Annotated in this window: 87 protein-coding genes and 1 pseudogene (1 of these 88 running past the window's edge); 62 read left to right on the top strand and 26 right to left on the bottom strand. The window is 71.4% G+C overall.

Annotated features, from left to right (window positions below; genetic code table 11):
* Positions 1-567: 567 nt before the first annotated feature.
* Positions 568-1,101, top strand: a complete 534-nt coding sequence (locus KB893_RS15555; RefSeq protein WP_213173862.1) for a type 1 glutamine amidotransferase domain-containing protein — start codon at positions 568-570, stop codon at positions 1,099-1,101.
* 60 nt (positions 1,102-1,161) lie between these two features.
* On the opposite strand, the gene KB893_RS15560 is transcribed toward KB893_RS15555, so the two are convergent.
* A complete protein-coding gene (locus KB893_RS15560) occupies positions 1,162-2,718 on the bottom strand; it encodes a sodium:solute symporter family transporter (protein WP_211927777.1) in 1,557 nt (518 codons plus the stop codon).
* A gap of 175 nt (positions 2,719-2,893) precedes the next feature.
* Here KB893_RS15560 and KB893_RS15565 point away from each other — a divergent pair, with 175 nt between their 5' ends.
* The 4 genes from KB893_RS15565 to xylA all read left to right on the top strand — a co-directional run bounded on the left by KB893_RS15565 (position 2,894) and on the right by xylA (position 9,044).
* The gene (locus KB893_RS15565; RefSeq protein ID WP_246505714.1) at positions 2,894-4,714 is read left to right on the top strand and encodes an ABC transporter ATP-binding protein; all 1,821 of its coding nucleotides are present in this window, start codon (positions 2,894-2,896) and stop codon (positions 4,712-4,714) included.
* Between the two features lie 84 nt (positions 4,715-4,798).
* Entirely contained in the window at positions 4,799-5,671 is an 873-nt protein-coding gene (locus KB893_RS15570) for an NYN domain-containing protein (protein WP_377731431.1), read from the top strand.
* Positions 5,672-6,102: 431 nt separating this feature from the next.
* The gene (gene xylB, locus KB893_RS15575; protein ID WP_211926841.1) at positions 6,103-7,611 is read left to right on the top strand and encodes a xylulokinase; all 1,509 of its coding nucleotides are present in this window, start codon (positions 6,103-6,105) and stop codon (positions 7,609-7,611) included.
* A 98-nt stretch (positions 7,612-7,709) separates the two neighbouring features.
* The gene (gene xylA / locus KB893_RS15580) at positions 7,710-9,044 is read left to right on the top strand and encodes a xylose isomerase (RefSeq protein ID WP_211926840.1); all 1,335 of its coding nucleotides are present in this window, start codon (positions 7,710-7,712) and stop codon (positions 9,042-9,044) included.
* Positions 9,045-9,193: 149 nt separating this feature from the next.
* Here xylA and KB893_RS15585 read toward each other — a convergent pair whose 3' ends face one another.
* The gene (locus tag KB893_RS15585; protein ID WP_211926839.1) at positions 9,194-10,261 is read right to left on the bottom strand and encodes a LacI family DNA-binding transcriptional regulator; all 1,068 of its coding nucleotides are present in this window, start codon (positions 10,259-10,261) and stop codon (positions 9,194-9,196) included.
* A 116-nt stretch (positions 10,262-10,377) separates the two neighbouring features.
* Here KB893_RS15585 and KB893_RS15590 point away from each other — a divergent pair, with 116 nt between their 5' ends.
* From KB893_RS15590 to KB893_RS18725, 7 genes are all read left to right on the top strand, one after another.
* Complete coding sequence (locus KB893_RS15590) at positions 10,378-12,624, top strand: alpha-glucuronidase family glycosyl hydrolase (protein ID WP_213173880.1); 2,247 nt, start codon at positions 10,378-10,380, stop codon at positions 12,622-12,624.
* A 9-nt stretch (positions 12,625-12,633) separates the two neighbouring features.
* Complete coding sequence (locus tag KB893_RS15595; RefSeq protein ID WP_246505715.1) at positions 12,634-14,622, top strand: sialate O-acetylesterase; 1,989 nt, start codon at positions 12,634-12,636, stop codon at positions 14,620-14,622.
* Positions 14,619-15,875, top strand: coding sequence for a D-mannonate dehydratase ManD (gene manD, locus KB893_RS15600; protein WP_211926837.1), 1,257 nt, complete (start codon positions 14,619-14,621; stop codon positions 15,873-15,875). Before KB893_RS15595 ends, manD begins: the two co-directional genes overlap by 4 nt.
* A 161-nt stretch (positions 15,876-16,036) precedes the next feature.
* Positions 16,037-17,707 (top strand): glycoside hydrolase family 43 protein, encoded by a 1,671-nt coding sequence (locus KB893_RS15605; protein ID WP_211926836.1) that lies wholly within the window; start codon positions 16,037-16,039, stop codon positions 17,705-17,707.
* A gap of 21 nt (positions 17,708-17,728) precedes the next feature.
* Positions 17,729-20,443 carry a glycoside hydrolase family 3 protein gene (locus KB893_RS15610; RefSeq protein ID WP_213173863.1) on the top strand — a complete coding sequence of 905 codons (2,715 nt, stop codon included), beginning with the start codon at positions 17,729-17,731 and terminating at the stop codon, positions 20,441-20,443.
* Positions 20,444-20,741: 298 nt separating this feature from the next.
* A complete protein-coding gene (locus KB893_RS18720; RefSeq protein WP_338026990.1) occupies positions 20,742-21,014 on the top strand; it encodes a hypothetical protein in 273 nt (90 codons plus the stop codon).
* A complete protein-coding gene (locus KB893_RS18725; protein WP_338026988.1) occupies positions 20,978-21,217 on the top strand; it encodes a type II toxin-antitoxin system RelE/ParE family toxin in 240 nt (79 codons plus the stop codon). The genes KB893_RS18720 and KB893_RS18725 overlap by 37 nt, the downstream gene beginning before the upstream one ends.
* 624 nt (positions 21,218-21,841) lie before the next feature.
* Here the strand turns inward: KB893_RS18725 and KB893_RS15620 are convergent.
* Together KB893_RS15620 and KB893_RS15625 are read right to left on the bottom strand one after the other, a co-directional pair.
* Positions 21,842-23,503: pseudogene (locus KB893_RS15620) on the bottom strand (type IV secretory system conjugative DNA transfer family protein); the annotation flags it as partial.
* A gap of 97 nt (positions 23,504-23,600) precedes the next feature.
* The gene (locus tag KB893_RS15625; RefSeq protein ID WP_213173864.1) at positions 23,601-24,173 is read right to left on the bottom strand and encodes a hypothetical protein; all 573 of its coding nucleotides are present in this window, start codon (positions 24,171-24,173) and stop codon (positions 23,601-23,603) included.
* 724 nt (positions 24,174-24,897) lie between these two features.
* Between KB893_RS15625 and KB893_RS18820 the strand changes: the two genes are divergently transcribed.
* The 20 genes from KB893_RS18820 (at position 24,898) to KB893_RS15725 (ending at position 46,010) form a co-directional block, all read left to right on the top strand.
* Positions 24,898-25,128, top strand: a complete 231-nt coding sequence (locus KB893_RS18820; RefSeq protein ID WP_246505717.1) for a hypothetical protein — start codon at positions 24,898-24,900, stop codon at positions 25,126-25,128.
* An 11-nt stretch (positions 25,129-25,139) separates the two neighbouring features.
* The gene (locus KB893_RS15635) at positions 25,140-26,048 is read left to right on the top strand and encodes a VirB8 family type IV secretion system protein (RefSeq protein ID WP_211927976.1); all 909 of its coding nucleotides are present in this window, start codon (positions 25,140-25,142) and stop codon (positions 26,046-26,048) included.
* Between the two features lie 17 nt (positions 26,049-26,065).
* Positions 26,066-26,818 carry a TrbG/VirB9 family P-type conjugative transfer protein gene (locus tag KB893_RS15640; RefSeq protein ID WP_246505722.1) on the top strand — a complete coding sequence of 251 codons (753 nt, stop codon included), beginning with the start codon at positions 26,066-26,068 and terminating at the stop codon, positions 26,816-26,818.
* Positions 26,815-28,029 carry a TrbI/VirB10 family protein gene (locus KB893_RS18735; RefSeq protein ID WP_211927978.1) on the top strand — a complete coding sequence of 405 codons (1,215 nt, stop codon included), beginning with the start codon at positions 26,815-26,817 and terminating at the stop codon, positions 28,027-28,029. Before KB893_RS15640 ends, KB893_RS18735 begins: the two co-directional genes overlap by 4 nt.
* Positions 28,030-28,040: 11 nt before the next feature.
* Positions 28,041-29,075 carry a P-type DNA transfer ATPase VirB11 gene (gene virB11 / locus KB893_RS15650; RefSeq protein WP_213173865.1) on the top strand — a complete coding sequence of 345 codons (1,035 nt, stop codon included), beginning with the start codon at positions 28,041-28,043 and terminating at the stop codon, positions 29,073-29,075.
* A 100-nt stretch (positions 29,076-29,175) separates the two neighbouring features.
* Entirely contained in the window at positions 29,176-29,988 is an 813-nt protein-coding gene (locus KB893_RS18740) for a lytic transglycosylase domain-containing protein (RefSeq protein WP_377731433.1), read from the top strand.
* A 77-nt stretch (positions 29,989-30,065) separates the two neighbouring features.
* Positions 30,066-30,431 (top strand): TrbC/VirB2 family protein, encoded by a 366-nt coding sequence (locus KB893_RS15660; RefSeq protein WP_213173867.1) that lies wholly within the window; start codon positions 30,066-30,068, stop codon positions 30,429-30,431.
* Complete coding sequence (locus tag KB893_RS15665; protein ID WP_211928256.1) at positions 30,424-30,738, top strand: VirB3 family type IV secretion system protein; 315 nt, start codon at positions 30,424-30,426, stop codon at positions 30,736-30,738. The genes KB893_RS15660 and KB893_RS15665 overlap by 8 nt, the downstream gene beginning before the upstream one ends.
* 2 nt (positions 30,739-30,740) lie before the next feature.
* A complete protein-coding gene (locus KB893_RS15670; RefSeq protein ID WP_213173868.1) occupies positions 30,741-33,209 on the top strand; it encodes a VirB4 family type IV secretion/conjugal transfer ATPase in 2,469 nt (822 codons plus the stop codon).
* Between the two features lie 135 nt (positions 33,210-33,344).
* Positions 33,345-34,028, top strand: coding sequence for a hypothetical protein (locus KB893_RS15675; RefSeq protein ID WP_213173869.1), 684 nt, complete (start codon positions 33,345-33,347; stop codon positions 34,026-34,028).
* Entirely contained in the window at positions 34,025-35,023 is a 999-nt protein-coding gene (locus KB893_RS15680; RefSeq protein ID WP_211928167.1) for a TrbL/VirB6 family protein, read from the top strand. The genes KB893_RS15675 and KB893_RS15680 overlap by 4 nt, the downstream gene beginning before the upstream one ends.
* A gap of 147 nt (positions 35,024-35,170) precedes the next feature.
* A complete protein-coding gene (locus KB893_RS18825; RefSeq protein ID WP_425491175.1) occupies positions 35,171-35,485 on the top strand; it encodes a DUF4189 domain-containing protein in 315 nt (104 codons plus the stop codon).
* A 387-nt stretch (positions 35,486-35,872) separates the two neighbouring features.
* Positions 35,873-36,031 carry a hypothetical protein gene (locus tag KB893_RS15690; RefSeq protein ID WP_211928165.1) on the top strand — a complete coding sequence of 53 codons (159 nt, stop codon included), beginning with the start codon at positions 35,873-35,875 and terminating at the stop codon, positions 36,029-36,031.
* Positions 36,032-36,397: 366 nt separating this feature from the next.
* The gene (locus KB893_RS15695; protein WP_213173870.1) at positions 36,398-36,589 is read left to right on the top strand and encodes a hypothetical protein; all 192 of its coding nucleotides are present in this window, start codon (positions 36,398-36,400) and stop codon (positions 36,587-36,589) included.
* Positions 36,574-36,879, top strand: coding sequence for a type II toxin-antitoxin system RelE/ParE family toxin (locus tag KB893_RS15700; protein WP_213173871.1), 306 nt, complete (start codon positions 36,574-36,576; stop codon positions 36,877-36,879). Before KB893_RS15695 ends, KB893_RS15700 begins: the two co-directional genes overlap by 16 nt.
* A 406-nt stretch (positions 36,880-37,285) precedes the next feature.
* Positions 37,286-38,041, top strand: a complete 756-nt coding sequence (locus KB893_RS15705) for a DUF4198 domain-containing protein (RefSeq protein ID WP_246505718.1) — start codon at positions 37,286-37,288, stop codon at positions 38,039-38,041.
* A 37-nt stretch (positions 38,042-38,078) separates the two neighbouring features.
* A complete protein-coding gene (locus KB893_RS15710; protein WP_211927885.1) occupies positions 38,079-38,978 on the top strand; it encodes an EF-hand domain-containing protein in 900 nt (299 codons plus the stop codon).
* Positions 38,979-39,006: 28 nt separating this feature from the next.
* Positions 39,007-40,422, top strand: a complete 1,416-nt coding sequence (locus KB893_RS15715; protein WP_213173872.1) for a DUF2271 domain-containing protein — start codon at positions 39,007-39,009, stop codon at positions 40,420-40,422.
* Positions 40,423-40,562: 140 nt separating this feature from the next.
* On the top strand, positions 40,563-42,872 hold the full coding sequence (locus KB893_RS15720) for a TonB-dependent hemoglobin/transferrin/lactoferrin family receptor (RefSeq protein ID WP_246505719.1): 2,310 nt from the start codon (positions 40,563-40,565) through the stop codon (positions 42,870-42,872).
* Positions 42,873-43,031: 159 nt separating this feature from the next.
* Entirely contained in the window at positions 43,032-46,010 is a 2,979-nt protein-coding gene (locus KB893_RS15725) for a PAS domain S-box protein (protein WP_213173873.1), read from the top strand.
* Here KB893_RS15725 and KB893_RS15730 read toward each other — a convergent pair.
* From KB893_RS15730 to KB893_RS15765, 8 genes are all read right to left on the bottom strand, one after another.
* Entirely contained in the window at positions 46,007-49,183 is a 3,177-nt protein-coding gene (locus KB893_RS15730) for an efflux RND transporter permease subunit (protein WP_211925767.1), read from the bottom strand. The genes KB893_RS15725 and KB893_RS15730 overlap by 4 nt on opposite strands.
* A 2-nt stretch (positions 49,184-49,185) precedes the next feature.
* Complete coding sequence (locus tag KB893_RS15735) at positions 49,186-50,289, bottom strand: efflux RND transporter periplasmic adaptor subunit (RefSeq protein ID WP_211925768.1); 1,104 nt, start codon at positions 50,287-50,289, stop codon at positions 49,186-49,188.
* 143 nt (positions 50,290-50,432) lie between these two features.
* A complete protein-coding gene (locus KB893_RS15740) occupies positions 50,433-51,452 on the bottom strand; it encodes an SMP-30/gluconolactonase/LRE family protein (protein ID WP_211925769.1) in 1,020 nt (339 codons plus the stop codon).
* A 32-nt stretch (positions 51,453-51,484) separates the two neighbouring features.
* Positions 51,485-52,660 (bottom strand): endo-1,4-beta-xylanase, encoded by a 1,176-nt coding sequence (locus KB893_RS15745; RefSeq protein WP_211925770.1) that lies wholly within the window; start codon positions 52,658-52,660, stop codon positions 51,485-51,487.
* 263 nt (positions 52,661-52,923) lie between these two features.
* Entirely contained in the window at positions 52,924-55,692 is a 2,769-nt protein-coding gene (galB, locus tag KB893_RS15750; protein ID WP_377731430.1) for a beta-galactosidase GalB, read from the bottom strand.
* Between the two features lie 142 nt (positions 55,693-55,834).
* Positions 55,835-58,690: a glycosyl hydrolase 115 family protein gene (locus tag KB893_RS15755; protein WP_211925771.1), complete on the bottom strand. Its 2,856-nt coding sequence runs from the start codon at positions 58,688-58,690 to the stop codon at positions 55,835-55,837.
* Between the two features lie 215 nt (positions 58,691-58,905).
* The gene (locus tag KB893_RS15760) at positions 58,906-59,904 is read right to left on the bottom strand and encodes an endo-1,4-beta-xylanase (RefSeq protein WP_211925772.1); all 999 of its coding nucleotides are present in this window, start codon (positions 59,902-59,904) and stop codon (positions 58,906-58,908) included.
* Complete coding sequence (locus tag KB893_RS15765) at positions 59,901-61,196, bottom strand: MFS transporter (RefSeq protein ID WP_211925773.1); 1,296 nt, start codon at positions 61,194-61,196, stop codon at positions 59,901-59,903. Before KB893_RS15765 ends, KB893_RS15760 begins: the two co-directional genes overlap by 4 nt.
* 398 nt (positions 61,197-61,594) lie before the next feature.
* On the opposite strand from KB893_RS15765, the gene KB893_RS15770 reads away from it, so the two are divergent.
* The 4 genes from KB893_RS15770 (at position 61,595) to KB893_RS15785 (ending at position 68,045) form a co-directional block, all read left to right on the top strand.
* Positions 61,595-64,555 (top strand): TonB-dependent receptor, encoded by a 2,961-nt coding sequence (locus KB893_RS15770; protein WP_211925774.1) that lies wholly within the window; start codon positions 61,595-61,597, stop codon positions 64,553-64,555.
* A gap of 134 nt (positions 64,556-64,689) precedes the next feature.
* On the top strand, positions 64,690-66,174 hold the full coding sequence (locus KB893_RS15775; RefSeq protein ID WP_211925775.1) for an MFS transporter: 1,485 nt from the start codon (positions 64,690-64,692) through the stop codon (positions 66,172-66,174).
* Positions 66,175-66,205: 31 nt separating this feature from the next.
* A complete protein-coding gene (locus KB893_RS15780; protein ID WP_211925776.1) occupies positions 66,206-67,222 on the top strand; it encodes a glycoside hydrolase family 43 protein in 1,017 nt (338 codons plus the stop codon).
* Positions 67,212-68,045: an aldose epimerase family protein gene (locus KB893_RS15785; protein ID WP_211925777.1), complete on the top strand. Its 834-nt coding sequence runs from the start codon at positions 67,212-67,214 to the stop codon at positions 68,043-68,045. The genes KB893_RS15780 and KB893_RS15785 overlap by 11 nt, the downstream gene beginning before the upstream one ends.
* A gap of 64 nt (positions 68,046-68,109) precedes the next feature.
* Here the strand turns inward: KB893_RS15785 and glpK are convergent, their stop codons facing one another.
* From glpK to greB, 3 genes are all read right to left on the bottom strand, one after another.
* Positions 68,110-69,606, bottom strand: a complete 1,497-nt coding sequence (glpK, locus tag KB893_RS15790) for a glycerol kinase GlpK (RefSeq protein ID WP_211925778.1) — start codon at positions 69,604-69,606, stop codon at positions 68,110-68,112.
* Between the two features lie 27 nt (positions 69,607-69,633).
* Positions 69,634-71,154, bottom strand: coding sequence for a glycerol-3-phosphate dehydrogenase (gene glpD / locus KB893_RS15795; RefSeq protein ID WP_213173874.1), 1,521 nt, complete (start codon positions 71,152-71,154; stop codon positions 69,634-69,636).
* A 71-nt stretch (positions 71,155-71,225) separates the two neighbouring features.
* On the bottom strand, positions 71,226-71,732 hold the full coding sequence (gene greB / locus KB893_RS15800) for a transcription elongation factor GreB (protein WP_211927479.1): 507 nt from the start codon (positions 71,730-71,732) through the stop codon (positions 71,226-71,228).
* A 362-nt stretch (positions 71,733-72,094) separates the two neighbouring features.
* Between greB and KB893_RS15805 the strand changes: the two genes are divergently transcribed.
* Both KB893_RS15805 and KB893_RS15810 read left to right on the top strand, forming a co-directional pair.
* Positions 72,095-73,522, top strand: a complete 1,428-nt coding sequence (locus tag KB893_RS15805; RefSeq protein WP_211927478.1) for a lytic transglycosylase domain-containing protein — start codon at positions 72,095-72,097, stop codon at positions 73,520-73,522.
* Positions 73,523-73,622: 100 nt separating this feature from the next.
* Positions 73,623-74,192, top strand: a complete 570-nt coding sequence (locus tag KB893_RS15810; RefSeq protein WP_211927477.1) for a DUF2845 domain-containing protein — start codon at positions 73,623-73,625, stop codon at positions 74,190-74,192.
* Between the two features lie 82 nt (positions 74,193-74,274).
* On the opposite strand, the gene KB893_RS15815 is transcribed toward KB893_RS15810, so the two are convergent.
* Positions 74,275-76,308 carry a 3-hydroxyacyl-CoA dehydrogenase NAD-binding domain-containing protein gene (locus KB893_RS15815; protein ID WP_211927476.1) on the bottom strand — a complete coding sequence of 678 codons (2,034 nt, stop codon included), beginning with the start codon at positions 76,306-76,308 and terminating at the stop codon, positions 74,275-74,277.
* A gap of 214 nt (positions 76,309-76,522) precedes the next feature.
* Here KB893_RS15815 and rpoE point away from each other — a divergent pair, with 214 nt between their 5' ends.
* From rpoE to recO, 10 genes are all read left to right on the top strand, one after another.
* Positions 76,523-77,128 carry an RNA polymerase sigma factor RpoE gene (gene rpoE, locus KB893_RS15820; RefSeq protein WP_211927475.1) on the top strand — a complete coding sequence of 202 codons (606 nt, stop codon included), beginning with the start codon at positions 76,523-76,525 and terminating at the stop codon, positions 77,126-77,128.
* A 54-nt stretch (positions 77,129-77,182) separates the two neighbouring features.
* On the top strand, positions 77,183-77,791 hold the full coding sequence (locus KB893_RS15825) for a sigma-E factor negative regulatory protein (RefSeq protein WP_213173875.1): 609 nt from the start codon (positions 77,183-77,185) through the stop codon (positions 77,789-77,791).
* A gap of 101 nt (positions 77,792-77,892) precedes the next feature.
* Positions 77,893-79,299: a DegQ family serine endoprotease gene (locus tag KB893_RS15830; protein WP_213173876.1), complete on the top strand. Its 1,407-nt coding sequence runs from the start codon at positions 77,893-77,895 to the stop codon at positions 79,297-79,299.
* 129 nt (positions 79,300-79,428) lie between these two features.
* Entirely contained in the window at positions 79,429-81,222 is a 1,794-nt protein-coding gene (lepA, locus tag KB893_RS15835) for a translation elongation factor 4 (protein WP_213173883.1), read from the top strand.
* Between the two features lie 85 nt (positions 81,223-81,307).
* Positions 81,308-82,117: a signal peptidase I gene (gene lepB / locus KB893_RS15840; RefSeq protein WP_211926352.1), complete on the top strand. Its 810-nt coding sequence runs from the start codon at positions 81,308-81,310 to the stop codon at positions 82,115-82,117.
* Between the two features lie 122 nt (positions 82,118-82,239).
* Entirely contained in the window at positions 82,240-82,620 is a 381-nt protein-coding gene (locus KB893_RS15845; RefSeq protein ID WP_211926353.1) for a DUF4845 domain-containing protein, read from the top strand.
* Complete coding sequence (gene rnc / locus KB893_RS15850; protein ID WP_211926354.1) at positions 82,617-83,309, top strand: ribonuclease III; 693 nt, start codon at positions 82,617-82,619, stop codon at positions 83,307-83,309. Before KB893_RS15845 ends, rnc begins: the two co-directional genes overlap by 4 nt.
* 103 nt (positions 83,310-83,412) lie before the next feature.
* Entirely contained in the window at positions 83,413-84,321 is a 909-nt protein-coding gene (gene era / locus KB893_RS15855; RefSeq protein ID WP_211926355.1) for a GTPase Era, read from the top strand.
* Complete coding sequence (locus KB893_RS15860; protein WP_211926356.1) at positions 84,318-84,758, top strand: GFA family protein; 441 nt, start codon at positions 84,318-84,320, stop codon at positions 84,756-84,758. The genes era and KB893_RS15860 overlap by 4 nt, the downstream gene beginning before the upstream one ends.
* An 83-nt stretch (positions 84,759-84,841) precedes the next feature.
* Positions 84,842-85,579 carry a DNA repair protein RecO gene (gene recO, locus KB893_RS15865; protein ID WP_211926357.1) on the top strand — a complete coding sequence of 246 codons (738 nt, stop codon included), beginning with the start codon at positions 84,842-84,844 and terminating at the stop codon, positions 85,577-85,579.
* Here recO and KB893_RS15870 read toward each other — a convergent pair.
* Positions 85,576-86,274 carry an Hpt domain-containing response regulator gene (locus KB893_RS15870; protein ID WP_211926358.1) on the bottom strand — a complete coding sequence of 233 codons (699 nt, stop codon included), beginning with the start codon at positions 86,272-86,274 and terminating at the stop codon, positions 85,576-85,578. The genes recO and KB893_RS15870 overlap by 4 nt on opposite strands.
* Positions 86,275-86,313: 39 nt before the next feature.
* On the opposite strand from KB893_RS15870, the gene KB893_RS15875 reads away from it, so the two are divergent.
* From KB893_RS15875 to KB893_RS15915, 9 genes are all read left to right on the top strand, one after another.
* Positions 86,314-88,344, top strand: a complete 2,031-nt coding sequence (locus KB893_RS15875; RefSeq protein WP_211926359.1) for an intermembrane phospholipid transport YdbH family protein — start codon at positions 86,314-86,316, stop codon at positions 88,342-88,344.
* Positions 88,345-88,374: 30 nt separating this feature from the next.
* Positions 88,375-88,968, top strand: a complete 594-nt coding sequence (locus KB893_RS15880) for a DUF1318 domain-containing protein (RefSeq protein ID WP_211926360.1) — start codon at positions 88,375-88,377, stop codon at positions 88,966-88,968.
* A 120-nt stretch (positions 88,969-89,088) separates the two neighbouring features.
* Entirely contained in the window at positions 89,089-90,414 is a 1,326-nt protein-coding gene (gene rlmD / locus KB893_RS15885; protein ID WP_211926361.1) for a 23S rRNA (uracil(1939)-C(5))-methyltransferase RlmD, read from the top strand.
* Between the two features lie 51 nt (positions 90,415-90,465).
* Positions 90,466-90,972 (top strand): CYTH domain-containing protein, encoded by a 507-nt coding sequence (locus KB893_RS15890; protein ID WP_211926362.1) that lies wholly within the window; start codon positions 90,466-90,468, stop codon positions 90,970-90,972.
* 136 nt (positions 90,973-91,108) lie between these two features.
* Positions 91,109-92,107 (top strand): beta-N-acetylhexosaminidase, encoded by a 999-nt coding sequence (nagZ, locus tag KB893_RS15895; RefSeq protein WP_211926363.1) that lies wholly within the window; start codon positions 91,109-91,111, stop codon positions 92,105-92,107.
* A 6-nt stretch (positions 92,108-92,113) separates the two neighbouring features.
* Positions 92,114-92,668 carry a hypoxanthine-guanine phosphoribosyltransferase gene (locus KB893_RS15900; protein WP_211926364.1) on the top strand — a complete coding sequence of 185 codons (555 nt, stop codon included), beginning with the start codon at positions 92,114-92,116 and terminating at the stop codon, positions 92,666-92,668.
* Entirely contained in the window at positions 92,665-93,426 is a 762-nt protein-coding gene (locus tag KB893_RS15905; protein ID WP_211926365.1) for an S-methyl-5'-thioinosine phosphorylase, read from the top strand. The genes KB893_RS15900 and KB893_RS15905 overlap by 4 nt, the downstream gene beginning before the upstream one ends.
* A 105-nt stretch (positions 93,427-93,531) precedes the next feature.
* Positions 93,532-93,738 carry a cold-shock protein gene (locus KB893_RS15910; RefSeq protein WP_211926366.1) on the top strand — a complete coding sequence of 69 codons (207 nt, stop codon included), beginning with the start codon at positions 93,532-93,534 and terminating at the stop codon, positions 93,736-93,738.
* Positions 93,739-93,876: 138 nt separating this feature from the next.
* A complete protein-coding gene (locus KB893_RS15915) occupies positions 93,877-95,523 on the top strand; it encodes an acyl-CoA dehydrogenase family protein (RefSeq protein WP_211926367.1) in 1,647 nt (548 codons plus the stop codon).
* A gap of 248 nt (positions 95,524-95,771) precedes the next feature.
* Here the strand turns inward: KB893_RS15915 and KB893_RS15920 are convergent, their stop codons facing one another.
* Both KB893_RS15920 and pdeM read right to left on the bottom strand, forming a co-directional pair.
* Complete coding sequence (locus KB893_RS15920; RefSeq protein WP_213173877.1) at positions 95,772-96,101, bottom strand: tetratricopeptide repeat protein; 330 nt, start codon at positions 96,099-96,101, stop codon at positions 95,772-95,774.
* 123 nt (positions 96,102-96,224) lie between these two features.
* Positions 96,225-96,905 (bottom strand): ligase-associated DNA damage response endonuclease PdeM, encoded by a 681-nt coding sequence (pdeM, locus tag KB893_RS15925; protein ID WP_211926368.1) that lies wholly within the window; start codon positions 96,903-96,905, stop codon positions 96,225-96,227.
* An 81-nt stretch (positions 96,906-96,986) separates the two neighbouring features.
* Here pdeM and KB893_RS15930 point away from each other — a divergent pair, with 81 nt between their 5' ends.
* The gene (locus KB893_RS15930) at positions 96,987-97,628 is read left to right on the top strand and encodes an exopolysaccharide biosynthesis protein (protein WP_211926369.1); all 642 of its coding nucleotides are present in this window, start codon (positions 96,987-96,989) and stop codon (positions 97,626-97,628) included.
* Between the two features lie 6 nt (positions 97,629-97,634).
* Here the strand turns inward: KB893_RS15930 and KB893_RS15935 are convergent, their stop codons facing one another.
* The 3 genes from KB893_RS15935 to KB893_RS15945 form a co-directional block, all read right to left on the bottom strand.
* The gene (locus KB893_RS15935) at positions 97,635-100,190 is read right to left on the bottom strand and encodes a ligase-associated DNA damage response DEXH box helicase (RefSeq protein ID WP_213173884.1); all 2,556 of its coding nucleotides are present in this window, start codon (positions 100,188-100,190) and stop codon (positions 97,635-97,637) included.
* A 71-nt stretch (positions 100,191-100,261) separates the two neighbouring features.
* Positions 100,262-101,872: an ATP-dependent DNA ligase gene (locus KB893_RS15940; protein WP_213173878.1), complete on the bottom strand. Its 1,611-nt coding sequence runs from the start codon at positions 101,870-101,872 to the stop codon at positions 100,262-100,264.
* The gene (locus KB893_RS15945) at positions 101,869-102,906 is read right to left on the bottom strand and encodes a ligase-associated DNA damage response exonuclease (RefSeq protein WP_338026986.1); all 1,038 of its coding nucleotides are present in this window, start codon (positions 102,904-102,906) and stop codon (positions 101,869-101,871) included. Before KB893_RS15945 ends, KB893_RS15940 begins: the two co-directional genes overlap by 4 nt.
* Positions 102,907-103,030: 124 nt before the next feature.
* Between KB893_RS15945 and KB893_RS15950 the strand changes: the two genes are divergently transcribed.
* Positions 103,031-107,158 (top strand): PAS domain-containing protein, encoded by a 4,128-nt coding sequence (locus KB893_RS15950; protein ID WP_213173879.1) that lies wholly within the window; start codon positions 103,031-103,033, stop codon positions 107,156-107,158.
* 9 nt (positions 107,159-107,167) lie between these two features.
* On the opposite strand, the gene KB893_RS15955 is transcribed toward KB893_RS15950, so the two are convergent.
* The 3 genes from KB893_RS15955 to KB893_RS15965 form a co-directional block, all read right to left on the bottom strand.
* On the bottom strand, positions 107,168-108,427 hold the full coding sequence (locus KB893_RS15955) for a cytochrome P450 (protein WP_211926597.1): 1,260 nt from the start codon (positions 108,425-108,427) through the stop codon (positions 107,168-107,170).
* A 157-nt stretch (positions 108,428-108,584) separates the two neighbouring features.
* Positions 108,585-111,155, bottom strand: a complete 2,571-nt coding sequence (locus KB893_RS15960) for an acyl-CoA dehydrogenase (protein ID WP_211926598.1) — start codon at positions 111,153-111,155, stop codon at positions 108,585-108,587.
* Between the two features lie 100 nt (positions 111,156-111,255).
* Positions 111,256-111,654, bottom strand: coding sequence for a SpoIIAA family protein (locus tag KB893_RS15965; protein ID WP_211926599.1), 399 nt, complete (start codon positions 111,652-111,654; stop codon positions 111,256-111,258).
* Positions 111,655-111,802: 148 nt separating this feature from the next.
* Here KB893_RS15965 and KB893_RS15970 point away from each other — a divergent pair, with 148 nt between their 5' ends.
* Positions 111,803-112,342 carry a DUF1190 domain-containing protein gene (locus tag KB893_RS15970; RefSeq protein ID WP_211926600.1) on the top strand — a complete coding sequence of 180 codons (540 nt, stop codon included), beginning with the start codon at positions 111,803-111,805 and terminating at the stop codon, positions 112,340-112,342.
* Positions 112,343-112,347: 5 nt separating this feature from the next.
* The gene (locus KB893_RS15975) at positions 112,348-113,580 is read left to right on the top strand and encodes a glutathionylspermidine synthase family protein (protein ID WP_211926601.1); all 1,233 of its coding nucleotides are present in this window, start codon (positions 112,348-112,350) and stop codon (positions 113,578-113,580) included.
* 247 nt (positions 113,581-113,827) lie between these two features.
* Here KB893_RS15975 and KB893_RS15980 read toward each other — a convergent pair whose 3' ends face one another.
* Positions 113,828-114,544, bottom strand: coding sequence for a glutathione S-transferase (locus KB893_RS15980; RefSeq protein WP_211926602.1), 717 nt, complete (start codon positions 114,542-114,544; stop codon positions 113,828-113,830).
* Positions 114,545-114,678: 134 nt separating this feature from the next.
* On the opposite strand from KB893_RS15980, the gene KB893_RS15985 reads away from it, so the two are divergent.
* Positions 114,679-115,343: the 5' portion of an alpha/beta fold hydrolase gene (locus KB893_RS15985; protein WP_211926603.1), read on the top strand. 310 nt of this gene lie beyond the right edge of the window; 665 of the gene's 975 nt are visible here — the first part of the coding sequence; the start codon lies at positions 114,679-114,681; the stop codon falls past the right edge of the window.

Genomic DNA, 115,343 nt, shown 5'->3' on the forward strand with positions numbered 1-115,343 from the left:
ATCTACGATGCAAGCTCGATGGCTTCAGGAGCGGCTCGGGCGTCCCACCCTCCCCCGATGATCGGTCGGGGACAGTGCCCCTTCATCGGGGCGCTGTCGAGATACAAGGAGCGGCTTCAGCCGCGACAGGCTTCGGAAGGAGCGGCAGTGGTGAAGCGGGAACCGGGAACCGGGACCGGCAGGCCGCATGATGCGATGTCCGATAGCCCTGTATGGGCGGCTTCAGCCCCGACCGCTTGCCAGCTGCGCGACGCGCGAACGTCGGGGCCGAAGCCGCTCCCACGGCAGAAGCGCTGGAGCGACGGACCGTGGCATGAGGCGAAGTCCCCCAAGTCCCGGTTCCCGATTCCCGCATCGCCACCATCGCTGCAACCCCAGGCCGGTCGCGGCTGAAGCCGCTCCTACAGGGGCAATGCGATACCGAGGCCGGGACGGCCGACCGGTCCCGATTCCCGCGTCACCATCATCGCCTCACGACGTCCCGTGAGCGCCGCGCGATTCACTGCCGTCCCACGCGCCGCAGCGCAGCATCCCGGTCCCCTCACTCCAGCAAGAAAGGAGACCGACATGGCTTCGATCCAGGGCAAGACCATCGCCATCCTCGCCACCGACGGCTTCGAGCAGGTCGAGCTGACCGAGCCGAAGAAGGGCCTCGAGCAGGCCGGTGCCACCGTGCACGTGATCGCGCCCAAGGACGGCGAGATCAAGGGCTGGAACAAGACCGACTGGGGCGACTCGGTCAAGGTCGACCGCACGCTCGATGCCGCCAACGCCGCCGACTACGACGCGCTGGTGCTGCCGGGCGGGCAGATCAACCCGGACAAGCTGCGCCTGGAGGAGAAGGCGATCGACTTCATCCGCCAGTTCGCCGCCGCCGACAAGACCATCGCCGCGATCTGCCACGGCCCGTGGACGCTGATCGATGCCGGCGTCGCCAGGGGCAAGACCATGACCTCCTTCCCCAGCATCAAGAACGACCTGATCAACGCCGGTGCGACGTGGCAGGACAGGGAGGTCCAGGTGGACGGCAAGGTCATCACCAGCCGCAAGCCCGACGACATCCCGGCGTTCACCCAGGCGGTGATCGACGCACTGGCGTAAGCCATCGTCCTGGTCTGCGCACGGCCGCGCAGCGCGGGCCGTGCGCATCGGCGCATCCCGTCAGCGCAGTGCGACCAGCAGCGCCGCGGTCAGCGCCAGGATGATGCCGACGCCGATGTAGACGTCCTTCGGCGGGCGCGGGAGGTCGGTTTTGGCGACCACCGCCAGCCGCGCCGCGCCGGGACGGTCGCGTTCGCCGAGAACCTGCATCCACACCCAGGTCGCCGTGCCCGTCAGCACGAACAGCACGCCGCCGATCACGGTGAAGTGGATCGGGACGAAACCCAGCATCTCCAGCACGAACAGCACGGCGCTCAGCGCATGGCCGGAGACCAGCCCCCGCAGCGCAGCGCCGGCACCCAGCCGCTTCGACCACAGTCCCATCAGGAACACCGCCACCAGCGGCGAGGCGACGTACGCGAACACCTGCTGCAGGTAGGCCCACAGCCCCTCGAAGTGCTGGATCATCGGCGCCCACAGCGCCGCGATCAGGGTCACCACGAGCGTGGTGATGCGGCCGATGCGGATCAGCCGCGCCTGGCCGAGGTCCGGATGGCGCGCCTCGATGAAGTCCTTGGTGATGAGCGTCGCCGCGGAGTTGAGCGTCGACGAGCAGGTCGACATCAGCGCGGCCAGCAGGCCGGCGAGGATCAGGCCTGCCAGGCCGGCGGGCGCATAGGTCGCGACCATGGTTGGGAACACCTGGTCCGGCTCCTCGAGCCCGGGCAGCAGGCTGATCGCCATCACGCCGGGCAGGGTCATCAGGAACAGCGGCAACAGCTTGAGCGCGGCGGCGACCACCGACGCACGCCCCGCGGCCGCGATGTCGCGCGCGCCGAGCAGGCGCTGCGCCACGTACTGGTTCATCGTCCAGTAGTAGAAGCCGACGATCGGCAGGCCCGTGACCAGGCCCAGCCACGGCACGCCCGGGTCGTCGAGCGGGCGGATCAGCGACAGCGTGCCCGGCTCGACCGACGCCTCGAGCGCCGCCCAGGAATGGTCGAACTCGCCGAACACGATCCAGGCCAGGATCGCCGCGCCGGAGAGCAGCACCAGGGCCTGCAGCACGTCGGTGTAGACCACCGCGCGCAGGCCGCCGGCGGCCGAGTAGGCGCCGGTGAACAGCGCAAGGCCGAGGCAGGTCTCCCACAGTCCCAGCCCGGGGATGAAGGTGGTCAGCACCAGCGCACCGGCGTAGAGCGTGGCCGCGGTGTCGAGCACGATCGACAGGAACAGCGTCACCACCGAGAGGTATTTGCGCAGGCGCGGGTCGAAGCGCCGCTCCATCAGCTCCGGCATCGTGGTGATGCGCGCGCGGATCAGCACGGGCAGCACGAACACCGCCGTGAACAGCAGCACCACGCCGGCCATCCACTCGTAGTTGGCGGCGGAGATGCCGGTCCGGTAGGCCGCGCCCGGCAGGCCGAGCAGGGTGTCGGAGGAGATGTTGGAGGCGAACAGCGAGAAGCCGATCGCCGCGGGTCCCAGCGTGCGGCCGGCGAGGAAGAGATCGTCGGAGGAGGTCTTGCGGTGCCGCGCGGCCCAGCTGCCGATCAGGATCACCGCCAGCAGGTAGGCGCCGATGGCGGCGTAGTCGAGCGCATTGAGTTGGATCATCGGGTGTCCGGAAAACTGCTCCCCTTTCCAAGAAAACACGCACGCACCGACAATGGAACCCTTGCGCCGGGCGCGCGCGTGCGCAATCGCGCGCGTGGAGGCGCGCGGCGCGCGACGGGGAACGGGCTTGAGCGAAGGCGGCGCCGCGGCACGATCGGCACAGGGCAGGGCAGGCATGCGCGCACGCGTTTCGGCGCTGCGCAACCTCGCGCCCTTCCTGCACCTGATCTGGAGCACCAGCCGCTGGCTGACCGCCTCGAGCCTGGCGCTGCGCCTGCTGCGCGCCATGCTGCCGGCGACGATGCTCTACGTCGGCAAGCTCATCATCGACGAGGCGGTGCGGCTGGTGGATGCCGGCGGCATCGTCTCGCTGCCGCAGGCCTGGGACGGCGGCCTGCTCGCGCCGCTGGCGGGCCTGCTGGCGCTTGAGTTCGCGCTCGCGGTCGCCTCCGACGTGCTCGCGCGCCTGGTCGCCCTGGTCGAATCGCTGCTGTCGGAGCGGGTGACCAACCGCACCAGCATCCGCCTGATGGAGCACGCGGCGACGCTCGACCTCGAGGACTTCGAGGACGCCGACGTGCAGGACCGGCTCGACCGCGCCCGCCGCCAGACCATGGGGCGGATGACGCTGATGGCGCAGCTGTTCGGCCAGGCCCAGGACCTAGTGACCATCGTCGTCTTCGCCGCCGGCCTCATCGCCTACGCACCGTGGCTGATCGTGCTGCTGGCGCTCGCGCTGGTGCCGGCCTTCATCGGCGAGTCGCACTTCAACGCGCTGAACTACGCGCTCAACTACCAGTGGACGCCGGAGCGGCGCCAGCTCGAATACCTGCGCCAGACCGGCGCCAGCGTGGAGACGGCGAAGGAGGTCAAGATCTTCGGCCTCAACGGCTTCCTGATCGGGCGCTACCGCGACTTCGCCGAACGCTTCTACCGCGCCAACCGCGCGCTCGCCCTGCGCCGCGCCGGCTGGGGCGTGCTGCTGGCGGGCCTGGGCACGCTCGGTTACTACGCCGCCTACGCCTACATCGCCTGGCGCACGGTGTCGGGCGCGTTCTCGATCGGCGACCTGACCTTCCTCGCCGGCAGTTTCCTGCGCCTGCGCCAGCTGCTCGAGGGCCTGCTGGTCGGCGTGTCCCAGGTCGCCGGGCAGGCGCTGAGCCTGGACGACCTGTTCTCGTTCTTCCGCATCGCGCCGGAGATCGTCTCGCCCGCGGACCCGAAGCCGGTGCCGCAGCCGATCCGCGAGGGCTTCCGCTTCGAGGACGTCGGCTTCCGCTATCCCGGCTCGGACCTGTGGGCGGTGCGCCACCTCGACTTCACCCTGCGCGCCGGCGAGGTGCTGGCCCTGGTCGGCGAGAACGGCGCCGGCAAGACCACCCTGGTGAAGCTGCTCGCGCGCCTGTACGAGCCGGACGAGGGCCGCATCCTGCTCGACGGCACCGACCTGCGCGAGCTCGATCTCGACCAGCTCCGCGCCAACGTCGGCGTGATCTTCCAGGACTTCGTGCGCTATCACCTCACCGCCGGCGAGAACGTCGCCGTCGGCCGCATCGAGGCGCGCGACGACGCTCCGCGGATCGAGGCCGCCGCCCGCAGCGCGCTGGCCGACGCGGTCATCGAACGGCTGCCGGAAGGCTACGCGCAGGTGGTCGGTCGCCGCTTCCGCAACGGCGTCGACCTCTCCGGCGGCGAGTGGCAGAAGATCGCCATCGCCCGCGCCTACATGCGCGACGCGCAGCTGCTGATCCTCGACGAGCCCACCGCCGCCCTCGACGCCCGCGCCGAAGCGGAGGTCTTCGCCCGCTTCAAGGCGCTCTCCGCCGGCCGTACCGCGGTGCTGATCTCGCACCGCTTCTCCAGCGTGCGCATGGCCGACCGCATCCTCGTCCTCGACCGCGGCCGCATCGAGGCCGTCGGCAGCCACGACGAACTCATGGCCCAGCACGGCCGCTACGCCGAACTGTTCGAACTGCAGGCGGCGGGATACCGCTGACCTTCCCTGTCGGAGCGGCTTCAGCCGCGACCGGGCCACCCTGGGCGCGTATCGTGGCCGCACCTCGTCCCGCGGATCCCGCCCATGCCCGACCCGATGCGCACGCACCAGCTGGCGGTGCTGATCGATGCCGACAACAGCGACCCGGGCCGGGTCGAGGGGCTGGTGACCGAGATCGCCAAGTACGGACGCGCGAGCGTCAAGCGCGCCTACGGCAACTGGACCTCGCCGCAGCTCGGTGGCTGGAAGAAGGCTCTGCTGACGCATTCGATCCAGCCGGTGCAGCAGTTCAGCTACACCACCGGCAAGAACGCGACCGACAGCGCGATGATCATCGACGCGATGGACCTGCTGTACTCCGGTCGCTTCGACGGCTTCTGCATCGTCTCCAGCGACAGCGACTTCACCCGCCTGGCCGCGCGTATCCGCGAGCAGGGGCTGCTGGTCTACGGCTTCGGCGAGCGCAAGACGCCGCAGCCGTTCGTGGCCGCATGCGATCGCTTCGTCTACACCGAGATCCTCGATGCCGACGCGGACGAGGAGGGCGCGGATGCCGGCGGGGCGGCGCTGGAACGACCGGCCTCGGCGCCCACGAAGAAGGCCGCGCGCAAGCGTGCGGCCAAGAACGCGGCACCGGTCGCCGCGCCCGCGACCGTGACGGCGCCCGTGCCTGCCGAGCCGGCCACGGCGCCGGTCAAGAAGAAGCCGAAGGCCGCCGCCGGCCTGCTGCGGCGTGCGGTGGACGCGGCGGTGGACGACGAGGGCTGGGCGCATCTGGGTGCGGTCGGCAACCTGCTCGGGCGGCTGGCGCCGGAGTTCGACCCGCGCGACTACGGCTGCCGCAAGCTGAAGGACCTGGTGGCATGCCAGGCCGGGCTGGAGGTCGAGGAGCGCGCGGTGCAGGGCGGCGGCAGGGCGGTCTTCGTGCGCGTGCGGGCGGGCTCCTCGACCCAGTGACATGTCGGGCTGAAGCCCCTCCCACAGGCTGCTGCGGGTTACTCCCCGTCGCTTTTCGTAGGAGCGGCTTCAGCCGCGATCGTCCTGTGGGAGGGGCTTCAGCCCCGACGGCCGGGCCCGATCGGCCCAGGTCGCGGCTGAAGCCGCTCCTACGGAGACACCGCGGCTGGTTGCGCGATCTGCGGCCGCCGGTAGCCGGTTCCCGGTTCGCCACACCGCCCTCGCAGGCCCGGTCGCGGCTGAAGCCGCTCCTACAGGGGGCGCGGCGCGTCCGTTCCGCAGTGCAGCAAGCCAATCCGGCATCCGCTGCTAGAGTTGGGCGCTCCGAAATCGACCGGTTCTGCCTGCATGATCGCGACCACCCCGCCCGGTGTGTCTTTTTTTGTCGCTGCGAATGGTAGCGCTAACTTTTTCGTCTCCGGAGCCGGCGCATGAGCCTGTTCGTGGGCCTCGACGTGGGCACGCAGAGCGTCAAGCTGGTCGCCTACGATCCGGACGCGAAGCGGGTGGTGGCCGCCCATGGCGCGGCGCTGGAGCTGGTCGCGGGCGACGACGGCAGCCGTGAGCAGCACCCGCAGTGGTGGATCGACGCGATCCGGGCCTGCTTCGCCCGGCTCGACGCGAGCCAGCGCGCGCGGGTGGTGGCGATCGGCGTGTCGGGGCAGCAGCACGGCTTCGTGCCGCTGGATGCCGCCGGCGAGGTGCTCGCCCCGGCCAAGCTGTGGTGCGACACCAGCACCAGCGCGCACTGCGACGAGATCATGGACGCGGTCGGCGGCGTGGCTCGCTGCATCGAGCTGGGCGGCAATCCCATGCTCGCCGGCTACACCGCACCGAAACTGCCGTGGACGCGCCGGCACCGGCCCGAGGCCTACGCGAAGCTGGCGGCGATCCTGCTGCCGCACGACTACGTCGATTTCTGGCTGACCGGCGAGCGCTGGATGGAGTACGGCGACGCCTCCGGCACCGGCTGGCTCGACGTGCGCACGCGGCGCTGGTCGGCCGAGCTGCTCGCCGCCACCGATCCCGACCGCGACCTCGGCGCGCTGCTGCCGCCCCTGGTCGAGCCGCACGCGAGCGTGCGCATCGCGCCGGCGATCGCCGACGAGCTCGGCCTGCCGCGCGAGGTGCTGGTCGCGGCCGGCGGCGGCGACAACATGATGGCCGCGATCGGCACCGGCAACGTCGCGCCGGGCGTGCTGAGCATGAGCCTCGGTACCTCGGGCACCCTGTTCGCGCACGCCGAGCGCCCGGTGGTGGACGCGGAGGCCGGCTGGGCCGCGTTCTGCTCGTCCACCGGCGGCTGGCTGCCGCTGATCTGCACCATGAACTGCACCGTGGCGACCGAGACCGTCGCGCGCATGTTCGGCTTCAGCAGCCGCGACGAGAACGCAGTGCTGGCCGATACCGCGCCCGGCGCCGGCGGCGTCGTGATGCTGCCGTTCTTCAACGGCGAGCGCACGCCGAACCTGCCCAACGCGCGCGGCGCGCTGTTCGGCATGGATCCCACGAATGCCACCCGCGGCAACGTCTACCGCGCGGCCATGGAAGGCGCGACCTACAGCCTGCGCAACGGCTACGACGCGCTGCAGGGCGCCGGCCTGTCCTTCGAGTCGATCCGCCTGACCGGCGGCGGCAGCCAGAGCGCGGTGTGGCGGCAGATGGTGGCCGACGTGTTCGCGCTGCCGGTCGAGGTGCCCACGCAGCCGGAAGGCGCGGCCTTCGGTGGCGCGCTGCAGGCGATGTGGGCGCATGCGCGCGCGCAGGGCCGCACGACCGGGATCGACGCCATCGCCGCCGAGCACGTGGCGGTGGATCCGTCGCTCTCGGTGCAGCCGGACGCGGCTGCCGTGGCCGCCTACGCCACGCACTACCGTGGGTTCCTGCGCCATCTCGACGCCGCGCGCCTGCTGTACGCGACGCCCGCGGCGGGCGCGTAGGCGCGGCTTCAGCCGCGACCCGTCGCTGTCCGCACCATGCCATCGCGGCTGAAGCCGCTCCTACAGAACATGCCCACCTCCCACACGAGATCGCCCCAATGACGACGCAACCCTTCATCGGCGCCAAGGAGTTCTTCCCCGGCATCGGCCGCATCCCCTACGAGGGGCGCGAGTCCGACAACCCGCTCGCCTTCAAGGTCTACGAGCCCGACCGCCGCATCGGCGACAGGACCATGGCCGAGCACCTGCGGTTCGCCGCGTGCTACTGGCACAGCTTCTGCAACGCCGGCCACGATCCCTTCGGTCCGGGCACGCGCAGCTATCCCTGGGACGCGGGTAGCGGCGCGGCGCTGTACAAGGCCGAGGCCAAGCTCGACGCGGCCTTCGAGTTCTTCACCAAGCTCGGCGTGCCGTACTGGTGCTTCCACGACATCGACATGGCGCCGGACGCCGACGACATCGGCGAGTACGAGAAGAACCTCAAGCACATGGTGCGCCTCGCCAAGGAGCGCCAGCAGGCCACCGGCATGAAGCTCCTGTGGGGCACGGCCAACCTGTTCTCGCACCCGCGCTACATGAACGGTGCGTCCACCAACCCCGACTTCGCGGTCGTCGCCCGCGCCGCGGTGCAGGTCAAGAACGCGCTCGAGGCCACGGTCGAGCTCGGCGGCGGCAACTACGTGTTCTGGGGCGGCCGCGAGGGCTATGCCAGCCTGCACAACACCGACATGAAGCGCGAGCTCGCGCACATGGCGCGCTTCCTGACGATGGCGCGCGACTACGGCCGCAGCATCGGCTTCCAGGGCAACTTCCTGATCGAGCCGAAGCCGATGGAGCCGATGAAGCACCAGTACGACTTCGACAGCGCGACCTGCGTCGGCTTCCTGCGCGCCCATGGCCTGGACAAGGATTTCAAGCTCAACATCGAGGCCAACCACGCCACGCTGTCGGGCCACACCTTCGAGCACGACCTGCAGGTCGCCTCCGACGCCGGCATGCTCGGCAGCATCGACGCCAACCGCGGCAATGCGCAGAACGGCTGGGACACCGACCAGTTCCCCTCCGATCTCTACGACACCGTCGGCGCGATGATGGTGGTGCTGCGCCAGGGCGGCCTGCAGCCGGGCGGCCTCAACTTCGACGCCAAGGTCCGTCGCGAGTCGACCGACCCGCAGGACCTGTTCATCGCCCACATCGGCGGCATGGACGCGTTCGCGCGTGGCCTCGAAGTGGCCCACGCGCTGCTGACCAGGTCGCCGTGGGAGCAGTGGCGCAGCGAGCGCTACGCGAGCTTCGACGCCGGCGACGGCAAGGCCTTCGCCGAGGGCGCGATGTCGCTCGCCGACCTGGCCGGCAAGGCGGGCGAGCCGCAGCAGCACAGCGGCCGCCAGGAAGCCTACGAGAACCTCCTCAACCAATACCTGCTGCGCTGAGGACGAACGGTCGCGCGCGCCGCGATGCGCGCGCGGCCATCCCGCCGGCAGGTCCGGCCATTCGACGGGGAGCGGGGAGGGGAATGAACGGCAGCTCGGCCCGGTCCGCGACGCCCGCGGCCCGCACGGGTGCGGCCGTCGCTGCGGCGCTACCTGCGCTGCGGCAGCGGCGCGACCGACTCGCGCACGATCAGCCGGTGCGGGACGACGTGGTCGACCAGCACGCGGGTGCTGCGGTCCTTGCGGCGGATCCCCCGCAGCAGCACGTCGATGGCGGTGTTTGCCATCGAGGCGATCGGCTGGTGGATGGTGGTGACCTCCGGCCACACCGTGGTCGCGGCCGAGGTGTCGTCGAAGCCGGAGACGGACAGGTCGCGCGGCACCTCGAGCCCGCGCCGGTGCGCGACCGAGATCGCGGCGGCGGCCATGTCGTCGTTGCTGGCGATGATCGCGGTGGGCGGGCGACGCTGGCCGAGCAGCTTCTCGGCGGCCTTGAGGCCGGCGCGGTAGGTGTAGTCGCCGGGCTGCACGAGGGCGGCATCGAAGTCCAGCCCGGCATCGCGCAGCGCGGCCTTGAAGCCCTCGAAGCGCCGCGTGCTGGCGCTGAGGTCGGGGCGGCCCTTGATGAAGCCGATGCGGGTGTGGCCCTGGCCGATCAGGTGCTCGGCGATCTCCTTGGCGGCGCGGAAGTCGTCGATGCGCACGCAGGAGATCTCCTCGCTGAAGTGGCCGGAGGCGATGGCGACCACCGGCACGTGGGCGCGCACCAGCTCGGCCACCGCGGTCTTCGACTCGCACAGCGGCGGCGGCAGGATCACGCCGTCGACCTTCTGCGCGAGCGCGCGCGCGGCCTTGCGTTCGGCCTCGGCATCGAAGCCGTCCCAGTACTCGACCACCAGCTGGATGGCGGTGCGCGAGACCACGCGCAGCACGCCGACCAGGAGCTCGCGCAGGTAGGCGCCGCTGGGGTTGGTGTAGATCAGGGCGATGCGCGTGTGCTGCGCGGCGGCCAGGGAACTGGCGGCGAGATTCGGCGTGTAGTCGAGCTCGCGCACCGCCTCCAGGACCCGCTCGCGGGTGCTGTCGCGGACCTTGCCGTGGTTGTTGACCACGCGCGAGACGGTCATCGGCGACACGCCGGCGAGGGCGGCGACCTCGTCGATGGTCACCGCGCGGCTCTTGCGGCGCCCGGACTTCTTCGGCTTCGGCTTGTCCATCCTTCGTTCCTTCCTTCGGCACGCGGCCGCAGGCGCCGCCCTGTGCGATGCGTCCCGCAGCGGCGGGCGAACACGTCCTCGAATCCAGTCCAGGAGCAGGCATGAGAACCCCGCGGATGCTACCGCTAACACGAGGCAGCGACGAGCATGTCATCCGGAGGCCCGTCCACCATCGACGCGGCGCATTGCGTCCCGCGCTGGCCGCACGCGTGCAGCGCGCCGTGCTGGGCATCGCCTGCTGGCTGCTGCTGGCGGCGGTCGTTCCACGGGCGCAGGCGGAGGACGGCTACGATCTCTGGCTGCGCTACCGGCCGCTCGACGCGGCGCAGGCGCAGACCGGACGCAGCCATGTCGCGCAGCTCGTCGCACCCGCGGCCACGCCCACGCAGCGTGCCGCGCGCGACGAGCTGCGCCGCGGGCTGCGCGGCCTGCTCGGCGCGGATCCGGGCACGGCCGACGCGGTCGACCGGGCCGGCGCGCTGGTGGTCGGCACGCCGGCGTCCTCGGCCGCGATCGCGCGCCTGGGGCTCGACCTCGACGGCCTCGGCGACGAGGGCTTCGTCATCCGCAGCGTGGAAGTCGACGGGCGGGCCGCGACCGTGATCGCCGCCAACAGCGACATCGGCACGCTGTACGGCGCCTTCCGTTTCCTGCGCATGCTGCAGACCCGGCAGCCGCTGGCCGCGCTCGACCTGCGCGATGCGCCCGCACTCGACCTGCGCCTGCTCGACCACTGGGACAACCTCGACCGCCATGTCGAGCGCGGCTATGCCGGGCAGTCGATCTGGGACTGGCACAAGCTCCCCGACTGGCGCGACCCGCGCTACACCGACTACGCACGCGCCAACGCTTCGCTCGGCATCAACGGCACCGTGCTCAACAACGTCAACGCCAGCGCGCAGAGCCTGACTCCCATGTACCTGGAGAAGGCGGCGGCGCTGGCGGGGGTGTTCCGCCCCTACGGCATCCGCGTCTACCTGAGCGCACGTTTCAGTGCGCCGCGCGAGATCGGCGGGCTCGACACCGCCGACCCGCTCGACCCGCGCGTACGGCGCTGGTGGCGCGACAAGGCCGACGAGATCTACCGCCTGATCCCCGACTTCGGCGGCTTCCTGGTCAAGGCCAACTCGGAGGGTCAGCCCGGCCCGCAGGACTACGGCCGCACCCACGCCGACGGCGCCAACATGCTGGCCGACGCGGTGGCGCCGCACGGCGGCGTGGTGATGTGGCGCGCCTTCGTCTATTCGCACGAGGAGCCGGAGGACCGCGCCAAGCAGGCCTATTCCGAGTTCGTGCCGCTCGACGGGCAGTTCCGCGAGAACGTGATGGTGCAGGTCAAGAACGGCGCGATCGACTTCCAGCCGCGCGAGCCCTTCCATCCGCTGTTCGGCGCGATGCCGGACACGCCGCTGATGATGGAGTTCCAGATCACCAAGGAGTACCTGGGCTTCGCCACCCACCTGGTCTACCTGGGCACGCTGTTCGAGGAAGTGCTCGAGGCGGACACCTACCAGCAGGGCAAGGGCTCGACGGTCGCGAAGGTGATCGACGGCTCCCTGCACGGCCACGGCCTCACCGGCATGGCCGGCGTGGCCAACATCGGCAGCGACCGCAACTGGAGCGGTTCGATCTTCGACCAGGCCAACTGGTACGCCTTCGGCCGCCTGGCCTGGGATCCGCACGCCTCGGCACGCGCCATCGCCGGGGACTGGGCGCGGATGACCTTCTCCAACGATGACGGCTTCGTCGGGCCGGTCGTCGACATGATGATGGGCTCGCGCCAGGCGGCGGTGGACTACATGACTCCGCTCGGCTTGCATCACCTGATGGGCGAGGGCCACCACTACGGCCCGGCACCCTGGGTCGAGGGCGGACCGCGCGCGGACTGGACCTCGGTCTACTACCACCGCGCCACGCCCGAGGGCATCGGCTTCGACCGTAGCTCCGGCGGCAGCGACGCGGTGGCGCAGTACGCCGACCCGGTGGCGCGCGTGTTCGACGACCCGAAGCAGGTGCCCGAGGACCTGCTGCTGTGGTTCCACCACGTGCCTTGGGACTGGCGCATGCGCTCCGGCCGTACGCTCTGGGACGAGCTCGTGCACCGCTATTCGCGCGGCGTCGCCTACGTGCGCGGCATGCGCGAGACCTGGAGCGGCCTGGCGCCCTACGTCGATGCCGAGCGTCATGCCGAGGTCGCCGCCTTCCTGGCGATCCAGGAGCAGGAGGCGCAGTGGTGGCGCGACGCCAGCATCGCCTACTTCCGGACCTTCTCGCAGCGCCCGCTGCCGGAGGGCGAGGCACCGCCACCGGAATCGCTCGAGCACTACCGCTCGCTGTCGTTCCCGTTCGCGCCGGGGAACTGAGGGATGTCCATGAGCCATCGACTGTTGCTGGGCGCGGGCCTCGCGCTCGGCCTGTCCGCAGCGCTGCCGGCACGCGCCGCCGACGCGCCGCTGCTGCATGCGCTGTTCGCCGACCATGCCGTGCTCCAGCGCGACGCCGCGGTCCCGGTGTGGGGCCAGGCACGACCGGGCGAGGAGGTGGTGGTCGCCGTCGCCGGGCACGAGGTCCGCGCGCGCGCCGATGCCGGGGGCGCGTGGCGCCTCGTGCTGCCGAAGCTCGACGCCGGCGGCCCGTACACGCTGACCGCCCGCGCCGGCGGCCGCACGCAGGCGGTCGAGGACGTGCTGGTCGGCGACGTGTGGCTGTGCGCGGGGCAGTCGAACATGGAGCTGCAGGTGCACCGCTCGCTGGATTCGCGTGCCGAGATCGCCGGCGCCGACAACGACCGCATCCGCCTGTTCACCGTGCCCAAGGCCGGCGAGCCGGCGCCGCGCGACACGTTCTCCGAAACGGTGCGGTGGCAGCCGGTGACGCCCGACGCGGTGCGCGATTTCTCCGCGGCCTGCTACTACTTCGCGCGCGAGCTGCAGGCCACGCACGACGTGCCCATGGGGCTGGTCAATGCGGCCTGGGGCGGCTCGCGGATCCAGGCCTGGATGAGCGCCGATGCCCTGCGCGATGTCGGCGGCGAGGAGGCCGGGCTCGACGTGCTCGCGCGCTACGCGACCGATCCGGTCGCGGCGGTGGGGCAGTGGGGCGAGGTCTGGGCCGGGTGGTGGCGCGGACGCCCGGGCATCGGCGCCGGGGACCGTCCCTGGGAGCCCGATGCCGGGACCGGCGGCTGGCGCGACGCGCCGGCGCAGCTCGGCCCCTGGGAGCGCTGGGACGAGCCGGAGCTCGCCGCCTTCGACGGCATGCTCTGGTACCGCACCACGGTCACGCTGACCGCAGCGCAGGCCGCGCAGGACGCGGTGCTGGCGCTGGGGCCGGCCGACGAGATCGACATGACCTGGGTCAACGGCCGCGCGGTCGGCAGCACCTACGGCGCCGGCGATGCGCGCGCCTATCCGCTGCCGTCGGGCCTGCTGCACGCGGGCGCCAACACGGTGGTGGTCAATGTGCTCGACACCTACCGCGACGGCGGTCTCGCCGGCCCCGCGTCGCTGCACGCGCTGCGCCTGGCCGACGGCTCCACGGTGCCGCTCGATGGCGGCTGGCGCTACCGGAGCGTGCCGGAGGAGGTGGGTTCGCCGCCGCGCGCGCCGTGGCAGTCGGCGGCCGGGCTGTCGACGCTGCACAACGGCATGATCGCGCCGCTCGGCCACGCCGCGCTGGCCGGTGCGGTCTGGTACCAGGGCGAGTCCAACACCTTCGAGCCGGATCGCTACGCGACCCTGCTGCGCGGGCTGCGCGCCGACTGGCGCGCGCGCTTCGGCTCTCCGCGGCTGCCGTTCCTGATCGCGCAGCTGGCCAACTACGGGGAGGCGCCGACCGCGCCGGGCGAGAGCGACTGGGCGGCGCTGCGCGATGCGCAGCGCGCGGTCGCCGCCGACGACGGGCACAGCGCGCTGGCGGTCGCGATCGACATCGGCGAGCGCCACGACATCCATCCGGCCAACAAGCAGGACCTCGGGCGCCGGCTGGCGCGGGCGGCGCGCGCGGCGGCATTCGACGAGGACCTCGCGCCGTCGGGGCCGGTCGCGGTGTCCGCGCGGCGCGAGGGCGATGCCGTCCTCGTCGTCTTCGACGACGTCGAGGACGGGCTGGTCGCCTACGGCGGCACCGGCCCGGTCGGCTTCGAACTCTGCGGCGCGACGGCCGGCTCCTGCCGCTACGTCGACGCCCACATCCAAGGCGACCGCGTTCGCCTCACCGGCGCCGACGCCGGTGCGGCCACGCGCGTGCGCTACGGCTGGGCCGACAGCCCGGTCGTCACCCTCTACGACGGTGCGGGTGTTCCCGCCGGTCCCTTCCAGCTGCCGGTGCGCCCGGCCTCCAGCGACGAGCGAGCACGATGACCCCTGCGCCTTCCGAATCCCCCCGCCACGGCTCCGCCCGCGACCGCGAGATCGTCGCCGCGCGGGTCATCGTGACCTGCCCGGGCCGCAACTTCGTCACCCTGAAGATCGAGACGCGCGCCGGGATCACCGGCCTGGGCGACGCCACCCTCAACGGCCGCGAGCTGGCCGTCGCCAGCTACCTGCAGGACCACGTGGTGCCGAACCTGATCGGCCGCGACGCCGGCCGCATCGAGGACATCTGGCAGTTCCTCTACCGCGGCGCCTATTGGCGGCGCGGGCCGGTGACCATGACCGCGATCGCCGCGGTCGACGTGGCGCTGTGGGACATCCTCGGCAAGATGGCCGGGATGCCGCTCTACCAGCTCCTGGGCGGGCGCTCGCGCGAGGGCGCGCTGGTCTACGCGCACGCCAACGGCCGCGACATCGCCGAGGCCAGCGACGAGGTCGGCCGCTACATGGAGAAGGGCTTCCTCGCGGTGCGCGCGCAGTGCGGCGTACCCGGCGTCAAGAAGGCCTACGGCATCTCCAGCGGCGGCAAACCCTACGAGCCGGCGGAGAGCGAACTCCCGGCGGAGACGGTGTGGAACACGCCGCGCTACCTGGAGACGGTGCCCAGGCTCTTCGAACATCTGCGCGCCGAGCACGGCAACGGCGTCGAGCTGCTGCACGACGTGCACCACCGGCTCTCGCCGATCGAGGCCGCGCGCCTGGCGCGCGACGTCGAGCCCTACCGCCTGTTCTGGCTGGAGGACGCCACGCCGGCGGAGAACCAGAAGTCCTTCGAGCTGATCCGCAGGCACTCGGTGACCGCGCTCGCGGTGGGCGAGGTGTTCAACTCGATCTGGGACTGCAAGCACCTGATCGAGAACCAGCTCATCGACTACATCCGCACCACCATCGTGCACGGCGGCGGCATCACCCACCTCCGCCGGCTCGCGGACTTCGCCGCCCTGCACCAGGTGCGCACCGGCTTCCACGGCGCCACCGACCTCTCGCCGGTGTGCATGGGCGCGGCGCTGCACTTCGACACCTGGGTGCCGAACTTCGGCATCCAGGAGTACATGTTCCATTCCGAGGAGACCGACGCGGTGTTTCCGCACGACTACGCGTTTCGCGATGGACGCCTCCACGTCGGCGACACGCCGGGCCACGGCGTCGACATCGACGAGGCCCTCGCCGCGAAGTACCCGTACGCCCCGAAGCAGCTGCCGATCGCCCGTCTCGAGGACGGCGCGATGTGGGACTGGTGATGCGCACGCCCGCGTCGATCTCCCCGCACGTCGCGCTTCCCCGCGTAGGAGCGGCTTCAGCCGCGACCGAGTGGGGGACGCTCGTGTGGGAGGGGCTTCAGCCCCGACGGGCCACGCATCGCACCGAAGCGCCGTCGCGGCTGAAGCCGTTCCTACGAGGCATGCGCGCCGCTGCGGCGGTGGCGCTGCTCGCGTTCGCCGCGCCCGCGCTGGCCGACGACGCCGCGCCGGTGTTCTTCGACTGGTTCGAATACACCGGCCGCGACGCCACCTTCGATACGCCGCTGCCCGCCGGCCACTACCGCAACCCGATCCTCGCCGGCTACTACCCCGACCCCAGCATCACCCGCGCCGGCGACCGCTACTACCTGGTCAACTCGAGCTTCGCCTATTTCCCCGGCATCCCGGTGTTCGAGAGCGCGGACCTGGTGCACTGGACCCCGCTCGGGCACGTGATCGAGCGGCCCGACCAGCTCGACTTCGACGGCCTGCGCATCTCGCGCGGCATCTTCGCCCCGGCCATCAGCCACCACGACGGCACCTTCTACGTGGTCACCACCGCGGTCGATGCCGGCGGCAACTTCATCAGCAGCGCAACCGACCCGGCGGGGCCGTGGTCGGACCCGGCGTGGCTGCCGGACATCGACGGCATCGACCCGTCGCTGTTCTTCGACGACGACGGTCGCGTCTACCTGCTCAACAACGGTCCTCCGGAGGGCGAGCCGCGCTACGAGGGCCACCGCGCGATCTGGATGCAGGAGCTCGACCTCGCCGCGCGCCGGCCCGTCGGTCCGCGGCGGGTGCTGCTCGACGGCGGCGTCGATCCGTCGGCCAATCCGATCTGGATCGAGGGCCCGCACATCTTCAGGCACGACGGCTGGTACTACCTGACCTGCGCCGAGGGCGGCACCGGCCCGCAGCATTCGCAGGTGGTGCTGCGCAGCCGCGAGGTCTGGGGCCCGTACGCGCCCTACGCGGACAACCCGGTCCTGACCCAGCGCGACTTGCCCGACGACCGCCCGGGGCCGATCGCCAACGCCGGCCACGCCGACTTCGTCGAGGCCGCCGACGGCAGCTGGTGGGCGACCTTCCTCGCCAGCCGCACCTACGGCGACGGGCACTACAACACCGGGCGCGAGACTTACCTGCTGCCGGTGACCTGGCGCGACGGCTGGCCGGTGATCCTGGAGCGCGGGCGCGCGATCCCGCAGGTGGTCGCCGGGCCGTCGATGCTGGCGCGCGAGGCCACGCAGGCGCCGCTCAGCGGCAACTTCACCTGGCGCGACGACTTCGACGGCCCCGCGCTCGACGGCACCTGGAGCTACGTGCGCGTGCCGAAGCGGCCGTGGGCGGATCTCGGCGTGCGGCCGGGCGAGCTCGCCATCCATCCGCTCGACGAGGGCCTGGACACCCTGCGCAACCCGTCCTTCCTCGCGCGTCGGCAGCAGCACCTCGCGTTTGAGGCCAGCACCGCGCTGACGGTGCCGGAGACGACGGACGTCGAGGCCGGCATCGCCGCGTACCAGAACGAGACGCACTGGGTCGCGCTGGCCGCACGCCGCACGCCCGACGGCATCGAGCTCACGCTGACCCGGCGCAGCGGCGCGACGACGACAACGGTCGCCCGTACCACGCTCCCGGCGGAAACCCGATCGCTGCGCCTGCGCATCGCCGGCGACGGCGGCGACTACGGCTTCGGCTATGCGGTGGGCGAGGGCGGCTGGCTATGGCTGCGCCAGGGCGTGGACGGCACCGTGCTCAGCACCAAGGTCGCCGGCGGTTTCGTCGGCACCACGCTCGGGCCCTACGCGCGCCGCATCGCACACGACTAGAACGACACCAGGGAGGCAACCATGGGCACCACGCGCATCACCCATCCGATCCTGCGGCGGGCGACGCTCGCCGTGCTGCTGCTCGGCGCACTGTCCGCGCAGGCGCAGGAGCGCGAGGCCGAACCCGCCTCGGCGCAGCCGGCCTATCGCGACACCAGCCTGGGCTTCGAGGAACGCGCCGCCGATCTCGTCTCGCGCATGACGCTGGAGGAGAAGGCCGCGCAGATGCAGAACGACGCGCCGGCGATCGAGCGCCTCGGCCTGCCGGCCTACGACTGGTGGAACGAGGCCCTGCACGGCGTCGCCCGCGCCGGCGGCGCGACGGTGTTCCCGCAGGCCATCGGCATGGCCGCGAGCTTCGACGTGCCGCTGATGGGCGAGGTCGCCACCGCGATCAGCGACGAGGCGCGCGCCAAGCACCACGAGTTCCTCCGCCGCGGCCAGCACGGCCGCTACCAGGGCCTGACCTTCTGGTCGCCGAACATCAACATCTTCCGCGACCCGCGCTGGGGCCGCGGCCAGGAGACCTACGGCGAGGACCCGTTCCTCACCGCGCGCATGGGCGTGACCTTCGTCGAGGGCCTGCAGGGCGACGACCCGACCTGGCGCAAGCTCGACGCCACCGCCAAGCACTTCGCCGTGCACAGCGGGCCGGAGGCGGACCGCCACCACTTCGACGTGCACCCCTCCGAGCGCGACCTGTGGGAGACCTACCTGCCGGCGTTCCAGACCCTGGTGCAGGAGGCCGACGTCGCCGCGGTGATGGGCGCCTACAACCGCGTCTACGGCGAGTCCGCCTCGGCCAGCGAATTCCTGCTGGAGGACATCCTGCGCGAGCGCTGGGGCTTCGACGGCTACGTGATGTCCGACTGCTGGGCGATCCGCGACATCTACACCACCCACGGCATCACCGACACGCCCGAGGAGGCCGCCGCGCTCGGGGTCAAGAACGGCACCGAGCTCAACTGCGGCAACACCTATGCCGCGCACCTGCCGGTGGCGGTGCGCAAGGGCCTGATCACCGAGGCCGAACTCGACGAGGCGCTGACCCGCCTGTTCGTCGCGCGCATGCGCCTGGGGATGTTCGACCCGCCGGAGCGGGTGCGCTGGGCGCAGACGCCGCATTCGGTGAACCAGTCGCCGCAGCACGACGCGCTCGCGCTGAAGATGGCGCAGGAGTCCATCGTCCTGCTGAAGAACGACGGCCTGCTGCCGCTGTCGCGCGACATGAAGCGCCTCGCCGTGGTCGGCCCGACCGCCGACGACACCATGGCCCTGCTCGGCAATTACTACGGCACGCCGGCCGCGCCGGTGACCGTGCTGGCCGGCATCCGCGCTGCGCTGCCCGAGACAGAGGTGGTCTACGCGCGCGGCACCGACCTGGTCGAGGGCCGCGACGACCCGTCCGCCACGCCGCTGATCGAGCCGCAGTTCCTGCGCCCGGAGCCCGGCTCCAGCGAGCGCGGCCTGCGCGGCGAATACTTCCGCGACCGCGACCTGCAGGGCGAGCCGGTGCTGGTGCGCGTCGATCCGCAGATCGCCTTCCGCTGGGACCGCGGCTCGCCGACCGACACCCTGATGGCGCGCGGCGAGGCCGGGCCCGACAACGCCGTGCCGGACGACGACTTCGCCATCCGCTGGAGCGGGCAGCTGCTACCGCCGGTGTCCGGGCGCTACCGCATCGAGGCCGCCGCCGACGACGGCATGCGCCTCTACGTCGACGGCAAGCTCGTGCTCAACCACTGGGAGGACGCCGAACGCCTGCGCGCCGACAGCGCGACGCTCGACCTGGAAGCCGGCCGCGCCTACGACATCCGGCTGGAGTACTACGACCACGAGCGCGATGCGGCCGTGCGCCTGGCCTGGGAGCAGCCGGGGGCGAAGCCGCCGTTCGAGGCCGCGCTCGATGCCGCACGCAATGCCGATGCCGTGGTCTTCGTCGGCGGCCTGACCGGCGACGTGGAAGGCGAGGAGATGAAGGTCGACTACCCCGGCTTCGCCGGCGGCGACCGCACCGACATCCGCCTGCCCGAGACCCAGCGCAAGCTGCTCGAGGCCCTGCACGCCACCGGCAAGCCGGTGGTGCTGGTGCTGACCACCGGCTCCGCGCTGGCGGTCGACTGGGCCAAGGCCAACCTGCCGGCGATCCTGGTCGCCTGGTATCCGGGCCAGCGCGGCGGCGACGCGGTCGCCGACGTCCTGTTCGGCGACGCCAACCCCGCCGGGCGCCTGCCGGTGACCTTCTACAGCGCCGACACCACGCTGCCGCCGTTCGACGACTACGCCATGGCCGGCCGCACCTACCGCTACTTCGAGGGCGAGCCGCTGTACGCCTTCGGCCACGGCCTGAGCTACACCCACTTCGACTACGCCGACCTGCGCATCGACCGCGAGCGCCTCGCCGCCGACGGCGAGGCCACGGTGAGCGTCGAGGTGCGCAACGCCGGCACGCGCGCCGGCGACGAGGTGGTGCAGCTCTACCTCCGCCCCGTCGACCCGCAGCGCGAGCGCGCCCGCCGCGAACTGCGCGGCTTCGAGCGCATCCACCTCGCCCCGGGCGAAACCCGCACCGTCAGCTTCCGCATCCGCCCCGACCGCGACCTGCGCCACTGGGACGCCGACGCCGACCGCTACGCCGTCGACCCGGGCGAGTACGAGATCGAAGTCGGCGCCTCCAGCGCGGATGTGCGGGTGAGCGGGACGATCGAGGTGGAGGGCGGCGCGGCGGGCGGGTGAGGCCTCTCGCCGCGGGAGTGAGCGTCACCTGCCCTGTGGAAGCAGGGCAGGCCCACCTGCTGCACGCGCAGACCGTCGTCGAGAGGTGGCGCAGGGACTGCAACGACGGGCGCGCGAAGAAGGCACTGGATGGTTGGTTCCGCGGCCTACGCGTGGCGACCGCATCCAGTACCATGACCCTTGGACTCCAGCTCAACCCGCACCGAAGGCGGGAACGTCGCCGGGACAGGCTGCCCCGTCCCCAGGACTCTTGACCCGGAGGACCAAGATGCAACCCATGCCAGCCCGGAGCGATGTCATGTCCGCCGCGTTCAAGCAACAAGCGCACGAGCTGATCGACGCATTGCCCGACACGGCGACGTGGGACGATCTGGCCGAGCGCATCGGGACGATCATCGACATCGAGGCTGGCCTGGTCGACAGCACCGCAGGCCGAGTGACCGACAATGCCGAGGTCCGGCGCGAGTTCGGCTTGCGAGGAGGGTCGCCTGGACCGATCGTGCCAAGGCACGCCCGGGCCAGATCCATCACTACATCGCTCAAGACAAGCCCATCGATGCGGAGCGGGTAATTGATCGGCTGACGCGCCGGGTTGCGCAGCTGGCCGAGCATCCACGCTCCGGCCGTGTAGTGGAGAAGTACCACCGCGAGGACCTGCGCGAGCTGATCGATGCGCCGTACCGGATCGTCTACCTGATTCTGGCGGATCGCATCGACATCCTGACCGTACGCGACAGCCGGCGCGTGTTGCCGAGACGGCTGGCCGATCTGTAGCGGCCAGTGGCACCGCTCAGCGGCTGCGCCGTTCAAGCCGAGGCCGACAAGTGGCGTTGCGTCCGGGACACGGCCCGTGGAGGCAGCAGCAACAGCCGGTGCTGGAGGAACGCCCTAGTTGAGCGGGAAAACTGCGCGGTCAGCGCTCCTGCTGCGCAGCGCGGTATGCATGGTTCGTCCGAAAGCAAGTGTTCCGACAGGTGCCGCCTCGAGTAGAGCCTCGATCTGGATTCGATCCGCAGCGACCAGGCGATCCGATCCGAAGTAGTGCTTTTCAAGAGAATGGATCATCGGCTGCCTACGTGAGGCGGCGTCCGGTCAGGGAGATGTGCCGGCGACACAGCTTTCTGCGGCGTGTCGTGCCACCTGTAGTGCGGCAATCTTGGCGGGATGGATGAGGCCGGACTGCGCCTGGCCGCCGCCCCGCCGGATCGCCTGCTGCGCCACGCCCACATCGTGCAATCACCGGCGACAGCCGCCGACTCGGAAACGGGCTGGGCGGGTGTGATCCGACTGCGCAGCGCTTGCTGCACGTCGGGCGGTCGGAGCTCAGTCCGCGGCAGCGGGCGAGAAGGGGGCGGGGTGCGAGCGGGACTGGACGAACTCAGTGCGCGGGTGAATGCGCTCCAGGTCCAGAGGCTTCACCTCCACCTTGGCCATGAGGCGCCCGGTGAAGTAGCGGTCCCTGTAGTAGCGGATCTTCCGGCACAGCACCGGGTGGGCCAGACCCTCGTAGATGACGATTTCCTTCTCCGGCCCCATCGCCTTGAGTTCCTGCGGCAGCATCAGGGCGCGCTTCTCGAGCACCTCGTTGTCCGACACGGATCTTCCCTGGCCATGCGAGCGGGTGCGGGCGCGCCTGCGGATCGTGGTGTAGCCCAGCATTTCCGAGTAGTCGTTCGCGTCCTGCTGCTCGCGCGGCGCATAGATGATCTGCAGCGCGTGGTTGGTGATGAGGGTGCGCGACAGCTCCTTGCCGTAGACGGCGTCGAGCTGTGCCATCGACTGGATGATGGGCAGCAGGCGCAGGTTATAGCCGGCCATGTAGGCGACCGCCTTGGCGATGATGTCGACGCGGCCGATCGACGTGAATTCGTCCATCAGGAGGAGGCACTGGTGCCGGAGCGAGGGGTCGTTCTGGGGCAGGGTCCTGGTGTTGACGTTGATCAGCTGGCTGAAGAACAGGTTCACGATCAGCCGGCTTTCGGCGAGCTTGTTCGGCTGGATGCCGACGTAGATGGTCATCCGCCTGCGCCGCACGTCCTCGAGCCGGAAGTCGTCGGCGCTGGTCGCGGCATCCAATATCGGATTGAGCCACGCGTTCAGCGGTTCCCGAAATGTGCCGATGATCGACGCGAAGGTGACGTCGGCCTGCGAGAGCAGACCTGAGAAGGCGGTGCGCGCCTGGCCGCCGAGGAAGGGCGCCTCGGTGAGTTTCTGTATGTAGGCCTTGAGCTCTGTCCCGTCGCCTGAGGCCAACCTGAGCACCTCGCCCAGCGTGGGACGGGGCGCGCCGGCGTCCGCGTCGGCGCGCTCGAACAGGTACAGGGCGAATCCGAGGAAGGCGTTGCGGGCCTGGCTGGTCCAGAACCTGTCCTTGTCGTCGCCGTCCGGATAGAGCATCGCCGCGATCGCCTGCAGGTCCGACACGCGGAGCGCGGGATCGTGCGACACGTAGGTCATCGGGTTCCAGCGGTGGGAGCGTCGATCCTCGGCGAAGGGGTTGAACAGGAAGACCTCGTGCCCGATCGATCGCCGCCAGCCGGAGGTCAGGTCGAAGTTCTCCTGCTTGATGTCGAGCACCACCACCGATTCCCGGTAATCGAGGAGATTCGGGATCACGACGCCCACGCCCTTGCCGGAGCGGGTCGGTGCGGCGAGGATCGCGAACTGCTGGCCCGACAGGCGCAGGAGCTTCCCGCGCGTCTGGCCGACCACGATGCCGTCGTCCCGATGCTTGAGGAAACCTGTCCTCATGAGGTCCACCATGCGCGCGAACCGTGCGCGTCCGTGGATGTTGCCGTCGCTCCGGAGCTTGAACAGGATGACCAGGAGCGACGCCCAGGTCAGGAGCACCAGACCGCAGCCGATCGCTCCCGCCGTCTTGATCCTCCAGGCGAAGGGTTGTACCTGGGGATGGTCGATGTTTCCGAGGTACCGGTAATAGGTGCCGAATTCGACGCTTCCCGCATCGAGCCCGAGCAGCAGCAGGGTCAGATAGCCGCAGAGAAACGCCGCAGCCACCGGAGACAGCGCAGTCAGCGCTGCCGCAGTCAATAGGTGGATGTTGTTCAAGGTGGATCCTTCCCCTTGGGTGTTGAGGGTCGCCGCGGGATTTGCGTTGCGCGCAGGCCGTGGCCTATGCGCCATCGGCATCCTGGGATCATTCCGTCGCCGCGGATTTGGTATGGATGAGGACATAATCCTCGTTCCTGGCCCAGCGCTGCTGGCCGTCTTCGAGTCTCATGCAGGGCTGGCCGTCGCAGGACGTGATCGATACGTCCTGCAGGGCTTCGAGAACCTGTGCCGAGACGTCGGCGCGTTCAGCCCTCTCCACGTTGACCCATGCCAGGTAGGCCGTACCCGCGACGACGAGGGCCGAGGCGGCGCAGAGGGTTGCCAGCGATTGCCAGCTGATAATGCGCATGCGCGCGCCGGCAGACGCCTGCTCGCGCTGAAGCCGGTCCGTCACTTGACCCAGACGATCGCCCGTCCGGGCGATGGCTTCGACGACCGCCGGGATCTCGCGGGCCAGGGCCTCGCCGATCGCCGCTCGCGCGGCGTCGGCGAGCTCCGCCTTGCCGGCGGTAAGGCTCCGACTCGCGCCCTCGGCGACCTGTCTGAGTTCCGCTGCCGCCGAGGCCTGATCGGAAACCGCCTTTTCGCACTGCCGCGTCAGATGGCCTGCGAGCAATGCGGCGCTGGCGACGAAATCATCCAAGCTCGAACGATCCATGTTCCACCTGCTTCCATGAGCCTCCGGTGCCATGGTGCCAGACTTCGTGAAACATGCGGCGAGTCACGCTGGCGGATCCGTTGCGCGCAGTACGTCACGCTTCCGGCGGCATCAGTAGATTTCCTACTTCTATTTGCCATCGTTACCTGCTTGCGGTGCGTCGCGAGCTCGGGCCCAGGGAAATCGATTATCCATGGGGTGCGTCGACCCGTTGACGCATCGTCGAGGCGCGGCTATGGTTTCCATCACGCTGCGACGCGTGGATGTCGTCGGCGCTTGCCGCAAATGGATTTCGCGGGAATGGAGTCGGAAAGCAGGGGGGTCGCAGGTGCTGGCCTGCCCGTTGTGAAGGCGCGCCAGTAATCGCGTCAGGGCTGCTGAAACTGATCGCTTCCTGTATCGGTCGAGGTGACGCCGAGCCGTGCAGGTTCTCGGCGATTCCGCGCGATGCGTCGTGTGCAAATACTCATGGATGGGTAGGCGAGTGGAAGGGAAGGGAATCTGTCGCGCCTCGTTGCGCACCAAGCTGCTGCTGCTGGCTGCCATCGCGGGTGGCGGTTGTGCGACGCCGGATGCGCCAGCTCCGAGGGGAGCCTGGCGGCCCGTAAATCGTCTTGCGGATGTACCGCAGGCCATCCCGCTCCGGCAGGCGTACGTGTACCAGGCGACTCCTGCGGACGGATCGCTGAGGGCGATGCTGTCCCGGTGGGCGGCGGATTCCCGCATGACGCTGTCCTACCTGCATCCGAACGACTACACGCTGTACCGGCCGGTCGCGCACATCCGTACGTCGAATCTCGTCGAAGCGGCGGCCGCGCTCTCCGAGGCCTACGCAGGGCAGGACGTCGCGGTCCTGGTGAAGCCCACGCAGATCGTGGTCGACCGCCGGAACGCCGCCGTGGAGGACGGTGCCGGGTCAGCCGAAGGCGAGGCGGTCGCCGCCTCGGCCGAGTGACGGAGCCGCCGATGTCCGCGAAGAAGAAGACGGATTCGCCTGCGATCGAGCGGGCGGTGGCGCAGGGCGTCAGCTTCGAGGTCACGCTCGCGGAGCGCGCAAGGCGGAGCGAGCGCCGGGCCTGGACCGTCGCGTGGAGCGCCGTTCTGATGTCGCTCCTGCTGGCAGGGGGCTACCTCCTGTTCCTGCCGCTGAAGGAGAAGGTGCCTTACCTGGTGATGGCCGATCCGTATACGGGTACCGCCTCGATCGCTCGCCTGACGGGAGACTTCCAGCAGCGCGACGTCACCACCGAAGAGGCCATCAACAAGAGCAACGTGGCGCAGTTCATCCTCGCCCGCGAATCCTACGATTCCGGCCTGATCGGCGAGCGCAACTGGCGCACGACGCTGTCGATGGCGGGCCCTGCGGTAGCTCCTGCCTACATGGCGCTGCACGCCGAGAGCAACTTCGAGCGCCCGTTCCGCATCTACGGCACGTCGCAGGCGGTGCATGTCCGCATCCTCAGCATCGTGCTGATCGGCGGCGGAGCAGGGCGTGCTCCGACCGGCGCAACCGTGCGCTTCCAGCGCAGCGTCTACGACAAGGGCCGCGGCCGCTCGGAGCCGCTGGACAGCAAGATCGCGACGATGGAGTTCGCCTACAACGCCGATCTCCGGCTGAGCGATCAGGACCGTCTGCTCAATCCGCTCGGATTCCGGGTGGTCAACTATCGCGTCGACAACGACTACGCACCCGCGCCGCCGCCCGTCCAGGAGTTCGGGCCGCCGTCTCCGCCGCAGGCGACTCCTGCTGCGGCCGCAGCCGCGACGCCGGCCGGCGGTGTGTCCTCGGTTCCGCGCGACGCCATGACGGGTTCCGACCTGCCGCCGCTTGCGGGGACGGGACCGGCAAGCGAACAGGGGGAGGCGCAGCGATGAATGCCGTCCGGCACGCGATGCTGCATGTCGCCCTCGCCGTCTTCTCGTGGGGCGCGGGTGGTCCGGCCGCAGCGCAGGTCGTCGAGGAATACGAGTACGAGGTCGACAGGATCTACCAGATCCGCACCGGTCTGGGGATCACCACCCAGATCGAGCTGAGCCCACACGAGGAGATCCTCGACTACAGCACCGGCTTCAGCAGTGGCTGGGACATCAGCCGCAGGGAGAACGTCTTCTACCTGAAGCCGAAGAACGTCGACGTCGATACGAACCTGCTGGTCCGGACCGCTGCGCACTCCTACATCTTCGAGCTCGAAGTAGTGGCGACCGACTGGCGCGCGCTGGACCAGGCCAAGGCTTCCGGCGTGCAGTACAAGGTCCGGCTCGTCTATCCGGAGGGCGCGATGTTCTCCGCCGAGGCGCCCGTGGCCGAAGAGGAGCCCGCGGCCGAGCTGAGTACCGAGGTCGAGCCGGACCGGGACTACTACTTCGGGTACGACTACTCGTACCACCGCAAGCAACCGCGCTGGCTGGTGCCGGCCACGGTCTACGACGATCGGCGCTTCACCTACATCCGGATGGGGGACAGGACGCGCTTTCCGAGCGGCAATTTCCCGGCGGTGTTCGCACGCGACAGCGAGGACGGGGAGGAGTTCATCGTCAACTCGACCGTCGAGGGGGACGTGATCGTGGTGCATGGAACCTATGCCTTCCTCGTCGTGCGTCATGGCGGCAACGCGGTCGGGCTGCGCAGGAGGCCGGAGCTGTGAGCCAGACGCCCTTCAACGAGCAGGACGAGTCGGCGCGCCCGTCGCCGCAGTCGCAGAATCCCTACGTGCGCCGCGAACCTCATGAGGCGCCGGAGCTCGATGCCGAAGCACCCTATCTTCGGGCCGACGACGTCCAGCGTCTGAACCGCAAGGCGTTGCTGTTCCTTGCCGCGATCGTGGTCGTCCTCGCGGCACTGGCCGCCTGGATCTTCTCCGGCGGACTGTCGCAGCCGAAAGCAGAGCCTCGGCGTCCAACGAGCGAGCGCGTGGTGATCCCCGCTGCCCCCCGCGATCTGCCGCAGCTTCCGCCGGAGCGCCCGCTCGCCCAGGCAGCCACGCCCCCCGAGCAACTGCCGCCCCTGCCGGTCATCGACGACGCGGGGCCGTCCATGGTTCCGGCCATGCCCGCCATGCCCGGAACGCAGCGTGATAGGGACCGGCGGCTCTCGCTACTCGAGCGGCGGATGCAGGATGCAAACGGCGTCGTTTCCGCGGCGAACGAGGGCGCGGCAGTGGCACCGGATGGAGCGGGAGGCGCAGGCTTCCCCGCCATGGCCGGCACCCAGGCACAGCTGCAGGGGCAGCAAGGTCCGCCCGGCGGGGTGACGAGCGTCCGGCCGCTCTACCGGCCCAGCACGCTGCTGCTGCGCGGCACCTACATCCGCTGCATCCTGCAGTCGCGGGTCATCTCGGATTTCCCGGGCTATACCTCCTGCCTCGTCACCGAGCCCGTCTATTCGGTGGACGGCAAGCGCCTGCTCCTGCCGCGCGGCTCGAAGGTGCAGGGCTCCTACGGGGCCGACGATATGATCGGCGACCGCGTGGCCATCGTCTGGGACCGCATCACCACGCCGACCGGCCTCGACATCAACATGCGCAGTCCAGGCGTGGACATGCTCGGATCGGCCGGCAACGCCGGCCACTACAGCGCACACTGGGGGCAGCGCATCGCCTCGTCGCTCCTCATCAGCATCGTGAGCGACGTCTTCAAGTATGCCGCCGCGGAAAGCGGGCCGCAGCAGACGTCGATCGCGAATGGCGCGGTCGTGCAGAACCCCTACGAGAGCAACACCGCGCGCACGCTGGAGCGGATCGCGAACGCTGCCGCCGACCAGGCCATGCGGCGCCCGCCGACGGCGACCATCAACCAGGGCACGATCGTGAACGTGTACGTCGCGCGCGACATCGACTTCTCGGCCGTGATCCGCTGAGCGTCGCTGCGATGAGCACCGAGCCCGCCATCCTCGCCAGGGTCTCCAACGAGTTCCTGGACTACCAGTACGAGATCCTCGGGATCCGCGAGCATATGCATGCGCCGGACGTGACCGAGATCTGCGTGAACCGGCCGGGCGAGCTGTACCTGGAGAGGCGCTCGGGTTGGCAGCGCGTGGACGTGCCATCGCTGAGCTTCGAACGCGCCCGCCAGTTCTGTACGGCCGTGGTCAACGAAAGCAATACCGGCCAGCGGATCACCGATGCCGATCCGATGGTGTCGCTGACATTTCCTACCGGTCAACGCGCGCAGTTCGTGATCCCGCCGGCCTGCGACGCAGGCAAGGTGTCCATCACCATCCGCCTGCCGGCCCGGTTCGGCAAGACCCTTGCGCAGTACGCGGACGACGGGTTCTTCAGCGACCTGCTCGAGCAGGCGCCGGAACTCAGCGAGCACGACCGGGAGCTCTGCGAGCTGCGAAGGCGGGGGGACTACGCGAACTTCTTCCAGAAGGCGGTCCAGTACCACAAGAACATCGTCGTTTCCGGCGCGACCGGCAGCGGAAAGACGACCTTCATGAAGGCGCTGGTCAACCACATCTCCGACCAGGAGCGTCTGGTGACGATAGAGGACGCGCGCGAACTGTTCCTGCAGCAGCCGAACGCGGTGCATCTGCTCTATTCCAAGGGCGGGCAGAGCGCGAGCAACACCAGTGCGAAGACCTGCATGGAAGCCTGCCTGCGCATGAAGCCCGATCGCATCATCCTCGCCGAGCTGCGCGGCGACGAGTCGTTCTACTTCATCCGCAACTGCGCATCGGGGCATCCGGGGTCGATCACGAGCTGCCATGCCGGCAGCACCTCGCAGACGTGGGACCAGCTCGCGCTCATGGTCAAGGCGTCGGCGGAAGGGTCGGGGCTCGAGTTCGACGTCATCAAGCGACTGCTGAAGCTCACCATCGACATCGTGGTGCACATCAAGGCGCACGCAGGCCGCCGGTTCATCACCGGCATCGACTTCGATCCCGCACGGGGGCTGGCGTGACCGGGAACCGCGCCCGCGTCCGGTCGGTGATCGGTCTCCACGTGGCAGGCGGTCGCGCGAGCGGGCGCGCCCCAGACAGGAGCATCGGATGCTGCCCGGCCTGGAACTGATGGCAGCGTGCGCCGACCTCGCCGTGCCGGCGGAGGTCATGCAGCACGTCGCGCGCGTCGAGTCGTCGTTCAACCCCTACGCCATCGGCGTCGTGGGCGGGCGCCTCGCGCGTCAGCCACGGAACCTGGGCGAGGCCGTGGCCACCGCCGAGATGCTCGAGCGCGAGGGCTACAACTTCTCGCTTGGCATCGCCCAGGTGAACCGCCACAACCTCGCACGCCAGGGGTTGAGCAGCTTCGAGGATGCGTTCGCAGTCTGTCCGAACGCCACGGCGGGCTCGCGGATCCTCGCCGAATGCTACGAGCGCGCCGGGCGCGACTGGAGCAGGGCCTTCAGCTGCTACTACTCCGGAGACTTCACCACGGGTTTCGATCACGGTTATGTACAGAAGGTCGTCGCGTCGTGGCGCGGCGCAGTGGAGCAGAGGCGGGCGGTCGCGATACCGGTCGCCAGGGCGGCGGGGGGCGTCTCCCGAAGGAGCGCCGTCTCGAGGACGGAGGCCGTTGCGCGCAGCCTGCCCCAACGGCGCAGCGAAGGGATGGGCAGGAGCCCGGACGGGAGCGAAGCCGCCGCGCCAGCAGGGCGTCAGGTCCAGGAGCGGCAGGACCTGTTCGACCAGGCACTGTCCGAGCCGGGCCTGCCGGTGGCTGTCGCAGCCGCATCCGACGCCGCTCCCGTGGTCGTGCAGCTCATGGACGCGGACGCCCAGGCGCAGCCCGCTCCGATATCCGCCGTCCCGGATGGTCCGGCACCCATTCCGCCGGAACCTCCGCCGGAGCAGGACGCCGCATTCGTCTTCTAGCTTTCCAGCTGTACCGCAGTTCCAGGCCCGGATGGGCCGCGTCCTACCAGCCGTTCCAACCAAGCAAGGGGCATCCCATGAAGCACACCAAGCGCACCTCCTCTCGCAGCACGTTCGCCAGCCGCGTGTCGGCACTCGCCGTGGCCGTTCCGTTGGCGGCACTTCCGATGCTCGCCGTGGCACAGGAAGTGACCAATAACGTCAACGAGTTCTTCGACAACATCACCGGACTGCTGGGCATCGCATCGGTCGCGATCGTGACGATCGCGGTGATCTTCTCCGGCTACCAGATCGCCTTCAATCACAAGCGCATCGGCGACGTCGCGCCCGTCCTGATCGGCGGATTCCTGATCGGCGCCGCCGCCCAGATCGCAGCCATGCTGCTGCCGGAGTCCGGCGCCACGGCGATGGTGGTCGTGGAGACCATGACCCGATATGCGTAAGAACGTGCTGTTCCGCGGCTGCACGCGACCGGCCATGTTCCTTGGGGTGCCTTACGTGCCCTTCGCGATCGCGGCCGGCGCATGCCTGCTGCTGACGTTCTACATCGACATGTTCTTCCTGGCCCTGTTGCCCGTCGTGCTCATGCTCATGCGTCAGATGGCACGGCGCGACGAGATGATCTTCCGGATGCTGGGCCTGCGTTGGCAGTTCCGCGCGAAGGTCCGGAACATCAGGCACCACAACGGCATGTGGGTGTTCACGCCCAACAGCTATCGCAGGGATCTGCAGCAGTCTACGGCGGATTGATCATGCTGGCGCCCGATACCTCCATCGCAGAATTCATCCCGCTCTCGGCGCACGTCTCCGCGAACATCGTGAAGACGACCGGCGGCGACTTCCTGATCACCTGGCGGCTCGACGGCCTGCCGTTCGTGGGTCGGGAGGAGGTGGATCTGGAGCACAAGCATGCAACCTTCAACAGGATGCTGCAGACGCTCCGGGCGCCCGACTTCGTCAACGTGGCGTTCTGGGTGCACGACATCCGCCGCCGCGGTCGCGTCAGCATCGAGAGCCACTATCGCCAGGCCTTCAACCAGCGCCTGTCCGACGAGTACTTCGAGCGGCTGTCGTCGCAGAAGGTCATGCTCAACGAGCTGTTCCTCACCATGATCTATCGGCCGGTCGTGGCGGGGAAGGCCTTCGTCGAGAGATCGTCGGATGCGGGGCGGCTCCAGGCCGAGCAGGACCAGGCCGTCGACAAGGCCCTGGAGTTGGCAGGCAACGTCGAAGCGGTCCTGAAGGACTACGCCCCGGTACGGCTGGGGATGTACGAGGCGGAAAATGGGGTCGTCTTCTCGGAGACGCTGAACCTGTTCGGCTACCTCCTGAACCGGATCGACGAACCCGTTCCGGTGCTGCGGGCGCCCGTCTGCGACTACCTCGCCGTGTCCAGACACATGTTCTCGGCGAAGTCGGGCGACTTCGTCATCAACGCTCCGGGTGGGAGCAACCACTACGGCGCGATCCTCAACATCAAGGAGTTCACCGACTCCACCTATCCCGGCATCCTGAACGGGCTGAAGTACCTCGACTTCGAGTACGTCATCACGCACTCGTTCAGTCCCATGGGTCGTCAGGATGCACTGAAGGTCCTGGAGCGCACCAAGGGCATGATGATCTCCTCGGGTGACAAGGCCGTCAGCCAGATCGTCGAGATGGATCACGCCATGGATCAGGTTGCCTCCGGAAACTTCGTGCTCGGCGAGTACCACTTCCTGATCGCACTCTATGCAGCCGACCAGAAGACGCTCTCGCAGAACGTGGCGACGGTCCGTGCCGAACTCTCGAACGCGGGCTTCGTGTCCGCCAAGGAAGACCTTGCCGTCTGTTCCTCCTTCTATTCGCAGCTGCCCGGGAACTGGAAATACCGGACGCGTCTGGCCAACGTCAGCTCCCTCAACTTCCTGGGGCTGTCGCCACTCCACAACTTCGCGACCGGCAAGCGCGACCACAATCCGTGGGGCCAGTGTCTGACGGTCCTGCAGACGACGAACGGGCAGCCCTACTACTTCAACTTCCACGCGACCCATCCTGCGGAGAATTCCGTCGGCGAGAAGGCGATCGCCAACACGATGGTGATCGGCAAGTCCGGCACGGGCAAGACCGCGCTCATCAATTTCCTGCTCAGTCAGGTGCAGAAGTACGACCCAGCGCCGACCATCTTCTTCTTCGACAAGGACCGCGGCGCCGAGATCTTCGTGCGTGCCTGCGGTGGCGCCTATCTCGGACTCGAGAATGGTCAGCCAACCGGGTTCAACCCGTTCCAATGCGAGCGTACGGACGCCAATGTGCAGTTCCTCGGCAACCTGGTGAAGGTGCTGGCAGGGAAGGCGAGCTACACCGCGCGCGAGGACGACGACATCTTCCGGGCCGTGGAGAGCATGCTCGACATGCCGGTCCACCTGCGCTCCATGACGAACTTCCAGAAGAGCCTGCCGAACATGGGCGACGACGGCCTCTTCGCCCGGCTGCGGAAATGGACGGCGGGCAACACGCTCGGCTGGGTGTTCGACAATCCCGTCGACATCATCGACCTCGAGCGCGCGGACATCATCGGCTTCGACTACACCGAAGTCATCGACAACCCCGAAGTGCGTGTGCCGGTGATCAACTACCTCCTGCACCGCCTGGAAGAACTCATCGACGGGCGTCCGCTCATCTACGTCATGGACGAGTTCTGGAAGATCCTCGACGGCGGTGGCGCCCTCAAGGAGTTCGCGAAGAACAAGCAGAAGACCATCCGCAAGCAGAACGGTCTCGGCATCTTCGCCACCCAGAGCCCGGAGGATGCGCTGGCCAGCGACATCTCGGCATCGCTCATCGAGCAGACGGCGACGCTGATCCTCCTGCCCAACCCGAATGCGTCCCGCGACGACTATATCAACGGCCTGAAACTCACCGACGCCGAATTCGAGGTGGTGGTGAATCTGGACGAGCGTTCGCGTTCCTTCCTGGTGAAGCAGGGGCACGCATCGACGGTGTGTCAGCTCAACCTGCGGGGTCTGGACGACGCTCTCGCCGTGATTTCGGCGAGTACCGACAACATCGAGGTGATGGATCGCGTCGTGCGGACCGAAGCCACACGACTGGGTGTCGACCGTTCCGAACTCGCTCCGGAGCAGTGGCTGGAATCGTTCTACCGCGAGCGGAAAGGGGCGCGGCGCGCGTCGCCGGATGCACGCGGCGACATCGGCAGCAGGCGCGCTTCGGCGGGGTGACCGACGGCGCGCAGCGGGTCGTATCAGGGAAGACGTCAGGTGCAGAGGTGGAGCATGACAACACAGCCATATCGTCGGTGCAGTGCCGAGCGGAGCTTCCGCGCTGCATGGATCCGCACCTTCGGCACAGCGCCCATGGTCCGCAACGCCAGGTCCCGGCTGATCCTGGCTCTCGCGGTCGCCGCGCTGCTGGGATCGGGGGTCGCGGGAGCGGCGTGGCAGGTTGAAGACGACAAGGTTCTGGATGCGGTCAAGGAGGTCCATGAGCGGCTCGGCGACGACGGCACTGTCACCGATCGACTGAAGGAGCTCAACGACAGGATGACGCTCGTCCCGCACAAGGAGCCCACGGCTGCCATGGTCGCCGAGCCGACCGGCGACGAAGCGCTCAATCCCATGCAGCCGAGCGCGCTCGCGGTGCCGATGGAGAAGCTGTGTCCGCCAGGCGCGAGCTCGCCACTTGGCCAGCAGCAGCACCAGCTCTGCCAGGAACTGGTGAGGACCGAGCTTTCGCAGTACCGCTTCTCGCTGCGGATGTTCGAGCGCGCGAAGCAGAACTACGACCGCCTCAAGCAGCTCGAGGACCGGCGCCGCGGCCTGGGCGCGGACGACTATGCCGATGTCCAGTACAACAGCAACGAGCTTCTGGCGCTGATAGCGCTGATGGACAACGACCGTGACCGCTACCGCACCTACATGGCCGCCTACGATGCGCGCATTGCCCACATCAGGAACCAGCGGGTCGCGTTGACCCGCAATGCGCTGAAGGGTAGCGGCGCTCTCGACATCCCGGTGCTCGCGCTCGCGGGGGCTCCATGAGCGGGTTCGACCCGACCGGGTTCATCCAATGGGCCTTCTTCACGATCATCTTCGAGATGGTCAACTCCCAGGTGGAGTCGTTCCAGCACGATGTGCTCGAGCGCAGCACGGCCTGGGTCAGCGGCATCGCGCTTACGCTGCTGACCCTCTGGGTCCTCTCGCAGGGCTTCCTCATCGTGACCGGGCGCAGTCGCGACTCGCTCATGGGGCTGGTGGTGGGCTCCCTGCGGGCGTTCCTGATCGTCATCGCGGCGTCGTCCATGTCCTTCGCGGGGACCGACCTCACCGACTTCCTCACCGAGCGCCTGCCGCGGGAGATCCACCAGGTCGTCGCCGGCAACGACGAGGATGTCGGTGACGCGATCGACGACAACCTCAAGATCATGGGCCTCATCTTCGCCATCACCGATTCGCTGCCCACTGCTGACAGCGACGAGACTGCCGATGACCAGCGGATGGTGACGAGCCTGACCGGGATCGGCATCGCGGGCCCGTCCGTCGTGGGCGGCGCAATGCTGCTGCTCTACAAGCTGGCACTGGTGCTGTTCGTGAGCTTCGGGCCGCTTTTCATACTGTGCCTGCTGTTCGACCAGACCAAGGACCTGTTCAAGCGATGGCTGCTCTACGGCGTCGGCACCATGTTCGCCATGGCGGTCCTGTCCTTCATGGTTTCGGTGGCGACCCAACTGGTGGCGGTTACGGCCGTGACATTCGTCGGGGCCTACGCCGCGGCGGGCGGCCCCTCGTCGTTCGGGAACGGACTCAATTCCGCCGCCATCCAGCAGGGTGGCATTGGTCTGTTGATGTCCGTACTCATGGTTCTTACGCCGCCGATGGCTGCCATGTTCTTCAACGGCACACTAGGCCAGTTTGCCGCGAGCTCGAGCTTCGGCAGCGTGGGCCGCAACGGTACGGGGCAGGTTTCTGATTTCCAGCAGGACTGGGTGAAAAAGAAGGGGCAGCAGGAAGATGGCGGCAATCGGGATATGGCATAGCCAACCGTCCAGAAATCGGAGTCCGCAATGAAGATCGTGATCCGCTCAAGTAGAGTCTGGCTTGCATTCCTCGTCAGCGCGCTCCCGGCGTTCGCACAGCAGCCAGGTTCAGTTGACTATAACCAAGTGCTTTTACCCGCCCTCGGGATGGGGGATACGATCCGTGCTGGGGATCGATGGGGGGCAGTCGCGGTCAGCCAAGCAAATGGGCGGGGAGGTTGGACGGTAGACGGCAAGTCCGAGGCCCACGCAGAGTCTCTCGCAGTTCGCAACTGTACTGAGCGCGGGGGGCATGAGTGTCAAGCCGTGTTCACCTTCCAAGACTCCTGCGGCGTGGTGGCCACGAACGCCCATAGAAGCAAATTCGTCGCTCGACCTGACATCGAAGTGGCGCGTCGGCGGGCACTGCGGCTGTGTGGCTCGGACTGCAGGGTGCTCTTCGAGGGATGCGCCGTTGATTAGACAGCGAGTTGTCTGGACAGTCGATTTTCCCGAAGCGTGGCAGCGTTCAGCAATTACGGGCGGAAAGTCCTGGATGCAGTCTGTCGCTCCTCAGTCCCAGTAGCCGTAATCGGCTCGCCCGCGGCGCTTGGCGAGGTTTGATCATCGTTTCACGGCGGAAGCCGCTGTCCACTTTAACAGGGAGCGTGAATGATGGGCGGTGCTCGATTGCTGATCGTGGTATTGGGGGTATCCATGGGACGGGCGGAGGCGAACGAGGCGTACTCGCTACGGTTGCCATTTCGCGCGGACGACCCATTCGTATTCTGCACGCAGGGTCAGGATCGGGATGCCAACCCACTGCCTTGCTGGATTCCGACGCCACCTTACACGGGTCAGTTCCTGACGATGCCCTACTGCACTCCGCCGAACCCGTGGGGCGGCAAGAGCTGGACCGACGACGACTATGCAAGCCTCGGCTACTACCTGGAGGTCTGCCCTCATGGGGAGACGCCGGGCAACTGGAAGGGGAGCGGACCGCCGGACCGTGTCCCGTTTAAACACTGATCCTGATGTGAGGTGGAAATCTGCTGCGGGAGCCGTCCTGGCCAATGCGTAATGTTGGCAGCGCGGGCGTAGGATGCGAGACCGAACCACTTGCCTTGACCGCCGAACGCACACTGACCCACAGGCGTGGCAAACATTGTCCTCTGCTCCCATCGTGCCGGCCTCGCTTGTCCTCAGCGGGAAGCTGTCGCTCATGGTGGCGTGACGCGCTCGCGGAGCAGCAGCCGGTTCAGCAGTGTCGCCACCGTTGCATTTTCCACGAGCGCTGACCAGCTGACCTCACCGGGCAAGTGTCGCGCTGGCGATGGCCACGGTAGGGCAGCGGGGGGCTTATCATCTCGGAAACACGACTCACCGGAGATCCCGATGGCTGCCACCGCCAAGCAGGACGTCGAGCAGTTGCTGGGTCACCTGCCCGATGACAGCACGTTGGAAGACATCCAGTACCACCTTTACGTGCTGGAGAAGGTCCGGCGCGGTCAGGCCGATGTGGCCGCGGGCCGGACCTACACAGATGAGGACGTCCGAGCCCGGATGCAGCGATGGCTGCACGAGTGATCTGGTCCGGCGTGGCACTGGATGACCTCGACAGCATCGCCGAGTACATCCATCGTGACTCGCCGCATCATGCACAGCGCATGGTGGACGCGGCACTGGCGTTGGCCGGGTCGATTGGGGAGCAGCCATTGTCGGGCCGGGTTGTGCCCGAGCTGGACGATCCGGCGATCCGAGAGCGGTTCCTGTACAGCTATCGGCTGCTGTACGCGGTGGGCGATGCGCGGGTCGAAATGCTGGCGATCATCCATGGTCGTCGACTGCTGGAATCGATCGGGGATCGCTTCGCCTGATGAAGGCCAAGCCTGCAGCCTGCAGCCGGCGGACGTCAAAGCTCGGCTGACGTCCGCGAGACTTCCCGCAGGACGTTGCGTAGCGCGTGACTCCGCACACAACGGGCTTACCACTGATGTCACGTGGGAGGTGCGACTTCAGCGCACGCGCAGTTTCTGCGAGCTCTTCGCTGGTGCGCGAGTTGGGGTTTGCATATAGCGCGTACCTCACGCTCGGTCCCTCGCTGCGGTGCGTGGGCACGGCGATCGGTGGATCGCGTTCATGAGAATCATTGTCAACAACGCATCAGGTTGGCTAGACTGCACAGGTCAGCCAGCGGCGCCTGAGGGCGTCTCGCCAGCGATTTCATCCGTCAGGGGTTCATCGATGAAGTCATGCTGGTGGTCCGCCGCGCTCGCGGCGGCAATGTCCTTCTCCGTCTCCGCGCACACGCCCTACCTGGCGCCGTCGGCCTTCGCCGTGCGCGCGGGCGATGCGATCGCGCTGGATGCCTCGTTCGCCGAGACCTTCTTCGTGCCCGAGGTCGCCTTCGACGCCGAGGCCTTCGCGGTGCGTGCGCCGGACGGTGGTTCGGTGAAGCCGGATGTGGTCGAGATCCTGAAGGCCCGCACCGTCGTCGAGCATGCGCTCGCGCAGGGCGAGGGGACCTATCGCTTCAGCACCGGGCCGCGTCACGGCGCGCTGTTCCGCACCTGGGAGGTCGACGGCGAGCGCGAGAGTTCGCGCGATCCGGACGTGCGCATCCCCGACGGGGCGAAGGTGCTGGCGAACTTCCAGTCGCTGACCCTGGCCGAGACCTACGTCACCGCCGGCGCGCCCACGCGCACGGCACTGGCGCCGCGCGGCAGCGGGCTGGAGCTGGTGGCGCTCACCCATCCCAACGATCTCTACGTCGGCGAGAGCTTCGAGTTCGAGATCCGCTACGACGGCGCGCCGCTGGCGGGGCAGCAGGTCGAGGTGACCGAAGCGGTCTGGACCTCCGACCGCGAGCCCGCCACGACCACCCTCGTCACCGATGCGCAAGGCCGCGCCCGGCTGGACCTCGACCGCGCCGGCACCTGGATCGCGCTCACGCGCCACCGCACCAAGGCGCCCGACGGGGCGCCGGTCGACGAGATCAGCAACAGCTACACCCTGACCTTCCAGGTGCTGCAGCAGTAACGCCCGGGCTCGCGCCCGCCTTCCACGGAGACCCACCATGAAGAAGTCCCTGCTCGCGGGCGCCTGCCTGTCCGCGCTCGTCCTGCCCTGTGCGCTCGCCCAGGAGAATCCCGACCGCCGGCCGCTGGTCGGCGGCCATGGCGAGGACGTGACCGCCTTCATCGCCCAGCACGATGCCGACGGCGACGGCACGCTCGCCTGGGACGAGTTCGAGCGCTTCCGCCGCCAGCGCTTCGACGCGACCGATGCGAACGGCGATGGCCACGTCAATGTCGAGGAGTACGTGCGCGAGTTCGACGACCGCCTGCACCGCGAGCTGGAGCTGGCACGTGGCGAGCACGTGGAGCAGGCGCACCGGCGCTTCGCGTCGCTGGATGGCGACGGCGACGGCCGTGTCGACCGCGGCGAGTTCGACGCCTCCGGCGCGCGCATGTTCGAACGCTTCGAGACGCTGCCGGCCGGGGACGCCGACGAGGACGACGCCACGCCGCGCCGCCGCGACCGCCTGGGCATGCCCAGCAGCCACACCCGCACCGGCTTCCTGGAGCTGTTCGACACCGATGGCGACGGCGCGGTCGCACGCGAGGAGTTCGAGCGTGCGCGGGCGGAGCAGTTCGCGCGCAGCGATGCCGACGGCGACGGCGCGATCGACGGCGAGGACTACCTGCAGGAGTACGAGGACCGGCTCGACCGCCGCATCGCGACCCTGGGGCAGGGCGCGGACCGGCAGACACGGGTGCGCTTCGATGCGCTCGACACCGACGAGGACGGCGCGATGACCTTCGCCGAATACCAGGTCTCGGGCCGGCGCCTGTTCGAGCGGGTGGACCGCGACGGCGACGGGCGCGTCACCGCCGCAGACGCGCGCCTGCCGGCGCCGCCGCGGCGCGAACGCGCGAACGACGACGCACGCGATGGCGCCGCCGCGGATGCGTGAGGCGCGTGCGCCGATGCGGGGCTGGCGCGTGACGGCCCTCGCGCTGCTGGCGGTGACGTCCGCGGCGCAGGCGACGGTCGCGCGCGACGGCGTGCTGGGAACCTCGTTCGCGATCGAGGTCCGCGGCGCGGCCGAGGCGCCGGCCGAGCGCGCGGCGCTGGCCGAGATCGCGCGGCTCGAGGCCCTGCTCAGCACCTGGCGCGCCGACAGCGAACTGTCGGCCTACAACGCCGGCCGGATCGCCCGCGACGCGCTCTCGGCCGACACCCTGGCGGTACTGGAGGCCTGCGAACGCTGGCGCGAAGCCACCCGCGATGCCTTCAGCTGCCGCGTGGGTCCGCTGGTCGAGCGCTGGCGCGCCGCCGAGGCCGAGGGTGCGATGCCGGACCGCGGTGCGCTGCGCCGGCAGGCGCGCGCGATCGATGCGGCGCCGTGGCCGGCCGAGGGGGCGCTCGAGGCGGGCGGCGCGCTGCGCTTCGATGTCGACGGCATCGCCAAGGGCTACATCCTCGACCGCGCGCTCGCCGCGGCGCGTGCGGCCGTGCCGGGCGCGACCGGCATCCGCATCGAGATCGGCGGCGACCTCGCGCACTGGGGCAGCGACGGGGAAGGGCGGGGCTGGGCGGCCGGCGTCGCCGATCCCCTGCATCCGCTCGACAACGCCGCGCCGCGGGTGGTGCTGCGCCTCGAGGGCCGTGCGCTGGCCGCGAGCGGGCACGCCAGCCGCGGTTACACCGTCGGGCGCCGGCGCCTGAGCCACATCGTCGATCCGCGCGACGGCCAGGCGCTGCGCTATGCGCCGGCGGCGGTGGTGGTGGCGCCGGACGCGGCCACCGCCGACGCGCTGGCGACGGCGCTGACGGTGCTGCCGATCCGCAGCGGTCTGGAGCTGGTGGACGGCATCGACGGCGTCGCCGCCCTGGTCGTGGGCGATGCCGGCGTGCCCTTCGCGTCGGCGCGCTGGCCGGCGCTCGTCGACGCGGGCGCGGAGACATCCGTGCCGGAGCACGCGCGGGTGGAGGTCGACTACGCGATCCCGCAGTTCGACGCGGACGGCTACCGCCGCCCCTATCTCGCGCTGTGGATCGAGCGCGCCGACGGTGCCCCGGTGCGCCAGCTGCACGTGCTCGGCGACCGCGCGCGCTGGCTGGCCGAGCTGCCGCAGTGGTGGCGCCAGTACGGCCGCGACGATCCGGTCGCGCCGCTGGCGCTGGCGCGCCCGACGCGCGCGCCGGGGCGCTACGCGCTGGCCTGGGACGGCCGCGACGACCTTGGGCGTGCCGTGGCGGACGGCCGCTACGTCCTGCGCGTGGAGGCCGCGCGCGAGCACGGCGGCCACGATGTCGTGGCCGTGCCCTTCGACCTCGGCGGCGCGGACGCCGCCTGGCACCAGCCCGCACGGGGCGAGATCGGCGACATCGACATCCGCCACGCCGCGCCCTAGGCGCGCGCAGCACCGCAGCAGATTCCCGCGCCGGCCCCGCCGGTGCGTCCCAGCCATGCCGCCGTTCCGGCGACCGCAGCCAGGGCCCAGCGCTCGTCAAGAAGCGCGACCTCCCCACCCACCGACCCTGGAGTGAAGACATGAACCTGCAGCAAGGCATGGCCGCGGCCCTCGCGATCGCGGGCGCCGCATCGGCCCCGGCGCTGGCCGACACCGTGGACGCCGACGGCACGCGGACCCTCGACCAGATCCTGGTCAAGGGCGAACGCATCCAGCAATCGACCAACCAGAACGTCACCGTCGTCGACGACGAGCAGCTCGAGTCCGAGATGGCGCAGAGCTTCGAGGACGTGACCCGCTACATCCCCGGCGTGAGCATCGCCGACATGGGCCGCTTCGGCGACAACGGCTTCAACATCCGCGGCCTGGAAGGCGACCGCGTCGCGCTGGTGGTCGACGGCCTGAGCATGCCGGAGGGGCTGGAGACCGCGCGCGACTACGAGTTCTTCCGCGCCGGACGCGGCGGCGTCGACATCGACGCGCTGAAGAGCATCGAGATCGTCAAGGGTGCGGACTCCATCGGCGCCGGCAGCGGCGCACTGGGCGGCGCGGTGATCCTCACCACCAAGGACCCGTCGGACTATCTGCGCGCGGGCGGCAACGACAGCCACGTGCGCGCCAAGCTCGGCTACACCGGCTACAACGACGAGGCGCTGGGCTCGCTGACCTTCGCCAACCGCACCGGCATCGTCGAGTCCATGCTCGTCTACACCCGCCGCGAGGCGCACGAGGCGGAAGGCTGGTACGACGATACCGAGGCCGAGACCGGCAGCGGCCGCCGGCTGCCCGATCCCATCGATCACGAGAGCAGCAACGTCCTCGGCAAGCTCGACGTCGTGCTCGGCGAGGCGCAGCGCCTGGGCCTGGTCTACGAGCGCAACCGCGTCGAGAACCGGGTCGAGAACCTGAGCCGGGTCAGCGCGCCGGGGTATCTCGAACGCTGGGGCGAGGACCGCAACGAGCGCGACCGCTACGGCGTCGACTACCGCTGGCAGGCGAACGTGGCGGCCTTCGACCTGCTCGAGGCCCAGGTCGACCGGCAGGAGACCGAGAGCATCGGCCTGACCCGCATCCTGGCCGGCTCCGGCTGCCCGGGCGGCGGCGCGCCCTGCGACCGCAGCGAGGACCGCTCGACCGAGCAGGTGCTCGACCGCGCCGCGCTGGACCTGGTCAAGACCGTCGCCGGCGGCGGCGCCAGCCACGAGATCGTCTACGGCGGCGCCTGGCAGCAGCGCGATGTCGACTTCCGCGCCGTCGACACCCGCTGGCGCGCGGACGGCACGATCGATTCGGTCACCGTGGATCCGGCGCAGGTCCCGGAGACGGAAGCCGAATCGTGGAACGTCTATCTCCGCGACCGCATCGGCCTCGCCGACGAGCGCCTGCAGCTGACCCTGGGCGCGCGCTACGACCGCTATGACTACTCGCCGCGCCTGGACGAGACCTTCGAAGACGAGACCGGCACCGTGCGCGACCTGAGCTTCGCCGCGCCGAGCTGGCAGGCCGGCGCGAGCTGGAGCTTCCTGCCGCGGCAGTCGCTGTGGCTGCAGGTCGGGCGCGGCTTCCGCGCGCCGACCACGGGCGAGCTGTACGCGCCGACCAGCACCGCCATCATCACCGAGACCGCGACCGGCGCCGAGATCGAGGTGCCGACCATCGCCGCCAACCCCGACCTGGACGCGGAGCGGAGCCTCAACCTGGAGCTCGGCTACCGCTGGCAGGGCGAGCGCGCGCGGTTCGGCGTGTCCGTGTTCCGCGACCGCTACGACGACTTCATCGACACCGTCACCGAAATCCAGAACCCCGACGTGCAGTACGACAGCTGCGGGTTCGGTGGCTGCTCGACGAGCTGGGGCTACACCACCACGACCACCGCCAACGTCGGCGAGGCCACGGTGGAGGGCGTGGAGGCGGAGGGCCAGTGGCGGCTCGGCAGCGCCTGGCTGCTGCGCGCGGCGTATTCGCACAACGAGGGCGAGCAGGAGGACGGCACCCCGCTGGAGAGCATCAACCCCGACCGCGCCGTGGTCGGCCTGAGCTGGCAGGGCCTCGACGACCGCCTGCGCCTGACCGGCAACCTCACCCACGCGTGGGCCAAGGACCGCGACGACGTCGAGATCGGCACCGACATCTTCGGCCAGGAGGTCGAGCCCTTCCTCAGCGACAGCTACACGGTGTTCGACCTCTTCGGCAGCTACCAGGCGAGCGAGCGGCTGCGCTTCAACGCCGGGGTCTACAATCTTTTCGACGAGGAGTACTACCAGTGGGCGCGGATCCGCAACATCACCCGCGGCGACTTCTACCTCTACGGCTACGCCACCGATGACGGCATCGGCCGCTTCAGCGAGCCGGGGCGCAACTACCGGGTGACGGTGTCGGTCGATTTCTGAGGGCCGGCGGCGGCGCGGCGGCATGGTGCCGCCGCGTGCCGCCGGCGGGCGCCGGAACGCTGGCCCCTTCACGCCGCGCCGGGCATGCTGCCGGTCCCTGCGCGCGATGCGAGGCCTGCACGGGTCCGGCATCGCCGCATCCGCGAGCCCGAGGACCCGATGAGCGGCGGCTTCCGCAGCGATCACCACAACCTGCCCTTCCTGCGCGGCGGCGGCGAATGCGGCGCCGTGCTGCGCGCGCTCGACTGGGCTGCGAATCCGCTGGGGCCGCCGCAGGCGTGGCCGCAGTCGCTGAAGACGCTGGTCGGCGTCGCGATGGATTCGAGCCAGCCGATGCTGATCGTCTGGGGACCGGAGCAGATCACGCTCTACAACGACGGCTACGCCGCGATGTGCGGCGAGCGTCACCCGCGCGCGCTGGGACGGCCCTACGTCGAGCTGTGGCACGACATCTGGGACGAGGTCGAGCCGATCCTGAGCCGCGCCTATGCGGGCGAGTCCACGCACATGGACGACATCGCCTTCGTGATGCATCGCAACGGCTATCCGGAGCAGACCCACTTCGCCTTCGGCTATACGCCGGTGCAGGACGACGCCGGCGGCGTCGTCGGCATGTTCTGCGCCTGCACCGAGACCACGCAGACGGTACGGGCGGCGAAGCGCGAGGCCTTCCGCACCCGGCTGCAGGAGCGGCTGCGCAGTGCCGAGGACCCGCAGGACATCCTCGGTGCCGCTGCCGGACTGCTGGGCACGGAGCTCGATGCCGGCCGCGTGGGCTATGGCGAGCTGGATGCCGGCGGTGCGGTGGCGACCACCACCGCGCACTGGGTGCGACCGCCGATGCCTGCCCCCGCCGCCAGCTATCGCCTGGAGGCCTACGCCGACGCGCTCGGTCCGCGGCTGGCGCGCGGGCAGGCGCTGGTGGTGCACGACACGGAGCGCGATCCCGGCCTCGACGCCGGCCGGCGCGCCGCGTTCGCGGCTGCCGGCGGCGTCCGCGCCACGCTCTGCGTGCCGCTGGTCAAGGCCGGGCGCGCGAGCGCCGTGCTCTACGTGGACGACCATCGGCCGCGCCGCTGGAGCGACGAGGACGAATCGCTGACCCGCGACGTGCTGGAACGGACCTGGGCGGCCGTCGAGCGCGCGCGCGCGGAACAGGCGCGGCGGGAGACCGAGCGCGACCTGCGCTTCACCCTCGCCGCCGGACGCATGGGCGCCTGGAGCCAGGACCTCGCCAGCGGTGAGCTGCACACCTCGGCGATCTTCCGCGCCAACTTCGGCCATCCCGAAGACGCACCCTTCGACCGCATCACCCTGCTCGCCAGCGTGCATCCGGACGACGTCGAGGGGGTCCACCAGGCGATGACGCAGTCGGTCGCCAGCGGCGAGGACCTCGACTGCGAGTTCCGCGTGGTCGCACGCGACGGCGAAGTGCGCTGGGTCGGCATGCGTGGGCGCCCGAGTCATGCCGCGGACGGCACGCCGCTGCGCATGACCGGGATCTGCCTCGACATCACCACACGTCGCCGCACCGAGGCGGCGCTGCGCGAGAGCGAGGAGCGCTACCGGCAGATCGTGGAGGGCGCGGAGGATTTCGCCATCCTGACCCTCGACGACCGCCGCATCATCACCAGCTGGAACACCGGCGCCGAGCGCATGCTCGGGTATGCGGAGGCGGAAGTGCTGGGGCGCTCGGGCGACATCTTCTTCACCGCCGAGGACATCGCCGCCGGCGAGCCGGAACGCGAGCAGCGGACCGCGCAGACCCGGGGACGCGCGCTCAACGAGCGCTGGCACCAGCGCAAGGACGGCAGCCGCTTCTGGGGGTCCGGCCTGATGATGCGGCGCCCGCAGGGCGGGGTGCTGAAGATGTTCCGCGACCGTACCGCCGAGCATGAGGCCGAGGCCGCGCTGCGCCGGCTCAACGAGACGCTGGAGGAGCGCGTCGAGGCGCGTACCCGCGAGCTGCAGGCCGTGGAGGAGCACCTGCGCCAGGCGCAGAAGATGGAGGCGGTGGGCCAGCTCACCGGCGGCATCGCGCACGACTTCAACAACATGCTGACCGGGGTGATCGGCGGCCTCGATATCGTGCGCGCGCGGCTGGCCAGCGGGCGCCACGACGACGTGCAGCGCTTCCTCGATGCCGCGAGCCAGTCCGCGCAGCGTGCCGCCAACCTGACCCAGCGCCTGCTCGCGTTCTCGCGCCGGCAGTCGCTCAATCCGGTCGCGCTCGACATCAACGGCCTGGTGCGGGGAATGCGCGAACTGCTCTCGCGAACGCTGGGCGAGAACGTCGCGCTCGACTTCGCGTTCGCCGACGCGCTGTGGCCGGTGCGGGCCGACGAGAACCAGCTCGAGAGCACGCTGCTGAACCTCGCGATCAATGCCCGCGACGCCATGCCGGGCGGCGGCACGCTGCGGATCGCGACCTGCAACGTGGACGTGGCCGAGCGCGACGCGCGGCTGGCCGGAGCCAGGGCGGGCGAGTACGTGCTGGTGGAGGTGGCCGACACCGGGGTCGGGATGAGCGCGGAGCTGCTCGAGCGCGTGTTCGAGCCGTTCTTCACCACCAAGCCGATCGGCCAGGGCACCGGCCTCGGCCTGTCGATGATCTACGGTTTTGCCAAGCAGTCCGAGGGACACGTCGACATCGAGAGTCGCGAGGGCGAGGGCACCACCATCCGCCTGTTCCTGCCGCGCGCGGATGCGACGGCGGTGGAGGCCGCTGTCGCCGGGGCGCCGGTCCATGCCGCGGCCGACGGCGCCGGCGAGGTCGTGCTGGTGGTCGAGGACGAGCCGTCGGTGCGGCTGTTGATCCTGGAGGCGCTCGAGGAGCTGGGCTACGCGCACATGGAGGCCGCCAGTGCCGACGCCGCGCTGCCCCTGCTGCAGTCGGACCGGCGCATCGACCTGCTGGTGACCGACGTCGGCCTGCCGGGCATGAACGGCCGGCAGCTCGCCGAGGCCGCGCGCAGCGCCAGGCCGGGGCTCGGCGTGCTGTTCGTCACCGGTTATGCCGCCGAGGCCGCCAACCGCGAGCGCTTCCTGGAGCCGGGCATGGACATGATCACCAAGCCGTTCTCGATGTCGGCACTGGGCGAGCGGATCCGCGCGATGATCGAGCGCCGCGCGAGCTAGGGCCGAGCCACGTTTCCGTCCCCGCGTCGCAGCGCCGCGGCCGCACGCCCGCGCAGGGTCAGCGCCGCCACCAGCAGGCAGGGCAGGAAGGTCAGCGTCACCGCCGTCGAGCAGGCCAGCCCGAACAGGACGATGGCGCCGAGGCCGCGGTAGAGCTCGGTGCCGGCGCCCGGGATCAGCACCAGCGGGGCGAGGCCGAACAGGGTGGTGCAGGTCGACATCAGGATCGGGCGCAGGCGCGTGCGCACCGCCGCGGCCACGGCGTCGGTGGCCGCGGCGGCCTCCTCCTCGATCATGCGATAGGTCTCGACCACGACCAGGATCGGGTTGTTGACGACGATTCCCAGCAGCACCAGGAAGCCGAGCAGGGTGATCATGTCGAACGGCTGGTCGATGCCGCCCAGGCCGACGAGGCGCAAGAGTTCGCCGGCGCCGTTGAGGAGCGCGAGCCCGCTGATCCCGCCGGCGACGCCGAGCGGCACCGTCGCCATCACGAACAGCGGCCGTCCCCAGTGGCGGAAGATCGCCACCAGCAGCAGGTAGGACAGCAGCACGGCGATGGCGAAGTGGCCCATGACCGCATCGCGGGTCGCCTCGAGCTGGTCGCTGGCGCCGGAGATGTCGATCGTGACGTCGGCGGGGATCTCGCCGTCGCGGCGCATCGCCTCGACCAGTTCGTCGCGCACCCGCGCCACCCCGGTCTCCAGCGCGACCTCGCGCGGCGGGATGATGTAGAGCGTGACCGTGCGGCGGCCGTCGAGACGGCGGATGCTGTCGGTGTCCGCCGACTCGACCATGTCGGCCAGCGCCGAGACCGGCAGCACCGCGCCCGACGGCGTCGCCACCGGCAGGTCCGGCACGCGCGCCAGGCGCTGCGCGGCGCCGGCGCTGCTGAACAGGTAGATGTCGACCTTGCGGTCGTCGAGGATCATCTCGTCGGCATAGGCGCCGTCGCTGAGCGCGGCGACCGCGTAGCCGAAGCCCTCGGCGTCCATGCCGACCTCGGCCAGCCGCTCCCAGCGCGGGCGCACCTCGACCAGCGGCTGGTCGAGGCTCAGGGTCGACGGGTCCGAGTCGATGCGCGCGCCGGCGAACAGCGCCTCGGCCCGTGCGTAGGCGCGCTGGGCGACGGCGTAGATGTCCGCGAGCTCCAGCCCGGAGATGTCGAGGTTGATGCTGCGCGTGCCGCCGTCGTTGCTGGAGATGATCGAGCCGCGCGAGGAAAACGCGCGCATCCCGGGCCAGGCACGGAAACGCGCGTCGAGCGCGTCCATCACCGCATCGATGTCGCCACCATCGAGCGGCTCGGCGATCACGCGCAGCCCCTGCTGGTCGACCGACAGGTTGAAGTAGGCCAGCGCCGGCATGTCGCTGCCGTCCGCGGGCCGGTCCTCGCCGTCGGCGCCGACGTGCGGGATCAGGTCGGCCATGACCGCGTCGCCGATGCCCGCCAGCTCGGCGAGGTTGTAGCCGGGCGGGGCGATCATCCGCGAGAAGGTCTTGGGTTCCTCGCCCTCGGGCAGATACTCGGCCGGCGGAGTGAGCAGGGCCAGTACCAGCGCCGCGGCGCCGACGGTGGCGCCCAGCACCAGCCAGCGTCGCCGCGCCGTGGCCGACAGCCAGGCGATGCGCGTGCCGATGCGTTCGAACAGGGCCTCGCCCGGCGGCGCGGTGTGGGCCTCGTCGCGCGGTGCCAGGCGCGCGCCGAGCGCCGGCACCACGGTCACCGCCACCGCCATCGAGGCCAGGATCGAGGCGGAGATGGCGATGGCGATGTCGGAGTAGAGCTGGCCCGCCTCCTCCTGCACGAACAGGATCGGCGAGAACACCAGCACCGTGGTCAGGGTCGAGGCCAGCACCGCGGTCCAGACCCGGCCGACGCCCTCGACCGCGGCATCGAAGCGCGACAGGCCGCGCCGCCGCGCCTGGTCGATGCTCTCCAGCACCACGATGGTGTTGTCCACGGTCATGCCGATCGCGAAGGCGACGCCGGCCATCGAGATCACGTTGAGGGTGCGCCCGGCGAGCAGCAGGCCGACGAAGGCGGCGATGGTGCAGACCGGGATCGCGACCACGCCGGTGAGCGTGGTCCGCGCCGAGCGCAGGAAGGCGAACATCACCGCGGTGGCGAGCAGGGCGCCGAGCGTGAGGTTGCGCCAGACGTTGTCGACCGCCTCCTCGACGTAGCGAACGTCGTCGCTGGTGAGCGCCATCTCCAGGCCCAGCGGCGCGAGCAGCTCGGCGTTGATGCGCTCGACCTCGGGCAGCACCGCGTACTTGATCTGGATGACGTTGGAGCCGGGTTCGCGGCGGACCGACAGGGTCAGCGCGGGCCGTCCGTCGGCGAAGGACAGGTCGCGGCGCTCGAAGTGGTCGAGCGTCACCGTGCCGACGTCGGACAGGCGCACCAGCGCGCCGTCGCGTTCGGCCAGGACCAGCGATCCGATCGCGTCGGCGTCGCGGAAGCGGCCGACGGTGCGCAGCAGGTAGCGGCGCTTGCCGCTGTCGAGGTCGCCGCCGGAGCTGTCGACGTTGCGCGCGCGCAGCGCGTCGCGCACCGCGGCCAGGGTCAGGCCGCGCTGGGCCAGGCGCTCCGGGTCGACCTCGATCCGCACCTGCCGCTCGGCGCCGCCGCCGACCTCGACCAGGGCCACGCCCGCCACCCGCTCGATGCGCGGACGCACGACGTCCTCGACGTAGTCGCGCATCATGTCCAGGTCGAGGTCCAGCGGGCTGTCCTCGCGCGCGGTGATGCGGAAGTACATGAACGCGTTGTCGGAGAACGAGCTGGTGGTCAACGCCGGGTCGTCGACGTTCTCCGGGTAGTTGGAGACCTGGCTCAGCGCGTTGTTGGTGCGGATCAGCGCCTCGTTGATGTCGACGCCGAAGGGGAACTCCAGCTCGATCGTGGCGCGCCCGGTGCGCGCGGTGGAGACCATGCGCGACAGGTTGGGCAGGGTGCGCAGGTACTGCTCCTGCTCGATCAGGATCTCCTTCTCCACGTCCTGCGGCGTCGCGCCGGGCCAGCGCGTGTCGACGCTGATGGTGCGCACCTCGAGGTCGGGGATCATCTGCACCGGCACCCGCAGCGCGGCGGCGATGCCGAGCACGCACACGATCAGCACCGCCACCGCAATCAGGGTGCCGTGGCGGAGCAGGCCGGCGAAGCCCACCTTCAGCGCTCCGCGAGGCGCACGGCCTGGCCGTCCTGCAGCGATTCGTTGCCCCGGACCACCACGCGCTCGCCGTCGCCGAGGCCCTCGGCGACCGCCACGCGGTCGCCCTGGTCGCGCAGCAGGCGCACGCTGCGCTGGCGCGCGACCAGCCCCGTCCCCGCCTGCTCGACCACGAACAGGCTGTAGCCGCCGTCGGGCTGGCGCAGCAGCGCGTCGCGCGGCACCGCGAGCGCCGGCTCGCGCGCCGGCAGCGCGATCTCGGCGCGCGCCGAGGCGCCCGGAAGCAGCCGGCCCTGCGGGTCCTCGACCAGCAGCCGCAGCAGGAAGGTGCGCGCGTCCGGGTCGGTCACCGGCACCCGCGCGCCGATGCGCGCCGGCAGGCCGCCCGCGTCGAGCGCGTCGGCATGCACCCGGATCTCGACGCCGCCGTCGATGGCGGCGTAGCGCTCCTGCGGCACGCGCAGGTCGAGGCGGACGCGGTCGAGCGCGACCAGGTCCAGAACCGGCGTGCTGCGCGCGACCCATTCGCCCACCTCGGTCAGTTTCTCGGCGATGACGCCGTCGAACGGCGCCGGCAGCGCGTGGCGTTCCAGCAGTTCGGCCTGCTCGCGGGCGACCGCGCGCGCCGACTCCAGCGTGGCGCGCGCCAGCCGCACCTCGGCCTCGCGCGCCTCGACCTGGGTCGCGGCGACGTACTGCGCCGCGCCCAGGCGCTCGGCCTGCGCGTACAGGCGCTCGGCCTCGGTCAGTGCCGCGGCGGCCTCCGCGGCCTCGGCGCGGGCGCGCTGGAGGGTCTGCCGGCCGACTGCCGGATCGAGCTCGAGCAGGACATCGCCGCTGCGCACGCGGTCGCCGGCATCGACGTGCACCTGCGCGACCAGGCCGTCCACGCGCGGCGAGAGCCGGGTGGCGCGGTCGGCGGTGAAGGTGCCGGTGAGGACGAAGCGCTCGCCGAAGCGCGCCGGTTCGGCGGCGACCACGGCCACGCGCGCCGCCTCCTCGGTGGCGGCCTCTCCGCGCGCGTCCTCGGCATCACAGGCGACGAGGGCGAGCGCGGATGCGAGTGCGAGTGCGCAGGGCAGACCGGTGCGGCGGGCGGTCATCGTGCGGAACGTCCTCACGGTGGCGGTCGGATCCGGTGCGGCGCCGCGTGGCGCGGCGCCATGCTGCGTGGCGGGTCAGCCTCGCTCCCGCGGCTGGGCGGTCGCGTGAAGGCGGTGCATCGGCGGCCGGCGCACGCGGCGCGCTACTCCGGCCGCAGCCGGATCCGCGCCAGAGAGTGGCCGGCGGTGAGGTAGAGCCAGCGTTCGCCGGCGTCGAGCGCGCAGTTGGCGACCTGTCCGCCGGCGGCGATCCGCCCGAGCCGGCGGCCGTCCGGCGCGAACACCAGCACGCCGCCCGGCCCGGTGGCGAAGAGGGTGCCGTCGGCGGCGACCGCCATGCCGTCCGGCAGCCCGGGCGCGTCGTCGGCGACGAGGTCCGATGCATCGGCGAACACGCGCCGGCCGCTCACGGCGCCTTCGGCGTCCAGCGCGTAGGCCATCCACAGCGGCCGCGCCGGATCCGAGTTGGCGACGTAGAGGGTGCGCCCGTCGGGCGCGAGCGCGATGCCGTTCGGGAAGCGCAGGCTCGCGTCGAGCAGGACGACGCGGCCCCCGGGGTCGAGCCGGTAGACGCCGCTGAAGGGCAGCTCGCGGACCGGCGACTCCGCCATCCCGCGCAGGCCGTAGGGCGGATCGGTGAAGAACACGCGGCCGTCGCTGCGGCGCACCAGGTCGTTGGGGCTGTTGAAGCGCCGGCCGTCGTAGTGCGTGGCGAGCGGCGTCTTGCGCCGGGTCCCGAGGTCGAGCCGCGCGATGGCGCGGCTGCCGGAGTTGGCCATCAGCACGTCGCCGTCCGGTGCGGCGACCAGGCCGTTCGCGCCGGGCTCGCGCAGCGTGTCGAGGTCCGGGCCGGCGTAGCCGGACGGTTCCAGGAACACCGACGCGCCTTCGGCGGGCGACCATCGGTGGATCCGGTTCTCCGGCACGTCGGTGAACAGCAGCGCCTCGTCCTCCTCGATCCATAGCGGCCCCTCGGCCCAGGTGAAGCCGCCGGCGAGGCGCTCGACGCGCGCATCCGCAGCGACGATGGCGTGGAAGGCCGGGTCCCATGCGGTCGCCCCGTCGGCGGCCGCGGGTCGACGGACGGTCTGCGGCTGCGTCGCGCACGCGGCCAGGACCATCGCGAGGCCGGCGCCGACGACGGTCAAGGACAGGCGGGACATGCTGGCTCCGCTGCGATGGAGGACGGGCGCGGTCAGCGCGCTGCCTGCGCCGGCACCGCGAGCACCGCGTCGAGCGCCGGCTTCGGCCGGCGTTCGCGGTCGAACAGCAGCGGATGGTTGGTGCGGTTCGGGATCGGGTAGTCGTTCTTCCACGACATGCCGTCGTGCACGCCCCAGACGCTGACCCGCGCGATCACCTCGCGCTTGCGGTGGAAGAGCGCGAACAGCTCGGCGTAGCGGTCGGCGAGCTGGCGCTGCAGGTCCGGCAGCAGGCCATCGGGGTAGGGATCCAGCGCGCGCTCGAACTCCGGCAGCTGGAACTGCGGATGCGCCATGCCGGTGCCGATGATCTGTCCGGAGCGGGTGAGCGGCAGTACGTCGACGTCGAGTTCGCTGATCATCACCTTGAGCCCCAGCGCCGCATACGCGTCGATGGCGGCCTCGATGTCGGCGAGCGACGGATAGTCGAGACCCCAGTGGCCCTGGATGCCGATGCCGTCGATGCGGATGCCGTGGGCCTGGAGCATGCGCACCATGCGCACGATGCCGTCGCGCTTGGCCGGCCGCCAGGCGTTGAAGTCGTTGTAGTACAGCTCCGCGTCGGGCGCGTAGCGCGCGGCGAACCCGAAGGCCCGGCGCACGACCTCGTCGCCGTCGCCGACGCTGCGGGTCCATGCCGTGTCGCGATACGCGCCGTCCTCGCCGACGATCTCGTTGACCACGTCCCAGGCATGCACCCGCCCGGCGTAGCGCCCGGCGACGGTCTCGATGTAGCGGCGCATGCGCTCGACCTGCGCGGTGGGCGTGTTCGGCTGGCCGCGTTCGTCCTCGAAGAACCAGGCCGGGGTCTGGTTGTGCCAGACCAGGGTGTGGCCGACCAGGAACAGGTCGTGGCGCTCGCCGAATTCGACGAAGGCATCGGCCGCGGTGAAGTCCCACACGTCCGGCGCGGGGTGCAGCACCTCCGCCTTCATCACGTTCTCCGGCGTGATCGTGTCGAAGTGGCGCAGGACCAGCGCCTGCGAGGCGGCGTCGGCGCCGGACACGATCTCCGCGTTGACCGCGGTGCCGATCCGGAACGACCCGGCATAGGCGTGCTTCAGGGTGTCGGGCGCGGCTGCGGCGGTCGCGGGCGCGACGAGCAGGGCGAGCAGGAACGGCGCGAGCGCACGGAGCGGATGGAGACGGCGGGAGCGGGTCGGCGGCATGGTCGGTTCCGGTGAGGGAGCGGTGCGGGTAGCGGAGCGGCGCGGGGCGTCGGTGCGGAGAGGCGGCTCGACTGTCGCGACAACGCAGGACGTCGTGGAGTCGTCCGCATGACGCCCCGACAGCCGGGCTTCGCGCTGCTCCGTCCCGCCCTTCCCCCGCGAGCGGGGAAAGGGCACAGGCAGGTGGCGCCCGGCGACGTGACGCAACCTGTCCGCACCCGGCGCGGGCTGCACGGCCGACATCGCCAGGCCGTCGCCGGGAATCACTCGGCGGCCTCGCCGGCCACGACCTCGACCGTCGTCGTCGCCGTCGTGAGGCCCTCGGCCTCGGCGTGCACGCGCACGCTGCCGCTGCGCCCGGGCAGGGCGCGGACGATCGCCAGCGCCCGGCCGCCGAACGCGTCGCGCTCGTGCGAGGGGAAGGGCGTCATGTCGGTCGGGTCGCCGTTGTCGGTCGCCACCAGTTCGGCAGGGCCGTCTACGCGGAAGCGGACGCGCATATCCGCGGTCGGTACCCGGCGACCCTCGGCGTCGAGCACGCGCAGGGCCAGGAAGGACAGGTCGCGGCCGTCGTTGGCGATCGCGGCGCGGTCCGGCTCGAGCTCGAGCCGCGCCGGCTCGCCGGCGGTCTCGACGCGGGCCTCGGCCCAGGGCCGGCCGTCGCGGTAGGCCTGCACGCGCAGGCTGCCCGGCCGGTAGACGACGTCGTCCCAGCGCAGCCGGTACTCGTACGCGCCCTTCTTCTTCCGGCCCTGCGAGACGCCGTCGACGAAGAGCTCGGCCTCGTCGCCCGAGGTGAACACGTGCACCGGCGTGACCTCGCCTTCGCGGCCCGGCCAGGTCCAGTGCGGGAGGATGTGCGCCATCGGCAGGTCCGGGCGCCAGCGCGACTGGTAGAGCCAGAAGCGGTCCTTGGCGAAGCCGGCGAGGTCGACGATGCCGGAATAGGAGCTGCGCGAGTCGTAGTAGGGCGTGGGCTCGCCGAGGTAGTCGAAGCCGGTCCACACGAACTCGCCGGCGACGAAGGGATGCCGGTCCAGCGCCGCGAAGACCTTGTCGGCGGTCGAGCCGAAGTCCACCGCGTGCAACTCGTAGGCGCTGACCTGGCGGATCGTTGAATCGCCGCCGCGGCCGTCGCGGACCGGCGCGCTCACCTCCGGCGAGACCGGGAACAGGTAGACGCCGCGGCTGCTCAGCGCCGACGCCGTCTCGCTGCTCATCACCACCTTGTCCGGGAACGCGGCATGGAAGGCGTCGTACTGCGGCGGCGTGCGGATGCGGTCGGTGCCCTCGAACTCCGGATCCTGGCGGATGCCCTCGCCCTGGTAGTTGAGGCTGACGACGTCGAAGGCGCTCGCGAACGGCATGTCCGGCTTGGCCCAGTTCATCGAGGCGGTGGTGGGGCGGGTGGGGTCCTCCTCGCGCACGATGGCGTGCAGGCGGCGGCCGATGGCCGCTCCCTCCTCGCCGGTGTACTGCTCGCCGACCTCGTTACCGATGCTCCACAGCACGACCGAGGGATGGTTGCGGTCGCGCCGCACCATCGCGCGCAGGTCCGGCTCGTGCCATTCGGGGAACACGAGATGGAAGTCGAGCGGCGTCTTCTTCCGCTCCCACACGTCGAAGATCTCGTCGACGACGAGGAAGCCCATGCGGTCGGTCAGCTCCAGCAGCTCCGGCGCCGGCGGGTTGTGCGCCATGCGGATCGCGTTGGCGCCCATGTCGCGCAGGATCTCGAGCTGGCGCTCGGCCGCGCGCAGGTTGAAGGCGGCGCCGAGCGCGCCGAGGTCGTGGTGGTTGTTGACGCCCCGGATCACGATGCGCTCGCCGTTGACGTGCACGCCGGTGTCGGGATCGAAGCGCAGGCCGCGGATGCCGAAGGGCGTCTCGATGCGGTCGACGATGCGTCCGTCGCGCGCGAGCGTGGTGACGGCGACGTAGCGGTGCGGCACCTGCGTCGGCGGCGGGCCCCACAGGCGCGGCCGCTCGATCACCACGCTGCCTCCGGTGCGCGCGCTGCCGCCGGCCCCGATGCGCAGGGCGGCCGGCGCGATACGGGCGACCACGGCGTCGCCGCGACGGCCGTCGGCGCCGAGTTCGTGGATCGTCGTGCTGCCCTCGACCCTGGCGGCCGCCGTTCCGTCGTTGTCGATCGTCAGGTCGAGATGCACGCGCGCGCGTTCGGCCGACACCTCCGGCGTGGTGACGTGCGCGCCCCAGTGCGCCACGTGCACCGGGGCGGTCTTGACCAGCCACACGTCCCGGTACAGCCCGCCGCCGGGGTACCAGCGCGCGGAGGCGGGCGGGTTGTCGAGCCGGATCGCGAGCTGGTTCGGTCCGCCCGGGCGCACGTGGGGCGTGAGGTCGAGGCGGAACGAGGTGTAGCCGTAGGGCCAGCCGCCGACCAGGCGCCCATTGAGCCAGACCGTGGAATAGGACATCGCGCCGTCGACGTCGAGGAAGATCGAGCGCCCGGCGTCGCCGGCCGGGATGTCGAGCGTGCGCCGGTACCAGCCGATGCCCCAGCTCGGCAGGCGGCCCATGCCGCCGTGCGGGCCGTCGGCGATGAAGGGGCCGGCGATGGCCCAGTCGTGGGGCAGGGTGACCTGCTGCCAGTCGCCGTCGTCGAAGGCGGCCTGTACGAAGGGGAGATCGCCGCCCGGGTCGCCGGATGGCCGCACGTGGCGGTCGGCGGGATCGGCGATCAGCGGGTTCGCGCTCGGCAGGATCCAGGGCTTCAGGACCGGGCGCTGCGTCTGGACGCGCGCGGCCTCCTCCGGCCGCGTATCCGCATCCTGGCCGTCCACGTTCTCCTCCACGGGCGGGCGCACGTCGTAGTCGAGGCGGCCGTCGACGCCCGGCGGGTCGCCCTGGTGGAAACGCCAGCCGGTATCGAGGCGCATGCGCTCGCGCGGTGCGGTGTCGGTCGCGGCCAGCGCGCAGGTCGAGGCCAGCAGCCAGACCAGGCATGCGCGGCCGAGGGTCCGGAGCGGGGCGTGCAGCCTGTGGAGGAGTGATCGGCGCTGGGTCATGCGGTCTTCCGGTAGGAGTTGGAGATGCGACGGGCGCGCGTCGCCGCGGGCGCGCGCTTCTGTAGGAGCGGCTTCAGCCGCGAAACCGGCGACGCGCCCGCGCCACGCGCGGGGACGGCAACGGTGCCGGCTCCTCCGCGCATCATCGGCGCACGCTCTCCGGCGGGCCGAGGTAGCTCGGGCGCAGCGGCCCGCGGACGATCTCGATGCGCTGGAACACGACGCCCGGATCGATGTGCCACAGCGTCAGCGTCTGCGGACCGGCCTCGACCCGGTGCCGCGAGGTGACGACGTGGACGCCGTCGCTCACCGCGCGCTGCCAGGCCTGGAAATCGGGATGCCCCGGCGTCGGGTCGAACCGCAGGGCCACCACCTGCGGCTCGGTCTCGCCGAGGGAGACGCCGAAGCGCAGGCCGCCGCGGTTGCGGTAGTCGAGCGTCGGCGACACGACCACGCGCACCTCGACCTCGCCGGCCTCGCGCAGGGTCACCGGGTACTCGAGCCGCGCACCGTCGTCGCCGGGCGGCCGGCTTGCGGCGACGGCGGGCCACGCGGTCACGCCCGCCAGCGTGCGCCCCAGGTGTGGGATCGTCTGCCAGGCGAGTCCATCCGTCGCCACGGCGCGTGCGTGATGCGGAGCCTCGATGGCGATGTGGCCGTCGCTCTCGACGAAGCCGTGCATGCCTGCGCCGGAGGCGGGCGCCGACACGGGAACGCGCACGTGCACCTCGGTGCGGTCGCTGCCGAGCAGGTCGATGTGCGCCTCGTCCGTCCCGGGAGGCATCGCGGCCCAGTCCACCTCGACCCGGAGCGCCTGTTCGTCGTCGACCTCGCCCGCGGCCGGCAGCACGCGCAGCCAGGGCGCGGACGCGGTGGCGGTGTAGCGCAGTGGCCGGGCGCCGCGGTTGAACACGGTGAGCGTCCGCGTCGGGGCGCCGAGCGGATCGAGCGGGGGCAGGGCTGCGGTCTCCGCGACCACCGGCCAGCCGCGCGGATCGCCCTCGAGCGCCACGCCCATCGCCGCGGCCTCCGGCACGTCGACGCGGGACAGCGCCGGCAGCACGTTGCGCGGCGGCTGCTGCCAGTGCGTATAGCCGATGCGCGGCTGGGCCATCATGTGGATCCACTTGCCGCCGGCGATGTCCTCCTCGTAGACGCGCGCCAGTTCCGCATCCCGCGCGAACAGGCGCTCGGCCTCGTCGGCCCAGGCGTTGGCCGAGGCCCGCCCCTGCAGCGCGTACTGTCGGTTGCGCGCCACCGCCACGTACAGCCGATTGATGTTGGCGCTCGCCAGGACCGGGTACTCGACCAGCTGGTAGTAGGCGTCGTGCCGGGCCTGCGGCAGAGCCGCGCGGAGCCGGCGCGTGCGCGCCTCCAGGTCGTCCCACTCGGCCAGTACGCGGTCGGCCTCGTCGAAGTTGTCGAGGCTCCAGGTGTCGGCCGACAGCAGCTCGGGCTTGCGGCGCGCGTTGTACTGCGTGTAGCGGGTGAGGATCTCGCCGATGGCGTCCGCATGCGCGGGACCGAACTGCTCGGCCGCCCACGCCGCCGGGTAGGCGCTCATGCGCTCCAGGGTCATCGCCCCGGGATCCCAGGCCTGGTCGAGGAAGAAGCTCGTCGGCAGCTCCATCGGCTTGATGTCGCCGACGTTGACGATCCACAGGCGGTCGACGCCATGCGCGTACGCGAGCCGCATCTGCTCCCAGGTGCGCTCGATCTGGGTGGTGTTGATCCACTTGTAGTTGCGCGGACCGCCGACGTAGTCGAAGTGGTAGTACACGCCGTAGCCGCCGGGGCGCTGCGCGCCGGGCTCCGGCAGGCGGCGGAGGTTGCCCCAGTTGTCGTCGGCGAAGAGCAGGGTGACGTCGTCGGGCACGCGCATGCCGGCGTCGAAGTAGTCCTGCACCTCCTTGTACAGCGCCCACACCTGCGGCGTGTCCTGCGGCCGGCGCCCGGTGACCCCGGCGATGATGCGGCGCTGGTCGGCGACAATCCGCTCCAGCAGCGCGGTGGCGGTGCCCTCGGTCATCGCCTCGTCGCCATCGCCGCGCATGCCCAGTGTCACCACGCCCTCGCGGTCGCCCATGCGCTCGATCCCCCGACGCCAGAAGCGCCGCAGGGCCTCGCCGTTGCGGGCGTAGTCCCACGGCCCGGCACCGTGGGTCTCCCACTCGGCGTGCGCGCGCATCATCGGCTCGTGGTGGGTGGTCCCGATCACCACGCCCATCTCGTCGGCGAGCTCGGCGTTGCGCGGGTCGTCGTCGTAGAAGGCGCGCGGCACCCACATCGCCGGCCACAAATAATTGGCCTTGTGGCGCAGGATCAGCTCGAACACGCGTTCGTAGAAGCGATGGTCGGCGCCGCCGTAGGTCTCGCGCAGCCAGCCGCCGAGCGCGGGGTCCTCGTCGTTGATGAAGATGCCGCGGTAGCGCACCGCCGGCGCGTCGACGAAGCGCCCGGGCGCGGCATGCAGTGCCGTGCGGCGCGGCGGCGGCACGTCCGCCCACCAGGTCCAGGGCGACACGCCGATGCGGCGCGACAGCTCGTAGAGGCCGAAGACGGTGCCGCGCCGGTCGGCGCCGACCACCACCAGCGCGCGGTCGATGCCGGGCTCGGGATCGTCGACCACCTGCAGCAGGTAGGCCTCCCAGCGCCCGGCGACGCCGCCGGTGTCGATGCCGCGCTCGCGCACGATACGGTCGATGCGCAGGCTGCGGCCGAGAGTGCCGGCGATGATCGCGGTCGGCCCGTTGCCGCGGTCCGGCGCCGGCGCGCCGGCGACGGCGGCGAGATCGTCGCGCAGGTCCTGCGCGGCATGCAGGACGGCGGGCGCATCGCCGTCGTCGGCGAGCACCGGAAGCGGAACCCCGTCGTCGATGAGCGCGAGTGCGCCCGCTACCGCCTCCTCGCACACGGCGGCCGGCCGCGCGCAGTCGGCGGCGGCGACGCCCGGCGCAACGAAGACGGCCAGGCCGGCGAGGAGGAGGGCGAAGCGCATGCGGGACTCCGGTTCGGTGGCGACGGGGATCCGTAGGAGCGGCTTCCAGCCGCGACGGGTCCGGCGAAAGGCGGTGGCGGTGATGGGGAATTGGGCACCGGGACCCGGAGGTCCGCGCGAGGCCCGCGGATGCTGTCGCCGGAGCGGCTTCCGCCGCGGGTTCCGGCATCGCGGCGGCGAGCGTCGCGGCCGGAGCCGCTCCCGTGGGGCAGGGCTCAATGCTCGCGCACGTACTCGCGCAGCCACTGCAGGGCAGGGCGCTCGGTGCCGTCCTCGCGGACCAGGTTGGCGCCCTGTTCCTCGCGCCACAGCCCCGGGCGGAAGCCCCACAGGGTGATGCCGCGCACGGCGGGGTGCTCCCAGAACACCGGGAAGATGCGCTGCCAGGCGCGCAGCTGTTCGGCGTCGGTGGGGCCGTCGATATCGAGCTCGGTGACGTAGATCGGGAGGCCCGTCGCGGCGAGCGTGTCGAGGTTGGCGCGGTGCAGCGACATCGGCCATTCCTCCGTCGTCGAGAAGGCGTGGCCCTGCACGCCGATGGCGTCGACCAGGTCCTCGCGCTGCAGCAGCTCGACGATGCGGCGGTAGCGGTCGGTCGCGACCTCGCTGTTGGTCACGCTGTAGTCGTTGATCATCAGCGTGGCGTCCGGGAAGTGCCGGCGCGCGAGGCGGAAGGATTCGAGGATCCAGTCCCAGCCGCTCTCGCCGGCGCCGCCGAGCGCCTCGATGTAGTTGCCGCCGCCCTCGTCGTCCTTGGACGGCGGGTCGTTGAGCGGCTCGTTGACCACCTCGACGAAGTCGAGGTCGGGATAGCGCGCCGCCACCGCCGCGAACCACTCCTCGATCTCGGCGCGCTGCTCGTCCGGCGGCAGCGTCTCGATCCATTCCGGCTGCTGGTTGCCCCAGACCATCACGTGCATCTGGAACGGGGACCCGTTGTCGCGGGCGACGCGGTAGGCGGCGTCGAGGCCGCTGAAGTCCATGCGGTCGCGCTCGGCCTCGACGCTGCCCCACTTGCCGGCGTTCTCCGGCGTGACCTTGTTCCAGTAGCGGGCGAAGCCCTCCGCCTGCGCCGGGCTCCAGGCGCCGCCGACGAAGCGGTCCTTGCCGGCGGCGATGGGGCCGTCGGCGGCGGAGGCGGGGAGCGCGGCCAACGCGGCCAACGCGGCCGCGGTCCGTACCGGTGCGAGGATGCGTCGGGCGATGGCGTTCATGCGGCCTCCGGGCGGGTTTCGAGCGCGGCGGGTGCGAGCCGCGGCGCGAGCAGGTGCACGACCAGCAGCGCGAGCAGGTAGGCCGAGCCGGCCATCAGGAACACCGGTAGGTAGCTGCCCGTGGTCTCCAGCAGGAATCCGGTGAAGGTCGCGATCATCATGCCGCCGATGGCGCCGGCGAAGCCGCCGATGCCCACCACCGAGGCCACCGCCTGGCGCGGGAACATGTCCGAGGTGAGGGTGAACACGTTGGCCGACCAACCCTGGTGGCCGGCCGTCGCCAGCCCGATCAGCGCGACGGCGATCCACAGGTTGTCCGCCTGCACCGCGAACACGATCGGCACCACGCACAGCGCGCAGATCGCCATCGCCGCCTTGCGCGCGCGGTTGACGCTCCAGCCGCGCCTGAGGAAGCGCCCGGCGAGCCAGCCGCCGGCGATGCTGCCGACGTCGGCGGCCACGAAGATGACCACCAGCGGCAGGCCGAGGCCGAGCAGGCTGAGCCCGTACTCGGAATGCAGGAACTTCGGCAGCCAGAACAGGAAGAACCACCAGATCGGGTCGGTCATGAACTTGGCCGCGACGAAGGCCCAGGCCTGGCGATGGCGCAGGATCCGCGCCCACGGCACGCGCACCGACGGCTCGACCGGATCGCTGCGGATGTAGGCGAGTTCGCCGGCCGAGAGCTTCGGGTGCTGCTCGGGCGTGCGATAGGTGACCAGCCACATCACCAGCCAGGTCGCGCTGAGCAGTCCGGTGACGAGGAAGGCCGCCTGCCAGCCGAAGGCGACGGTCACCACCGGCACCAGCAGCGGCGCGGCGATGGCACCGATGTTGGAGCCCGAATTGAAGATGCCGGTGGCCAGCGCGCGCTCGCGGCGCGGGAACCATTCGGCCACGGTCTTGATCGCCGCGGGGAAGTTGCCGGCCTCGCCGAGCCCGAGCAGGAAGCGCGCGACCATGAAGCCGGCCACGCTCGCCACCAGCGAGTGGCTCATCGCCGCCAGGCTCCACACGCAGATCGCGATCGCGTAGCCGACGCGGGTGCCGAGGCGGTCGATGATCGCGCCGGTGCACAGCAGGCCGATCGCGTAGGCCGCCTGGAACGCGGTGACGATGTAGCCGTACTCGATCTCGCTCCAGCCGATCTCGTCCTGCAGGAACGGCGCGAGCACGCCGAGCACCTGGCGGTCGATGTAGTTGATCGTGGTCGCCAGCAGCAGCAGGGCGCAGATGCGCCAGCGGTACATGCCGACGCGGGCGACGGTATCGCCGGCGGAGACGGCGCTCATCGCCCGCCTCCCGTGCCGCCCGACGCGGTGCATCGTCCCGTCGGCGGCGCGGGTGCGCGCACCTGACTCGTCGCTCCATACATCGTGTCCGCGCTCCCGCATCGCTGGTGGAACGCGACGTGATAGCGCTATCACGAAGATCGCGCAACCCGTGCGGACGATGCTGCGGTGCGAGGATCGTGCTCACGCGACGCTGATACGCAACTTATTGCTGCGACGCAGTAAAACCGATCCTGGCAGCGGATCCGGCCATGCTGCTGCGCAGCGTGCGCGGCCGCGAATGATAGCGCTACCATCAAATCGCTCAGGCCACGGTGCATCCGCGGACCTGCACGCCAACGACGAATGAGCGCCCCGCACGCACGGGCGCATCGAGACCAGGAACGGGAGGGGAGTAGGTGCACCATCACTTCGCACGAAACGCGCTGTCGCGCGCCATGAGTCTGGCCCTGCTCGGCATGGCCGCGACGCCTGCCTTCGCGCAGGAGCAGCCACAGATCGAGGTCCCGGCGCCGGTCCCGGCACCGTCGCGCGCGCAGGAACCGCCGTCGGTACCCAGCCCGCAGAGCGCAACGGTCGACGAGGCGACCCGCCTCGATTCCATCGACGTGGTCGGCTACTTCCGCCGCAGCATCCAGTTCTCGACCGAGGCCAAGCGCGACGCCACCGGCTTCACCGACTCGATCTTCGCCGAGGACATCGGCAAGTTTCCCGACCTCAACATCGCCGAGTCGCTCAACCGCATCCCCGGCATCCAGCTCGACCGCGACGTCAACGGCGAGGGCCTCAACGTCGCCATCCGCGGCCTGCCCAACAGCTTCACCAAGACCGTGATCAACGGCGCCCAGGTGGCCACCGCCTCCATCGGCCTCAACGCGCAGAACCAGAACCGCGAGGTCGACCTCAACCTGTTCCCGACCGAGTTCTTCAACCAGGTAACGGTGCACAAGACGCCCAAGGCCAGCCTGCTGGAGGGCGGCGTGTCCGGCGTGGTCGACATGCGCAGCGCGCGTCCGTTCGACAACCCCGGCACGCACTTCACCTACCAGCTGCAGGCCGAAGAGAACGACATCGCCGACAAGATCAGCCCGCGCGGCTCGGCGATCGGCAGCTGGACCAACGACGACGGCACCTTCGGCGCCCTGGTCGGCGTGTCCTCCGCGCGCGGCCGCATCGGCGTGGAAGGCTACGAGACCGTCGGCTGGACCAATCCCGGCCTGAACTACGTGCAGTGCGGCATCGCCGCGCCCGAGGGCGTCGACCCGCTGTCGGTGCGTCCGTCCGAGTGCAACGCGGGGGGCGGCGGCAACTGGCTCATCCCCAACGTCGTGCCGGACAACGCGGCGACGCGCGCGGCCGGCCTGACGCCGGGCCAGGTGATCGACCGCGACCTGCTGCTCGCGCTCAACCCGGGCCTCACCATCGACCAGATCAGCGAGGCGCTGATCCCGCGTCTCGGCCGCCCGGTGCACATGTCCGGCGACCGCGACCGCGACGCGCTGCTGGCCTCGTTCGAGTGGCGCCCGACCGACGACATGCACTTCTACGTCGACACGCTGTACTCCGAGGCGCACCGCACCAACGACCGCATCGACGTCAACCTGGTCGGCCGCGTGTTCGGGCCCTCCGGCCTGATCCCGACCGACATGCAGGTCGACGAGAACGGCGTGGTGACCGATGCGACCTTCACCAACGCGCAGTTCTTCCTCGAGGCGCGGCCCTACGTCGAGGACGTCAAGTACTGGAGCATCAATCCGGGCGCGACGTTCTGGTTCGGCGACGCCGGCAGCCGGCTGGACGTGCAGGCCAACGCCAGCCGCAGCTGGATGTTCCGCGAGTCGCCCACCATCCTGGTCAACTCGCCCTTCACCACGATCGACTACAGCAACACCGGCGACGTGCCGACCTGGGACACCGACCTCGACCTCAACGACCCGGATCTCGGCTGGACCTGGGCCGGCGGCCGCGTGAACGTGCAGAACGAGAAGCGCGTGGTCGAGGTGGCCGGCGCCCGCGCCGACCTGCAGCTCGGCGACGACGGTCGCAACGTCAAGGTCGGCGTCGCCTACGACACCTTCGAGCGCCGCATCCAGGGCTTCGACAACAGCGCCGCGTGGCAGGAATACGTGTTCGCCAACGTCTCCGATGCGGAGCTGGCCAGCTTCCTGCGCCCGGGCCCCTACGGCTTCATCACCGGCGACTTCGACAGCTTCAAGGAGGCCACCGACTACTACCGCTACCGCGACGAGGCGCCGGAGTCGGCCGGGCCCAACACCGGCGGTTCCACCGGCGGCATCAGCGAGGACGTGTTCGGCGCCTACGTCGAGATCAACGGCGAGACCGAGGTCCTGGACCGCCTGCTGCGCTTCAATGCCGGCACCCGCTGGGTGACCACCGACCAGGAGATCTCCGGCCCGGTCACCATCGGCGGCGTGCGCCAGTGGCAGACGCTGACCGGCGACTACGACGAATGGCTGCCGTCCTTCAGCGCCGCCTGGGACGTGGCCGACGACGTGGTGCTGCGCCTGTCGGGCTCGCGCACGATGACGCGCCCGAACCCGAGCTCGATGCTGCCCAACACCACCTTCACCGACACCACGGCGCAGGTCGCGAGCCAGGGCAATCCGAACCTGGTCCCGTACACCTCGACCAACTTCGACATCGGCGGCGAGTGGTACACCGGCGAGGAAGGCCTGGTCGGGCTGACGCTCTTCAACAAGCGCGTCGAGGGCTACACCTACCAGGGCACCACCACGATGCCGTTCTCGCAGCTCGGCATCCCCTACGAGGACCTGGAGAGCTACCAGCAGGACGCCATCGACGCCCGCGGCGGCCCGGACGTGGCGACCATCGTCGTCAACCAGCAGGTCAATGCCAACGCGACGCTGCAGATCCAGGGCCTGGAACTGATCTGGGTGCAGCCGCTGACCTTCATCACCGAAGGCCTCGGCTTCATGGGCAACTTCACCAAGATCAACATGGAGCCGAGCGGGCCCGACGCGGACGTGCTGGAGGGCAATCTCTACGGCATCGCGCCGAAGCTGTGGAACGCGACGGCATACTGGGAGAACGACGCCGCCTCGATCCGCCTGTCCTACAACTGGACCGAGGGCACGGCGGGCACGGGCCCGAACCAGAACGGCATCCCCTACGCGCAGATCATCGGCGAGGACCGCGGCCAGTTCGACCTGTCGGCGAGCTACACCTTCGCGTCGCTGCCGTCGTCGCCGCAGGTCACGCTCAACGTCATCAACCTCACCGGCGAGGAGCGTCGTTCCAACTTCTACTACGACAACGCCGTGAACGACATCTACGATCCGGGCCGGACCGTGCTCCTCGGCGTCCGCGGCAGCTTCTGACCGCCCCGGCCGCACCAGTTCCCTCCTGGCCGTCCCGGCGCTCCGAAGCCGGGCCGGCCTCTTTTTTCCATTCCCGGTCGCGGTGCCGCAGGGCGCCGCGACCCCGCAACGGCTAATGCGAGGATCCGCCCACCATGCATGATGCGGAGCGACCGCTGTCGGTCACCGAGAAGGTCGGCTACAGCCTCGGGGATCTCGCCGCCAACCTGATCTTCCAGACGCTGATCACCTTCCTGGCGTTCTTCTACACCGACGTCTACCGCATCCCCCCGGGCACCGCGGCGACGATCATCTTCGTGGTGGGCCTGCTCGGCGCGTTCGTGTTCACGCCGCTGATCGGCCTGGCGGCCGACCGCACGCGCACGCGCTGGGGCAAGTTCCGGCCGTGGATCCTGTGGACGGCGGTGCCCTTCGGCGTGCTCTCGCTGCTGGCCTTCAGCACCCCCGGTCTCGGTCCCCAGGGCAAGGTGATCTACGCCCTGGCGACCTACACCCTGCTGGTGCTGTGCTACGCCGCGAACAACCTGCCGTATGCGGCGCTCAGCGGCGTGCTCACCGGCAACATGACCCAGCGCAACAGCCTGTCGGCCTACCGCTTCGTGGCCGTGATGATCGCGCAGTTCATCATCCAGGTGCTGCTGCTGCCGCTGGTGCTGATCCTGGGCGACGGCGATCGCGTGGAAGGCTTCCGCAACGCGATGGCGCTGTTCGCGGTGGTCGGCACCGTGTTCTTCCTGGTGACCTTCTTCACCACCCGCGAGCGCGTGGTGCCGACCCCGGAGCAGGAGTCGAGCGTGCGCCAGGACCTCGCCGACCTGGTGCGCAACCGGCCCTGGCTGGTGATGCTCACCGGCACGGTGCTGGTCTTCGTCGCCCTGGCGCTGAAGGGCGGCATGTACATCTACTATTTCCAGTACTACCTGGACGAGGCGGACCTCGCCGGGTTCCTGGACGGGATCGGCTTCAACGCCCTGATCGCGGGCCTCAACGGCGCGCTCGGCGGGATGGGCCTGGCCGGCTTCCGCTGGCCAGAGGACGCGCCGACGTCGGCCTTCAGCCTGTTCAACGCCGGCGGCATCATCTTCATGATCGTCGGCATCGGCTTCTCGCGCGGGCTGGCCGACCGCTTCGGCAAGCGCGACGTGTTCGGCGGCGCGCTGCTGCTGGCGACGCTGTTCCAGCTGTCGTTCTACCTGTACCCGCCGGGCGCGATCGGGCTGGTGTTCGGCGCGCAGATCCTGCATGGCTTCTTCTACGGCATCACCGTACCGCTGCTGTGGGCGATGATCGCGGATGTCGCCGACTACTCCGAGCTCCGCAACAACCGGCGCGCCACCGCGATCATCTTCTCGGCGATGCTGTGCGGGCTGAAGATCGGCCTCAGCATCGGCGGTGCCCTGGTCGCCGCGATCCTGGCCGCCTACGGCTACGCCACCGATGCACCGGTGCAGGCGCCGGAGGCCGTGCACGGCATCCGCCTGGCGATGAGCGTGTACGCCTCGATTCCATTCCTGCTCTGCGTCGCCCTGCTGTTCCTGTACGAGATCGACAAGTCCATGGAGACGCGCATCGAGCGCGAACTGGGCGCGCGTCGGCTGCAGGCGGGTGCGGCGCAATGACCTTCGACGGAACCGGGAGCGCGTAGCCGCCATGTTCGACGCAACGGAAGCCGACCAGCTGCGGGCGCTCGCCGCGCGCGCCATCTCGCAACCGCTGGTCACCCACATCTACACCGCCGATCCCTCGGCGCACGTGTTCGAGGACCGCGTCTGGGTGTACGCCTCGCACGACATCGAGGCCAGCGTCGCCTTCAACGACAACGGCGACCACTTCGGCATGGAGGACTACCACGTCCTGCGCATGGATTCGCCGGAGGGCGAGGCCGTCGACTGCGGCGTCGTGCTGCACGTGCGCGACGTGCCGTGGGCGGCGCGGCAGATGTGGGCGCCGACCGCGGCCGCGCGCGACGGCCGCTACTACCTCTACTTTCCGGCGAAGGGCCCGGACGAGCTGTTCCGCATCGGCGTCGCCGTCGGCGACAGGCCGGAGGGGCCGTTCGTGGCCGAGCCGGAGCCGATGGCCTGGAGCCATTCCATCGATCCGGCGGTGTTCGCCGATGCCGACGGCAGCCATTACCTCTACTTCGGCGGCATCTGGGGCGGCCAGCTGCAGAAGTACCGCGACAACGTCTACGACCCGTCGCACGAGGAGCCGGTCGGCGCGGAGCCCGCGCTGGGGCCGCGGGTCGCGCGCCTTGCGCAGGACATGCGGCAGTTCGCCGAGCCGCCGCGCGAGATCCTGATCCTCGACGGGGAGGGGCGGCCGCTGCGCGCGGACGACACCGCGCGGCGATATTTCGAGGGCCCGTGGCTGCACCGCTACGGCGGCAGGTACTACCTGTCGTATTCGACCGGCGACACCCACCTGCTGTGCTACGCGACCGGCGACAGCCCCTACGGCCCCTTCGTGCACCAGGGCACGATCCTCGAGCCGGTGGTCGGCTGGACCACCCACCACTCGATCTGCGAGTTCGAGGGCAGGTGGTACCTGTTCTATCACGACAGCCTGCTCTCGGGCGGCGTCACCCATCTGCGCTCGGTCAAGGTCACGCCGCTCGAGCACGATGCCGACGGCAGGATCCGGGTGATCGACCCGTATGGCGCCTGAGGCCGGCGCCCAGGGCGACGGCGCGCTCGCACCGTTCGCGCCCGGCCCCACCTTCGTCATCGCGGGCGGCGCGCTCGAGGTGGAGATCGCGCCGGAGGCCGGCGGCCGCATCGCGCAGATCCGCCACGCGGGCCTCGAGCAGTTGCTCGGGCATGGGCCCGGCAACGAGGCGACGATCGCCTGGGGCTGCTATCCGATGCTGCCGTGGGCGGGCCGCATCCGGAACGCCGCCTTCGATCTCGACGGCGCGGCGCACCGGCTGCAGGCCAACCTCGGCGCGCATGCGATCCACGGCGTCGGCTTCGCGCTGCCGTGGCGGGTGGAGGCGCGCGATGCGTCCTCGGCAGTGCTGTCGCTCGCGTTGCCCGAGGACCGGCGCTGGCCGTTCGGCGGCGTCGCGCGACAGCACTTCGGGATCGATGGCGACCGCCTGCGCATGAGGCTCGCGGTCACCGCCGGCGCGGTGCGGATGCCGGTCGTGCTCGGCTGGCACCCCTGGTTCCTCAAGCCGGAGCGGCTCGAATTCAGGCCCGGCGCCATGTATCCCCGGGATGCCGAGGGCATCGCCGTGCGTCCCACCGTGACGCCGACGCCCGGGCCCTGGGACGACTGCTTCCTCAACGACGAGCCCGTGGTCCTGCATCGCGGCGGGCGCCGTCTGCGCCTGAGCTCGGACTGCACGCACTGGGTGGTCTTCGACGAGCGCGCGCAGACCACCTGCGTGGAGCCGCAGAGCGGGCCGCCGGACGGGCCCACCCTGGGCGCGCGCGTGCTCGCGCCCGGGGAGACGCTGGAGGCCTGGTTCGAGATGGCCTGGGAGTAGGGGCGCGGTTCGCGGTGGCGGTCGCGGCCGAAGCCGCTCCTACGGTGTCCGGTGTCGCCCTGGGTCAGACGCGGAAGGCGAGGGTGGCCTGTACCGCGCGCTGCCAGCCGGCATAGCGGGCCTCGCGGTCGGTTTCGTCCATGCGCGGCTCGAAGTTTGCATCGACCTCCCACTTCGAGGCGATCTCGTCGCGGTCGGCCCAGAATCCGACCGCGAGTCCCGCGAGGTAGGCCGCACCCAGCGCCGTGGTCTCGCCGACCTTCGGGCGCTGCACCGTGGCGCCGAGGACGTCGGCCTGGAACTGGGCCAGGAAATCGTTGGCGATGGCGCCGCCGTCGGCGCGCAGGGTCTTGAGCTCGATGCCGGAGTCGGCCTGCATCGCGGCGAGCACGTCGCGGGTCTGGTAGGCCATGGCCTCGATCGCCGCGCGCACGAAGTGTTCCTTGCTGGTGCCGCGGGTCAGGCCGAACATCGCGCCACGCACGTCGCTCTCCCAGTAGGGCGCGCCCAGCCCGACGAAGGCCGGGACCAGGTAGACCCCTTCGGTCGAGGCCACGCGTTCGGCGTAGGCCTGCGAGTCGCTGGCCTTGCCGAACATGCGCAGGCCGTCGCGCAGCCACTGGATCGCCGAGCCGGCGACGAAGATGCTGCCTTCCAGCGCGTACTCGACCCTGCCGCCGACGCTCCAGGCGATCGTCGTGAGCAGGCCGTTCTCCGAGCGCACCGCCTCCTCGCCGGTATGCATCAGCACGAAGCAGCCGGTGCCGTAGGTATTCTTGGCCATGCCGGGGGTGTAGCAGGCCTGCCCGAACAGGGCCGCCTGCTGGTCGCCGGCGATGCCCGCGATCGGCACCTTCTGCCCGTAGAAGTGGCGCCCGGCGGTGTGCGCATAGACCTCGCTGGACTCGCACACCCGCGGCAGCATCGAGCGCGGCACGCCGAGGATGGCGAGCAGCTCGTCGTCCCACTGCCGCCGGTGGATGTCGTACATCAGCGTGCGCCCGGCGTTGGTGACGTCGGTGACGTGGGTACGGTCGTCGGAGAGGTTCCAGATCAGCCAGCTGTCGATGGTGCCGAACAGCAGGTCGCCGCGCTCGGCGCGTTCGCGCGCGCCCTCGACGTTGTCGAGGATCCACTTGAGCTTGGTGCCGGCGAAGTAGGGGTCGATCAGCAGGCCCGAGCGCTCGCGGAACAGCGTGTCGTGGCCGGCCGCGCGCAGCGCGTTGCAGACCTCCTGCGACTGGCGCGACTGCCATACCACCGCGTTGTGCACCGGCTGGCCGGTGTGGCGGTCCCAGACCACGGTGGTCTCGCGCTGGTTGGTGATGCCGATGGCGGCGATCTCGGCCGCGTCGACGTCGCTGCGCGTCAGCACCTCGGTCGCCGTGGTGAGTACGCTCGACAGGATCTCGCGCGGGTTGTGCTCGACCCAGCCAGGCTTCGGGAACAGCTGGGTGAACTCGCGCTGCGCGGTGCCGGCGACGTTGCCGTCGTGGTCGATGAGGATCGCGCGCGAGCTGGTGGTGCCCTGGTCGATCGCGAGGATGTAGCGCTTGTCCATCGGGTCTCCTTCTGCGGGGCGGCGCGCTCAGGCGGGCGCCGCGGCGCGGGCGAGGTGGGCCTCGAGCGCAGCGACGCCCTGCTGATCGAGGCGCAGGCCGAGCTTGGAGCGCCGCCACAGGATGTCCTCGGCGGTATGCGCCCACTCCTCGCGGACGAGATAGTCCACTTCCGCGGCATAGAGGTCGGCGCCGAAATGCTGGCCGAGGTCGTCGAGGCTGCGCGCGCCGTCGAGCACGCGCCCGGCGAGGGTGCCGTAGTTGCGCGCCAGGCGCAGCGCGAAGTCCTCCGGCAACCAGGCGAAACGCTCGCGGAAGCCGCGGTGGAAGCGGTCGAAGTCGGCGTCGGGCATGTCGCCCCCGGGCAGCGGCGCGTCGTCGCCGGTCCAGGGGCCGGCCTCGCAGCCGAGCAGGGGCGCGAGGCGGTCGACCGCTTCCTCGCCCAGCTTGCGGTAGGTGGTGAGCTTGCCGCCGAACACGTTGAGCAGGGGCGCGCCGTCGTCGTGGTCGAGCTCGATGCGGTAGTCGCGGGTGGCCTCCGAGGCGCTGGAGGCATCGTCGCCGAGCAGTGGGCGCACGCCGCTGTAGGCCCAGACGATGTCGCCGGTGCCGATCTGCTGGCGGAAGTAGCGGTTGGCGGCGTCGCAGAGGTAGCGGCGTTCGTCGTCGTCGATCGCCACCCGCGCCGGGTCGCCGTCGTACTCCACGTCGGTGGTGCCGACCAGGGTGTAGTCGCGCTCGTAGGGGATGGCGAAGACGATGCGCCGGTCCGGCTGCTGGAAGATGTAGGCGAAGCCGTGGTCGAACAGGCGCGGCACCACGATGTGGCTGCCCTTGACCAGGTGCACCTGGTGCGGATGCCTGACATGCGCGACCTCGTCGAGGAAGCGCCCGGCCCAGGGACCCGCGGCATTGGCCAGCGCCCGCGCCCGCACCGTCGTCGGGTTGCCGTCGCGGTCGCGCAGTTCGACCTGCCAATGGCCGGCCTGCCGCGCGGCGCGCACGCAGCGGGTGCGGGTGCGGACGGTGGCGCCGCGCGCACGCGCGTCCATCGCGTTGAGCACCACCATCCGCGCGTCCTGCGTCCAGGCGTCGGAGTAGACGAAGGCGCGGCGGATGTGCGGCTTCAGCGCGGCGCCGGCGGCGTGGCTGGGGAAATGCACGGTGTCCGAGCGCGGCAGCAGGCGGCGGTCGCCGGCCTGGCCCAGGCGGTCGTACAGCCACATGCCGACGCGGATCATCCAGGCCGGGCGCAGGTGCGGTTCGTGCGGCAGCACGAAGCGCAGCGGCCAGATGATGTGCGGCGCCGCGCGCAGCAGCACCTCGCGCTCGGTCAGCGCCTTGCCGACCAGCGAGAACTCGTACTGCTCGAGGTAGCGCAGCCCGCCGTGGATCAGCTTGGTGCTGGCGCTGGAGGTATGTCCGGCCAGGTCGTCCTGCTCGCACAGCAGGACCGACAGGCCGCGTCCGACGGCGTCGCGCGCGATGCCGACGCCATTGATGCCACCGCCGACGACCAGGAGGTCGACGTCGTGTCCGTCCGTTGCCATGCGTCCTCGGAGTGGTTCGACGTCGGCACAGGGAACCGCGCGCGGCGTGTGCATGAGGTCGAGCCGCCGACTCAGTCCTGCGGGTACTCCACCGCGACCACCGCGTAGCGCACCTGGCCCGCCGGCAGCACCACGTCGACTTCGTCGTCGGGCCGCTTGCCGAGCAGGGCCCGGGCCAGCGGCGCATCGATGCTGATCAGGCCGAGGCGCGCGTCGGTCTCGTCGGGGCCGACGATGCGGTAGCGCGCACTGTCGCCGCTGGCGGTGTCCTCGACCTCGACCCAGGCGCCGAAGAACACGGCGGCGCGGTCGGTGGGACCGGCCCCGGCCACGCGCAGCGACGGCAGCCGCCTGGACAGGTAGCGCACGCGGCGGTCGATCTCGGCGAGCTGCTTCTTGCGGTAGATGTACTCCGCGTTCTCGGAGCGGTCGCCCTCGGCCGCCGCGGCCGACAGCGCACGCACCACCTCGGGACGCTTTTCCTTCCACAGCTGGTCGAGTTCGGCACGCAGGCGCTCGAAGCCGGTGCGGGTGATGATCGCGGTGGAGCCGGGAGCGGGCGGGCGCCAGCGGGACATGTCGGTGGGCCGGATCGAGGGGGCGGCGATCATAGCCCCGCGCGCCGCCCGTGCCGGGCGACTTCGCGCCGGGAGAGGCATGCTCGGAGGGAAAGGCATGCCGATCCTGCCGGTCCACGCGCCGATGCGCGCCACGTGTCCGTGGATGACCAGCGCTGCTGGAGGCGCTGGACGTCCTCGTCCATCGCTGCTGCAGGCGGCGAGGGCCCCCGCGGCGCGCGCATGCCTGCCGCGCCGACTCCGGGCCTCCGGATCCGTGCCGACGGTCGCGACCGCGCGGCGGATGAATCACGGCCGCGGCCGCGGTTGCCCGCGTTCCGGGCACTGGATAGGCTGCGCGGCCCTTCGGTGCGGAACGCGGTATGCGCAAGTGGTGGTTGTCCTCGGTCGTGCTGCTGGCCGCCTGTGCCAGCGGCGGCGGTGAACGCACGCCGGACGCGGCGGCCGACGGCCTGCACCGGGAGCTGGACGCCGCCGCCGGGGCGTATCGCGACGCGTTGGCCGCGGCGGCGGCCGGCAGCGAGGCCGGCGATGCGGTGACGGCCGCGCGGCGCGCGCTGCTGGATGCGGCGACGCGCTGCCAGCGGACGCCCGGCTGCGGCGGCGAGCGCGTGGTCGGCGTCTACGACGCCCTGCTCGCGCACGAGGCCGAAGGGCAGGGCGGCGAGGAGTTCGTGGTCCCGGAGGACGAGACCCGCACCGCCGGCGAATCGCCGGTGGTGGCGGCGGTACCCGCGGCGGGCGAGACCGTGGCCCTGCTCAAGGGCCGCGACCTGCGCGAGATGGTCACCCTCAACGCGCCGATGAAGGCGGCGATGACCGAATGGCTGACCTGGATGCGGCCGCAGCTGATCGACGCCTGGGTCAACTACCAGTACATGCGCCAGCTGATGTGGCCGGAGTACGAGCGCGCCGGGCTGCCGGAGGCGCTGCTGTTCGGCATCCTGGCCAAGGAGTCCGGCGGCCGCGTGCATGCGGTCAGCCGTGCCGGCGCCGCCGGGCCGCTGCAGTTCATGCCGGCCACCGGCCGCCGCTTCGGGCTCGGCACCGATCCCGCGTTCGACACCCGCTTCGATCCGCAGCTCGCCGCCCGCGCCAACGTCGCCTACCTGGAGGAGCGGTTCGCCGAGCTCAACGGCAACCTCGAGCTCGCGCTGGCCGCCTACAACGGCGGCGAAGGCCGCATCGGCCGGATTTCGCGCGCGCACCCGGGCAAGACCTTCTGGGATACCGAGGTGTTCTCGCAGCTGCCGAAGGAGACGCGGGACTACGTGCCCTTCGTGATGGCCGCGGCGTGGCTGTTCCTGCATGCGGAGGAGTACGGCCTGCACTTTCCCGAGATCGACCGTGGTGAACTCGTGCAACTGCAGCTCGAGCGCGCGACCACCGTCAACGAGCTGGCGATCTGCCTCGGCGACAGCGGCAACCAGGACGGCTGGTTCCGCGTGCTGCGCAACCTCAACCCGCGCTACCAGACCTCCACTCCGCTGGCCGCCGGTACCTGGCTGCGGGTGCCGCCGCGGATGGCGCGCCTGTACCGCGGCGGTTGCCTCGACGGTGCGCGCGCGGCCATGGCCCGCGATCTCGCCAGCGCGTCGATGCCCGAGGTGGCGGCGTCGCGGCCCGCGGCCGTGCAGCGCTACACGGTCAAGCGCGGCGACACCCTCGGCGGCATCGCCGGCCGGCATGGCTGCGCCAGTGCCGCCGCACTCGGCCGCGCCAACGGCCTGAAGGCGCCGTACCCGATCCGTCCCGGGCAGACCTTGAGCCTGGCCGGCTGCGCCCGCTGACGCGCGGCTGAGCGTCGTCGTGCGCCCGCTTCTTCCGGAGCCCTGCGGCGGCTACGCTCGCCGCAGGTCACCAGGGAGGAAGGCAATGATCGGAAAAAGGATGTCGCTGTTGCTGTCCGGCATCGCGTTGGCGTGCGTGGCGGTGCCGGCCGATGCCCAGAGCCTGCGCTGCGGCAATCGCGCGGTGAGCGCCGGGCAGGACGCCTACGAGGTCCGCCGCGCCTGCGGCGAGCCGGCCACGATCGTCAACCGCAGCGAACTCGAGGTCCGCAACGAGTGGGGCCCGAGCGAGACCCGCCGCGAGCGCCGCATCGAGGAATGGATCTACGATCGCGGCGCCGGCGGCATGGTCGACCGACTGACCTTCGTCGACAATCGCCTGACCCGGGTCGAGGCGCTGGCGCACGGCACCGGCGGCGCGGGGCAGGCCTGCGGCGACGCGAGCTTCACCCGCGGCATCGACGAGGCGGTCCTGCTCGCGCGCTGCGGGGAGCCGGTCCAGCGCACCCCGCTCTACGGCGAGACGGTGACCCGTACCGCCGACGGCACCGCGACCCACGTCCCCCTGCGCCGCGAGGAGTGGATCTACGAGCGCGGCGGCGGCCGCCTGCCGCTGCGGGTGCTGCTGGTCGACGGCCGCATCGAGAGGACCGAGACGCTGACGCGCTGACGTCGTTGGCGCTGGAGGCGGTAACGAAGAACGGGCGCCGGTGGCGCCCGTTCTTCGTTGCTGCAGCCGATCGGGGCGCCGGTCAGAGCGCGTCCCAGCCGGGCCGCGGCCGGAAGCGGTCGCCGTAGCGGGCGGCGAGCTGCCCGAGGCGCGCCTCGAGCTTGTCCGCGCCGACGCTGCGGATGTGCTGGATCGGGCCGCCGCGGAACGGCGCGAAGCCGGTGCCGAAGACGACGCCGGCATCGAGCAGGTCGGCATCCGCGACCACGCCGTCGTGCAGGCAGGCGACCGCCTCGTTGAGCAGCGGCAGGATCAGGCGGTCTTCCAGGTCGTCCGGCGCCTGGTAGTCCTTCGGCACCTCGGGCTTCTGCGCCTTGCCGTCCTCCCAGGTGTAGAAGCCCTGGCCGTCCTTGCGCCCGCGCTGCCTGGCGGCGAGCTTCTGCTCGAAGCCGGCCGGGATCTCCAGGCCGAGGAAGGGCGCGAGCACCTCGCCGACGCTGGCGGCCACGTCGAGTCCCACCGTGTCGATCAGCTCGATCGGCCCCATCGGCATGCCGAACTTCTTGGCCGCGCGGTCGATCACCGGGCCCGGGATGCCTTCGCCGTAGGCGCGCGCGGCCTCCATCATGTAGGGCACCAGGATGCGGTTGACCAGGAACCCCGGCGTGCCGGCCACCGGCACCGGCAGCTTCCCGATCGCGCGGCAGAACGCGGCAAGGCGCTTTTCCGTGGTCTCGGCCATGCGCTCGTGGCGGACGATCTCCACCAGCGGCATCAGCGAGACCGGATTGAAGTAGTGCAGGCCGGCGAAGCGGGCCGGATCGGCCAGCGGTTCGCGCAGGTCGTCCAGTGGCAGCGACGAGGTGTTGGACACCAGCAGCGCGTCGGCCTTGAGCGTCTCCTCGACCTTGGCGTAGATCGCCTGCTTGGCGTCCTTCCTCTCGGTGATCGCCTCGATCACCAGGTCGGCGCGCGCCACGCCCTGGCCCTCGACGTCGGCCTGCAGGCGCGCACGGGTCTCCGCGCGCCTGGCGTCGTTCTTGACCTTCCGCTCGTACAGCTTCCCGGCGCGGTCGAGCGCGGGCTGCACGTACTGCATCTCGCGGTCCTGCAGGGTCACCGCGAAGCCCTTGAGCGCGCACCAGGCGGCGATGTCGCCGCCCATGACGCCGGCACCGACCACGTGCACGTGCTCGATGCCGTGCTCCCTGCCGCCCAGGCCCTTGAGCCGCTCCTGCAGGAAGAACACGCGGATCAGGTTGCGCGCCGCCGGCGTGCCGGCGAGCTTGGTCACCGACTTCGCCTCCGCCTTGAGCAACTGGTCGGTGGTGCCGCCGCTGCGCCGCCAGGTCTCGATCAGCGCATACGGTGCCGGGTAGTGCGCCTTCGGCGCCTTGCGCGCGACCTGCTTGACCAGCATCGGCGCCAGCGCCTGCCGCACCGGCCAGCTGTTGGTGACGTCGGCCAGGAAGCGCTGCTTGAGCGGCCGCTGGGTGCCGCGCCGGATCAGCGCCACGGCGGCTTCCACCAGCATCGGCGCCTCGACCACCTTGTCGACCAGGCCGATGTTGCGCGCGGCCTTGGCCGACAGCGCGCGCCCGGTCAGCATCATGTCCATCGCCGCCGGCGCGCCGACCAGGCGCGGCAGGCGCACGCTGCCGCCCCACGCCGGATAGATGCCGAGCTTGGTCTCGGGCAGGCCGATCCGGGTCGACTCGTCGCCCGAGGCCACCCGGTAGCGGCAGGCCAGCGCCATCTCGGTGCCACCACCCATGCAGTGGCCGTGGATGGCGGCGACGGTCGGGCAGGGCAGCTCGGCGAGCTTCTGGAACACCATCTGCCCGCGCCGGATGGCGTCGTAGGTGGTGCCCTTCTCCTCGAACCCCTGGAACTCGCGCACGTCGGCGCCGACCACGAACCCGGCCGCCTTGCCGGAGCGGACGATCACGCCCTTGGGTTTCTCGATCGCGATGCGCTCGATGAGCAGCTGGAGCTCGTCGAGCACGGCCTGGGCGAGCGCATTGACGCCCATGTCGGCGCGGTCGAGCACCAGCTCGACGATGCCGTCGGGGCGCAGCTGCGGCTGCCAGTGCGAGAAGCGGAGGCCGTCGAACATAGCGTCTTCCATCCGTCGGAGTATGGGGGAAAGCCCGTATCATCCCGGCTGCGCTTCGGCGCGGTCAACGCCGCTTCCGGCCGCCGCTCGACGCACTGCGCACGTGGAGTCGGCCACCGTGCGCGGGTCGTGCGTCATACGGCGTGAACTTTTTGCCGCACCGCGGTGTCAATCCACACGGCCGTCGGCCGTCGCTCGAGGAGTGCCGGCCCGGATGGGCGAGAACGAGACCGCAACCGATACCGATCATGTGCTGGTGCAACGAGTCCAGGCGGGCGACAACACCGCGTTCGATCTCCTGGTGCGCAAGTACCAGCACCGCATCGTCGCGCTCGTCGGGCGCTACGTGCACGACTGGAGCGAAGCCCAGGACGTGGCGCAGGACACCTTCATCCGCGCCTATCGCGCGCTGGGGAACTTCCGCGGCGACAGCCAGTTCTACACCTGGCTGTACAAGATCGCGGTCAACACCGCCAAGAACCACCTGGTCAGCAGCAACCGCCGGCCGCCGGCCGAGGACATCGACGCCGGCGACGCGGTCAACTTCGAGTCCGGCGACCGCCTGCGCGTCACCGACACCCCGGAGCACGAGCTGCAGCGGCAGGAAATCGAGCGCGTGGTCGCCGACACCGTCGCCGCGCTGCCCGACGAGCTCCGCGAGGCGATCAACCTGCGCGAGGTCGACGGCCTCAGCTACGAGGAGATCGCGCAGGCGATGGGGTGCCCGATCGGCACCGTGCGTTCGCGCATCTTCCGGGCGCGGGAGGCGATCGACGCGCGCCTGCGGCCGCTCGTCGACGGCGGCATCGGCGCGGACTGAAGCGGCGGATCGTTCCGGATTTCCACTTTCCCTGAATACATGAGCAGCACCCGCATGATCACGGTCGAAGAACAGCTTTCGGTACTCGCCGACGGCGAGCTCGGCAACGACGAGTCGCGTTTCCTGCTGCGGCGCATGAAGCGCGAGCAGGCGCTCCTGCGGCGCTGGGAGCGCTGGCACATCGCCGGTGCGGCCCTGCGTCGCGACCCGCAGCGTGCGCTGCCGGCGGACTTCTCGGCGCGGGTGATGGCAGCGATCGAGGAGGCCAACGCGCCGCTTTCAGTCGGCCGCGGCCGCGGCCGCGGGTTGCGGCACTGGGGCGTCGGCGCGGTCCTGGCGGCATCGGTCGCGGCGGCCGCGGTGTTCGTGGTGCGTCCGCTGGGCGAGAGCGAGGCTCCGGCAGGCGGCTTCGATGCCGCGATCGCCGGTTCCGCGGCGGCCGACGGCATGCGGCCGCTGGTCAACCCGCTGAATCCGGTGCGCCCGGCGATGTCGCCGCTGCCCGGCTCGGAGCTGCTGCCGGTGGCCGTGGGCGATGCCCCGTCCCGGCCCTGGCCCGCGGCCGCGCTCGGCAACGACCCGCTGCACGCGGCCTTCCTGCTGCCCCCGCGCTGGCAGCAGCCCGCCGTCGGCGAGGCCGAGGACGGCGCCGCGCAGCCCTGAGCCCGCGCGGAGCGGAACTCTCCGCGCCGCGGTGACTCCAAGCACCGCCGCGCCTGCTGCCGCGCGGCCCGATCATTCTTCGTACGAGGAAGCGACACTCCATGACTGCGATCCGGCGTTTTTCGTTCGCCTGTGTGCTGTTCCTGTTCGCCGCCGCGGCCAGCGCCGCGACGGTGAACCTGCCCGATTTCTCACCGCTGGTGCGCGACGCCGCTCCGGCGGTGGTCAACATCGAGGCGACCCAGAATCCGTCGGCGATGTCGCGCGGCGGCTACGACGACGAGGAGATGCCCGAGTTCTTCCGTCGCTTCTTCGGCCCCGGCATGCCCACGCCGCCCAGCCGCGGCGGCACCTCGCTGGGATCGGGCTTCATCATCTCCGCCGACGGCTACGTGCTCACCAACCACCACGTGGTCGACGGCGCCGACGACATCACCGTGCGCCTGAACGACCGCCGCGAACTCAGCGCCGAGCTGATCGGCAGCGACCCGCAGTCCGACATCGCCCTGCTCAAGGTCAAGGCGAGCGGCCTGCCGGTGCTCAAGACCGGTCGCTCGCAGGCGCTGCAGCCGGGCCAGTGGGTGATCGCGATCGGCTCGCCCTTCGGCTTCGACCACTCGGTCACCGCGGGCATCGTCAGCGCGACCGGGCGCAGCAATCCCTACGCGCCCGACCAGCAGTACGTGCCCTTCATCCAGTCCGACGTGGCGATCAACCGCGGCAATTCCGGCGGTCCGCTGCTCAACACCAGCGGCGAGGTGGTGGGCATCAACTCGCAGATCTTCTCCAACTCCGGCGGGTGGATGGGCGTGAGCTTCGCGATCCCGATCGACGTCGCCATGAACGCCGTGCAGCAGATCAAGGACACCGGCACCGTCTCGCGCGGCCAGCTCGGCGTGCAGGTGCAGGACATCGACCAGGCCACCGCCAGCGCCCTCGACCTCGAGCTGCCGCGCGGCGCGCTGGTGGTTCAGGTCGAGCCGGGCAGCGCGGCCGACAAGGCCGGCATCGAGGTGCAGGACGTCATCGTCGGCTTCGACGGCCAGGAGGTCGTGCGCTGGAGCGAGCTGCCGCCGCTGGTCGGCGCGGTCGCGCCGGGCAGCCGCGTCGAGGTGGAGGTGATCCGCGCCGGCCGCGAGCGCACGCTCACCGCGGTGCTGGACGCCGTCGGCGGCGACGCCGTGGCCTCCGCCTCGCGGCGAGCGGGAGGCGCCTCGCAGTCGAACCCGCTGGGCGTGGTGGTGCAGGACCTGAGCGCGCAGGAGCGCGCCCAGCTCGGCATCGAGGGCGACGAGGGCGTCGTGGTGGTGCGCGTCGAGCCCCGCGTGGCGCAGCGCACCGACATCCGCCGCGGCGACATCGTGACCCGGGTGGGGCGCGAAACCATCCGCAGCAAGGCCGACTTCGAGGCGGCGGTCGGGGACGCGGACGGCGACGAACCGGTGATGCTGCTGCTGCAGCGCGGCGGCCGCTCGCAGTTCGTCACCGTCACCCCGGCCGGGCACTGAGCCGGAGGCCTCCCGGGCGCTGTCGCGTCCGGGAGGGCGCCGTCGCCGTTGGAGGCGCTCCGGCGGCATGCGACAATGCCGCGTTTTTCACCCTGAACGGCGCCCGCGGTCCCCATGCCCCCTGATTCGATGCGGAACATCCGCAACTTCTCCATCATCGCCCACGTCGACCATGGCAAGTCGACGCTGGCCGACCGCATCATCCAGCTGTGCGGAGGCCTGACCGAGCGCGAGATGGAAGCGCAGGTGCTCGACAACAATCCGATCGAGCGCGAGCGCGGCATCACCATCAAGGCGCAGTCGGTCTCGCTGCCGTACACGGCGCTGGATGGCGAGACCTACCACCTCAACTTCATCGACACCCCCGGCCACGTCGACTTCTCCTATGAGGTCAGCCGCTCGCTCGCCGCCTGCGAGGGCGCGCTGCTGGTGGTCGACGCGGCGCAGGGCGTCGAGGCGCAGTCGGTCGCCAACTGCTACACCGCGGTCGAGCAGGGGCTCGAGGTGGTGCCGGTGCTCAACAAGATCGACCTGCCGACCGCCGACGTCGACCGGGTCAAGGCCGAGATCGAGGCGGTGATCGGCATCGACGCCGCCGACGCGGTGGCAGTGAGCGCCAAGACCGGCCTCAACGTGCGCGAGGTGCTCGAGGCGATCGTCAAGCGCATCCCGCCGCCGGCGCCGCGCGACACCGACAAGCTGCAGGCGCTGATCATCGACTCCTGGTTCGACAACTACCTGGGCGTGGTCATGCTCGTCCGCGTGATGCAGGGCGAGATCAAGGACGGCGACAAGATCCAGGTGATGTCGACCGGCCGCACCCACCAGGTCGACGACGTCGGCATCTTCACCCCGAAGCGGACCAAGACCCGGGCGCTGCGCGCCGGCGAGGTCGGCTGGATCAACGCGTCGATCAAGGACGTGCACGGCGCGCCGGTCGGCGACACCCTGACGCTCGCCGCCGATCCGGCGCCGACCGCGCTGCCCGGCTTCCAGGAGATGCAGCCGCGCGTGTTCGCCGGCCTGTTCCCGGTCGATGCCGAGGACTATCCGGACCTGCGCGAGGCGCTGGAGAAGCTGCGCCTCAACGACGCGGCGCTGCGCTTCGAGCCGGAGAGCTCCGAGGCTATGGGCTTCGGCTTCCGCTGCGGCTTCCTCGGCATGCTGCACATGGAGATCGTGCAGGAGCGCCTGGAGCGGGAGTACAACCTCAACCTGATCACCACCGCGCCGACGGTGATCTACGAGGTGCTGCTCACCGACGGCGAGACGATGCCGCTGGACAACCCGGCCAAGCTGCCGCCGCCGAACAAGGTCGAGGAAGTCCGCGAGCCGATCATCCAGGCCAACATCCTCACCCCCGACGAGTACGTCGGTGCGGTGATCAAGCTGTGCGAGGAGAAGCGCGGCGTCCAGACCAACATCCAGTACCTCGCCAGCCAGGTGCAGATCAGCTACGAGCTGCCGATGGCCGAGGTGGTGCTGGATTTCTTCGACCGCCTGAAGTCGGTCAGCCGCGGCTACGCCTCGCTGGACTACCACTTCCTGCGCTTCGACGCCGGTCCGTTCGTGCGCGTGGACACGCTGATCAACGGCGACAAGGTCGACGCGCTGTCGATCATCACCCACCGCTCGCTGGCCGACCGCCGCGGGCGCGACCTGACCGAGCGCATGAAGGAGCTGATCCCGCGCCAGCAGTTCGACGTCGCCATCCAGGCCGCGATCGGCTCCCAGGTCATCGCCCGCACCACGGTCAAGGCGCTGCGCAAGAACGTGCTGGCCAAGTGCTACGGCGGCGACATCTCGCGCAAGAAGAAGCTTCTCGAGAAGCAGAAGGAAGGCAAGAAGCGCATGAAGCAGGTCGGCCGCGTGGAGATCCCGCAGGAAGCCTTCCTCGCCGTGCTCACGGTGGACAACAAGTAGTCCGCAGGTCTCCGTTCCGCGGTGCCTCCGGCACCGACGGCGGCGGCTGCGGACATCCCGGCAACGGTTTCAACAAGGAATGGCGATGGCCTGGTTCGAGAATGCGCTGGTGCTGCTTTCGGTGGTCACCGGCGTGGTGTGGCTGCTGGATGCGCTGGTGCTGCGCAGGCGCCGGCGCGCGCGCGGCGGCGAGGCGGCGGAGCCGGCGATCGTGGAATATTCGCGCTCGCTGTTCCCGGTGATCTTCGCGGTGCTGATACTGCGCAGTTTCATCGCCGAGCCGTTCCGGATCCCCTCGAACTCGATGATGCCGACGCTGCTGACCGGCGATTTCATCCTGGTCAACAAGTTCGCCTACGGCCTGCGGCTGCCGGTGAGCAAGCAGAAGGTGGTCGAGCTCGGCGAGCCCGAGCGCGGCGACGTGGTGGTGTTCCGCTTCCCCGGCAACGGCCCGAACGACCCGACCAAGGGGGTCGACTACATCAAGCGCGTGGTCGGCCTGCCCGGCGACACCGTCTCCTTCGCCGAGGACCACACCCTGAGCGTGAACGGCAAGCCGGTGACGACGCAGCCGATCGGGCCCTACGAGGGCGCCGGCGCCAGCCGCGACATGGCCGGCGCGCTGGTCAACCGGGTGACCCTCGGCGACCACAGCCATCGCAGCCTGCAGATCTACCGGTACAGCGATCCGCGTCTGGTCGGCACCTGGACGGTGCCGGCTGGGCACTACTTCGCGATGGGCGACAACCGCGACAACAGCGAGGACAGCCGCGTCTGGGGCTTCGTGCCCGAGGAGAACCTGGTCGGCAAGGCCTTCTTCATCTGGCTCAACTGCAAGGGCTGGTTCTGCTCGGAAGGATTTGATGCGTCGCGGATCGGGGATACGATTCGCTGAACGGCGCCGGGCCCGCGTGGGGGGCGGACCGCGACGATGGGGCGCCGCCCGCGAGGGCGGCCGGAAACGACTTCAAGGACCGTGCGCAAGCGACGCATCCGGTCCGCAGGGGAGAGCAAGACATGTCCAGGAAAGAACGCGGCCTGACGCTGCTGGGGTTCCTCATCGTGCTGGTCGTCGTGGGCTTCTTCGCCTACGTCGGCATGCGCCTGTTTCCGGTCTACTCCGAGTACTACTCGGTGGTCTCGGCGATGAAGGGCGTCGCCAACGAGCCGGGTGCGGCGAGCATGGATCCGGCACGGATCCGCGACCTGCTGGCGCGCCGCTTCGACATCTCCTACGTCGACAGCGTCAAGCCGCAGAACATCAAGATCGTGCGCAGCGGCAACGGCTACAGCCTCAACATCAAGTACGAGGTGCGGCGGCCGCTGATCTACAACCTCGATTTCATCGCGAGCTTCGACAAGACCGTCGACCTCGTGCGCGGCGGGCAGGTGGATTGAGCGACCCGCGCACCAGTTTCGGCCATGCGTTTTCCGATGCGGGCCTGATCGAGCAGGCGCTGACCCATCGCAGCGCGGCGGGCCGGCACAACGAGCGGCTCGAGTTCCTCGGCGACGCGTTGCTCAACATGATCATCGCCGAGGCGCTGTTCGCGCGCTGGCCCAGGGCCGACGAGGGCGCGATGACCCGCGCGCGCGCGCAGCTGGTCCGCGAGGCGACCCTGGCGACGCTGGCGCGCGGGATGGACGTCGGCGCCCGGCTCGCGCTGGGCCCGGGGGAGATGAAGAGCGGCGGGCACCGCCGCGACTCGATCCTCGCCGACGCGCTGGAGGCGATCATCGCCGCGATCTACCTCGACGCCGGGTTCGACACCTGCCGCCGGGTCGTGCTCGACTGGTACGCGCCGCTGCTGGCCGAGCTGGTGGTGGGAAAGGTGGAGAAGGACGCCAAGACCCGCCTGCAGGAATGGCTGCAGGGCCGCGGCAGGCCGCTGCCGGTGTACTCGCTGGTCGACGCGGTCGGCGACGAGCACGACAAGGTCTTCCACGTGCTGTGCGAACTCGCCGACCCGCCGGACAGCGCGCCGGGCCAGGGCAGCTCGCGCCGTGCCGCCGAGCAGGCCGCCGCCGCGGTCCTGCTGGCGCGTCACGAGGGCCGCAGGAAATCCGGCGCCGGCGCCGGGAGCTGAGCGCCCGCATCCACCGGCGCGGGCGCGCGCCGCGGCAGTCGTGGCTGGCCTCCGCACCGATCCGGCGACCGCGCAAGGCCCGCTCGCGGGATAGAATCGGCCGGTGAACAGTCTTCCCGAACTCCCCCCGCACCGCGCGGGCCTCGTCGCCGTCGTCGGCCGTCCCAACGTCGGCAAGTCCACCCTCGTCAACGCCCTGGTCGGGGCCAAGGTCAGCATCGTCTCGCCGCGTCCGCAGACGACGCGGCACCGCCTGCTGGGCATCGCGACCTTCCAGGACGGCCAGATCCTGCTGGTCGACACGCCCGGCCTGCACAGCGACAGCAGGCGGGCGATGAACCGCTACATGAACCGCGCCGCGCGCGGCGCGCTGGCCGAGGTCCAGGCGGCGATGCTGGTGATCGAGGCCGGCCAGTGGCGCGAGGAGGACGAGGCCGCCTACCAGGTGCTCGCCGAGGCCCGCGTGCCCTGCGTGCTGGTGATCAACAAGACCGACAAGGTCAAGGAGAAGGGCAGCCTGCTGCCCTTCATCGCCAAGGTGACCGGCGGCCGCGAATTCGCCGCGGTGCACCCGATCGCCGCGCGCCGCCAGGACGGACTGCGGCCACTGGTGGCCAGCGTGCTGGCGCAGCTTCCGGAGTCGCCGCCGCTCTACGGTGAGGACGAGATCACCGACCGCAGCGAGCGCTTCCTGGCCGGCGAGCTGGTCCGCGAGCAGCTCATGCTGCGCCTGGGCGAGGAGGTGCCGTACTCGACGACCGTCGAGATCGAGCGCTTCGAGGAGGACGGCAACCTGCTGCGCATCGGCGCGGTGATCTGGGTCGAGCGCGACGGGCAGAAGCCGATCGTGATCGGCAAGGGCGGCGAGCGCCTGCGCGAGATCGGCAGCAGCGCGCGGCGGGCGATGGAGCACCTGTTCGGGCGCAAGGTCTTCCTCGAGACCTGGTGCCGGGTGCGCGAGGGCTGGTCCGACGACGAAGCCGCGCTCAAGCAGTTCGGCTACGCGGAGTGAGCGCGGCGGAGGTCGTCCGCGCCACCGGCGGCTGCCTCTGCGGCGCCGTGCGCCTGGTGGCGCCGCAGGTCTCGCTGCACGTCGACGCCTGCCACTGCGCCATGTGCCGGCGTTGGTCGGGCGGGCCGCTGATGGCGGTCGACTGCGGCACCGCGCTGGAGATCGAGGGCGTCGAGCACGTCACCGTGTACGACTCCTCGGACTGGGCGCAGCGCGGCTTCTGCGCCCGCTGCGGCACGCACCTGTTCTTCCGCATGCGCGAGGGCGGCGGCCATTTCGTTCCGGTCGGCGCGCTCGACGAGCCGGAGGGCCTGCGCTTCACCACGCCGATCTTCATCGACAGCAAGCCCGGCTACTACCGCTTCGCCGACGAGACCCGGACCATGACCGGCGCCGAGGTCATGGCGGCCTTCGCCGGCACCCCGCCGAACCCCTAGGAGCGGCTTCGGCCGCGATCGGACTCGCCCGCCGGTTCGGCGGCGTCGCTCGAAGCCTTCCGGTCGCGCCCCATCCCGTGCCCATGCGCGTCGAAGCCCAGCCCGCCTTCATCCTCCACGCCACGGCGTACCGCGAGACCAGCCTGCTGGTGGAGGCGCTGACCCGCGACCACGGCCGCGTCGGCCTGATCGCGCGCGGCGTGCGCGGCGCGAAGCGCCAGCCGCTGCGCGCGGCGCTGCAGCCGCTGCAGGCGGTCCTGCTCGACTACGCGCAGAAGGGCGAACTCGCCACGCTCGCCCGCGCCGAACCCGTCGCGCCGCTGCCGGCGCCCGCGGGCGAGGCGCTGCTGGCCGGCTTCTACCTGAGCGAGCTGGTGCTGCGCCTGGCCCCGCGCAACGACGCGGTGCCGGACGTCTTCGACCTGTTCGCAACCACGCTGGCGGCGCTGTCGGACCCGCACGTGCGCCTGGCCTGGAGCCTGCGCCGCTTCGAGCGCGACCTGCTCGACGCGCTGGGTTACGGCCTGCCGCTGACCGAGGACGCCGCCGGGCTCGCCGTCGACCCGCAGGCGCGCTACCGCCTGGACCCGGAGCAGGGACCGGTCCGCGAACCGCGACCGGTGGTGCGTTCGGTGCCCGGCACGGCGCTGCTGGCGCTGGCTGCCGACCGCGAGCCCGATGCCGCCGGGCTGCGTGCGCTGCGCGACGCGTTGCGCGAGGTCATCGCGCACCATCTCGGCCCGCGCGGACTGAAATCCTGGGGCATGCCCGGGGAGTTCGCGCGGCTGCTGCCGCCGGGCCCGGCACCCGACGGACCCTAGCCGGCCGCCGCCGACGCCGGCTCCCCGGCGGCGGCGAGGGTGTCGGCCACGGCCGCGGCGAACGCGGCGCGTGCCGCGGCATCGCCCGGTGCTGCGCCGAGCGTCCGCACCGCCGCCCGCAGGCGGCTGGCGCCGACGAAGCCGCAGCCGGATGTGAGCCTGTGCAGCTGTGCACAGGCGCCGGCGACATCGTCCTCCTCCAGCCTCCGCGAGACGTCCGCCGCCTGCGCGGGCAGTTCCGCGAGGAACAGCGCGCGCAGGGCGCGCACCGTGTCGGCGCGTCCGCCCGCGACGGCCAGGGCACCCGTCTCGTCCCAGACCGCACCGGCGCCGAGACAGGTCCGCACCGCGGCATGCAGTGCCTCCACCGCGATCGGTTTCGGCAGGACCCGCGCGAAGCCGGCCGCGCGCAGCCGCTCGGCCCGCGTGGGCAGGGGATCCGCGGTCAGCGCCAGCGCGGGCGTGGCCGGCCACCGCGTCCGCAGCTCCGCCAGCAGCGACTCGCCGTCGCCGTCGGGCAGGTTGGCGTCGATCAGCCACAGTGCGTACTGGCGTTCCGCCGCGGCTCGCGCGCCGGCGGCGTCGGGCGCGGCGTCGACCTCGGCGGGCAGCGTCTTCAGCGCCTGGACAAGGAAGCGGCGGCTTACCGGGTCGTCCTCGACCAGCAGCAGGCAGGCGCGGGATGGCTGATGCATCACGAATCCATTCGAGTTGCGGCGGCTATGCTCCCGAGGATGCTGCGCGTCCCCATCCTCCGCAAGCTGTGCATCGTCCTGATCGGCATGGCCTGCGCGCCGGCGCTGGTGCCGGCGGTGGGCGCACGCGTGCTGACTGCGACGGTCGAACGGATCGAGACGCCGCTGGCGACCGCCGAGGGCGTCGACCTGCGGCTGGAGTGGCCGGACGCCGCCGACGAGGGGCAGCTCGTGCTCGGCATCGGCGCGCTCGCGGCGGCGGACTTCGGCCAGCGCTTCCGCGACCTGCGCTGGCGCTGCTCCCTGCGCCGCGTCGAGGCGGGCTGGGCGTGCGCAGGCGGGGTCGCAGCGGGAGGGGCCGCGCCGAGGTCGACCCTGGCGCTGCGCATCACCGACGCCGAGCTGCGGGCCGAGCTCGCCGACGACGGCAGCGGCCTCACCCTGCTGCAGGAGGACGGGCGCCCGGAGGTGTGGACCCTGCTTGCGCAGCGCGTCCCGGTGGCCTGGATCGACGGCTTCCTCAGGACGCTGTGGGAGGACGGGCGCTACGGCGCGGGCACGATCGACGGCAGCGTCGCCGTGGACGTGTCGGGAGATGCGACGGCGGTCGAGGCCGACCTCGACATCGTCGGCTTCGGCTTCGACACGCCCGACGGCACCGTCGCCGCCGAAGGCGTCGACGCGCACCTCGGCCTCGACTATCTCGCCGCGCCGCAGCCGCGCCTCGCGCTCGACGGCGCACTGCGCGGCGGCGAACTGCTGGCGGACGCCTTCTACGTCGCGCTCCCCGAGTCGCCGGTGGCCGTCGCACTGGAAGGGCGCGGACGCCCCGGCGGCGGCTGGCGCTTCGACCGCATCGACTGGGACGACGGCCGCGCACTCGATGCACAGGCGTCGCTGACGCTGTCGGCCGGGGGCGGCATCGAGGCGCTGGACCTCGCCGCCGACAGCCGCCACCTTGCCACCGCGGGGCCGCGCTATCTCGACGGCCCGCTCGGTCTGGTCGGCCTTTCGGGCCTGGTCCTCAACGGCGGCGCGCACGCGCGGCTCGCGATGGATGCACGGGGCCCGACCGCGTTCTCGCTGCGGCTGGACGACGTCGGCGCGGGGCATCCGGAAGGCCGTTTCGGCTCCGACGGCCTGGACGGGCGGGTGGCGTGGTCGGCCGGCGCCGAGGTCCGCAGCGAGCTGCGCTGGCGCGGCGTCGGCATCCACGGCATCCCCGTCCTGGCCGCGCGCCTGCCGCTGGTCAGCCGCGACGGGACGATCGCGCTGGCCGAGCCGGTGCCGATGCCGGCGCTCGGCGGGGTCCTGCGCCTGGAGACCCTGAGCTTCACCCCACCCCTGCGCGGGCGCGACAGCGCCGGCAACTTCGCCTTCGACCTCGACGGCCTCGACATCGCCCAGCTCGCGAAGTGGCTGGACTGGCCGCCGTTCACCGGCCGCCTCGACGGTCACATCCCCGGCATGCGCTATGCCGACGGCCGGCTCGACTTCGACGGCGGCCTGCGTTTCGAACTCTTCGATGGCGTGGTGGACGTGCGCCAGCTGTCGATGGAGCGCCCGTTCGGCGTGGCGCCGACGCTGTCGGCCGACGTGACCATCGACGGCCTCGACCTGCCGTCGCTCACCGGCGTATTCGGCTTCGGCGAGATCACCGGCAAGCTCGACGGCCGCATCGGCGATCTGCGCCTGGTCGACTGGACGGTCGAAGCCTTCGACGCCGAACTCCACACCGATCCCGCCTGGCGCGGCGAACGCCGCATCAGCCAGCGCGCGGTGCAGGACCTCACCAGCGTCGGCGGGAGCGGCATCGGCGGCGGCCTGCAGGGCATGGCGCTGGGTCTGTTCCAGGACTTCGGCTACCGCCGCATCAGCATCCGCTGCCGCCTGGCCAACGACGTGTGCCGGATGGACGGCCTCGAACCCCAGGACGGCGGCTACACCATCGTCGAGGGCGCCGGGCTGCCGCACCTCACGGTGGTGGGCTTCCGGCGCAGGGTCGACTGGCCGACCCTGGTGGAGCGGCTGCAGGTCGCCACCGAGGGGCAGGCGCCGGTGATCGACTAAGCTAGCCGCTTTCCATCCGTGGTATCGACGATGCGCAGACTGCTGGCCATCCTCCTGTTCCCGGCGCTGGTGCTGACCGCCTGCGTCACCATCAACGTGTACTTCCCCGCGGCCGAGGTGGAGCAGGCGGCGCGCGAGTTCGTCGACGACGTGATCGGCAACGACGAGGCCGCGCCGGTCGAGGACGCGGGCCCCGGCGGCAGCGCCTGGGTGCCGCGGTTCGATCCGAACCCGGTGTCCTGGTTCATCGGCACGGCGCATGCGCAGGCGGCCGACATCACGCTGCGGACGCCGGCGATCGAGGCGATCCGTACCCGCATGCGCGACCGCTTCCGCAGCACCTTCCTGCCGGCGCTGGAGTCGGGCGCGATCGGCATCGCCCGCGACGGCGGCATCGTGATGCGCGATGCCTCCAAGGTCTCGCTGCGCGACCGCGCCGCGCTCAACCAGGCCATCGCCGACAGCGAGCGCGACCGCAGGGCGCTGTACCGCGAGGTCGCGGTGGCCAACGGCCATCCCGAGTGGGAGGCCCAGGTCCGCGAGACCTTCGCCCGCGAGTGGCGCACGCGCGCCCGTAGCGGCTGGTGGGTGCAGGACGGCTCGGGCAACTGGTCGCAGAAGTAGGGCAACGCGACCCCGCGGCGCTTTCGGCGGCAGGTGCGGTGCGGTTCTCGCGCGCCGCGCTCGCCCGGGCTGCGCCGGTCTGCGACAATCGCGCCCCTTTTTCGCCAGCCGCAGCCCGCCGTGTCGCGTCGCAACCGCAATCGCCAGCCCACCGAGACCGAAGTCGAGATCGTCGACCTGAGCCATGACGGCCGCGGCGTCGCCCGCCGCGAGGGCAAGGCGATGTTCGTCAGCGGTGCGCTGCCGGGCGAGCGCGTGCGCGTGCGCCAGACCGGGCGCAACCGCCATTTCGACGAGGGCGTGACGCTCGAGGTGCTGAGCGCCGCGCCGGAGCGCGTGGTCCCGCGCTGCCCGCACTTCGGCGTGTGCTCGGGCTGCGTGCTGCAGCACCTCGATGGCGCCAGGCAGATCGAGGCCAAGCAGCGCACGCTGCTGGAGAACTTCGAGCGCATCGGCCACGTGCGCCCGGAACGGGTGCTGCCCGCGCTCACCGCCGAGAGCTGGGGCTACCGGCGCAAGGGCCGGTTCTCCGTGCGCTGGGTGGAGAAGAAGGGCAAGGTGCTGGTCGGCTTCCGCGAGCTCGACCCGCGCTTCGTCGCCGACCTCGTCGAGTGCCACACCGTGGTGCCGGAGATCGCCGCGATCATCCCGGCGCTGTCGGCGCTGGTCGAGTCGCTGGAGGCGAAGCGCGAGATCCCGCAGATCGAGTTCGTCGCCGGCGATGCCGCACGCGCGCTGACCGTCCGCCATCTCGTGCCGCTGTCGGACGCCGACCGTGCCGCGCTGGCCGCCTTCGGCCAGGCGCAGGACTTCGCCATCTACCTGCAGCCCAAGGGCCCCGACTCGGTGCTGCCGCTGTGGCCGGAGCAGGGTGTGCACCTGGATTTCGGCGTCGACGACAGCGACCTCAGGCTCGCGTTCAAGCCGCTGGACTTCATCCAGGTCAACGCCAGGCTCAACCGCGCGATGATCGCGCACGCGCTGGACCTGCTCGACCCGAGGCCCGACGACCGCGTGCTGGACCTGTTCTGCGGCCTCGGTAACTTCACCCTGCCGCTGGCGCGCCGCGTGACGCAGGTGGTCGGGGTCGAGGGTGACCCGGCGCTGGTGCGGCATGCGCGGGAGAACGCCGCGGCCAACGGCGTCGCCAACGCCGAGTTCCACGCCGCCGACCTGACCCAGGACCTGCGCGGCGAGCCGTGGGCGCGCGGCGGCTTCGACACCCTGCTGCTGGATCCGCCACGCTCCGGCGCCGAGGCGGTGCTCGAGCGCCTGCCGCTGAAGGACATCGGCCGCATCGTCTACGTGAGCTGCCATCCCGGCTCGCTCGCGCGCGATGCCGGCTTCCTGGTCCGCGAGCGCGGCTACCGCCTGGTCGCCGCCGGAGTGATGGACATGTTCCCGCACACCGCGCACGTCGAGTCGATCGCGTTGTTCGAGCGCTGATCGCCGCGGCGGGGGATGCGACAATCCCGCCTTTCCGACCGAGCGCCCGCGATGCCCCTCGAGATCGAACGCAAGTTCCTGGTCACCTCCGATGCCTGGCGCGCCACTGCGCGCGACGTGGTGCGCATGGCGCAGGGCTACATCAACGATCAGGCGGCGATGGACACCGGCCGCCAGCGCGCCTCGGTGCGGGTGCGCGTCGCCGGCGACGCGGCCTTCCTGAACCTGAAATCGCGCGAGCTCGGCCACACCCGGCAGGAGTTCGAGTACCCGATCCCGGTGGCCGACGCCGAGGCGCTGCTGGCGCTGTGCGTGGGCGGGCGCATCGAGAAGTGCCGGCATCACGTCGAGGTCGGGGGACGGCTGTGGGAGGTCGACGAATTCCTCGGCGACAACGCCGGGCTGGTGGTGGCCGAGATCGAGCTCGAGGACGCCGGCGCGCCCTTCGAACGCCCCGCCTGGCTCGGCGCCGAGGTCACCGACGAGAGCCGCTACTACAACCTCGCGCTGGCCTCGCGTCCGTACCGCGCGTGGAGCGACCTGGAGAAGCGCGCATGAGCCACCCGTCGGGCACCGTAGGAGCGGCTTCAGCCCCGACCGGGCGGCGCCGGGATCCGTGGCAGCCGGTCGCGGCTGAAGCCGCTCCTACGGACGCGCGGTCCGCGACGGGCACGGCATCCAGGGGAGGTCGGACATGCTCGTGATCGGCGTCGCCGGCACCGAACTCGGCGCGGCCGAGCGCGACTGGATCGCGCACCCGGCGGTGTCGGGGGTGATCCTGTTCAAGCGCAATTTCGCCTCGCGGGCGCAGGTGACGGAGCTCGCGGCGGCGATCCGCGCGGCCTCGCCACGCCCGCAGCTGCTGTGCGTCGACCAGGAGGGCGGCCGCGTGCAGCGCTTCCGCGATGGCTTCGCCGCATTGCCGCCGCTGGCCGAGCTCGGGGCGCTGCATGCGCGCGATGCCAATGCGGCCCTGCACCTGGCCGAGGAGCATGCCTGGCTGATGGCCAGCGAGATCCGCGGCATCGGCATGGACCTGAGCTTCGCGCCGGTGGTCGACCTCGGCCGCGGCAACCGCGCCATCGGCGACCGCGCCTTCGACGCCGATCCGCAGGTCGTGTCGGCGCTGACCGCCGCCTACGTGCGCGGCATGCACGCCGCCGGCATGGCGGCGACGCTCAAGCATTTTCCCGGCCACGGCTCGGTGCTGGAGGACACGCACTTCGACGCCGCGACCGACCCGCGCGCGCTCGGGATCCTGCGCACCGAGGACCTGCAGCCCTTCGCCGCGGGCATCGCCGCCGGCGCCGAGGCGGTGATGCTGGCCCACGTGAGCTACCCGGCGGTCGCGCCCGAGCCGGCCGGCTACGCGCCGCAGTGGCTCGAGATCCTGCGCGGCGAGATGGGCTTCGCCGGCGTCGCGTTCTCCGACGACATCGGCATGGCCGCGGCGCACTCGGCCGGCGGCGTCGCCGCGCGGATCGACGCCCACCTCGACGCCGGCTGCGACCTCGTGCTGGTCTGCCATCCCGAGCTGGTTCCGGATTCGCTCGCGGCGGTCGCCGGCCGCGGCCGGCGCTTCGAGCCGGCGCCGCTGCTCGGCCGGCCCGCGCCCGCCTGGGATGCGCTCGCCGCCGGCACCCGCCACGCCGAGGCGCGCGCGCGCTTCGCCGCTTCCTCCATGCACAGCTGAGGCCCCATGGACCACGACATCAAGGACGCGCTCGCGCGTGCCGACCTCCTGTTCGACCGCGCGGCGGTGGAAGCCGCCATCGCCCGCATGGGCGCCGAGATCGCCCGCGACTATGCCGGCGACCGGCCGCTGTTCCTCACCGTCATGAACGGCGCGCTGCCCTTCGCCGGCCTGCTCGCGCTGGCGGTGGGCGAGGGCGCGGACCTGCAGCTCGACTACGTGCACGCCACCCGCTACCGCGGCGCCACCTCGGGCGGCGAACTGCACTGGCTGCATCGCCCCGCCAGCCCGATGGCCGGCCGCCGCGTGCTCCTGGTCGACGACATCCTCGACGAGGGACACACCCTCGACGGGATCCGCCGCTGGTGCCTGGCCGAGGGCGCCGCCGAGGTGCGGATCGCGGCGATGACGGTGAAGGCCCACGACCGCGCGGTCGCCGGCGTCGCCGCCGACTACGTCGGCATCGAGGTGCCGGACCGCTACGTATTCGGCTTCGGCATGGACTACCACGAGCAGGGCCGCAACCTGCCCGGCATCTATGCACTGAGGGACACGCCATGAGCAGCGAACCGATCGCGCTGGCCGTCATCGGCGGCACCGGGCTGTATCGCCTGGCCGGCCTGGAGGATGCCGAGGCGGTGCTGCACGCCACGCCCTACGGCGACCCCTCAGGCGCCGCGCGCGTCGGCCGCTTCGCCGGCCGCCGCGTCGCCTTCCTCGCCCGTCACGGCGAGGGCCATGCCCTGCCGCCGCACCGGGTGAACTACCGGGCCAACCTGTGGCTGCTGCAGGAGCTCGGCGTCGGGCGCGTGGTCGCGGTCAATTCGGTCGGCGGCATCACCGACGCCTACGGCCCGCGCGCGATCGGCGTCCCCGACCAGCTCATCGACTACACCCAGGGGCGCGTGTCGAGCTTCAGCGACATGCCCGGTGCCGAGGTGCGCCACGTCGACTTCGGCGAGCCCTACAGCCGCGGCCTGCGCCAGGCGCTGCTCGAGGCCGCCCGCGCGGCCGGCGCCGAACCGGTCGACGGGGGCGTCTACGGCTGCACCGAGGGTCCGCGCCTGGAGACCCGCGCCGAGATCGCGCGCATGCGCCGCGATGGTTGCGACCTCGTCGGCATGACCGGCATGCCCGAGGCGGTGCTCGCGCGCGAGCTCGGCCTGGACTACGCCTGCCTGGCCCTGGTGGCGAACTGGGCCGCCGGCTGCGGCCCCGCGCCCGAGGTCGAGATCACCATGGCCGACGTGCTCGCCAACATGGAGGCCGCCATCGCGCCGCTGCCCGCCGTTCTCGAACGCCTGCTCGCGGCGCGCTGAGCCGGGCGCCTGTTGCGATGGGATTCAGAGCCTGTTAATACTCGGGCCGCCGCGGAGACAAGGGGCGCGGCGCACAGCTCATTCGGGAACCTCGGGGATACAGCAATGCAGTACGGCACAGTGAAGTGGTTCAACGACGCCAAGGGCTTCGGTTTCATCTCGCCGGAGGGCGGCGGCAACGACATCTTCGTCCACTACTCGGCGATCCAGTCCAAGGGCTTCCGTTCGCTGCAGGAAGGCCAGCGCGTGGCGTTCGAGGTGACGCAGGGGCCGAAGGGCGAGCAGGCATCCGGGGTCACCGACGCCACCTGATCCGGCATTCCGACGCGTCGACGAGAGAAGGCCCCGCTCCGGCGGGGCCTTTCGCGTTGCAGGGACTGCGGGGCGCTCGCCTGGTGCCGGCACGCCCCGCACAATGGCCGTCCCCTCCGCGCGGACAGGAGCCGCTGCATGAGCGAGTTCAGCACGCACCGGGTCGAGAACCAGCCGCCGCCGTTCGCGCCCTTCGACCTGTGGCAGGGCGATGCGGTGCTGCAGGCGACGGTCGCACGCAACGGCGGCGCCTGGGGCGGCGAACGCCTCTCCGACTACGCGCGCGCGGCGGGCGAGGCGCTGCATGGGTGGGCGCTGGACGCCAACCGCGACCGGCCGCGGCTCGTCACCCACGACGGCCGCGGCCACCGCGTCGACCGCGTGGAGTTCCATCCCCACTACCACCGGCTGATGCGCGCCGGCGTCGAGGGCGGGATCGCCGGCCTGCCGTGGCGCGAGCAGCGCGCGGGCGCGCATGTCGTGCGGGCGGCGCTGATGCTCCTGCACCACGAGGTCGAGCAGGGCACCAGCTGTCCGCTGACCATGACCTATGCCGCGCAGCCGGCGCTGCGGCGCGAGCCCGCGCTGGCCGAGTGGGCGGCGAAGGCGGCGGCGCCGCACTACGACGGCCGCGACCTGCCGATGGTGGGCAAGGCCGGCGTCACCATCGGCATGGGCATGACCGAGAAGCAGGGTGGATCCGATGTCCGCGCCAACAGCACCCGGGCGACCCCGGACGGCGACGGCTACGCCCTGGTCGGGCACAAGTGGTTCTTCTCCGCGCCGATGTCCGACGCCTGGCTGGTGCTGGCGCAGGCGCCAGGCGGCCTGAGCTGCTTCCTGGTGCCCCGCTGGCGCCCGGACGGCGAGCGCAATGCACTGCGGCTGATGCGGCTCAAGGACAAGCTCGGCAACTGGTCGAACGCCAGTTCCGAGGTCGAATTCACCGGCGCCCTCGGCCTGCGCATCGGCGAGGAAGGCCGCGGCGTGGCGACGATCATCGAGATGGTCGCGCTGACCCGGCTGGACTGCATGCTCGGCGCTGCGGCCCAGATGCGCATGGCGCTCGCCATCGCTGTCCACCATGCGCGGCACCGACGTACCTTCGGCAGGCCGCTGCTCGAACACGCGCTGATGCGCAACGTGCTCGCCGACCTCGCCCTCGAATCCGAGGCCGCGCTCGCGCTGGCGCTGCGGGTGGCGCAGGCGGTCGACGCCGCGCCGCGCGATCCGCGCGAGGCGGCGTTCGCGCGGGTGGCGACGGCGATCGGCAAGTACTGGCTGTGCCGGCGCGCCGCCGCCTTCGTCAACGAGGCGCAGGAGTGCCTCGGCGGCGCCGGCTACGTCGAGGAGTCGCCGCTCGCGCGGCTGTATCGCGAGGCGCCGCTGAACTCGATCTGGGAGGGCTCGGGCAACGTGCAGTGCCTCGACGTGCTGCGCGCGCTCGCGCGCGAACCCGCGACGCGCGACGTCCTGCTGGCGGAGATCGACCAGGCCCGCGGCCTGCATCCGGCCTTCGACCCCGCGGCCGACGCGCTGCGCGCCGCGATGGAAGAGGCCAAGGCCGCCGAGTTCCGCGCCCGCAGCATCACCGAGCGCGCTGCGCTCGTGCTGCAGGCGGCGATCCTGCTGCGCGCCGCGCGCGATGACGCAGGCATCGCGCCGGTCGCCGACGCCTTCTGCCGCTCGCGCCTGGACGGCCGCCACGGCCTCGCGATGGGCACGCTCGATCCCGACGTGGACGCCGGCGCGCTGATCGCACGCGCGCCCATGCGCACCTTCTGACGTCGTACCCGTCGTAGGAGCGGCTTCAGCCGCGACCGGCAGCGGGAAGGAGTTCGTGCGCGACAGCGCCTTCGGGTCAGATCGTCTTCCGTGGGAGGGGCTTCAGCCCCGACGGCCGTGGTGACGCGGCCGGTCGCGGCCCTCCGATCCGGGCGCGCGTCGGGGCTGAAGCCCCTCCCACGGAACGCCGCAATGTGTGCGTGAACTCGTCAGGGCCGAAGCCCCTCGCACAGCAAGCGCGCGCCGGGTCACGCCTGCCTGTCCAGCCGCCGCAGGCGCACGCCGAGTTCCTTCTCGAGCTGCCTGTCGCCCCGCGTGCGGGCGGCGGCGATGCCGTGGGTGAAGGCGTCGCGGGCGGCGGTGCGGTCGCCGCCTTCGGCCAGCAGCAGGCCGAGCAGGCGCCAGGCGGCGGCGTAGGCGGGATCGCGCTCGACCGCGGTGCGCAGGTGCGCGACCGCTTCGTCCTGGCGGCCACGCTGCTGCAGTGCGAGCGCGATGCTCATGTGCAGCAGCGGCGTCTCGCGCGCGCTGCCGAGCAGGCGCTGCAGCGGTTCGAGCGGAAGCGGATGCGGGCTCATGCCGGCACCCGCCCGGCGGAGCCGCCGCGGACGTGTGGACTCGGATCGATGCGCTCGCGGTGCATGCAGGCGTCCATGGTGGAGTTCCAGAGGTGCGTCGCTGTCACGACGGGACCCGCGGCCTCAGCCCGCCGCCGGCCGCACCGCGCGCGCCGGCAGCGGGACCACCGCGTCGCCGCCGCAGACCAGCACCGCATCGTCGGGCGCGGGGCGGAACTCGGCGCCGCCGGTGAAGGCCGAAAAGGCAGGCAGCGTCAGCACCCGTCTCGCCCGCGCGAGCCAGAACGCCGGCAGGCGGTTCGCGGGGCCGACGCCGTGCATCCGCACCACCGGGTGCAGATGTCCCGCCAGTACCGGTGCCGAGGCATCCGTCTGCGGATCGTGGCGGAACACGAGTCCGGCCTCGCGGTGCACGCGCTCCAGCAGGACGATGCCCAGCCCGGCCTGCGCGAGCGCGCGGTCGTGGTTGCCGACCACGGCCTCGATCCGCAGCGCCGCATGCGCCTCGCGCCAGGCCTGCCACTGCGCGCGCCAGGCGGCGGCGTTGGCCGCGCCGTGGAGGACGTCGCCGAGGATCATCAGCCGGCCCGCCGCGGTCGCCGCAACGAGCGTGTCCAGCCTGCCAAGGTCACCGGCGGTGCCGCCGCGCGGCAGGGCGAGGCCGGCACGACGGAAGACGTCGCCCTTGCCCAGGTGCAGGTCCGCGATCACCAGCATGTCGAGGGCGGGCAGGTGCAGCGCGCGGTCGGCGAGCGGCACCGCGCGCAGCGGGCCGAGGTCGAGATCGGGAGCGGAAGAAGGCATCGCCTGCGCAGATGGGGGCGCAGCGTCGACGAATCCAGTCGCTCACGTGCCCTGGCCGCGGCCCCGCCTAGGCTGCGCGACATGGCCGCGCCCCGACCACAGCCGCAGCAGCAGGACGACCGCCGCGAGGACGATGCGCCGCACGATCTGTCGGGCGTGCTCGACCGCATGCACCATGCATCGGACGAGCATCCGGAGCTCGAGAAGGTCTCGCTGCGTCATGTGCTGGACGCGGTCGGCGAACGCTCCTTCGGCACCCTGCTGATCGTGCCCGGCCTGGTCGCGCTCTCGCCGCTCAGCGGCATTCCCGGCATGCCCACGACCATGGGCCTGCTGGTGATCCTGATTTCCGGCCAGCTGCTGCTCGGCCGACGCAGCTTCTGGATGCCGGGCTTCATCCTCGACCGCTGCATCGGGCGGCGCCGTTTCGACCGCGCGCTCGACTTCATGGCCAGGCCCGCGCGCTGGATCGATCGCCCGCTGCAGCGCCGCCTGACCTGGCTGACCAAGGGGCCGGGGCTTTACGTGGTCGCGGCCTGCTGCCTGCTCGTCGCCGCGACCATGCCGCCGCTGGAACTGCTGCCGTTCGCGGCGAGCGCGGCGGGCCTGGCGATCACCCTGTTCGCGCTGTCGCTGATCGCGCGAGACGGGCTGCTGGCCCTGCTCGGGGTCCTGGTCACCGGCGGGCTCGCCTTCTTCGCGATCCGCTTCTTTTTTTTCTGACGCGGCTCAGCCGCGCGACCAGCGCGCCTCCAGCCGCTCGGCGGCGCGCTCCACGCGCGTGCGCCAGTCCTCGTTGGACAGGTTGCCGCGGATGCGCTCGGCCCACAGCGGAAAGCCAAGCGGAGTCAGGCTCTGCGGCCGCGCGAGCAGGCGTGGTGCACCGTGCAGGCGCTCGAGCGTCGCGCGCAGGCGCCGGAACTCGAGCTGCGCCTCGAACACCTCGCGCTCGGCCTGGTCGAGCAGCACGTGGCCGGGGTCGTGCTGGCGCAGCACGTCGTAGATCAGGCCCGACGAGGCCTGCAGCGCGCGCAGGCTGGGAGGCGTGCGCCCGGGCAGCGAGGGCGGCAGCAGGCCCGCGACGCGCGCGATCTCACGGAACTGGCGCCGCGCGAGTTCGCCCATGTTGAGGCTGGCGTGGAGGTCGTCGAGCAGCCCGTCCGGGGTCAGCAGCACAGCGAGGGTGGCGTCGTCGACCGGCATCGGCCGGGCCAGCGCGACCACCAGTCCGTAGTCGCTGACCGCGAAGCTGAAGGTGTTGGCCTGCATCCGCGCCAGGCGCAGCGCGAACAGTGCGCCCAGGCCCTCGTGCACGTGACGGCCGGCGAAGGGATACAGGAACAGCTGCTGCTCGCCGCGCGCGGTCAGCGACTCCACCAGCAGCGTGTCCGTGTCGGGCAGGGCCGAAATGCGCGCCTGCAGGTCGAGGATGGGCCGTGCGGCGGCGACCTCGGGCGCGTCGGCGTCGTGGCCGGCGACGATGCGGCGCAGCTCGGCGCCCAGCTCGGACGACAGCGGCATCTTCGCGCCCATCCAGCGCACCGCGCCGACGCGCCCGCCCTCGACCCGGCGCACGTAGGCGGTCATGTCCCTGATCCGCACGAACTCCAGCGTGCGCCCGGCGAAGGCGAAGCGGGTGCCGGGCGTCATCCGCGCGATGAAGGCCTCCTCGACCGAACCGAGCGCGCCGCCCTTGAGGTAGCGCACCTGCAGGGTGCCGTCGCTGACGATGGTGCCGATCGACAGCCGGTGGCGCAGCGCCTGGCGACGGTCGCTCATCGCGTAGCGGCCGTCGTCGGTGCGCACGACGCGGGCGAAGTCGGGATAGTTCGACAGTGCCGCGCCACCCTGCACGACGAAATCCAGCACTGCCTGCCAGTGCCTGCGACCGAGCGCGGCGAAGGCGTGGGTGCCGCGGACCTCGGCATAGGCCGCCTCGGCCTCGAAGCCGCCGCCGAGGGCGAGGGTGACCAGGTGCTGGGCGAGCACGTCCAGGGACAGCCGCAGCGGCGGACGCGCCTCGATCCGCCCGACCGTGAGCGCGTGCCGGGCGGCCGCGAACTCCAGCAGCTCCAGCGTGTTGGTCGGCACGCAGACGATGCGTCCCGCCGCGCCCGGCCGATGCCCGGCGCGCCCGGCGCGCTGCAGCAGGCGCGCGATGCCGCGCGGGCTGCCGACCTGCAGCACCTGGTCGACGGTGGGGAAGTCGACGCCGAGGTCGAGGCTGGAGGTCGCCACCACGCAGCGCAGGGCGCCGGCGCGCAGCCCGTCCTCGACCGCATGCCGCAGCGCCGCGTCGATCGAACCGTGGTGCAGGGCGAGCGTCTCCGGCGCCTCCGGCCACACCGCAGCCAGCGCCTGGTGCCACAGTTCGGCCTGCGAGCGGGTATTGGTGAACAGCAGGCTGGTGCGCACGCCGAGGATGCGCTCGAGCACGCGCGGCAGCTGGGCGAGTCCGAGATGGCCGGCCCAGGGAAAGCGCTCGCCGGGCGGCGGGATCAGCGTGTCGATCACCGTCTCGCGCGCGGCGACGCCGTGCACCAGCGGTGCGTCCGGCGCGTGCGGCAGCAGCACGCGGCGGGCCTCGTCGAGATTGCCGAGCGTCGCCGACAGGCCCCAGATCCGCAGCCGCGGCGCGAGGGCGCGCAGGCGGGCGAGGGCGAGTTCGAGCAGCACGCCGCGCTTGCTCGCCATCAGTTCGTGCCATTCGTCGACGATCACCGCCTCCAGCCCGGCGAGCACCGGTGCGGTGTCGGCATAGGTCAGCAGCAGCGACAGGCTCTCGGGCGTGGTGACCAGGGCGTCGAAACGGCCCTCGCGCGCGGCCTTGCGGTCACGGGCGCTGGCGTCGCCGGTGCGGATGCCGACCTGCCAGTCGAGGCCAAGGTCGGCGAGCGGGTCGCGCAGCGCCCGCGCCGTGTCCTCCGCGAGCGCCTTCAGCGGTGTGATCCACAGCACGCGGAGGCGCCGCAGGACACCCGCGCGCGGCGCGGGCGGTTGCGCCAGCGCCGACAGCAGCGGGCCACCCCACACCGCCAGCGTCTTGCCGCTGCCGGTCGGCGCGTGCAGCAGGCCGCTGCGGCCGGCGAGGTAGTGCGCCCAGGCCTCGCGCTGGAAGGGAGCCGGGCTCCAGCCGCGGGCCTCGAACCAGGCATCGAACGCCTCGGGGCCCTGCGCGTCTGCGGCGGCGTGCGACCGCCTCCCGCGCGCTGGCGTCGTCCGCGCGGGCGCGGCGGAGGGCGGCGCGGGATCCGCGGCGACGCGTGCGTCCGCTTCGGGCGCGATCCCCTGCCGCGCGAGGCGCGCGCCGCGCGCGCGCTCGATGTCCCGCCGCGTGACCCGCTGCCGCTTCGGACTCACCGCGCCAGCGCCTTCAGCGTGTCCAGGCGGTCGGCCTCGGCGGGCGGCTTGTCGTGGCGCCAGCGCAGGATCCGCGGGAAGCGCACCGCGATCCCGGACTTGTGCCGGTTCGACACGTTGACCGCCTCGAAACCGAGCTCGAACACGTGCTCGGCACGCACCGAGCGCACCGGGCCGAAGCGCTCGATGGTGTGCGCGCGGATCCAGCGGTCGAGCTTCAGGATCTCGGCGTCGTCCAGGCCGGAATAGGCCTTGGCGATCGGCACCAGGGCGTCGCCGTCCCACAGCCCGAAGGTGTAGTCGGTGAACAGGGTGCTGCGGCGGCCGTGGCCGAGCTGGGCGTAGATCAGCACGGCGTCCACGGTGAGCGGGTCGATCTTCCATTTCCACCAGTCGCCGCGCACGCGGCCGTGGCGGTAGGGGGAGTCGAGCCGCTTCAGCATCAACCCCTCGACGCAGCGCGTGCGCGCCTGGTCGCGCAGGGCCGCGGCCTCGTCCCAGCCCGCCGCCACGACCACCGGCGAGGGCACCAGCAGCGGGTCCGGATAGGTGGCCAGAAGCGCTTCCAGGCGCGCGCGGCGCTCGGCGAGCGGGCGTTCGCGCAGGTCTTCGCCGTCCTCCTCGAGCAGGTCGTAGGCCTGCACGCGCACCGGGCAGTCGGCCATCAGCTTCGCCCCCGGCTTGCGGCGCTGGATGCGCTTCTGCAGCGCGGTGAACGGCAGGGGCCGGTCCTCGCCGTGCGACCAGGCCAGCAGCTCGCCGTCGAGCACGCAGCCGTCGGGCAGCGCCGCGGCCGCGGCCTCGATCTCGGGGAAGCGCCCGTCCAGCCGTTCCTCGCCCCGCGACCACAACGCGACCGTGCCGCCGCGGCGGATCAGCTGCAGGCGGATGCCGTCCCACTTCCATTCGAGCTGCCAGTCGGCGACGTCGGCGAGGGCGCCTTCGCCGGGCGGCGCCGGCGCGGCCTCGATCGGCGAGGCCAGGAAGAAGGGGTAGGGCTGCTCGCGATCGGACGCGGTCGCCTCGGCCGAGAGCAGGTTGGCGAGGAAGGCGGGCGAGGGCGTCCAGTCCCCGAGCATGCGCTGGGCCAGGCGCGCGATGTCGATGCCGGAATGCTCGGCCAGCGCCTGCTGTACCGCGCGCGTCGACACCCCGACCCGCAGCGCGCCGGTCAGCAGCTTGTTGAAGGCCAGGCGCTCGGTCTCGGGCAGGCCGCGCCACGCCGCGAGCACCGCCGCCTTGCGCGCGCCCTCGTCGCCGCCGGCGACCGGACGCAGGCGCTGTTCGATCCAGACGTGCAGGGGCAGGTCGAGGACGTCCTCGGGGGCCGGATCGTCGAGCACCAGCATCAGCGTCTCGGCGAGGTCGCCGACGTGGTGGTAGCTGTCCTCCACCAGCCAGTCCGGCAGCCCGCTGGCCTCGGCAGCCCAGGCGCGCAGCTCGCCGGAGCGGGCGATGCGCGCGAGCTTTCCACCGGTGAGGAACCACAGCGCCCACACCGCGTCCTCCGGCGGCGCCGCGGCGAAGTAGGCGAGCAGCGCGGCGCGCTTGTCGAGCGTGGCGGTACTGGCGTCCAGGGCCGAGTACAGGGCGGCGAAGCGCCTCACGGAGCCTCGTCCTCGTCGCCGTACTCGGTGCGCAGGGTACGCGCGTCGATGCCGCGCTCGCACAGCACGCGCACCAGCGCCGCGGTGTCGCCGTGGGTGGCGAACACCTGGCGCGCGCCGGTGTCCTCCACCGTGCGCAGCAGCGACGGCCAGTCGGCGTGGTCGGAGATCACGAAGCCGCGGTCGTAGCCGCGCCGGCGGCGGCTGCCACGCACCCGCATCCAGCCCGAGGCGAAGCCGAGCGAGGCGCGGCGGAAGCGGCGCATCCAGGCGCTGCCGGCGGCCGAGGGCGGTGCGAGCACGAGATCGCCGGCGAAGGCGTCGGTGCGCGGGCGGCGTCCCTCCGGCTGTTCGGACAGCGGCTCGGTCGGCAGCATCGCGATGCCGGCCTCGCGGTAGATGCGCACGCCCTGTGCCATCGCCCCGTGCAGCAGGACCCGGTGCGCCGCACGTTCCGCCTCGGGCACCAGCGCCGCCAGCTCCGCCAGCACCCGCTGTGCCTTGCCGAGCGCATAGGCGAACAGCACCGCCGTCTCGCCGCGCGCGCGGCAGCCCTGCCACCAGGCCAGGATTTCCGCGGCGACCTCGCGCGTCGGCCGCCAGCGGTAGATCGGCAGGCCGAAGGTCGCCTCGGTGATGAAGGCGTCGCAGCGCACCGGCTCGAACGGCGCGCAGGTCGGATCGGGGTCGCGCTTGTAGTCGCCGGAGGCCACCCAGACCCGGTCGCCGGCCTCGACCCGAACCTGGGCCGAGCCGAGCACGTGGCCCGCGGGGTGCAGGCTCACGCGCACGCCGCCCAGGTCGAACGCCTCGCCGTAGGCGTGGGTGCGGTAGTCCTGGGCCCCGAGCCGCCACTCGAGGATCGGCAGGCCCGCGGAGGCGAGGTGATAGGTGCCGGAGCCGGCGCGGGCATGATCGCCGTGGCCGTGGGTGATCACCGCGCGCGGCACCGGGCGCCAGGGGTCGATGTGGAAATCGCCTGCGGGACAGTAGAGGCCTTCGGCGCGCAGTTCGATGAGAGGTCCGTTCGGCACGGCGGCGACTGTGGCGGCGGCGTCGTCAACGGCCGGCGAAAACGCGCGCCCCGAAACGCGCATGCATTCTCACCATGTCCGCTCGGGTACGCTGGCCGCCGTTCATTCGTTCCTGCCGACTTGGATGTCCACCCGTAGCGCCTGGAGGAGTTCCGACCGCAGCGCCGCCGAGCACGGCCCGGCGCCGCAGGTCGCGTGGGCGGCGGCGCTCGACGGACTGCTGGCCGTGGCGCCGGCGTTGTTCGGCGTCGCCACGGTCGCGGTCGTCGCCGACGACGGGCGCGCGCCGCGGGTGGCCGCGGCGGCGGGTGCGGAGCGGCCGGAGATCGACCCGCACCGGTGTGCCGCACTGCTGCCGCGGGGTGCCGGCGACGCCGTGGTGGTCGAGGCCGGCGACGGCATGCGCTTCTTCGCGGGCCTGCGCGTGCCTGGCTCTGCCGACGCCGACCTGCTGCTGTGCCTGCTCGACGACGCGCCGCGGGCGTTGCCCGAGGCCCAGGGCCGTGCGCTCGCGGCCTTCGCGCACCAGCTCGGCGACCGCCTCCGGCTCGATGCCGAGCGCGATGCACGTGGCGGCGAACAGGCGCGGATCCGTCAGCTCGAGGCCGAGCACCGCGCCGAGCGCGACCATCATCTCGCAGTGCTCGACAGCGCCGTCGACTACGCGATCCTGGCGTTCGAGGCCGACGGCCGCATCGATGCCTGGAACCGCGGTGCCGAGGCCATCTTCGGCTGGCCGCAGGCCGATGCCCTCGGCCGCGACATCGGCGAGTTCTTCACCGCCGACGATGTGCGCGCCGGCGTGCCTGCGGCGCTGAGGGAGACCGCGCGCGACGCCGGTCGCGCGGTCGAGACGCGCTGGATGCGGCGTCGCGACGGCAGCGGGTTCTGGGCCAGGGGCGAGCTGATGCCGCGCCGCGGCGCCGGCGGCGCATGCAGCGGATTCGTGCTGGTGCTGCGCGACCGCACCGAGCAGATCGAGCGCGAGCAGGAACTGCAGCGCAGCCGCGAACGGCTGGACATGGCGCTCGCGACCGCCGGCGCCGTGGGCGTCTGGGACTACGACGCCGTCGCCGACCGCGTCCATGCCAGCGAGGACTTCGCACGCCGCTTCGGTGCACCCGGCGGCGACGCGGAGGCGGGGCTGCCGCTGGCGGTGTTCCTGCAGGGCGTGCATCCAGACGACCGCGAGCGCGTGCTGCACAACATCCGCGCGACCCTTCTGAGCGGCGACCAGCTGCAGGAGGAATACCGCATCGGCGCGGATACCCCGCAGGGCGAGATCTGGGTGCTGGCGTCGAGCCAGGTGCAGCGCGATGCCGACGGTCGCGCACTGCGCCTGCCGGGCGTGCTGATCGACATCACCGAGCGCAAGCGCACCGAGGCGCGGCAGGCCTTCCTGCTGGATCTCAGCGACCGCCTGCAGCACGCGCGCAGCGGCCGCGACGTCGCGCTGACGGTGAGCGAGAGCATCGGCGACGTGCTCGGCGTCGCGCGCCTCAACTACGGCCAGGTCGAGGATGACGTGCTGCTGGTGGAACAGGGCGCGCAGGGCAGGCAGGCGCTGCAGCAGCCCCTGCGCCTGCCGCTGGCGGAACTCGGCGCCGGCTTCCTCGCCGCGCTCGCCGGCGGCGAGACGGTGGCGGTCGACGACGTGCGCACCCACCCGCTCACCCGCGAGCGCCGCGAGCTGTATCTGGCGCGGGATGCGCAGGCTTTCGTCGCGGTACCGCTGCTCGACGCCGGTCGCCTGCGCGCCCTGTTCTACATCAAGTCGCAGCGCCCGCGACGCTGGTCGGGCCACGACCTCGCGCTGCTGCAGGACATCGCCGAACGCACCCGGATCGCCGAAGGCCGCGCCCGCGCCGAGGAGGCGGCGATGGACGCCCGCGAGCGCCTGTACCTGGCGACCCAGGCGACCGGCCTCGGCGTGTGGGACCTCGACGTGCGCACCGGCAAGCTCAACTGGGACCGGCGCGTGCGCGAGCTGTTCGGCCTGGGCAGCAACGCCCCGGTGGACCTCGACGCGTTCTACCGCGGCCTGCATCCGGACGACCGCGACCGCGTCGGCCGCGAGGTCGCCCGCGCGATCGAGGGCGGGCCGGGAGTGGGCTTCAACACCGAATACCGCACCGTCGATCCGGTCGACGGGCGCGTGCGGGTCATCGCCGCGAACGGACTGACCGTGCACGAGGAGGGCGAGCCGGTGTGGTTCGTCGGCACGGTGCGCGACCTGACCGAGGAGCGCGCCACCGCCGCCCGCGAGCGGGAGATCGCCGAGCGCTACCGGCTGGCATCGCGCGCCACCAACGACGCGGTCTGGGACTGGGACCTGCAGCGCGATCTCGTGCAGTGGAACGAGGCGGTGACCACCCTGTTCGGCTTTCCGCAGGAGCGCGTCCCGCCGTCGTCGCAGTGGTGGATCGACAGCATCCATCCGGACGACCGCGAACGGGTCGCCGAGAGCATCCACGCGGTGATCGAGGGCAGCAGCGAGCACTGGAGCGAGGAATACCGCTTCGGCTGCGCCGATGGCAGCTACGCCTCGGTGCTCGATCGCGGCTACGTGCTGCGCGATGCGACGGGCGAGGCGGTGCGCATGATCGGCGCCATGCTCGACCTCACCGACCGCAAGCGCGCCGAGCACGCGCTGCAGGAGAGCGAGGACCGCTTCCGCGCCATCACCGAATCGATGCCGCAGATGGTGTGGTCGACGCGGCCCGACGGCTACCACGACTTCTTCAACCAGCGCTGGTACGACTACACCGGCGTGCCCTATGGAAGCACCGACGCGGAGGCTTGGCTGCAGGTGTTCCATCCGGATGACCACGCGCGCACCGGTGCGCGCTGGCGGCACTCGCTCGAGACCGGCGAGCCCTACGAGATCGAATACCGGCTGCGCCGCAGCGACGGCGTGTACCGCTGGGTGCTGGGCCGCGCGATGGCCACCCGCGATGCGGCGGGACGGATCACGCGCTGGTTCGGCACCTGCACCGATATCGAGGAACAGGTCCAGGCACGCGAGGCCCTGGCGCGCTTCGGCGAGCAGCTCGAGCGCGAGGTCGCCGAGCGCACGGCAGAGCTGCGGCGCAACGAGGAAGCACTGCGCCAGGCGCAGAAGATGGAGGCGATCGGCCAGCTCACCGGCGGCATCGCCCACGACTTCAACAACCTCCTGACCGGGATCGTCGGCGCGCTGGAGATCGTGCAGCTGCGGATCCGGCAGGGGCGCACGCAGGACATCGGCCGCTTCGCCGAGGCCGCGATCGCCGCGGCCAACCGCGCGGCGGCGCTGACCCACCGCCTGCTGGCCTTCTCGCGCCGCCAGCCGCTGGATCCGCGCGCGGTCGATGCCAACCGCCTGGTGCGATCGATGGAGGAGCTGCTGCGGCGCACGCTGGGCGAGACGGTCGCCCTCGAGATCGACATCCGGCCGGCGCTGTGGGTGACGCTGTGCGACCCGCACCAGCTCGAGAACGCCCTGCTCAACCTCGTCATCAACGCGCGCGATGCCATGCCCGGCGGCGGTCGGCTGCAGGTCCGCACCGCCAACAGCGACCTGCGCGATCCCGCCGAGGCGGCGGAGGCCGGCGTCGATCCGGGCGAGTACGTGACCCTGTGCGTGTCCGACACCGGGCACGGCATGTCGGCGGAGGTCATCGAGCGCGCGTTCGATCCCTTCTTCACCACCAAGGCCTTCGGCAAGGGCACCGGCCTCGGCCTGTCGATGATCTACGGCTTCGTGCGCCAGTCCGGTGGCTTCACCCGGATCCTCAGCACGCCGGAGCAGGGCACCGCGGTGACGCTCTACCTGCCGCGCCACCATGGCGAGGCGGAGTCGGAGCGGCGCGCCGTCCGCCACGTCGAGGTGCAGGCCGCGCCCGCGGACGAGGTCGTGCTGGTGGTCGAGGACGAGGCCACGGTGCGCGAGCTGGTGGTGCAGGTATTGCGCGACCTCGGCTACGCGGCGATCGAGGCGGCCGACGGGCCCGCGGGCCTGGAGATCCTGCGCAGCGAGGCGCGCATCGACCTCCTGGTGAGCGACATCGGCCTGCCCGGGATCAACGGCCGCCAGCTCGCCATGGAGGCGCGCCGGCTGCGGCCGGAGCTCGGCGTTCTACTGATGACCGGCTATGCGCCGGACGCGACCGCCGCGGAAGGCTTCCTCGAGGCCGGCATGGAACTGGTGACCAAGCCGTTCACGCTCGAGGCGCTGGCGGCGCGCATCCGTGCCATGGTCGGGGCCGGCTGAATCCCAGCATCAGCCATCGGCCGACGCCGCCGCGCGCAGGTTGACCAGGCGCATGCCGCTGGCCGGCAGCGCGGGCATGCGCGACAGGTCGATGGCGAGGTCCTGGGGCGGAACCTCGTACTCCACCTCGCGCGCGAGCAGGGCGACGAAGGCCTTCATGACCTCGATGGTGGCGCGCTCGCCGGGGCAGCGATGGGTGAGGTGGGCATCGCCCGCGCCCTGCGCGACGAAGTCCCAGGCATTGCCGTCCCAGGCGGCGAAGCGTGTGGGATCGAAACGCTCCGGCTCGTGCCAGCGGTGCGGGTCGCGGTTGGTGCCGTAGAGGTCGAACAGCACCCAGTCGCCGATGCCGAAGTCGTGGCCCCGCCACGAGAACGCCTCGCGCACGCGACCGCCGACCGCCGGGAAGAACGGATACAGGCGTCGGACCTCCTGCACGAAGCACTCCAGCAGAGGTTCGCTGCGGTCCTCCCGCAGGCGTCGGCGCCACTGCGGATGCGCGTGCAGCGCGTGCGCGGCGAACACCACGAAACGCGCGATCGCCACCGTCGGCCGCAGCAGGTTGACGAGCTCGACCGCCGCCACCGCGCTGTCGAGCGGCAGGCCGTCGCGGTCGCGGAAGGCGGCGACCGCCGCGAGCGCGCTGTCGGGCGGCGGCACGAGGCGCCCGGCGCGCACGCGCTCGACCAGGGCGCGCGCCCAGCGCTCGCTGCACCTGCGCAGCCACAGCGCGCGTGCGGTGCCGGCGCCGAAGGAGCCCGCCTGCTCGATCATCGCCGCCAGCTCCCGGGTCCGCCGCGCGCCTTCTCCGGGCGCAAGCGGGATTCCGGCCCAGCGGCAGGCCGCCTCGCACAGCACGCCGCGCAGGACGTCGTGCAGGACGACGCCGGAGCGCCACACCGGCAGGCGCTCGCGCCAGCGCCCGACCGCCAGCGCGGCGAGATGCCGCGCCGCATCCGGCGCCAGCAGGGTCATGAACAGGCGTTTGCGGTGCGTGTGCGCCGCGCCGTCCTGCGCCTGCACGCTGCCGAGGTCCTGCAGCAGGCGCACGGTCGTGGGCGGCAGCGCGCCGTGCCGGGTGAAGCGGCCGGGGCTGTAGAACATGGCGGCCGCGTCCGCGCCGCTCGCGCACACCACCGGCCGCAGCAGCAGGCGCGTGCGGAAGGCCGGCGCGCCGTGGCGCGCGCAGCGCGCGGGGATGAAGCGGTAGCCCTCGCGCAGGAAGGCGGCGGTGCTGTCGGCTGCGGCGGTGCGGGGCAGGGCGCTCATCGCCTCGGCCCCTTCGTCCGCGGTGGCAGGGCGGGCCGGCGGACGCGGTGGAACCGGAAGTTGGGCGGCGGACGCATCGCGACTCCTGCGGCAAGGGCGGGGCGGAATCGCGAGGATTCCGCACCGGCCCCGTCGCCGGAGTGAAAGCGGCGGCGCGTCAGCGTGCCCGGCGGGCCTGCTGATCGAGGTCGCGGGTCTTGTCCGGCGGCGTCTTCGGCCCGCCGGCGTCCTCGCTCTCGGGCGCCGCGGCGAGTTCGTTCTTCGGCCGCGCCTCCGGGTCGCCGACCTTGGTCATGGCGTCCTCGGCGTCGAACTCGCCGCGCAGGTAGGCCTTGCTGAAGTCGTCGGTCAGCAGCGCCTCGTAGCGCGCGGCGTCGTACTCGGCGACCAGGTCCGCCTGCCTGCGGTCGAGCAGGCCCTTGGCCACGGCGTCCTCCAGCTGCTCGCGCGTGTTGGCGCCCGCGAGCTGGCCCTTGGCCGAGGCCTTGAGGAACACCTCGTAGGCCGGCTCCGCGCGCAGGCACAGCTGGAAGGCATGTTCGAGCTGGGCGTGCGGGTCGGCCGCATCGCGCGCGCGGTAGGCCAGGTGCGAGATGCGTTCGCGGAAGTCGGTCTGCTCGAGCATGGCGTCGGCGATTGCCGCATTGTCGCGGTCGCTGACCGGGCGGTAGGGATTGCCGGTCGGGAACACGACCAGGCGCAGCAACGCCGCCGCCGGGCGCATCGGCAGGTTGCGGATCACGCCCTCGAAGGCCACGCCGATCTCGTTCAGGCAGTTGTCCATCGCCCAGCGCAGGTGCGGCAGGTCCTCCGGGCGCTCGCCGTTGGCGTGGAAGAAGCGCAGCGCGCAGGAGCCGATGTAGAGCTGGCTCAGCACGTCGCCCAGGCGCGCGGACAGGCGCTCGCGGCGCTTGAGGTCGCCGCCGAGGGTGCCCATGGCGATGTCGGCGGCGAAGGCCAGCGACGCCGACATGCGCTCGAGCTCGCGGAAGTAGCGCGCCGACGGCCCGTTGACCGGACTGGTGGCCAGCCCGCTGCCGAACAGGCCGAAGGTGAACGCGCGCACCGCGCGGTTGATGCTGCTGCCCAGGTGGGCGAACAGCAGCCGGTCGAAGCGGTCGAGGTCGCCGGCGTGCGCCGCCGCCATCTCGTCGAGCACGTAGCCGTGGCAGCGGATCGCGCCCTGGCCGAAGATCATCAGGCTGCGGCCGAGGATGTTGGCGCCCTCGACCGTGATCGCGATCGGCACCGCGCGGTAGGGGGTGGCGATCGGGTTGCGCGGGCCGTACTGCACGCCGCGGCCGCTGAGCACGTCCATGCCGTCGGTCAGCACCTTCCGCATCATCTCGGTCATGTGGTACTTGGCGATGGTCGTCACCACCGAGGGGATGCAGTGGTCGACGGCCGAGGCGGTCATCACGCGCATCGCCTCCAGCGTGTAGGCGTAGCCCGCGATGCGGCCGGTCGCCTCCTGCACGCCCTCGAAGCGCCCGACCGGGACGCGGAACTGGCGGCGGATGCGCGCGTAGGCACCGACGCTGCGGTACATCGCCTGGCCCGCCGCGGCCGACATCGCCGGCAGCGAGATCCCGCGGCCTGCGGAGAGGCATTCCACCAGCATGCGCCAGCCGTGGCCGGCCATCGGCATGCCGCCGATGATCCAGTCCAGCGGGATGAACACGTCCTCGCCCTTGATCGGCCCGTTCATGAAGGCCGAGCCGGGATAGTGCCGGCGCCCGATCTGGATGCCGGGATGGCTGGCCGGAACCAGTGCGCAGGTGATGCCGTAGTCCTTCCTGCCGCCCTCGATGAGGCCGTCGGGATCGCTCAGCTTGAACGCCAGGCCGATCACCGTCGCCACCGGAGCCAGGGTGATCCAGCGCTTGGAGAAGTTGAGGCGCAGGCCGAGCACGCGCTCGCCCTCGTGCTCGCCCCAGCACACCACGCCGGTATCGGGCATGGCGGTGGCGTCGGAACCCACCTCGGGCCCGGTCAGGCCGAAGCAGGGGATCTCGCTGCCGTCGGCCAGGCCCGGCAGCCAGCGCTTCTTCTGCGCGTCGGTGCCGTACTTCAGCAGCAGCTCCCCGGGGCCGAGCGAGTTGGGGACCATCACCGTCACCGCCAGCGCGTTCGAGCGGCTGGCCAGCTTGGTCACGACCGAGGACTGCGCCAGCGCGGAGAACCCGAGGCCGCCGTACTCGGTGCTGATCAGCATGGCGAAGAAGCGCTTCTCGCGCAGGTAGTCCCACACCGGCTGCGGCAGGTCCTTGTCCTCGAACTCCACCTTCCAGTCGTCGACCATCGCGCAGACGGTCTCGACCTCGTTGTCCAGGAACGACCGCTCCGCCGGGGTCAGCGCCGTGTACTGGAAGTCCATCAGCTTCTTCCAGTCCGGGCGGCCGCGGAACATCTCCGCCTCCCACCACGGCTCGCCGGCCTCGATCGCCTCGCGCTCGGTGGCGCTCATCTCCGGCAGCACCTTGCGGAACCAGCCCATGGCGGCGCGGGTGATGGCCGCACGGCGCAGCGGCACGATGGTCAGCAGCAGGAGGACGGCCAGTGGAATGGCCAGCAGCGTGGCCGACACCGGGCCGAGCAGGCCGGTGACCAGCAGGAGCAGCCAGCCCGCGGCATAGGCGCCGAGCCAGACGACGAGGGGTGCGCCGACGAAGGCCAGGACCCAGGCGAGGGCGATGGCGATCACGAGCACGGTGAGGGCGAGCAGCATGGGATCTCCCGGAAGATTGCGGGGCGGCGCGAGGCGAGGCCGCCCGGTCCGACATCATCCCATACGCATGCGTACAGGAGGCGTCGAGCGGGTCACGCGCTCAGACGCCGCCCGGGGCGTGCGCGCCGCGGACGTGCTCGCCGACCCAGAGCAGGGCGGCGTCGCGCTCGGCCGGGTCGAAGGCGCGCATCTCGACCCGCGGCAGCACCGGGTTCCACATCTTCACCAGGGTCCGCAGCCAGTCCTTCTGCGTGACCACCGCGGCGCGCGGGAAGCGCTTGAGCTCCCCGAGCTTGCCGAAGGTGTAGCGCAGGTCCTTGGCGATGGCGTGCGCGGTGATGTCCTCGAAAGCCTCGAGGTCGCAGTACAGGCCGATGCAGTCGTGGCTCGCCAGCTTCTCCTCGATCGTGGCGATGATGCGGTCGTAGTCGTTGCTGGTGGCGACGCCGGAGAGCTTCATCGCGACGACGTGGTCGGGGGCAGGCAGGATCTCGAGCATGGGCGGCTCCTTGGCTTGGATCGCGTTCCATGCTCGCCGCGGGGCGGTGGCGGCCACGTCATCGTGCCGTGACCTCCGACGGTTCCGCGGCGCGCACGGTGCAGGCAAGCTGTGCGGCCAGCCCGCGTCGCGGGCGCGGAGGACGACGATGAAACGCTCCCGGACCGCCATCCTGATCGCCATGGGCACCGCGCCGGTGCTGCTCACCGCCTGCGGGCCGGGCGAGCAGACCCGCGAGGGCCTCTACACCTCGCTCGACGCCTGCACCGCCGACGGCAACGAACTCAACGCCTGCCGCACCGCGCTGGCGCAGGCGCAGGCCGCCGGGGACGAGGCCAGCCCGCAGTACGCGGCACGCGCCGAGTGCGAGCAGAACCACGGCGAGGGCCAGTGCGAGGAGCGGCGTACGGCCACCGGCCATTCCTTCTTCGGCCCCTTCGTCACCGGCTTCTTCCTGTCGCAGCTGATGCGCGGCGGACAGCCGGTCGGGTTGGCGCAGGGCGCGCCGGCCTTCCGCGACGCCTCCGGCGGCTTCACCCGCCCGGTCGCGCCGGGCGGCGGCGTCTACCGCGCCGGCAGCGGCCGGCCGGCCGGCTTCGCGCCGGTGACGGCGACGCCGAACCAGGCCGTCACCACCGCGCGCGGCGGCTTCGGCCGCAGCGCCGGCGGCCGTGCCTACGGCGGCTAAAGCCGGTGCGGCGGATCGCGATCCCCGAGCGCCCCGACTGGCGCGGCACGGCCGAACGCCACGGCTTCGTCTTCCACACCGTGTGCGGCGAGCCGTACTGGGACGAGACCGCGTTCTACGCCTTCACCCTGGAGCAGGTGGAGCGCGACATCGAGGACCCGAGCGCCGAACTGCACGCGATGGCGCTCGACCTGGTCGACGGCATCGTCCGCAGCGAAGCGAGCCTGCGCCGGCTCGCCATTCCCGAGCGGTACTGGGACTGGATCGCGCGCAGCTGGCAGGCGCGCCAGCCGCATCTCTACGGGCGCATGGACCTCGCCTACGACGGCCGCGGCCCGGCCAGGCTCTACGAGCTCAACTACGACACCCCGACCTCGCTGTTCGAGGCCGCCTTCTTCCAGTGGGAATGGCTGGAGGACGGGCGCCGGCGCAGCCTGCTGCCGATGGGCGCCGACCAGTACAACGGGATCCAGGAGGCGCTGGTGGAGGCCTTCGCCAGCATCGCGCCCGGCCTGCCGCGGCCGTTCTACCTGGCTTCGGTGCGGGACTCGGTCGAGGACCGCGGCACGGTCGAGTACCTGCGCGACTGCGCGCTGCAGGCGGGGCTGGATGCGGCGCTGATCGCGATGGAGGACATCGGCCTCGGCGAGAACGGCGGCTTCACCGACCTCGGCGACACCGTGATCGGCACCCTATTCAAGCTGTACCCGCTCGAGGATCTGTTCGCCGACGACTTCGGCCGCCACCTTCCCGACTCGGGCGTGCAGCTCATCGAGCCGCCGTGGAAGGCGGTGCTGAGCAACAAGGGTGTCCTGCCGCTGCTGTGGGAGGCGCACCGCGGCCATCCGAACCTGCTGGAGGCGCACTTCGACGACGGCCGCGACGCGCTGCCGCCGGGCTGGGTGCGCAAGCCGCTGTTCTCGCGCGAGGGCGCCAACGTCAGCATCCGCCGCGCCGACGGCAGCGAGACCCGCAGCGACGGCCCCTACGCCGGTCCCTGCATCCGCCAGGCCTATGCCCCGCTGCCGCGCTTCGACGGCGGCCACGCGGTGGTCGGCAGCTGGGTCGTCGGCGATCGCGCCTGCGGCATGGGGATCCGCGAGGACACCTCCGAGATCACCCACGACACCGCCCGCTTCGTCCCCCACGCCATCGTCGATGCGGGCTGGGAGCCGGGACGCAGCGAGCCACCCCCGCCGCCGCGCAGGGGCGGGCGGGACGATGTGCTGGTGGCTTGAAGGGGGTGAAGCGGGAACAGGGAAGGGTGAAGCGGGAACCGGGAACTGGAGGTCGACGTGGTTGGCGGGCGCGCGCTTCGTCCGGTGCGGCGGGAAGGATGAGCAGGAACGGGAAACGGGGGAACGGGGAACGGGAAAGTAATGCGGCGCCGCTTCTTCCCAGGTGCCGTTCCGGCGGAGAGAGGACCGGCAGCACCTGAAAGGCTCCAGTTCCCTATTCCCGCTTCACCCTTCCCCGTTCCCGGCCTCAATCCTCCAGCTCCGGGTAATGCCGGAATATCCCGCTCTCGTCGTAGGGCAGGCGGCGCTCGGAGTCCAGGTAGGCCTTGATGTTCGGTCGCGCCGCCACCGCCTCGGCCAGGGCCAGGACGTGAGGGATCTTCGGCGCCAGGGCCTGCATGGTCTTCGGGAAGGCATAACGCAGGCCGTCGACCACCTGGAACAGCGACAGGTCGGCGTAGGACAGCCGGGCGCCCACCAGGTGCTGCGGGCCGTGCGGGTTCTTCGCCAGCACGCGCTCGAAGTAGCCGAGGAACTTGGGGATGCGCTCCTCGCGGAACTCCTTCGCCCGGCGCCTGGCCTCGGCTTTCTGGTCCTCGTAGTAGGCGCCGATGCCGACCGGGTGGTGCACATCGTGCGATTCGGCCACCAGGTCGGCGATGGTGAGCTGCAGCTGGTGGGTCCACAGCGCGTCGGCCTCGTCCTTGGCCACCAGCCCCAGGCGCGGGCCGAGGAACTGCAGGATGGCCGCGACCTGGCCGACCGTCACCGTCCCAGCGCGCAGGTAGGGCGGGGCGAAGGAGGGGCGGTCGTCGTCCTCGAGCCCCTTCTCGACGGCGTCGACGCCACCGGCGTCCCCGTCGTTGCCGATGTCGACCCAGTCGGCCCCGGCCTCGGCCAGGGCGAGGCGGACGAATTCGCCGCGACCGGGCAGGCCGGGCCAGTAGTAGAGCTCGTAGCGCATGGGAGTCCTCGTCGGTGGCGGGCGGCGCAGTGTCCGCAACGGGACGTCGGACGCGGATGAAGCGATGTAAAGCACGCTTGACATGGGCGGCGCAGCGCCCGAGCATGTCAAGCACCCTTTACATGGAGTCGCGCATGATCCTCCGGACCATCCTGTGCCTTTTCCTCGCGATGGCTTTGGGCCCGGCCCTGGCCGCGGGCCAGGTGCCGCCGCGCGCGACGCTGTGCGCCTCGCCGGCGGCCGGTCTGCCCGAAGCTGCGGAACGCTTCGAGGTCGGGCGCCTCGCCGTGCAGCGCTTCGGCGCGCATGGCCGGCCGCTGGTGCTGGTGCCCGGCCTCGCCAGCGGCGCCTGGGCCTGGGCCGGCGTGGCCGCGCCGCTCGCCGCGGAGCACCGGGTCTACGTGGTCACGCTGCCCGGCTTCGACGCGCGTGCGGGCGTCGAGGGCGAGCCTTTCCATGGCGCCGCGCAGGCCCTGCAGGCGCTGCTCGCGCGTCTTCCGCAGGATGGCGGCGGCCCGGTGCTGGTCGGGCACAGCCTCGGCGGCGCGCTGGCGCTGCAGGTCGCGGCGATGCACCCGGAGGACGTGGCCGGGGTGGTGGCGATCGACGGCCTGCCGGTGTTCCCGGGCATGGAGCGGCTGGATGCGCCCACGCGCATCGCCGCCGCCGAGCGGCTGCACGCGCAGATGGCGGCCGCCGGCGAGGAGAGCTTCCTGGTCCAGCAGCAGGCCTACATGCGCGGCATCGGTTTCGTCGATACCGGTCTCGCCGACCGCTGCGCCGTGCTCGCCGCGCGCAG

Source organism: Coralloluteibacterium stylophorae, assembly GCF_018122625.2.
GTDB classification, from domain to species: domain Bacteria; phylum Pseudomonadota; class Gammaproteobacteria; order Xanthomonadales; family Xanthomonadaceae; genus Coralloluteibacterium; species Coralloluteibacterium stylophorae.

Coding starts and splice junctions, on each gene's coding strand:
- KB893_RS15555 (WP_213173862.1), top strand. CDS start 568: ATGGCTTCGATCCAGGGCAAGACCATCGCCATCCTCGCCACCGACGGC.
- KB893_RS15560 (WP_211927777.1), bottom strand. CDS start 2,718: ATGATCCAACTCAATGCGCTCGACTACGCCGCCATCGGCGCCTACCTG.
- KB893_RS15565 (WP_246505714.1), top strand. CDS start 2,894: ATGCGCGCACGCGTTTCGGCGCTGCGCAACCTCGCGCCCTTCCTGCAC.
- KB893_RS15570 (WP_377731431.1), top strand. CDS start 4,799: ATGCCCGACCCGATGCGCACGCACCAGCTGGCGGTGCTGATCGATGCC.
- xylB (WP_211926841.1), top strand. CDS start 6,103: ATGAGCCTGTTCGTGGGCCTCGACGTGGGCACGCAGAGCGTCAAGCTG.
- xylA (WP_211926840.1), top strand. CDS start 7,710: ATGACGACGCAACCCTTCATCGGCGCCAAGGAGTTCTTCCCCGGCATC.
- KB893_RS15585 (WP_211926839.1), bottom strand. CDS start 10,261: ATGGACAAGCCGAAGCCGAAGAAGTCCGGGCGCCGCAAGAGCCGCGCG.
- KB893_RS15590 (WP_213173880.1), top strand. CDS start 10,378: ATGCTACCGCTAACACGAGGCAGCGACGAGCATGTCATCCGGAGGCCC.
- KB893_RS15595 (WP_246505715.1), top strand. CDS start 12,634: ATGAGCCATCGACTGTTGCTGGGCGCGGGCCTCGCGCTCGGCCTGTCC.
- manD (WP_211926837.1), top strand. CDS start 14,619: ATGACCCCTGCGCCTTCCGAATCCCCCCGCCACGGCTCCGCCCGCGAC.
- KB893_RS15605 (WP_211926836.1), top strand. CDS start 16,037: ATGCGCGCCGCTGCGGCGGTGGCGCTGCTCGCGTTCGCCGCGCCCGCG.
- KB893_RS15610 (WP_213173863.1), top strand. CDS start 17,729: ATGGGCACCACGCGCATCACCCATCCGATCCTGCGGCGGGCGACGCTC.
- KB893_RS18720 (WP_338026990.1), top strand. CDS start 20,742: ATGTCCGCCGCGTTCAAGCAACAAGCGCACGAGCTGATCGACGCATTG.
- KB893_RS15625 (WP_213173864.1), bottom strand. CDS start 24,173: ATGGATCGTTCGAGCTTGGATGATTTCGTCGCCAGCGCCGCATTGCTC.
- KB893_RS18820 (WP_246505717.1), top strand. CDS start 24,898: ATGACGCTGTCCTACCTGCATCCGAACGACTACACGCTGTACCGGCCG.
- KB893_RS15635 (WP_211927976.1), top strand. CDS start 25,140: ATGTCCGCGAAGAAGAAGACGGATTCGCCTGCGATCGAGCGGGCGGTG.
- KB893_RS15640 (WP_246505722.1), top strand. CDS start 26,066: ATGCTGCATGTCGCCCTCGCCGTCTTCTCGTGGGGCGCGGGTGGTCCG.
- virB11 (WP_213173865.1), top strand. CDS start 28,041: ATGAGCACCGAGCCCGCCATCCTCGCCAGGGTCTCCAACGAGTTCCTG.
- KB893_RS15660 (WP_213173867.1), top strand. CDS start 30,066: ATGAAGCACACCAAGCGCACCTCCTCTCGCAGCACGTTCGCCAGCCGC.
- KB893_RS15665 (WP_211928256.1), top strand. CDS start 30,424: ATGCGTAAGAACGTGCTGTTCCGCGGCTGCACGCGACCGGCCATGTTC.
- KB893_RS15670 (WP_213173868.1), top strand. CDS start 30,741: ATGCTGGCGCCCGATACCTCCATCGCAGAATTCATCCCGCTCTCGGCG.
- KB893_RS15675 (WP_213173869.1), top strand. CDS start 33,345: ATGGTCCGCAACGCCAGGTCCCGGCTGATCCTGGCTCTCGCGGTCGCC.
- KB893_RS15680 (WP_211928167.1), top strand. CDS start 34,025: ATGAGCGGGTTCGACCCGACCGGGTTCATCCAATGGGCCTTCTTCACG.
- KB893_RS18825 (WP_425491175.1), top strand. CDS start 35,171: ATGGGGGATACGATCCGTGCTGGGGATCGATGGGGGGCAGTCGCGGTC.
- KB893_RS15690 (WP_211928165.1), top strand. CDS start 35,873: ATGCCCTACTGCACTCCGCCGAACCCGTGGGGCGGCAAGAGCTGGACC.
- KB893_RS15695 (WP_213173870.1), top strand. CDS start 36,398: ATGGCTGCCACCGCCAAGCAGGACGTCGAGCAGTTGCTGGGTCACCTG.
- KB893_RS15700 (WP_213173871.1), top strand. CDS start 36,574: ATGGCTGCACGAGTGATCTGGTCCGGCGTGGCACTGGATGACCTCGAC.
- KB893_RS15705 (WP_246505718.1), top strand. CDS start 37,286: ATGTCCTTCTCCGTCTCCGCGCACACGCCCTACCTGGCGCCGTCGGCC.
- KB893_RS15710 (WP_211927885.1), top strand. CDS start 38,079: ATGAAGAAGTCCCTGCTCGCGGGCGCCTGCCTGTCCGCGCTCGTCCTG.
- KB893_RS15720 (WP_246505719.1), top strand. CDS start 40,563: ATGAACCTGCAGCAAGGCATGGCCGCGGCCCTCGCGATCGCGGGCGCC.
- KB893_RS15725 (WP_213173873.1), top strand. CDS start 43,032: ATGAGCGGCGGCTTCCGCAGCGATCACCACAACCTGCCCTTCCTGCGC.
- KB893_RS15735 (WP_211925768.1), bottom strand. CDS start 50,289: ATGACCGCCCGCCGCACCGGTCTGCCCTGCGCACTCGCACTCGCATCC.
- KB893_RS15740 (WP_211925769.1), bottom strand. CDS start 51,452: ATGTCCCGCCTGTCCTTGACCGTCGTCGGCGCCGGCCTCGCGATGGTC.
- KB893_RS15745 (WP_211925770.1), bottom strand. CDS start 52,660: ATGCCGCCGACCCGCTCCCGCCGTCTCCATCCGCTCCGTGCGCTCGCG.
- galB (WP_377731430.1), bottom strand. CDS start 55,692: ATGACCCAGCGCCGATCACTCCTCCACAGGCTGCACGCCCCGCTCCGG.
- KB893_RS15755 (WP_211925771.1), bottom strand. CDS start 58,690: ATGCGCTTCGCCCTCCTCCTCGCCGGCCTGGCCGTCTTCGTTGCGCCG.
- KB893_RS15760 (WP_211925772.1), bottom strand. CDS start 59,904: ATGAACGCCATCGCCCGACGCATCCTCGCACCGGTACGGACCGCGGCC.
- KB893_RS15765 (WP_211925773.1), bottom strand. CDS start 61,196: ATGAGCGCCGTCTCCGCCGGCGATACCGTCGCCCGCGTCGGCATGTAC.
- KB893_RS15775 (WP_211925775.1), top strand. CDS start 64,690: ATGCATGATGCGGAGCGACCGCTGTCGGTCACCGAGAAGGTCGGCTAC.
- KB893_RS15780 (WP_211925776.1), top strand. CDS start 66,206: ATGTTCGACGCAACGGAAGCCGACCAGCTGCGGGCGCTCGCCGCGCGC.
- KB893_RS15785 (WP_211925777.1), top strand. CDS start 67,212: ATGGCGCCTGAGGCCGGCGCCCAGGGCGACGGCGCGCTCGCACCGTTC.
- glpK (WP_211925778.1), bottom strand. CDS start 69,606: ATGGACAAGCGCTACATCCTCGCGATCGACCAGGGCACCACCAGCTCG.
- glpD (WP_213173874.1), bottom strand. CDS start 71,154: ATGGCAACGGACGGACACGACGTCGACCTCCTGGTCGTCGGCGGTGGC.
- greB (WP_211927479.1), bottom strand. CDS start 71,732: ATGTCCCGCTGGCGCCCGCCCGCTCCCGGCTCCACCGCGATCATCACC.
- KB893_RS15805 (WP_211927478.1), top strand. CDS start 72,095: ATGCGCAAGTGGTGGTTGTCCTCGGTCGTGCTGCTGGCCGCCTGTGCC.
- KB893_RS15810 (WP_211927477.1), top strand. CDS start 73,623: ATGTCGCTGTTGCTGTCCGGCATCGCGTTGGCGTGCGTGGCGGTGCCG.
- KB893_RS15815 (WP_211927476.1), bottom strand. CDS start 76,308: ATGTTCGACGGCCTCCGCTTCTCGCACTGGCAGCCGCAGCTGCGCCCC.
- rpoE (WP_211927475.1), top strand. CDS start 76,523: ATGGGCGAGAACGAGACCGCAACCGATACCGATCATGTGCTGGTGCAA.
- KB893_RS15825 (WP_213173875.1), top strand. CDS start 77,183: ATGATCACGGTCGAAGAACAGCTTTCGGTACTCGCCGACGGCGAGCTC.
- KB893_RS15830 (WP_213173876.1), top strand. CDS start 77,893: ATGACTGCGATCCGGCGTTTTTCGTTCGCCTGTGTGCTGTTCCTGTTC.
- lepA (WP_213173883.1), top strand. CDS start 79,429: ATGCGGAACATCCGCAACTTCTCCATCATCGCCCACGTCGACCATGGC.
- lepB (WP_211926352.1), top strand. CDS start 81,308: ATGGCCTGGTTCGAGAATGCGCTGGTGCTGCTTTCGGTGGTCACCGGC.
- KB893_RS15845 (WP_211926353.1), top strand. CDS start 82,240: ATGTCCAGGAAAGAACGCGGCCTGACGCTGCTGGGGTTCCTCATCGTG.
- recO (WP_211926357.1), top strand. CDS start 84,842: ATGCGCGTCGAAGCCCAGCCCGCCTTCATCCTCCACGCCACGGCGTAC.
- KB893_RS15870 (WP_211926358.1), bottom strand. CDS start 86,274: ATGCATCAGCCATCCCGCGCCTGCCTGCTGCTGGTCGAGGACGACCCG.
- KB893_RS15875 (WP_211926359.1), top strand. CDS start 86,314: ATGCTGCGCGTCCCCATCCTCCGCAAGCTGTGCATCGTCCTGATCGGC.
- KB893_RS15880 (WP_211926360.1), top strand. CDS start 88,375: ATGCGCAGACTGCTGGCCATCCTCCTGTTCCCGGCGCTGGTGCTGACC.
- KB893_RS15890 (WP_211926362.1), top strand. CDS start 90,466: ATGCCCCTCGAGATCGAACGCAAGTTCCTGGTCACCTCCGATGCCTGG.
- nagZ (WP_211926363.1), top strand. CDS start 91,109: ATGCTCGTGATCGGCGTCGCCGGCACCGAACTCGGCGCGGCCGAGCGC.
- KB893_RS15900 (WP_211926364.1), top strand. CDS start 92,114: ATGGACCACGACATCAAGGACGCGCTCGCGCGTGCCGACCTCCTGTTC.
- KB893_RS15905 (WP_211926365.1), top strand. CDS start 92,665: ATGAGCAGCGAACCGATCGCGCTGGCCGTCATCGGCGGCACCGGGCTG.
- KB893_RS15910 (WP_211926366.1), top strand. CDS start 93,532: ATGCAGTACGGCACAGTGAAGTGGTTCAACGACGCCAAGGGCTTCGGT.
- KB893_RS15915 (WP_211926367.1), top strand. CDS start 93,877: ATGAGCGAGTTCAGCACGCACCGGGTCGAGAACCAGCCGCCGCCGTTC.
- KB893_RS15920 (WP_213173877.1), bottom strand. CDS start 96,101: ATGAGCCCGCATCCGCTTCCGCTCGAACCGCTGCAGCGCCTGCTCGGC.
- pdeM (WP_211926368.1), bottom strand. CDS start 96,905: ATGCCTTCTTCCGCTCCCGATCTCGACCTCGGCCCGCTGCGCGCGGTG.
- KB893_RS15930 (WP_211926369.1), top strand. CDS start 96,987: ATGGCCGCGCCCCGACCACAGCCGCAGCAGCAGGACGACCGCCGCGAG.
- KB893_RS15950 (WP_213173879.1), top strand. CDS start 103,031: ATGTCCACCCGTAGCGCCTGGAGGAGTTCCGACCGCAGCGCCGCCGAG.
- KB893_RS15955 (WP_211926597.1), bottom strand. CDS start 108,427: ATGAGCGCCCTGCCCCGCACCGCCGCAGCCGACAGCACCGCCGCCTTC.
- KB893_RS15960 (WP_211926598.1), bottom strand. CDS start 111,155: ATGCTGCTCGCCCTCACCGTGCTCGTGATCGCCATCGCCCTCGCCTGG.
- KB893_RS15965 (WP_211926599.1), bottom strand. CDS start 111,654: ATGCTCGAGATCCTGCCTGCCCCCGACCACGTCGTCGCGATGAAGCTC.
- KB893_RS15970 (WP_211926600.1), top strand. CDS start 111,803: ATGAAACGCTCCCGGACCGCCATCCTGATCGCCATGGGCACCGCGCCG.
- KB893_RS15980 (WP_211926602.1), bottom strand. CDS start 114,544: ATGCGCTACGAGCTCTACTACTGGCCCGGCCTGCCCGGTCGCGGCGAA.